Origin of the sequence: Fischerella major NIES-592 (assembly GCF_001904645.1) — a bacterium.
Taxonomy (GTDB): Bacteria; Cyanobacteriota; Cyanobacteriia; order Cyanobacteriales; family Nostocaceae; genus Fischerella; species Fischerella thermalis.
Window position 1 is genome coordinate 136,685 of record NZ_MRCA01000006.1, and the last position, 115,343, is coordinate 252,027.

90 protein-coding genes and 4 pseudogenes (2 of these 94 running past the window's edge) are annotated in these 115,343 nt (G+C 39.9%); 60 read left to right on the forward strand and 34 right to left on the reverse strand.

Going from position 1 to position 115,343, the window contains the following annotated elements; translation table 11 throughout:
• Window positions 1-1,120, reverse strand: the 5' portion of a protein-coding gene (locus tag NIES592_RS13195) for an AAA family ATPase (RefSeq protein ID WP_073555976.1). Its footprint begins 83 nt before the window's first position; the window shows 1,120 of its 1,203 coding nt (coding positions 1-1,120); its start codon is at window positions 1,118-1,120; its stop codon lies off the left edge, out of view.
• A gap of 1,153 nt (window positions 1,121-2,273) precedes the next feature.
• Here NIES592_RS13195 and minD point away from each other — a divergent pair.
• Both minD and NIES592_RS13210 read left to right on the forward strand, forming a co-directional pair.
• Complete coding sequence (gene minD, locus NIES592_RS13205; protein ID WP_073555977.1) at window positions 2,274-3,104, forward strand: septum site-determining protein MinD; 831 nt, start codon at window positions 2,274-2,276, stop codon at window positions 3,102-3,104.
• Between the two features lie 292 nt (window positions 3,105-3,396).
• Window positions 3,397-4,563, forward strand: a complete 1,167-nt coding sequence (locus tag NIES592_RS13210) for a DUF7453 family protein (RefSeq protein WP_062247199.1) — start codon at window positions 3,397-3,399, stop codon at window positions 4,561-4,563.
• Between the two features lie 96 nt (window positions 4,564-4,659).
• Here NIES592_RS13210 and NIES592_RS13215 read toward each other — a convergent pair whose 3' ends face one another.
• Window positions 4,660-5,649: an aspartate carbamoyltransferase catalytic subunit gene (locus NIES592_RS13215; RefSeq protein WP_009454861.1), complete on the reverse strand. Its 990-nt coding sequence runs from the start codon at window positions 5,647-5,649 to the stop codon at window positions 4,660-4,662.
• Between the two features lie 377 nt (window positions 5,650-6,026).
• The gene (locus NIES592_RS13220) at window positions 6,027-7,505 is read right to left on the reverse strand and encodes an amidase (protein ID WP_073555978.1); all 1,479 of its coding nucleotides are present in this window, start codon (window positions 7,503-7,505) and stop codon (window positions 6,027-6,029) included.
• A gap of 84 nt (window positions 7,506-7,589) precedes the next feature.
• Here NIES592_RS13220 and NIES592_RS13225 point away from each other — a divergent pair, with 84 nt between their 5' ends.
• From NIES592_RS13225 to rbsK, 3 genes are all read left to right on the forward strand, one after another.
• Window positions 7,590-8,177: a TetR/AcrR family transcriptional regulator gene (locus NIES592_RS13225; RefSeq protein WP_062247202.1), complete on the forward strand. Its 588-nt coding sequence runs from the start codon at window positions 7,590-7,592 to the stop codon at window positions 8,175-8,177.
• A gap of 377 nt (window positions 8,178-8,554) precedes the next feature.
• Entirely contained in the window at window positions 8,555-8,884 is a 330-nt protein-coding gene (locus tag NIES592_RS25195) for a hypothetical protein (RefSeq protein ID WP_178379538.1), read from the forward strand.
• Window positions 8,885-8,982: 98 nt separating this feature from the next.
• The gene (rbsK, locus tag NIES592_RS13235) at window positions 8,983-9,909 is read left to right on the forward strand and encodes a ribokinase (RefSeq protein ID WP_062250600.1); all 927 of its coding nucleotides are present in this window, start codon (window positions 8,983-8,985) and stop codon (window positions 9,907-9,909) included.
• Window positions 9,910-10,083: 174 nt separating this feature from the next.
• Here rbsK and NIES592_RS13240 read toward each other — a convergent pair whose 3' ends face one another.
• Together NIES592_RS13240 and nifJ are read right to left on the reverse strand one after the other, a co-directional pair.
• Complete coding sequence (locus tag NIES592_RS13240; RefSeq protein ID WP_009454853.1) at window positions 10,084-11,115, reverse strand: dihydroorotate dehydrogenase-like protein; 1,032 nt, start codon at window positions 11,113-11,115, stop codon at window positions 10,084-10,086.
• Between the two features lie 3 nt (window positions 11,116-11,118).
• Window positions 11,119-14,733 carry a pyruvate:ferredoxin (flavodoxin) oxidoreductase gene (nifJ, locus tag NIES592_RS13245; RefSeq protein WP_073555979.1) on the reverse strand — a complete coding sequence of 1,205 codons (3,615 nt, stop codon included), beginning with the start codon at window positions 14,731-14,733 and terminating at the stop codon, window positions 11,119-11,121.
• 74 nt (window positions 14,734-14,807) lie between these two features.
• Between nifJ and NIES592_RS25200 the strand changes: the two genes are divergently transcribed.
• Both NIES592_RS25200 and NIES592_RS13250 read left to right on the forward strand, forming a co-directional pair.
• Window positions 14,808-14,948 carry a hypothetical protein gene (locus tag NIES592_RS25200; RefSeq protein ID WP_178379545.1) on the forward strand — a complete coding sequence of 47 codons (141 nt, stop codon included), beginning with the start codon at window positions 14,808-14,810 and terminating at the stop codon, window positions 14,946-14,948.
• Between the two features lie 350 nt (window positions 14,949-15,298).
• The gene (locus NIES592_RS13250; protein WP_062247206.1) at window positions 15,299-15,694 is read left to right on the forward strand and encodes a hypothetical protein; all 396 of its coding nucleotides are present in this window, start codon (window positions 15,299-15,301) and stop codon (window positions 15,692-15,694) included.
• 207 nt (window positions 15,695-15,901) lie between these two features.
• Here the strand turns inward: NIES592_RS13250 and NIES592_RS13255 are convergent, their stop codons facing one another.
• The 3 genes from NIES592_RS13255 to NIES592_RS13265 all read right to left on the reverse strand — a co-directional run bounded on the left by NIES592_RS13255 (window position 15,902) and on the right by NIES592_RS13265 (window position 17,864).
• Window positions 15,902-16,081 (reverse strand): hypothetical protein, encoded by a 180-nt coding sequence (locus NIES592_RS13255; protein ID WP_062247207.1) that lies wholly within the window; start codon window positions 16,079-16,081, stop codon window positions 15,902-15,904.
• Window positions 16,082-16,123: 42 nt separating this feature from the next.
• Window positions 16,124-16,384, reverse strand: a complete 261-nt coding sequence (locus NIES592_RS13260) for a hypothetical protein (RefSeq protein ID WP_073555980.1) — start codon at window positions 16,382-16,384, stop codon at window positions 16,124-16,126.
• A gap of 367 nt (window positions 16,385-16,751) precedes the next feature.
• A complete protein-coding gene (locus NIES592_RS13265) occupies window positions 16,752-17,864 on the reverse strand; it encodes a ferrochelatase (protein WP_073555981.1) in 1,113 nt (370 codons plus the stop codon).
• A gap of 331 nt (window positions 17,865-18,195) precedes the next feature.
• Between NIES592_RS13265 and NIES592_RS13270 the strand changes: the two genes are divergently transcribed.
• The 4 genes from NIES592_RS13270 (at window position 18,196) to NIES592_RS13290 (ending at window position 25,876) form a co-directional block, all read left to right on the forward strand.
• Complete coding sequence (locus tag NIES592_RS13270) at window positions 18,196-18,768, forward strand: hypothetical protein (RefSeq protein WP_073555982.1); 573 nt, start codon at window positions 18,196-18,198, stop codon at window positions 18,766-18,768.
• A gap of 265 nt (window positions 18,769-19,033) precedes the next feature.
• Complete coding sequence (locus NIES592_RS13275; RefSeq protein WP_062247210.1) at window positions 19,034-20,296, forward strand: MFS transporter; 1,263 nt, start codon at window positions 19,034-19,036, stop codon at window positions 20,294-20,296.
• Window positions 20,297-20,537: 241 nt separating this feature from the next.
• On the forward strand, window positions 20,538-22,457 hold the full coding sequence (gene ilvB / locus NIES592_RS13280) for a biosynthetic-type acetolactate synthase large subunit (protein ID WP_178379546.1): 1,920 nt from the start codon (window positions 20,538-20,540) through the stop codon (window positions 22,455-22,457).
• A gap of 890 nt (window positions 22,458-23,347) precedes the next feature.
• On the forward strand, window positions 23,348-25,876 hold the full coding sequence (locus tag NIES592_RS13290) for a mannose-1-phosphate guanyltransferase (protein ID WP_073555983.1): 2,529 nt from the start codon (window positions 23,348-23,350) through the stop codon (window positions 25,874-25,876).
• A gap of 683 nt (window positions 25,877-26,559) precedes the next feature.
• Here NIES592_RS13290 and NIES592_RS25910 read toward each other — a convergent pair.
• On the reverse strand, window positions 26,560-27,153 hold the full coding sequence (locus NIES592_RS25910; protein WP_256678133.1) for a hypothetical protein: 594 nt from the start codon (window positions 27,151-27,153) through the stop codon (window positions 26,560-26,562).
• Window positions 27,039-27,545 (reverse strand): hypothetical protein, encoded by a 507-nt coding sequence (locus tag NIES592_RS13305; RefSeq protein WP_256678134.1) that lies wholly within the window; start codon window positions 27,543-27,545, stop codon window positions 27,039-27,041. Before NIES592_RS13305 ends, NIES592_RS25910 begins: the two co-directional genes overlap by 115 nt.
• A gap of 194 nt (window positions 27,546-27,739) precedes the next feature.
• Between NIES592_RS13305 and NIES592_RS13310 the strand changes: the two genes are divergently transcribed.
• Window positions 27,740-29,131, forward strand: coding sequence for a malic enzyme-like NAD(P)-binding protein (locus NIES592_RS13310; RefSeq protein WP_062247214.1), 1,392 nt, complete (start codon window positions 27,740-27,742; stop codon window positions 29,129-29,131).
• A 485-nt stretch (window positions 29,132-29,616) separates the two neighbouring features.
• Here NIES592_RS13310 and NIES592_RS13315 read toward each other — a convergent pair whose 3' ends face one another.
• The 4 genes from NIES592_RS13315 to NIES592_RS13330 all read right to left on the reverse strand — a co-directional run bounded on the left by NIES592_RS13315 (window position 29,617) and on the right by NIES592_RS13330 (window position 32,852).
• Entirely contained in the window at window positions 29,617-30,363 is a 747-nt protein-coding gene (locus NIES592_RS13315; RefSeq protein ID WP_062247215.1) for a creatininase family protein, read from the reverse strand.
• A gap of 81 nt (window positions 30,364-30,444) precedes the next feature.
• Window positions 30,445-30,717, reverse strand: a complete 273-nt coding sequence (locus NIES592_RS13320; RefSeq protein ID WP_062247216.1) for a cupin domain-containing protein — start codon at window positions 30,715-30,717, stop codon at window positions 30,445-30,447.
• A 21-nt stretch (window positions 30,718-30,738) separates the two neighbouring features.
• On the reverse strand, window positions 30,739-31,098 hold the full coding sequence (locus NIES592_RS13325; protein ID WP_062247217.1) for a Mo-dependent nitrogenase C-terminal domain-containing protein: 360 nt from the start codon (window positions 31,096-31,098) through the stop codon (window positions 30,739-30,741).
• 872 nt (window positions 31,099-31,970) lie between these two features.
• Entirely contained in the window at window positions 31,971-32,852 is an 882-nt protein-coding gene (locus NIES592_RS13330; protein ID WP_073555984.1) for a universal stress protein, read from the reverse strand.
• A gap of 199 nt (window positions 32,853-33,051) precedes the next feature.
• Here NIES592_RS13330 and NIES592_RS13335 point away from each other — a divergent pair, with 199 nt between their 5' ends.
• Window positions 33,052-34,086, forward strand: coding sequence for an AI-2E family transporter (locus tag NIES592_RS13335; protein ID WP_062247219.1), 1,035 nt, complete (start codon window positions 33,052-33,054; stop codon window positions 34,084-34,086).
• Between the two features lie 293 nt (window positions 34,087-34,379).
• A complete protein-coding gene (locus NIES592_RS13340; RefSeq protein ID WP_062250604.1) occupies window positions 34,380-35,396 on the forward strand; it encodes a TIGR00341 family protein in 1,017 nt (338 codons plus the stop codon).
• Window positions 35,397-35,554: 158 nt separating this feature from the next.
• Here the strand turns inward: NIES592_RS13340 and NIES592_RS13345 are convergent, their stop codons facing one another.
• Both NIES592_RS13345 and NIES592_RS13350 read right to left on the reverse strand, forming a co-directional pair.
• Entirely contained in the window at window positions 35,555-36,358 is an 804-nt protein-coding gene (locus NIES592_RS13345) for a glucosamine-6-phosphate deaminase (protein WP_073555985.1), read from the reverse strand.
• Between the two features lie 382 nt (window positions 36,359-36,740).
• The gene (locus NIES592_RS13350; protein WP_073555986.1) at window positions 36,741-38,333 is read right to left on the reverse strand and encodes a helix-turn-helix domain-containing protein; all 1,593 of its coding nucleotides are present in this window, start codon (window positions 38,331-38,333) and stop codon (window positions 36,741-36,743) included.
• Window positions 38,334-39,480: 1,147 nt separating this feature from the next.
• Here NIES592_RS13350 and fdxB point away from each other — a divergent pair.
• The 8 genes from fdxB to NIES592_RS13390 all read left to right on the forward strand — a co-directional run bounded on the left by fdxB (window position 39,481) and on the right by NIES592_RS13390 (window position 46,891).
• On the forward strand, window positions 39,481-39,774 hold the full coding sequence (gene fdxB, locus NIES592_RS13355; protein ID WP_009454789.1) for a ferredoxin III, nif-specific: 294 nt from the start codon (window positions 39,481-39,483) through the stop codon (window positions 39,772-39,774).
• A gap of 526 nt (window positions 39,775-40,300) precedes the next feature.
• Window positions 40,301-41,260: a cytochrome c oxidase subunit II gene (locus NIES592_RS13360; protein WP_062247222.1), complete on the forward strand. Its 960-nt coding sequence runs from the start codon at window positions 40,301-40,303 to the stop codon at window positions 41,258-41,260.
• 113 nt (window positions 41,261-41,373) lie between these two features.
• Window positions 41,374-43,056, forward strand: coding sequence for a cytochrome c oxidase subunit I (gene ctaD / locus NIES592_RS13365; RefSeq protein ID WP_062250606.1), 1,683 nt, complete (start codon window positions 41,374-41,376; stop codon window positions 43,054-43,056).
• 211 nt (window positions 43,057-43,267) lie between these two features.
• Complete coding sequence (locus tag NIES592_RS13370; protein WP_073555987.1) at window positions 43,268-43,858, forward strand: cytochrome c oxidase subunit 3; 591 nt, start codon at window positions 43,268-43,270, stop codon at window positions 43,856-43,858.
• Window positions 43,859-43,934: 76 nt separating this feature from the next.
• On the forward strand, window positions 43,935-44,423 hold the full coding sequence (locus tag NIES592_RS13375) for a hypothetical protein (RefSeq protein ID WP_062247223.1): 489 nt from the start codon (window positions 43,935-43,937) through the stop codon (window positions 44,421-44,423).
• Window positions 44,424-44,559: 136 nt separating this feature from the next.
• Window positions 44,560-45,171: a cupin gene (locus NIES592_RS13380; RefSeq protein WP_073555988.1), complete on the forward strand. Its 612-nt coding sequence runs from the start codon at window positions 44,560-44,562 to the stop codon at window positions 45,169-45,171.
• A gap of 226 nt (window positions 45,172-45,397) precedes the next feature.
• On the forward strand, window positions 45,398-45,877 hold the full coding sequence (locus NIES592_RS13385) for an ArsC/Spx/MgsR family protein (RefSeq protein WP_073555989.1): 480 nt from the start codon (window positions 45,398-45,400) through the stop codon (window positions 45,875-45,877).
• A 345-nt stretch (window positions 45,878-46,222) separates the two neighbouring features.
• Window positions 46,223-46,891, forward strand: coding sequence for a tetratricopeptide repeat protein (locus tag NIES592_RS13390; protein ID WP_082720535.1), 669 nt, complete (start codon window positions 46,223-46,225; stop codon window positions 46,889-46,891).
• 7 nt (window positions 46,892-46,898) lie between these two features.
• Here NIES592_RS13390 and NIES592_RS25915 read toward each other — a convergent pair whose 3' ends face one another.
• Complete coding sequence (locus tag NIES592_RS25915; protein WP_256678135.1) at window positions 46,899-47,021, reverse strand: hypothetical protein; 123 nt, start codon at window positions 47,019-47,021, stop codon at window positions 46,899-46,901.
• Window positions 47,022-47,781: 760 nt separating this feature from the next.
• On the reverse strand, window positions 47,782-48,666 hold the full coding sequence (locus NIES592_RS13400) for a YihY/virulence factor BrkB family protein (protein ID WP_062247227.1): 885 nt from the start codon (window positions 48,664-48,666) through the stop codon (window positions 47,782-47,784).
• 138 nt (window positions 48,667-48,804) lie between these two features.
• On the opposite strand from NIES592_RS13400, the gene NIES592_RS13405 reads away from it, so the two are divergent.
• Both NIES592_RS13405 and NIES592_RS13410 read left to right on the forward strand, forming a co-directional pair.
• On the forward strand, window positions 48,805-50,721 hold the full coding sequence (locus NIES592_RS13405; RefSeq protein ID WP_073555990.1) for a transketolase C-terminal domain-containing protein: 1,917 nt from the start codon (window positions 48,805-48,807) through the stop codon (window positions 50,719-50,721).
• Window positions 50,722-51,063: 342 nt separating this feature from the next.
• Window positions 51,064-52,383, forward strand: coding sequence for a serine/threonine protein kinase (locus tag NIES592_RS13410; protein ID WP_062247229.1), 1,320 nt, complete (start codon window positions 51,064-51,066; stop codon window positions 52,381-52,383).
• Window positions 52,384-52,627: 244 nt separating this feature from the next.
• On the opposite strand, the gene NIES592_RS13415 is transcribed toward NIES592_RS13410, so the two are convergent.
• The gene (locus NIES592_RS13415; protein WP_062247230.1) at window positions 52,628-54,277 is read right to left on the reverse strand and encodes a Ppx/GppA phosphatase family protein; all 1,650 of its coding nucleotides are present in this window, start codon (window positions 54,275-54,277) and stop codon (window positions 52,628-52,630) included.
• Between the two features lie 401 nt (window positions 54,278-54,678).
• Here NIES592_RS13415 and NIES592_RS13420 point away from each other — a divergent pair, with 401 nt between their 5' ends.
• From NIES592_RS13420 to NIES592_RS13495, 18 genes and pseudogenes are all read left to right on the forward strand, one after another.
• Window positions 54,679-55,566, forward strand: a complete 888-nt coding sequence (locus tag NIES592_RS13420) for a 4-hydroxybenzoate solanesyltransferase (RefSeq protein WP_073556064.1) — start codon at window positions 54,679-54,681, stop codon at window positions 55,564-55,566.
• Window positions 55,567-55,717: 151 nt separating this feature from the next.
• Complete coding sequence (locus NIES592_RS13425; RefSeq protein ID WP_073555991.1) at window positions 55,718-56,329, forward strand: hypothetical protein; 612 nt, start codon at window positions 55,718-55,720, stop codon at window positions 56,327-56,329.
• 1,688 nt (window positions 56,330-58,017) lie between these two features.
• Window positions 58,018-59,181 (forward strand): endo-1,4-beta-xylanase, encoded by a 1,164-nt coding sequence (locus NIES592_RS13430; protein ID WP_062247232.1) that lies wholly within the window; start codon window positions 58,018-58,020, stop codon window positions 59,179-59,181.
• Window positions 59,182-59,261: 80 nt separating this feature from the next.
• Window positions 59,262-60,020: a WecB/TagA/CpsF family glycosyltransferase gene (locus NIES592_RS13435; protein ID WP_073555992.1), complete on the forward strand. Its 759-nt coding sequence runs from the start codon at window positions 59,262-59,264 to the stop codon at window positions 60,018-60,020.
• 72 nt (window positions 60,021-60,092) lie between these two features.
• A complete protein-coding gene (locus NIES592_RS13440; RefSeq protein WP_073555993.1) occupies window positions 60,093-61,520 on the forward strand; it encodes a sugar transferase in 1,428 nt (475 codons plus the stop codon).
• Between the two features lie 478 nt (window positions 61,521-61,998).
• A pseudogene (locus tag NIES592_RS26375) lies at window positions 61,999-63,279 on the forward strand (GumC family protein); the annotation flags it as partial.
• Window positions 63,280-63,531: 252 nt separating this feature from the next.
• Window positions 63,532-64,185 (forward strand): annotated as a pseudogene (locus NIES592_RS26380) (CpsD/CapB family tyrosine-protein kinase); the annotation flags it as partial.
• Between the two features lie 86 nt (window positions 64,186-64,271).
• Complete coding sequence (locus NIES592_RS13450) at window positions 64,272-65,228, forward strand: class I SAM-dependent methyltransferase (RefSeq protein ID WP_073555995.1); 957 nt, start codon at window positions 64,272-64,274, stop codon at window positions 65,226-65,228.
• A 24-nt stretch (window positions 65,229-65,252) separates the two neighbouring features.
• Window positions 65,253-65,810 carry a serine O-acetyltransferase gene (locus NIES592_RS13455; protein ID WP_009454745.1) on the forward strand — a complete coding sequence of 186 codons (558 nt, stop codon included), beginning with the start codon at window positions 65,253-65,255 and terminating at the stop codon, window positions 65,808-65,810.
• A gap of 235 nt (window positions 65,811-66,045) precedes the next feature.
• Window positions 66,046-67,260, forward strand: a complete 1,215-nt coding sequence (locus NIES592_RS13460; protein WP_073555996.1) for a glycosyltransferase family 2 protein — start codon at window positions 66,046-66,048, stop codon at window positions 67,258-67,260.
• A 154-nt stretch (window positions 67,261-67,414) separates the two neighbouring features.
• Window positions 67,415-67,573 (forward strand): hypothetical protein, encoded by a 159-nt coding sequence (locus tag NIES592_RS25205; protein ID WP_178379547.1) that lies wholly within the window; start codon window positions 67,415-67,417, stop codon window positions 67,571-67,573.
• Between the two features lies 1 nt (window position 67,574).
• Window positions 67,575-68,852: an O-antigen ligase family protein gene (locus NIES592_RS13465; RefSeq protein WP_073555997.1), complete on the forward strand. Its 1,278-nt coding sequence runs from the start codon at window positions 67,575-67,577 to the stop codon at window positions 68,850-68,852.
• A 117-nt stretch (window positions 68,853-68,969) separates the two neighbouring features.
• Window positions 68,970-69,965, forward strand: coding sequence for a glycosyltransferase family 2 protein (locus NIES592_RS13470; protein WP_062250613.1), 996 nt, complete (start codon window positions 68,970-68,972; stop codon window positions 69,963-69,965).
• Window positions 69,965-71,173: a Gfo/Idh/MocA family protein gene (locus NIES592_RS13475; protein WP_073555998.1), complete on the forward strand. Its 1,209-nt coding sequence runs from the start codon at window positions 69,965-69,967 to the stop codon at window positions 71,171-71,173. Before NIES592_RS13470 ends, NIES592_RS13475 begins: the two co-directional genes overlap by 1 nt.
• Before the next feature lie 215 nt (window positions 71,174-71,388).
• Window positions 71,389-72,402: an NAD-dependent epimerase/dehydratase family protein gene (locus NIES592_RS13480; RefSeq protein WP_073555999.1), complete on the forward strand. Its 1,014-nt coding sequence runs from the start codon at window positions 71,389-71,391 to the stop codon at window positions 72,400-72,402.
• A 189-nt stretch (window positions 72,403-72,591) separates the two neighbouring features.
• Window positions 72,592-73,881, forward strand: coding sequence for a glycosyltransferase (locus NIES592_RS13485; RefSeq protein ID WP_073556000.1), 1,290 nt, complete (start codon window positions 72,592-72,594; stop codon window positions 73,879-73,881).
• A gap of 106 nt (window positions 73,882-73,987) precedes the next feature.
• The gene (locus NIES592_RS13490) at window positions 73,988-75,328 is read left to right on the forward strand and encodes an oligosaccharide flippase family protein (protein WP_073556001.1); all 1,341 of its coding nucleotides are present in this window, start codon (window positions 73,988-73,990) and stop codon (window positions 75,326-75,328) included.
• Window positions 75,329-75,404: 76 nt separating this feature from the next.
• Window positions 75,405-76,283 (forward strand): DUF4437 domain-containing protein, encoded by an 879-nt coding sequence (locus NIES592_RS13495; RefSeq protein ID WP_073556065.1) that lies wholly within the window; start codon window positions 75,405-75,407, stop codon window positions 76,281-76,283.
• 132 nt (window positions 76,284-76,415) lie between these two features.
• Here NIES592_RS13495 and NIES592_RS13500 read toward each other — a convergent pair whose 3' ends face one another.
• Window positions 76,416-77,891, reverse strand: a complete 1,476-nt coding sequence (locus tag NIES592_RS13500; protein WP_073556002.1) for a dihydroorotase — start codon at window positions 77,889-77,891, stop codon at window positions 76,416-76,418.
• 307 nt (window positions 77,892-78,198) lie between these two features.
• Here NIES592_RS13500 and NIES592_RS13505 point away from each other — a divergent pair, with 307 nt between their 5' ends.
• Window positions 78,199-79,005, forward strand: coding sequence for an aspartyl/asparaginyl beta-hydroxylase domain-containing protein (locus NIES592_RS13505; protein WP_073556003.1), 807 nt, complete (start codon window positions 78,199-78,201; stop codon window positions 79,003-79,005).
• Between the two features lie 166 nt (window positions 79,006-79,171).
• Window positions 79,172-80,176, forward strand: coding sequence for a zinc-binding dehydrogenase (locus NIES592_RS13510; protein ID WP_062247245.1), 1,005 nt, complete (start codon window positions 79,172-79,174; stop codon window positions 80,174-80,176).
• A 193-nt stretch (window positions 80,177-80,369) separates the two neighbouring features.
• Here the strand turns inward: NIES592_RS13510 and hpnH are convergent, their stop codons facing one another.
• Window positions 80,370-81,383: an adenosyl-hopene transferase HpnH gene (hpnH, locus tag NIES592_RS13515; protein ID WP_062247246.1), complete on the reverse strand. Its 1,014-nt coding sequence runs from the start codon at window positions 81,381-81,383 to the stop codon at window positions 80,370-80,372.
• Window positions 81,384-81,621: 238 nt separating this feature from the next.
• The gene (gene thrC / locus NIES592_RS13520) at window positions 81,622-82,713 is read right to left on the reverse strand and encodes a threonine synthase (RefSeq protein WP_009454732.1); all 1,092 of its coding nucleotides are present in this window, start codon (window positions 82,711-82,713) and stop codon (window positions 81,622-81,624) included.
• Between the two features lie 205 nt (window positions 82,714-82,918).
• Between thrC and surE the strand changes: the two genes are divergently transcribed.
• Both surE and NIES592_RS13530 read left to right on the forward strand, forming a co-directional pair.
• Window positions 82,919-86,317 carry a 5'/3'-nucleotidase SurE gene (surE, locus tag NIES592_RS13525; protein WP_073556004.1) on the forward strand — a complete coding sequence of 1,133 codons (3,399 nt, stop codon included), beginning with the start codon at window positions 82,919-82,921 and terminating at the stop codon, window positions 86,315-86,317.
• A 320-nt stretch (window positions 86,318-86,637) separates the two neighbouring features.
• Window positions 86,638-86,823: a hypothetical protein gene (locus NIES592_RS13530; protein WP_062247248.1), complete on the forward strand. Its 186-nt coding sequence runs from the start codon at window positions 86,638-86,640 to the stop codon at window positions 86,821-86,823.
• A gap of 265 nt (window positions 86,824-87,088) precedes the next feature.
• On the opposite strand, the gene NIES592_RS13535 is transcribed toward NIES592_RS13530, so the two are convergent.
• On the reverse strand, window positions 87,089-88,591 hold the full coding sequence (locus NIES592_RS13535; protein WP_073556005.1) for a hypothetical protein: 1,503 nt from the start codon (window positions 88,589-88,591) through the stop codon (window positions 87,089-87,091).
• Window positions 88,592-88,774: 183 nt separating this feature from the next.
• On the opposite strand from NIES592_RS13535, the pseudogene NIES592_RS13540 reads away from it, so the two are divergent.
• Window positions 88,775-89,344 (forward strand): annotated as a pseudogene (locus NIES592_RS13540) (iron uptake porin); the annotation flags it as partial.
• Window positions 89,345-89,429: 85 nt separating this feature from the next.
• Here the strand turns inward: NIES592_RS13540 and NIES592_RS13545 are convergent.
• Entirely contained in the window at window positions 89,430-90,668 is a 1,239-nt protein-coding gene (locus tag NIES592_RS13545; RefSeq protein ID WP_062247250.1) for a glycosyltransferase family 4 protein, read from the reverse strand.
• Between the two features lie 234 nt (window positions 90,669-90,902).
• Between NIES592_RS13545 and NIES592_RS13550 the strand changes: the two genes are divergently transcribed.
• The 6 genes from NIES592_RS13550 (at window position 90,903) to NIES592_RS13575 (ending at window position 99,719) form a co-directional block, all read left to right on the forward strand.
• The gene (locus NIES592_RS13550; RefSeq protein WP_073556006.1) at window positions 90,903-91,922 is read left to right on the forward strand and encodes an Npun_R2821/Npun_R2822 family protein; all 1,020 of its coding nucleotides are present in this window, start codon (window positions 90,903-90,905) and stop codon (window positions 91,920-91,922) included.
• Window positions 91,923-92,037: 115 nt separating this feature from the next.
• The gene (locus NIES592_RS13555) at window positions 92,038-92,985 is read left to right on the forward strand and encodes a glycosyltransferase family 2 protein (protein ID WP_073556007.1); all 948 of its coding nucleotides are present in this window, start codon (window positions 92,038-92,040) and stop codon (window positions 92,983-92,985) included.
• Between the two features lie 122 nt (window positions 92,986-93,107).
• On the forward strand, window positions 93,108-93,953 hold the full coding sequence (locus NIES592_RS13560; protein WP_073556008.1) for a transcription factor RcaD: 846 nt from the start codon (window positions 93,108-93,110) through the stop codon (window positions 93,951-93,953).
• A gap of 58 nt (window positions 93,954-94,011) precedes the next feature.
• Window positions 94,012-96,108, forward strand: a complete 2,097-nt coding sequence (locus NIES592_RS13565; protein ID WP_073556009.1) for an ATP-binding protein — start codon at window positions 94,012-94,014, stop codon at window positions 96,106-96,108.
• A 13-nt stretch (window positions 96,109-96,121) separates the two neighbouring features.
• The gene (locus NIES592_RS13570) at window positions 96,122-98,671 is read left to right on the forward strand and encodes a DNA translocase FtsK (protein WP_073556010.1); all 2,550 of its coding nucleotides are present in this window, start codon (window positions 96,122-96,124) and stop codon (window positions 98,669-98,671) included.
• Window positions 98,672-98,822: 151 nt separating this feature from the next.
• A complete protein-coding gene (locus tag NIES592_RS13575; protein WP_062247256.1) occupies window positions 98,823-99,719 on the forward strand; it encodes a ParA family protein in 897 nt (298 codons plus the stop codon).
• Window positions 99,720-100,007: 288 nt separating this feature from the next.
• On the opposite strand, the gene NIES592_RS13580 is transcribed toward NIES592_RS13575, so the two are convergent.
• Window positions 100,008-100,403 (reverse strand): nuclear transport factor 2 family protein, encoded by a 396-nt coding sequence (locus NIES592_RS13580; RefSeq protein WP_062247257.1) that lies wholly within the window; start codon window positions 100,401-100,403, stop codon window positions 100,008-100,010.
• Between the two features lie 263 nt (window positions 100,404-100,666).
• Window positions 100,667-101,569: a cation diffusion facilitator family transporter gene (locus tag NIES592_RS13585; protein WP_073556011.1), complete on the reverse strand. Its 903-nt coding sequence runs from the start codon at window positions 101,567-101,569 to the stop codon at window positions 100,667-100,669.
• Between the two features lie 420 nt (window positions 101,570-101,989).
• Here NIES592_RS13585 and NIES592_RS13590 point away from each other — a divergent pair, with 420 nt between their 5' ends.
• Window positions 101,990-102,343, forward strand: a complete 354-nt coding sequence (locus NIES592_RS13590) for a hypothetical protein (protein WP_062247259.1) — start codon at window positions 101,990-101,992, stop codon at window positions 102,341-102,343.
• Between the two features lie 342 nt (window positions 102,344-102,685).
• Here NIES592_RS13590 and NIES592_RS13595 read toward each other — a convergent pair whose 3' ends face one another.
• The 5 genes from NIES592_RS13595 to NIES592_RS13615 all read right to left on the reverse strand — a co-directional run bounded on the left by NIES592_RS13595 (window position 102,686) and on the right by NIES592_RS13615 (window position 107,462).
• On the reverse strand, window positions 102,686-102,922 hold the full coding sequence (locus NIES592_RS13595; RefSeq protein ID WP_009454716.1) for a DUF4327 family protein: 237 nt from the start codon (window positions 102,920-102,922) through the stop codon (window positions 102,686-102,688).
• A 1,079-nt stretch (window positions 102,923-104,001) separates the two neighbouring features.
• Window positions 104,002-104,394 (reverse strand): 30S ribosome-binding factor RbfA, encoded by a 393-nt coding sequence (rbfA, locus tag NIES592_RS13600; protein ID WP_062250616.1) that lies wholly within the window; start codon window positions 104,392-104,394, stop codon window positions 104,002-104,004.
• A 178-nt stretch (window positions 104,395-104,572) separates the two neighbouring features.
• Window positions 104,573-104,779: a DUF751 family protein gene (locus NIES592_RS13605; RefSeq protein ID WP_009454713.1), complete on the reverse strand. Its 207-nt coding sequence runs from the start codon at window positions 104,777-104,779 to the stop codon at window positions 104,573-104,575.
• 478 nt (window positions 104,780-105,257) lie between these two features.
• Window positions 105,258-106,448: a HetZ-related protein gene (locus tag NIES592_RS13610; protein WP_073556012.1), complete on the reverse strand. Its 1,191-nt coding sequence runs from the start codon at window positions 106,446-106,448 to the stop codon at window positions 105,258-105,260.
• A 354-nt stretch (window positions 106,449-106,802) separates the two neighbouring features.
• Entirely contained in the window at window positions 106,803-107,462 is a 660-nt protein-coding gene (locus tag NIES592_RS13615; protein WP_073556013.1) for an L-threonylcarbamoyladenylate synthase, read from the reverse strand.
• A gap of 93 nt (window positions 107,463-107,555) precedes the next feature.
• On the opposite strand from NIES592_RS13615, the gene larC reads away from it, so the two are divergent.
• Window positions 107,556-108,878, forward strand: a complete 1,323-nt coding sequence (gene larC / locus NIES592_RS13620; protein WP_073556014.1) for a nickel pincer cofactor biosynthesis protein LarC — start codon at window positions 107,556-107,558, stop codon at window positions 108,876-108,878.
• Window positions 108,879-109,032: 154 nt separating this feature from the next.
• On the opposite strand, the gene NIES592_RS13625 is transcribed toward larC, so the two are convergent.
• Both NIES592_RS13625 and NIES592_RS26285 read right to left on the reverse strand, forming a co-directional pair.
• Complete coding sequence (locus NIES592_RS13625) at window positions 109,033-109,605, reverse strand: DUF6658 family protein (protein ID WP_062247264.1); 573 nt, start codon at window positions 109,603-109,605, stop codon at window positions 109,033-109,035.
• 77 nt (window positions 109,606-109,682) lie between these two features.
• Window positions 109,683-109,799, reverse strand: a pseudogene (locus NIES592_RS26285) (DUF6658 family protein); the annotation flags it as partial.
• A gap of 401 nt (window positions 109,800-110,200) precedes the next feature.
• On the opposite strand from NIES592_RS26285, the gene NIES592_RS13630 reads away from it, so the two are divergent.
• Complete coding sequence (locus NIES592_RS13630; protein ID WP_073556015.1) at window positions 110,201-111,118, forward strand: lysylphosphatidylglycerol synthase domain-containing protein; 918 nt, start codon at window positions 110,201-110,203, stop codon at window positions 111,116-111,118.
• Window positions 111,119-111,192: 74 nt separating this feature from the next.
• Here the strand turns inward: NIES592_RS13630 and NIES592_RS13635 are convergent, their stop codons facing one another.
• Window positions 111,193-112,500 carry a hypothetical protein gene (locus NIES592_RS13635; RefSeq protein WP_073556016.1) on the reverse strand — a complete coding sequence of 436 codons (1,308 nt, stop codon included), beginning with the start codon at window positions 112,498-112,500 and terminating at the stop codon, window positions 111,193-111,195.
• A gap of 958 nt (window positions 112,501-113,458) precedes the next feature.
• Here NIES592_RS13635 and ndhL point away from each other — a divergent pair.
• From ndhL to NIES592_RS13655, 4 genes are all read left to right on the forward strand, one after another.
• The gene (gene ndhL, locus NIES592_RS13640) at window positions 113,459-113,671 is read left to right on the forward strand and encodes an NAD(P)H-quinone oxidoreductase subunit L (protein ID WP_073556066.1); all 213 of its coding nucleotides are present in this window, start codon (window positions 113,459-113,461) and stop codon (window positions 113,669-113,671) included.
• 25 nt (window positions 113,672-113,696) lie between these two features.
• The gene (locus NIES592_RS13645) at window positions 113,697-114,008 is read left to right on the forward strand and encodes a DUF3007 family protein (protein WP_009454702.1); all 312 of its coding nucleotides are present in this window, start codon (window positions 113,697-113,699) and stop codon (window positions 114,006-114,008) included.
• Between the two features lie 102 nt (window positions 114,009-114,110).
• On the forward strand, window positions 114,111-114,911 hold the full coding sequence (gene trpA, locus NIES592_RS13650) for a tryptophan synthase subunit alpha (protein WP_073556017.1): 801 nt from the start codon (window positions 114,111-114,113) through the stop codon (window positions 114,909-114,911).
• A gap of 349 nt (window positions 114,912-115,260) precedes the next feature.
• Window positions 115,261-115,343, forward strand: partial view of a heterocyst differentiation related protein gene (locus NIES592_RS13655; protein ID WP_073556018.1) — the 5' end (the start) only. 556 nt of this gene lie beyond the right edge of the window; 83 of the gene's 639 nt are visible here — the first part of the coding sequence; the start codon lies at window positions 115,261-115,263; its stop codon lies off the right edge, out of view.

Consider the following 115,343-nt stretch of genomic DNA (forward strand, 5'->3'; position numbering starts at 1 on the left):
TGCAAGTCATCAGTACTACCAACCTTTGTTGCATTTGCATACCAGAATCCTCAACAACACTTTGATACAAAGTGCCATCTAGCAAGCTTAAAATATGTTCAGTCTTATTGCTATGCTGTGCGACTTCGCTAGCTCGGTCTTGAGCTAAATTGTCTGCCTCATTAATAATAATACAGATTCGCTCTAAATAAGTAGGTGGTACAAAATTAGCGATCGCATCATGATCCAAAATAAAAATCACAAACCCAAGTGATACCAAAATTTCTTTTGCTACTGCTTGTGTCCATGCAGTTTTACCTGTTCCTGGTTTACCATGTACTAAAACTGCTAATTGATTTTGATTTAGAACCGCCTGTTGAACTATATCGGTAAAGTGTTGAATATCTTCTGGAAAACTGCGAATCATAAATTGACTCTGCACTTTACCTACACGACTTTGATATCCACTCAACATGATTGCTAAATCATAAGTTGCTTTGTTAATTAATGGAGATAAGTTTTTTGCCATTAAACTATAATGCCGCCGTCCCCGATCATAGGGGTCAATTTGTAACCATACATCATCTTTTGACCAATATGCATAAACAGTATTGATCACATCGATTCGTTCCCAATTTAAAAATTTTTCAACGGGAAAATAAAAATTTCTTTCTAAATAATATTGAGTGATTACATCAGGGCGTCCTAATAATGTTAAAACCCGCATCACGGTAATTTCTTGTAGTCGATTCAGGACATAATCGATGGGAATACTGTTACGACTAACAAATTGCGTAATGGGTGTATCTGTATTTAAAACATCCTTATAACGGTAATCAGGTGTCAGTGGATCTGGTGTGATATAGTTCCAAAATTTCTCAACTTCGTAGCGCGTATTTTCGGAAACAATATTTAATAAATTTGCCCACCAAGCATAGTTATTGCGTCCCAAAGTTTCCGCAATGCTACTTGCTAAATTCAGACTTTTTTGAGTTAACTCCTGTGTATCATGCAACATCAGTTGACCTAAAAATTTCCAGTCAAATTCCCGATGAAAAGGTCGCCAACCACTAGCCAACAAACTTTGACGGTTGTTATTAACAGGAGAACCTTCATGCTGTCCGAAATAATCAAATTCCATATTTTATCAGTTATCAGTTATTCACTAATTTAATGGAGTGATCCTTGTAAACATATAAATTTACTTTTTAAGTAAAATAAACACTCGCGTGTAAGTCGTCAGAGCAAAGCGTCTATCGCATGGAAAAAACTCCACTGGTGAGTTATGACACACTCTCTTAAGGATAGCTACTTTTAAGCTAACCTCCCAGATTCTCAGTAATTTCCGTGCGTCTACGCAGCCGCCGCTTTTGAGTGACGGTACATTTCCTCTCGTACTATGTATGTAAGCTCTGAACTGTTGGGACACGCAAGCGCTGAATTTGAGATAAATTTTTTAAATTAGTAAAAATAATTTCGCTTGTTAATCATCCAAGATAAGTTTTACCAACGGTAACTATGATAGAGGCTGCAATTCATAATAGCCACATCCGCAGTAATCATAATGTAATAAATTATAATACACGGTTGATAACTGTGTCAGCTTACTCAATTTAAATTTCTGATAGAAATTGGCGCCTGATGTGAATTGAATATGGAGATCCAATATTCCTTGGGCCTGGTAAAAAACATTTTTTAGAAATCGACCACCGATACACACCGATAAACACAGATAACACAGATGGATCTTTCATGGGTGGTTGGGTGGTCATTGGTTTGTTGAGTATTTCCCATGATCTATTAGCGCCTTTGTTAATTCACATTAGACGTAATTGAGGATTGTGGATTAAGTAAGGTGCAATTTATTTATTAACCTCACTCCCTCTCCGCGAGTTTGGAGAAAGGAGTGAGGTTATGTATTTTATTTAATCGCGTTCCTGAGCAGACTGTATTAATGCCCAAAATCGCAGCTTTCTGTGAGGATGGCATTTAATATTACAAGCAAGAGACTTGGAGGTATGCGATCGCATCCAGCAAAGTGATGTGTAAGATACCCCTGGTAGTAAATCTAGCTTTTAACCATTGATAAAGTTCAAATGTCGTCAAAATTACAGAAAGATAGATTAAATACGGAAATTTTCCTTATTTAACACAATCTTATAAGTAATTACACGTCAGTAATTCTTCCTTACAAACTTTTACAAGTGATAATTTTGCTCCGGTTAATGTTTAAGTTTTTGGTAGAGATGATTAACGGGGTGCTAGCCCTATGTCCTAAATAGAGCTTTTCTATCATGACTCGGATTATTGTCATTACTTCCGGCAAAGGCGGTGTGGGTAAAACCACCATTACAGCCAACTTGGGCATAGCTTTAGCCAAGATGGGTTATCAGGTAGCATTAGTTGATGCTGATTTTGAATTGAGAAATTTAGATTTGCTGCTGGGATTAGAAAAACGAGTAATCTACTCATTATTTGATGTTCTAGCCCAGGAATGCCGCTTAGAACAAGCTTTGATCAAAGATAAACGTCAGCCAGGTTTAGTACTTTTACCAGCAGGCAAAAAACGTAACAAAGAATCAGTCACTCCAGAACAGATCAAATCATTGTTGAACGACTTGGCACAGAAGTATCAATATGTACTTATAGATAGTCCAGCAGGTATTGATACAGGGTTTCAAAATGCGATCGCAGCTGCGACTGAAGCGTTAGTTGTGACTACACCAGAAATTTCCGCAGTACGTGATGCTAACCGTGTAATTTCCTTACTAGAAGCAGAAAAGATTAAGCCTATTCAGTTAATTATTAACCGTGTGAGACCCAGGATGGTACGTGATTTGAATATGATGTCACCAGAAGATGTCCAAGAACTTCTAGCAATTCCACTCATCGGGTCGATTTGTGAAGATGAACGTGTTATCGTTTCTACCAATCATGGTGATCCTTTAGTATTAGGAAAAAACAAATCACCTGCTGTAGTTGCTTTTAATCAAATTGCTCATAGTTTAGGAGGCGAAAAGGTCAACAAATCTCTTGATGTTGACTTATCTAATGACAGAATCTTAGATAGAGGTTCTACAATCGATCCAACTACTGACTTTATAAGTTTATATCCCTATTTTTAAATCGCTGGAATACTTATATTGTCCCTGAGGCTGGTCATAGGTAATTGGTAATTGGTTTTTCCCATTACTGATTACCTATCTTCATAGGTAGCGAACCTGAGAACAATCCATCTTTTATCACCTAATAGCATTGGTGAAGCAGTTTTGGCTGTTACCTTGTTTGGCAAGTAATAACACGCAAGAAAGCAGTTGGATTATTAATTAATTTGTAATTTTCTCCTATTTTATACCAGTATTATTAATATGGAAACTGGCAATAATTTTACTCAGTATATTGAAAACAACATAAACTATGGCTGCAATCAAACAATTTTTAGCGGCAACGGCAATTAGTATTTCTACGAGCTTACTGGCCATGGGTGAAGCTACGGCTTTCACTTTCACTAAAATTGCTGACACCAATGATGCATTTACTACATTTGGATTCAACCCTACGATCAATAATGATGGCACTGTGGTTTTCTCCGCAAACTCAGATGCGGTGGGCAGCGGCATCTTCACTAGTAATGGTGAGACAACCTCCACCATCACTGACACTAATGGGTCGTTTAGCTTGTTTGGGGAGAGACCTGTAATTAATGATCTAGGCACTGTAGCTTTTTTTGCCAATCTTGATACTGTAGGTAGTGGTATTTTTACTGTTAGCAACGGAGTAACAACCACCATAGCTGAGAGCAATCAGCCTAGAGGTGCGTTTGGTCTTCCTGTAATCAATAACAAATCTGCTGTTGCATATTTGTCTCAGGTAGAGAATGGTTCTGCCATCTTCCTCAGTATTGATGGCTCAACAACTTCTATTGTTGATACCAATGATTCTTTCAGTGACTTTGATGGGTATGCGATTAATGACGCAAATACCATTGCCTTTTCAGCTAGGTTAGATACAGGAGAACGTGGTATTTTCACAATTACTTCAGATGGAGTAACCTTCCCTATTGCCGACACAACTAGTAAATTTAGTTTTGTTTTTCCTCCTGCTATCAACAATCCAGGAACCGTGGCATTTAAGGGAATTCTTAAGGAAGGCACAGAAGGCATATTTACAGTTAATAATGGAACAATAACAACTATCGCCGACAACAGCAATGCTTTTAGCTTTTTTGAGAATCCTGCCATCAATGATGTAGGAACGGTAGCATTCAAAGGTGTACTTAAAGACGGTGGCTTGGGTATTTATACTGGGCCAGATCCAGTAGCTGATAAGGTGATTGCCGCAGGTGATACTTTGTTGAGTTCGACAGTAACAAATATTTATTTTTCCAATAAGGGATTAAATAACAGCAATCAGATAGTATTCTATGCAATACTTGCTGATGGCACTGGTGGCATTTTCCGTGCCGATCCGGAGTCTGAGCCTCCAACCTGTATTCCCGAAGCCACTCCAATACTAGGTTTACTGACAGTAGGTGTTGTGGGTACAACTTTAGGAGTCGTAAAGCGTAAATCCCCCGTCATCTGATTTTGGATTTTGGATTTTAGATTTTAGATTTTGGATTAACCCCACAGATACATCACAGATACATCTGAAGGCTTGTACTGTGTTCATAATGCTTGGTTAAGCCCTACTAGTCCCAATCAAATACAGCAAAGCCATACGTACAGCAACACCACTTGTAACTTGAGTCTGAATCAAACTAAATTCCTGATCATCCATTAAGTCGGAGCTAATTTCAACACCACGGTTTACTGGCCCTGGGTGCAAAACTTTAACATTAGGTTTGCACAACTGTAGTTTTGAGCGTGTGATCCCAAACATTTGATGATATTCCCGCAAAGAAGGCAACAAATGTGCAGTCATGCGTTCCTTTTGCAACCGCAGTGTCATCACAAAATCAGCATCTTTGAGAGCTGGTTCTAATTGCCAGTGGACAAAAAGCTTACCTGGTCTGTCTTTGCCGAAATCTGCAAATAATTTTGGTAATAAAGTCGGTGGTGCTGCCAAATGCAATTCTGCGCCACTAGCGCTGATACTCCAAATATTCGATCGCGCTACACGGGAATGAAGAATATCCCCAACAATAGCAATCTTTTTATCCTTGAGAAGTTCGAGACGAGGGTAATCTGGATCAAGCAGAGTACAGATTGTAAATAAATCTAACAGACCTTGAGAAGGATGTTCATGTTGACCATCACCAGCGTTGAGGACGCTAACTCGTACACCGAGACGATCCATTTCTTGGGCGATCGCATTGGGTACTCCTGCTTCCTTATGGCGAATCACCATAATATCAGTTCCCATCGCCAAATAAGTCTTGGCTGTATCTAGGATAGTCTCTCCTTTTGTCATCGAAGAAGAGGCTGAGGCAAAGTTAAGCGTATCTGCCGAAAGACGTTTTGCAGCAAGTTCAAAACTGCTACGAGTACGCGTCGAAGGTTCAAAAAATAAATTTGCCACCACCTGTCCCTGCAAAGTAGGCACTTTCTTGGTTCGCCTTGATAGTACCTCCCGAAAACTGGCGGCGGTTTGCAGTACAGTGTCGTATTCAGCTGAGGTGAAATCAGCTAAAGAGAGAACATGATGACGAGTCCAATCAGTTGTAGGCATAAGACAAGGCAGACAAATAATCAATTATCAGTTATCAAATTAAACTGGTCACTGTTCACTGTTAACTGATTCATGCCCGATCCCTATTCACTGAAACAAAATGTAACATATTTGATACAAAACACCATGTAAAACATTAAAGGGCTTCCTCAAATATTTTAGTAAATTTGAGATAGTGTTCCCTAGCTTGAATAAACATGCAATTTAATGACCTCCTGCTTAGTGAACCATCAACTGAGGCGGCAATTGACCAAAATCCACTGATTGTCGCACCTGAAACTTTACCAAAGTAACCTGCTGCGAATGCTCGATCCGATCCAAATGCATGGAATTGTTGAGACATTACAAAGAACGGTTGAGAAGTTGAAAGATACTGTTCAATAACCAGCCGGACGGCGGAAATCACCAACCACTTGGTTAATCTCCTGGGCGATCGCTAGTAATTCCATTTCTCGCCAACGTTTACCGACAATTTGCATTCCAATTGGTACACCGTTTTTGCTTTGTCCAATCGGAATCACCACAGCAGGATGTCCACTAAGATTAAAAGGCATGGTGTAAGCCCCGTTTGCTACTGCATGGGGATAGGATTTACCATCAATGTCAACAGCACTCCAAGCTGGACGATGGGTAAAGGCATAGGTTGCAGCAACTGGAGTCAGCCATACATCCCACGGTTCTAATGCCTCATCGATCTGAGTGATGAAGCGATCGCGTTCTGTTAATGTTTCAAAATATCCTTTCAGGCTAGGATTTAACAACTCAGGCAGTAAGCGGCTAAAATCCCCCAATTTTCGTAGTGATTTGTCGCCTTGGGTTGCAGTGCGGAAGATCTGCTGCAAACTGCGGCGCACGTTATATTTATCTACTGGTTGAGCATAGATGTTGAGGTAAGCCGCCATCCGTCCGTAGAGATTCAGTATTTTTGCAAGATCAAAGCCTTGGGGATGCCAGCGTTCGATTTGGACACCGACTTGAGAAAGAGTTTGCGCGATCGCACTCATCGCAGCTCGAATTTCGCCAGCAACGGGAACTTCTGCCCATTCATCGATCCAAGCAATTTTGAGATTCTGTAAAGGCTTCCCAGAGGGGGTATCGAGGGGTACAGGTGGGACATCAGGACGCCGAAGATCAGCGCCTGCAATTAACGCAAAGCATAATCGGAGATCTTCGAGCGATCGCGCAAAACAACCCACTGTCATCATTTGCCGAATACATAACGGCATTCCAGGTACTTCAGGGATTTGTCCTGCACCAGAAATGCGTCGATCTGTAGGTTTCAAAGCATACACACCACAGAAGTGAGCAGGTTGACGCACTGAACCCGCAATATCGTTGCCTAAGTCCAAAGGTGATAGTCCTGCTGCAACAGCTGCGGCACTCCCCCCAGAACTACCACCAGGAGTATAGTCCAGATTCCAAGGATTATTCACTCGTGGAAACAGGGAATTTGTGCTTTGGTAATCGCCGGCTAATTCAGCCATATTTGTTTTGCCCAGGATGACAGATCCTGCTGTCCGCAGCCTTGCAACCGCGGTTGCATCTTGTTTAGGTATATAGTCTTTCAGGGGAATATAGCCTGCGGTGGTACGTAGTCCTACTGTTTCAAAACTGTCTTTAATCGTAATTGGCACACCGTGCAAAATACCCCAGTTTTCACCTCGTGCTAAGGCCTCATCGGCAAGTTTGGCTCTTTGCCGAGCGCGGTCTTCATCTAAAGTACAGATAGCATTGAGTTGAGAGTTGTGTTTAGCGATTTGCCCTAAATGAGCATCCACCACTTCCAGCGATGAAACAACGCGATCGCGAATCATCTGAGCAAGCTCATAGGCAGGAGTAAAGATTAGATCGCTCATAATTACTCGTGGGGTAAAAAATAACCAAGATAAAATTAATTATATTAACTAAAAGTTAATTACATTAACTAATAACTTCTTCCTATGGGTCGTCCCACAAAAGAAAATACTCTGACGCGTAAAGATGTCATAGAAGCTGCGATCGCTTGCCTTGATCGAGAGGGAGAATCTGCCCTTGGTGTAAATCGAGTCGCGCGAGAATTGGGCATTAAGCCACCCGCAATTTATAAACATCTAGATGGCAATGCAGGCTTACGTAAAGCTGTTGTGATCGCCATTTGGCAAAAATTTTTTGCTTATTACAAGCAGCAAACTGCGGGAGTAAGTGAACCTCGGGCGCTGCTGATAGCAGGCGGACACGCAACCCGTGACTTTGCGCGATCGCATCCAGCGCTTTACAGAACAATGATGCAAGTGCAACTGCAACCCGATGATCCAGAAGCCGCACCTATTATTCAAGAAGCACTCGGTTTTTTCAGAATTGGGCTAGAATCTTACGGCTTCAGTGAAAATCAATTAATAGATGTCATGCGAATGGTAAATGCTGCGGTTTCCGGTTTTATTGCTGTCGAACAAGCTGGATTACTAACACTAAACCGTTCCACTGATGCCAGTTTTGCAGTCATGCTTGATGCCCTATTTGTTGCGATTGAATATATCAGGGCAAGTTAATAGAGAAATTTAAGTAAATACCGATTAGTAAAAAAAATCGGTAATGAAATTATCTTAGAAAAGTACGTGTAACAAAGCGATCGCATACTTGCAAGTGAGAAATATTTCACAAATATCAATAGTGCGATATATAGTTTTTTAGATAAGCTTTGCACTTAAATTTGAGTATTAAAAACTACTATAAACAAAATAAAAAATAAAGTTTTTGCTTTATATATGCTTTTAGTTACAGCAATATTCCTGTAGTTGAGGATAACTTTAATACTCTAGAGTAAACTTATTTTCTTAGACAGTAGTAGTTAAGTATCGGAAATTATTTAGTTTACAGATGTTACTTACATGATAAATATACAAGCAATCAACTTAAGATTTGATTTATGGCATACCAAAATCAACAATCTAATCAACCAACACAAGCAACAACAGGAAATAGAGGTAACGGTGTAAGTACATTTCTGTCCAGTACAGCAGTGCTACTTTCTACCTTGGCTCTGGTGTGCGGTGGTTATGCAACTTACCAAGTTCTCACACTACAAAAAACGCTGGATGCTTTAGATACCAAAATTAGTGGTGCGATCGCTCCCAGTCAAATCAATAATACTCCTGCTGCCAATACCAACCAAACATCTACACCAGCACCTGAAGTATCTTCATCTCCCGATGTCACAGCACAACCAATGTACCAATTTCCAATTAAAATTAGCTAAATCCAGTAGGTAATGGGTAATTGGTAATTGGTAATTAAGATACTGATGATGTTCCTATGCCCAATGCCCAACGCCTAACAACGAAGCATTATTTTGATATGACAGTTATCGTCTTCGGTAGTATCAATCTAGATTTGGTTGCAACTGCACCTCGTTTACCACTTCCAGGGGAAACACTGTTAGGACATGATTTTTTGAAAGTCCCTGGGGGTAAAGGTGCAAATCAAGCGGTAGCATTAGCACGACTAGGAATTCCTACGCAAATGGTGGGACGTGTGGGCGCACAAAGTTTTAGTGCAGAACTGATTGAGAGTTTGCAGGCTGCTGGTGTACAAACTGAAAATGTGTTGGTAGACGAAACTGTCAGTTCTGGTGTTGCGATCATTATCATCGACGATACAGGTCAAAATCAAATAGTTGTGATTCCCGGTGCAAATGGATGTGTGAATCAAGAAGATGTAACCAGAATGTCGCGTCTATTGCCAGAAAGTTCTGCACTTCTTTTACAATTAGAGATTCCTCTATCTACGGTAGTTGCAGCAGCACAAACAGCAACAACAGCAGGAGTAACTGTAATTCTTGATCCTGCACCTGCCCAGTCTAATTTACCAAATGAACTATACCCCTTGGTAGATATCATCACCCCTAATGAAGTAGAAGCAGGGCAATTAATGGGTTTTCCCGTCGATGGACAAGAGTCAGCAAAAAAAGCAGCCGAAGCTTTACTAAATAGGGGTGTGAAAAATGCGATCGTGAAATTAGGCGCACAAGGTGTAGTTTGTGCCACATCTGCTGAAACCTTTTTTGTACCTGCATTTCCCGTGAAGGCTGTGGACACAGTTGCAGCCGGAGATGCATTTAATGGTGGTTTAGCTGCTGCAATTTCTCAAGGACTTCCTTTACGTCAGGCGATAGTTTGGGGTGCAGCAGCAGGTGCTATAGCAGCAACTAAATTAGGCGCACAAACTTCGCTTCCAGATCGGTTAACGTTTGATACGTTTCTCAAAGACAGGGGAATTAGTTAACTTTGATCAAAGTTTTGTGCCCAACAAGTTCTGCAACACAACTAATAAACCTGTCATAATTTTCTTGGCAGACTGCTAGAATGGATCGAGCGATTAAAAAACGAGTCAAAAGGGATTTATGTCGGTTGTATAGCCTGTTTCTCAGGGCGATCGCAGAGTAATAAAAGGCAACCGCTATCCAAAATAATGAGATGCTTCATAAATTTGCCTCCATTCTGGTTTATAAGATTGAATTGCCCGCATATATTGGGCGCGTTCAAATTCACTTGGGTTAGGACAATGCTTCTGGCTCATACTACCTTGCATCAACTGCACAGATTCATACTCGTGTTCCTTCATCCATTCCCGCAGTTGCTGCTCAATGATTCGGATGTGAGCGATGCCATGTTGTAATAGTACGGAGCACAGCATAGTAATGTTTGCACCCGCCATGAGCATTTTTACTACATCTTCTCCTTTGTGAATACCGCTAGTTGCAGCTAAACTGGCATTAATCCGTCCGTAAAGAATTGCAATCCACCGAAGTGGCAATCGCATCGCCTGTGCTGTGCTTAATAATACATTGGGTTCCACTTCCAATGTTTTGAGGTTAATATCTGGTTGGTAGAAACGGTTGAAGAGTACAAAAGCATCCGCTCCTGCTTCATCCAAGAGCTTAGCCATGTTTCCCATGTTGGTAAAGTAGGGACTAAGCTTAACGGCAACTGGAATTGTCACTGCGGTTTTGACTGCCTTGAGAATATCAATATAAGTTTGCTCGATTTGCTGAGCAGTTAAATCTAGATCTGTAGGAACGTAGTAAATATTCAATTCTAGGGCATCTGCTCCTGCTTGCTGAATTTGCTTGGCATAGCTAGTCCAGCCACCCATAGATGAACCGTTGAGACTGGCAAAAATGGGAATACTTACACTTTCCTTGATTTTACGGATATGCTCAAGATATTCTTCTGGGCCAACCCGAAAGGATGCTGGCTCTGGAAAATAGGTAAGAGATTCTGGATAACTCTCGGTACCTTGAGTGAGATGATGGTGCAGTTCGTAACGCTCTAACCGTAATTGTTCTTCAAACAGCGAATGCATTACCACCGCACCCGCGCCTGCGTCTTCCATCTGTTTAATGTTATCGATGTTCTCAGAAAGAGGAGATGCAGAAGCAACAAGCGGCGATCGCAAATTCAATCCCATGTATGTTGTAGTGATGTCCATAATTCACAACTCTCTTGCAGCCAGATATTGATACATTGAATAGCGATGGTTGACATCCTCTTGGGCTTGTTGCAATAAACGCTTTGCTTGCTCTGGATAGCTCTTTGTCAGCATCTTAAAGCGGTTTTCTAAGTACATGTATTTTTCCACAGGTAGCTTAGGTGTGCGGGAATCTAGTTGCAATGGATTTTCTCCCTGGTTAATCCGCTCAGGGTTAAACCTGTACAGCAGCCAGCGTCCAGAATCAACCGCAGCTTTTTGATTTTGCATTGCCGTACTCATGTTAATACCGTGAGCTATACAATGGCTGTAGGCAATAATTAGTGATGGGCCAGAGTAGGCTTCTGCTTCTAAGAAAGCTTTGAGGGTGTGTTCATCTCTTGCACCCATTGCCACACTAGCAACGTAAACATTACCATAGCTCATGGCAATTAAACCCAGGTCTTTTTTTGCTGCTGATTTACCTGCTGCGGCGAATTTCGCTACTGCACCGCGAGGCGTAGCTTTAGACATCTGTCCGCCTGTGTTGGAGTAGACTTCTGTATCTAATACCAAGATGTTGACATCTCGACCGCTTGCCAAAACGTGGTCTAATCCGCCAAAACCAATGTCATAAGCCCAACCGTCACCGCCAATAATCCAGATGCTCTTTTTCACTAGTAAATCAGCAAGAAATTGAAGATTTTGGATTTTGGATTGTAGAGATGGATCATGATCCGTTTCTAGATTGACCAACAATTCATCCAAACCTTGTTTGAGAATTGCTACTCGCTCACGTTGTTCGTAAATCTCAGCTTCATCTTTTTGTTCTGCATTTAAGATACTCTCAACTAATGCTTCCCCAATTTTAGGTGCTAGCTGTGTAAGTAGTTCACAAGCAAATTCTCTTTGTTTGTCTATTGACACGCGGAAACCCAAACCAAATTCTGCGTTATCTTCAAATAGGGAATTTGACCAAGCAGGACCACGACCTTCGTTATTCTTAGTCCAAGGTGTAGTTGGTAAGTTACCGCCATAAATTGAAGAACAACCCGTAGCATTGGCAACCAAAGCGCGATCGCCAAACAACTGACTCACTAATTTAATGTAAGGAGTTTCGCCACAACCAGCACAAGCGCCAGAAAATTCAAACAACGGTTCTTGCATTTGCTGATGGTTAATATGCGTTAGCTTCAACTTGAGTCTGTTAGGATTGGGGATAGTTAAGAAGAAGTCCCAGTTTTCCCGTTCTTGCTCTCGCAAAGGCGCTTGCGGTTGCATGTTAATTGCCTTCAAACGTGGTTGTGCCTTGTTTTTAGCTGGGCAAACATCGACACATATACCGCAACCTGTACAATCTTCCGTCGCTACTTGAATGGTAAACTTTGATCCTTGCCAGTCATGCTCCCTGGCATCGGTACTCTTAAAGGTTGCAGGTGCATTGTCTAAGTTTTGTGGGTCGTAAACTTTACTCCGAATCACACTATGCGGACAAACCATCACACACTTACCACACTGAACGCAAACATCAGCATCCCATACCGGAATTTCTTGGGCAATATTGCGCTTTTCGTATTTCGCTGTACCTGTGGGATAAGTACCATCTGCGGGTAAGGCACTTACAGGAATCTCATCACCACACCCAGCAATCATCTTGCCTAATACTTCCCGAACAAATTCAGGTGCAGTATCCGGTACAGGTGGAGGTAATTCAATCTTGCTGTCAATAGAGTTGGGAACTGACACCTCATACAAATGTTCTAGCGTTTGGTCAACCGCTCGTAAATTCATTGCGACAATTTCATCACCCTTCTTACCATAGGTTTTTTCTATGGAACGTTTGATTTGGGCGATCGCTTCTTCCCTAGATAAGACACCCGACAGTGCAAAAAAGCATACTTGCATAACTGTGTTGATATGCCCACCCATACCACTTTCACGGGCAACTTTATAGGCATTGATAACGTAGAATTTCAGGTGCTTGTTAATGATTTGCTCTTGCACTATCCTGGGTAAATTCTGCCAAACTTCTGCTTTTGAGTATGGACTGTTGAGTAAGAAAATTCCTCCTGGGACAATATGTTTGAGCATATCAAAACGTTCCAAAAATCCCCATTGATGACAGGCAACAAAATTGGCTTTGTTAATTAAATAGCTGGAACGGATGAGTTGAGAACCAAATCTTAAATGGGAGGTAGTGACAGAACCCGATTTTTTCGAGTCGTAAACAAAATAACCTTGGGCGTAGTTCTCAGTTTCTTCACCAATAATTTTGATAGAGTTCTTATTCGCTCCCACCGTACCATCGGAACCTAAACCGTAAAAAATAGCACGGACAACATTATCTGGTTCAATGGAAAATTCAGGGTCATAGTCGAGGCTGCTATGACTTAAGTCATCATTGATACCCACGGTGAAATGATTTTTCGGTTCAGTGACCGCTAGATTATCAAAGATAGTTTTTACCATCGCGGGAGTAAATTCTTTAGAAGATAGCCCGTAGCGACCACCGATGATTGTTGGAGTGAGGGAAGTGGGGAGAGTGTCAGGAGTGGAAGAATTTTCCTTGTCCTTTACTTTCCACATTTCATAGATAGCTGTGATGACATCTAGATAAAGGGGTTCACCTGCACTTCCTGGTTCTTTGGTACGATCAAGGACTGCGATCGCTTTCACAGTCTTAGGTAAACTTTCAATAAACCGTTTACTATCAAAAGGACGGTACAAGCGCACTTTGACTATACCCACTTTTTCACCACGGGCGTTGAGATAGTCTACTGTTTCATGCACCACCTCACAACCTGAACCCATTAAAACGATGACTCGTTCTGCATCGATCGCACCATGATAATCAAACAGGTGATAGTGTCTGCTTGTCTGTGCGGCAAACTTATTCATACAGGATTGCACAATATCGGGACAAGCAACGTAATAGGGATTGACTGTTTCCCTGGCTTGGAAATAAACATCGGGATTTTGAGCAGTTCCGCGCAGTACTGGGCGATCAGGGGATAGCGCCCTTGTCCGATGTTCCACAATAAAAGTTTCATCAATCAGTGCTTGCAAGTCTGGTGGCGTTAATAATTCAACTTTAGAAATTTCATGGGAAGTGCGGAAGCCATCAAAAAAGTGCAGAAAGGGTATTCTTGACTCTAGGGTTGCAGCTTGAGCAATCAGGGCAAAGTCGTGTGCTTCCTGTACAGAAGCAGAAGAAAGTAAAGCAAAACCCGTCGCCCGAGTTGCCATCACGTCACTATGGTCGCCGAAAATGGACAATGCTTGGGTTGCCAGAGAACGGGAAGCAACATGAAAGACTGTCGGTGTCAGTTCTCCGGCAATCTTGTACATGTTCGGTATCATCAACAATAAGCCTTGGGATGCTGTGAATGTAGTAGTCAGCGCCCCTGTTTGCAATGCGCCGTGAATACTACCAGCTACTCCGGCTTCACTTTGCATTTCGATAATTGTTGGAACCGTACCCCAAAGATTGGGTTTTGCCTCTGCTGTCCAAGCATCTGCCCATTCGCCCATTGGTGTAGAGGGAGTAATTGGATAAATGGCAACAACTTCGTTAAGTTGATAAGCTACTTTTGCAACTGCCTCGTTGCCGTCGATGGTGGCAAATTTTTTTTGTAGCATCATTGTCACCTTTCAATAATCACCAAGTACCTACATGGCTGAACAAATCTTTGGCAGTCAGGGCTTGAGAAATTATGAATGGTTCTCAATTCCTAATCCCAAAATGGTTGTGCGATCACTTTACCTTGAAGTTAAACGATAATTTTGAAGAACTTGTGAGGACTGGCAATCGCCCCTGGCGTGACGACTGCGATCGCTACATCAGGTCAATGTAAAATAAATTGATTTTTTTACTAATTGCGAGAAATCTGGATCTCCCGAATAAAACATAGGAGATAGGGAAATCTCCTTCCTATTCCCTATTTTTTATTCAATGATTGTCAATAACAAATCACAAGAATTTAATCTTATTCCTTTTGGCATAAATCTATTATCTACAAGCAAATCTCTCGACAGAGATATTCTTATATAAAGTTTGCTACATCTATAATATTGGTTCTGTTCGGTAATCAATATTCAAACTTCACTTTCTACCCCAAGAGTAGAGATTTTGACATTATGAATTTGTCAGCTTTATGCAAGTCATTCACAATGCTGTAAATAAATTTCATAAGGGGTTCTCTATATGTATATTCAAGAAAAACTTATACAACATCTCGCGGCTGCAACAAATTTCAATCAGCCTCTTCAAGGTGAAGTAAAAATAGATAATACCCAAGTTGACGGAGGAAACATACCCCATGCAAAAATTATTATTGCTGGAGGATCTTTTGGCTTCATAATAATTTGGATATTATTTTTAGTATTTTTATCCAGAATTAGGAGACTTGCACAAAATAATAAGTTATTTTTCTCTGTTCAACCATCACATAATAAAGTTCCCTGTAGAAACTGTCATTATTTTTCACACAACCATCATCTTAAGTGTGCAGTTCAACCTTCTATAGTTTTGACAGAAGAAGCAATTAATTGCACTGACTATTGCCCTAAACATGAAAAAAATGCCAACAAAAATCACTGACATTATGGGATTTAATGTCATCGTAAATAAGATAGCAATTGGCAATGGGATTATTAGTGCAGATAGCTGGTGCGGGGCTAGTAAATATATCACTTATAGCTCCCTATGAAAAGAATTGAATCTAGCTACCCAAATTGCAGCTAACTAACTTAACTGTTTTCCCCCTTGTCTCCCTAGTCGCCAAATCAGACTTGTAGTGAAACGGTATTAGGGGGTAGTTGGAGTCACCGTTGGAGTTGTTTGTGGAATTCCGGCTGGTGGAGTATCAGCTGGTGGTGGAGTACCGGCTGGTGGTGTAGTTGTTGGAGTTTGTGTAGCAGGCTCACAAGCACTTATAAGTATGCTGATGCCAACAGCTGAAGCTAGAAAAAGTAATTTTTTGTTCATAACTCCTCCTTTAAGAATTGAGAGGATGAGCAAAGAAGCTATTTAGAGGTTTGCTTTATCCTGAGTGATTTGGTCATCCTTTACATCCACCAATAGTAGTAGACGCACTTGGTTAATGCTTTGACCGACTCCGGCTTCAATTTTTGCAGTACTAGCAGACTGAGAAGCAAGTCCAGGTTTTCGAGATTGATTTGAGGGTAATTCGACTCTGGGTAGGGGTGGTAAATACTCTATTGCTCTTTCACACCCATTGCTCAGGAAAGCGATCGCTACCCCTATCAACCAAAATTTTCTAAAATCCAAATCAAACTATGGATAGAGAAATAATAAGATTTCTATTCCTAAACTTGATGAAAAATGTCCGACCCTAATCTTTTTGGCAATCAATTTCTGCATGAAAAACTGATTTCTCAGTCGGCATTTAAAGATGTAATTTAACGGAAAATTAAGCAAATAATTAATCCTGGTGTCACTCAACCCGTGCAAGACACAACTACACCAGAAACTAATCAACAAGATCAAGATGATAATAGCGTACGGGCTTTGTGGTAGATCAAAAGAGTACCCCTGAAGTTGCCATCATTTGGAGAATAGGGAGTTGACAATAAGAGTACTCATTCATACTCAAAATCACAAACCTATACTTGTCAGCCCCCTTTCCCCTGTTAATTTAATGATGGTGATGATGGGCTACTGCTAGTTGTGGGTTAACCGTCGTTGCTTCTTCTGACAACAAATCAGCAATATGAGGATTTGCCCATTGGGCTGCCATTGCTAAGAAGTCTGGGTGATCGTTGACACAAGGCATTTGCACGTAGTTTACCTGAGAATGTTTTTTCTCTAGCGCATGAATAATGTGGTGTACATCTAAGAGAGTTTCGTGGTTTTCTGTGGCAAAGCCAATGGGCATAAACATCACAGCTTTTGCACCCAACTGAATGAGGTTTTTCGCTGCTTGTTCGACATTGGGCTGCGTCCATTCAATCAATGGTGTATCGTGATTTAACCAACCGATGGAAATCAAAGGATAGCGGTTGATTAATTTATCTCGGATCAAGTCGTAGAGTGCTTGACTTTCGGCAATTCCGGAGGTGAAGCCTTTGGCTTTGTGGGGACAACCGTGATTCATCAAGACAATACCAATTTCTGCTGGTAGATAAGCAGCAGCTAAATCGCTAGCTATTTTCTCTTCTACAAGATGCACCATCATATCAATGTAGGCGGCTTCGTTGTAAAAAGAAGGAATGTAGCGTAGCCCTTTTACCCAGTGTTCGCTACCATCAGTCAACTGGGATAAAGCTTTATTGACTTGCTCGATCCCAATTCCACTGGTGAAGATAGAATCAACTACCAACAGTGGGTAAATTAAAAGTTTATCAAAACCTTGATTTTTGATTTCTGCTAAAACCTGATGAGGAAGAAATGGGGCGCAGAAGTTGAAGGCTTTGAAAACTTGGACGCGATCGCCCCACTTCTGCTGTAAATTCTTCTCAATACCAGCACGTTGCTTTTCAAAAATGGCATTGTGGGGAGAAATAAAATCATTGTGTTGGTGGCCCCACTCATGGCGGTCAAATAAAGCCAAAATTCTAGCTAAGGGTGGATAAATCCAAGCTGGTACTGGTGCAAATTTTGCTGTTAGTAAGTGTAATGCTTGTTCGTTATAGTTAGCAAAATCTTCGTAGCTTTCGACTTCGCCATAGCCCATCAGCAACACAGCTACTCGCTGTTGACCTGAGGATTGCTCATGGTTATGTTCTAGTTTTTCCGGTGTGGCAACCACAATTTTATTCCTCTGTTGTTTTTCTTACTTATTAATCTATTATCCTATCCCCCTGGATGGGATATATACAAAACGAAATACATTGATTCAAAATTTCATACCTAAGGATGGCTTAGTAGGGGCGCTTTCAAGAAATAAGTGTCAATGAAAAAATTTCACTCACTGCCAAGGATGAAAAACCTCACCCCGGCTACGCCGGGGTGAGGTAGCTTTGAAATCAGAGGGCTAGGTGCTTTAACCTTTACCTATTGGCACTTAAGTAATTATTGTGATATCTACAACATTTAAATTCATAAATAATTATAATTGGGAAAGCTGTAATTAAATTCATATGACTATAATTGTTTGCCCAGGAATACATGAACAAGAATTAACCGACAAATTTGTCATGGCTTGGAAAGACTCAGTGATTAATAGTGTGCAATCTGCAAATTCAATAAATATACTTATTTATCCAGTAAAATTTTATTCTGCACTATCTGGGTTTCATATTTTACAGTTTTTACATCAAAACTTAGGAGATGGGCTAGAATCGCCAGTTATATTCGTTTGTTTTAGTGCTGGTGTAGTAGGAGCGATCGCAGCGGCATCTTCCTGGCAACTACTAGGGGGTAAAGTCAAGGCTTTTATTGCTATAGATGGATGGGGAGTACCGTTGTGGGGAAATTTTCCTATCCATAGAATGAGCCATGATTACTTCACTCACTGGAGTTCTAAAATACTCGGCAGTGGTGAAAATAATTTTTATGCAGATCCAGCAGTTGATCACCTTGAAATGTGGCGATCGCCCCAAAAGGTTCAGGGTTGGTGGGTAGACTCATCTGTTGGGGAATCACTATCTCAGCAAAGTTTAACTGCGGCGGAATTTTTGCATAGACTATTGGTGCAGTATGAGGAAAATTAATCCGGAAAATATAAGTATTAATCAGGAGTGAGAATTGAAGACAGTAAATCAGGGCAATAGGGGATCAGAGATCGGGGATCGGAGAAGGGGGGCTAGGATAGATTTTTATCTAATTCTCAATTCTCGATTCCTAACACCAGGTGATACCACATGCTACAAGAGTGGAAACGCCAAGGGGGCAGTGGCTCCTCCTTGGCGAACGTAGAGACCCTGAGTTCCCCGATTCCCGATTCCCAATTCCCTATTCCCTATTCCCTAAATACTGATGTTTCCAACTGAACCTGCTGCTGTAAATAAAGGATTTGGCGTCCTGCTAAGAAACCGTGGCTTTATGCTGCTGTGGATTGGGCAGTTATTGTCCCAACTTGCGGATAAAGTTTTCTTTGTTTTAATGATTGCCCTACTAGAAAACTATCCGCCTCCTGCGGGTTTAACAGAAAATTCCATGTACTCAGCTTTAATGGTGGTATTTACAGTCCCAGCAATTTTGTTTGGTTCTGCTGGAGGTGTGTTTGTTGACCGCTTTCCCAAAAAGCTGATTATGGTTGGATCAGATGTAGTACGCGGTCTCTTGACACTGTTAATACCGTTTTTGCCACGAGAGTTTTTGATTCTACTAATACTGACTTTTGCAATCTCCAGTGTGACACAGTTTTTTGCACCCGCAGAACAGGCAGTCATTCCGCTATTGGTAAGGCGAGAAAACTTAATGGCAGCCAATGCTCTGTTTAGCAGCACGATGATGGGTGCTTTAATTGTGGGATTTGCGATCGGCGAGCCGATGTTGAGTTGGGCAAAACATTCACTTGGTCCCGAGTATGGTCAAGAATTGGTAGTGGCGGTATTATACCTGTCTTCTGCTGGGATGATGCAGCCAATTAACTTTAAAGACAACAGAACTATTGGCGATCAAGAAGTCGCAATCCACCCTTGGGCAGACTTCAAACAAGGCTTGCGCTATCTTAAGAGAAATCGCTTGGTGTTAAATGCCATGCTGCAACTAGTGACTTTGTATTGCGTATTTGCAGCCCTAGTAGTATTGGCAATTCAATTAGCAGCAGAATTTGGCTTAAAAGAGAAACAATTTGGCTTTTTCTTGGCAGCAGCAGGTGTGGGGATGGTAATAGGAGCAGCAATTTTGGGTCATTGGGGGGATAAATTTCATCACAAACCCTTACCCTTGATTGGGTTCTTAATGATGGCGGTGGTTTTAGGGACGTTCACTTTTGTCCACAAACTGTCATTGGCCTTAGTACTTTGTGCTGTTTTGGGAATAGGTGCAGCCCTGATTGGTGTGCCAATGCAAACTTTAATTCAACAACAAACCCCACCTTCCATGCTTGGTAAAGTCTTCGGTTTTCAAAATCATGCCATTAACATAGCTCTTTCTGCACCCCTAGCAATCACTGGCCCAATCACTGATGCTTTAGGCTTGCGAACCGTGCTAGTAGGGATGAGTGTGATAGTCGCTGTTATTGGTGTTTGGGCTTGGCAAAATACTCGTAAAGTTTTGCAAGACGTGATATAGGGAATTGGGAAACGGGAATCGGGGACAAGAAAAGGGGACACGGAGGACAAGGGAGAGTTTATCCCAATGCCCAATTCCAAATCATCCCTGTTGCTCCTAATCCCCTCCAGGGATCGGTGAGTTCCCCATCTCATGTCAGGGATAAATGATAATTTCAATAAACTATGAAAGTTTTAAATTAAAATGAGAATTTAACTACAGAAATTCTGCATTATCTTATTTATATAGGTGAGGTTCGACTGTGCGTTCACGAAGTGTCTCCGTAGGAGAATCGCGTCCCCAAATTATTGTCCCACAAACCGAGAATCAAGCCCAGTCTAGTGTATCTCCATCGCCAGTCGTAACGCCCAGACGTGCATCTGGTGGTTTTGCACTGCTTGACAGTCTAAAACGCCACGGTGTCGAATATATTTTTGGTTATCCTGGTGGTGCGATTCTACCAATTTATGATGATCTATACAAAGCGGAAGCTAGTGGTGATGGCATCAAGCACATCCTAGTTAGACATGAACAAGGTGCAGCCCATGCAGCTGATGGTTACGCCCGCGCTACAGGTAAGGTAGGGGTGTGCTTTGGTACATCAGGCCCAGGGGCAACTAACTTGGTGACTGGAATTGCCACTGCTTATATGGACTCGATCCCGATGGTCATTGTCACAGGACAAGTACCCCGCCATGCGATCGGTACAGATGCATTTCAGGAAACTGATATTTACGGTATTACACTGCCAATTGTGAAGCACTCTTACGTAGTGCGCGACCCCAAAGATATGGCGCGGATTGTGGCTGAAGCATTCCACATTGCCGCAACAGGGCGACCAGGGCCTGTTTTAATTGATGTCCCTAAGGATGTAGCATTTGAAGAGTTTGACTATATACCTGTGGAACCGGGTTCAGTGAAGTTACCCGGATATCGCCCTACAGTCAAGGGAAATCCCCGCCAGATCCATGCGGCAATTCAACTGATTCGTGAAAGTCGGCGTCCTTTGTTGTATGTTGGTGGAGGGGCGATCGCTTCTGGTGCCTACGCTGAAATTCAAGAATTGGCTGAGTTATTCCAAATCCCTGTCACCACAACTTTGATGGGTTTGGGTGCTTTTGATGAGCATCATCCCTTATCTTTGGCTATGTTGGGAATGCACGGCACTGCTTATGCAAACTTTGCAGTGACCGATTGTGATTTACTCATCTGTGTAGGTGCCAGATTTGATGACCGCGTTACTGGCAAACTCGATGAATTTGCTTCCCGCGCTAAGGTAATTCATATCGACATCGACCCCGCAGAAGTCGGCAAAAATCGTGTTCCCGACGTCCCTATCGTTGGCGATGTTAAGAACGTATTGCAAGACATTTTACGCCGATGTGAAGAACTGGGCATCCAAGGTACACCCAACCAAACCCAAGAGTGGTTGAGATTAATCAATCGCTGGAAAGAAGAGTATCCTTTGGTTGTACCGCACTATGCCGATAGTATATCACCGCAAGAAGTAATTGTAGAGATCGCTCGTCAAGCACCCCATGCGATTTACACCACAGATGTGGGTCAACATCAAATGTGGGCAGCTCAATTTCTCAAAACAGGCCCCAGGCGTTGGATTTCTAGCGGCGGTTTGGGAACAATGGGTTTTGGCTTGCCGGCGGCTATGGGTGCTAAAGTTGCTTTTCCGGAGCAAGAAGTCATCTGTATTAGTGGTGATGCCAGTTTCCAGATGTGTTTACAAGAGCTTGGCACCCTTGCACAGTATGGCATAAATGTCAAGACCGTGATTGTGAATAATGGCTGGCAGGGAATGGTGCGCCAGTGGCAACAAGCTTTCCACGGTGAGCGCTACTCCTGTTCCAACATGGAAGTGGGGATGCCAGATATTGAATTACTAGCAAAAGCTTATGGCATCAAAGGCATAGTAGTTAATAATCAGGACGAATTGACAGATGCGATCGCCCAAATGCTAGCTCATAATGGCCCGGTGATTCTGGATGTTCACGTTACCAAAGACGAAAACTGTTACCCAATGGTAGCCCCTGGCAAGAGCAACGCTCAGATGATCGGTTTGCCTAAGCAAGCACCGAAAACTGATGTCAAACCTGTTTATTGTAGTAATTGTGGTGCAAAAAACCTTCCCAGTAACAATTTCTGTCCAGAGTGCGGAACGAAATTGTAACAAAGCTTTGTAGTAAGCACTTTAGTGCTTAAGTGAGCGCTAAAGCGCTCACTACGAACATCACAAAGCTAATTAACTTTGTTACAAAAGTTTATCTAAATTTATAGAATTTAAATCTCTTACTCAAACTAGCAATATTGGTGCTGTTAAGTAAAGCAAATAATCACCTGATATGATGATCAAAATCATGCAAGAATGTATTATTTATCTGCCCTTGAGTGCCTTTTTAAAGTTTTGTCGATAGGACTTATTTGTGATCAACAAAACAGGCCACAACAAAGAAAATATCAGGCGATTAGTTGTACTGCGAGTGAAATTTGTACTCCCATATCCGCTCCAGAACTTCCAAGCAAAACCTGCATAAGTTACTATCAATACAACAGTAATTAATCCACCCATTGCAATCTGCTCCACAATCGAAATAGAGAATTTGAGTTCAGCATTTGCGCGCGATCGCGAAATTTGATCATTTACACCAATCAAATATAACTAAACACCGTAGTTAAACACTCAAGTCGTAAGATAAATCCTCATTACTCCAGTTTAGATTAGCTTCCCCCTTAGTATCCAGTTACAATTCAGCAAGCTATTTATAGCTTGGTCGAAATCAGGTTGTGGGTATAAAGGTGTAGGGTTGTAAGGTAAGGAAATTATTTGTGTGTTTTGCGAATTTTTTCTTCATCTTTCATCCTTCACTCTTGCCCTTCAGCCTCCTTGATTTTGTATCAACAAACAAGCTAGTGTGACGAGTAGACGTGCTTATGTCTCGCTAGATGCATCTATTGGAAGTTCCTCAAACTTCGATATCCGTAGGACACTTAAGAAAGCAGACAAAACGAATCTGATTTGTCTTGACGCAGCAAGTGGTGCATACAGTTTAAGGAGGATTTATGAGAGCAGTACTGATGGCAGGGGGTTCGGGAACGCGGCTTCGTCCACTTACTTGTGACCTGCCTAAACCGATGGTACCCATCTTAAATCGACCAATTGCCGAACACATTATTAATCTTCTCAAACGACATGGCATTACAGAAGTAGTTGCCACACTGCATTATTTACCTGATGCTTTGCGAGATTATTTTCAAGATGGCAGCGATTTTGGTGTACAAATTACTTACTCTGTAGAAGAAGACCAGCCTTTGGGTACTGCTGGGTGTGTGAAAAACATTGCGGAACTTCTAGATGAAACTTTTTTAGTAATTAGCGGTGATAGTATCACAGATTTTGACTTAACAGCAGCAATTGAATTTCACAAACAAAAGAAATCAAAAGCAACTTTGATTTTGACTCGCGTTCCGAATCCAATTGAATTTGGAGTGGTAATTACCGATGAAAATGATCGCATTTGCCGATTTTTAGAAAAACCCTCTACAAGTGAAATTTTTTCCGATACTGTTAATACCGGCGCTTACATTTTAGAACCAGAAGTTTTGGAATACTTACCTGCCAATACTGAATCAGACTTTTCCAAAGATTTGTTTCCTCTGTTGTTGGCAAAAGGTGAGCCAATGTATGGTTACATCGCCAAAGGTTACTGGTGTGATGTTGGCCACTTAGATGCCTATCGTGAAGCTCAGTATCATGCATTAGAGCGGAAAGTTAAGCTTGATTTCCCCTACAAAGAAGAATCTCCGGGTGTATGGATTGGTCAAAATACTTACATAGATCCAACAGCGAAAATTGAACCCCCTGTGGTGATTGGCGATAATTGCCGTATAGGAGCCAGGGTACACATAGAACCAGGAACTGTAATTGGAGACAAAGTTACTATTGGAGCGGATGCAAATCTCAAGCGCCCAATAGTGTGGAACGGCGCTATCATCGGTGAGGAAGCACAGCTATCAGCTTGTGTAATTTCTCGTGGTACTCGTGTAGATCGTCGCGCCCATGTTTTGGAAGCTGCTGTAGTTGGTTCTTTGTCTACGGTGGGAGAAGAAGCTCAAATTAGTCCTGGTGTGAGAGTTTGGCCGAGTAAGAAAATTGATTCAGGAGCAATTTTAAATATCAACCTGATTTGGGGAAATACTGCTCAGCGTAACTTGTTTGGGCAACGGGGTGTACAAGGATTGGCAAATATCGACATTACCCCGGAATTCGCCGTCAAATTAGGTGCTGCTTACGGTTCCACCTTAAAACCCGGTTCGCGAGTCACAGTTTCCCGTGACCAACGTAATATCTCCCGCATGGTCACACGGTCATTAATTGCGGGTTTGATGTCTGTAGGTATTAATATTCAAAACCTAGACGCAACTGCTATCCCCATCGCCCGTACAGTGATACCTAGAATGGGAGTAGCTGGTGGTATCCACGTCCGCGTACATCCCGATCGCCCAGACTACATCCTGATTGAATTTATGGACGCCAAGGGCATTAATATTTCCAAAGCCCAAGAAAAGAAAATAGAAGGGGCTTACTTTAAAGAAGATATGCGGCGATCGCTAATTCATGAAATTGGTGATGTTGCTTATCCCAGTCAAGTAGCTGACGAATACTGCACAGCCTTCGAGAAGCTATTACACATAGATACACTCCGTAACAGTCGAGCCAAAGTAGTCATAGACTACGTTTATGCTGTATCTGGGGCGGTGTTACCCCAAATGTTAGATAAGTTTGGGGCAGATGCAGTAGTATTGAATGCTAGTTTGAATAAGACTGCGATGTCTGTTACTGACCGGGAAGCACTACTAACACAGCTGGGTCACGTGGTGGAAGCGTTAAAGGCAAACTTTGGCGTCCAGGTTTCAGCAAATGGTGAACAGTTGATTCTAGTTGATGAATCGGGTATACCTATTCGTGGGGAAATGTTAACAGCACTGATGGTAGACATGATGTTAACTTCTTGCCCCAGAGGCACGGTAGTTGTACCAGTACATGCATCTAGTGCGGTAGAACAAATAGCCCGTCGCCACGATGGTAAGGTGATTCGTACCAAAGCTAATCCCACAGCTTTGATGGAAGCAAGCTACAAAAATGCAAATGTCGTTTTGGGAGGTAGTGCAGACACCGGCTTTATCTTCCCTCAACTGCATCCGGGTTTTGATGCGATGTTCTGCATTGCCAAATTAATTGAGATGCTAACCATCCAAGAGCGATCGCTAGCTTCAGTGCGAGCAGAATTACCACGAGTCATACACAAATCCCATGTTATCCGTTGTCCTTGGACAGCTAAAGGGGCATTAATGCGTCACTTAGTCGAAACCCATCCAGCCCAAAACCTGGAATTAATTGATGGAGTGAAAATTTGTCAGCAATATGATGACAGTTGGGTGTTAGTGTTACCAGATGCGAGCGAGCCACTAGTACATTTATATGCCAATAGTAATGATCGCGATTGGGTGGATGAAACCTTAAGGAATTACCGCGCCCGTGTCCAGGCGTTTGTGGAAAGAGAACAAGAGCAAGTTGTCGCTGAGGTGTGAAGAAAATTAGGAACTAGAACAAAGGTAGGAGAAGTCCCGAGCAAAAAATTTCACTAGCTTTGCCATGAAAAACCTCACCCCGGCTACGCCACCCCTCTCCTTGCTAAGGAGAGGGGGAGGGGTGAGGTTACTTTCAAATTAGAAGGGAAGAATTTGTTTTTGCTTTGCTTTTGACAAACAATCACGAAGAGTTAAAAATGTGTTCCATCAGTCCTCGCATCATTACAGTGACTGGACTTGCCTCTACAAATGCATCAAACACGGGAGATAGCATCGGTCGTTAAGCACTGTTCTTGGTTTACCTTCTTACAAAACCCACATAACGTGCTATTTGTCAATATTGAGAGGGCTGGGCATCATTACTCATCAAGTCAATATTTTGTTGGCATCCACCTAGAGTTCCAAAATAGGGTTATTCACTCAGAAACTTTTTAAAATTAACAATGTGGTGATGAATGCTTCCCGGTTTTCTGGGTGAACATTTAACGGCTCAATTACCAGAATGTTGCAGGTATCATCCACCATTAAGTTAACTTCGGTGTGCAGATTCTCTGTAGCTTGTTGATTTTTACTATCTCCCCATAAACCTGTTTTGGCATCCAGTTTGAATCCGCGTTCTTCTGTGTTTTTCTTCAGCCCCCGATTGATCCGCCAGATTTTGGCTGTAGCACCATAAGTTAACTTTAATAGCGGTGTACCATCGGCAGCTTGAACGATCGCTGACTCCTGTTTTTGGGTGTCGTAGCGAAAATGGGTAGTGATGTTGTAGCCCTACTTGAGCCGTTCTTCTTCGTCGCAGGTGATGCGTTCTCGACGACGAGCGATCGCAGTTTCCATTCGGAAGACACGATTGAGTTTGGCAAGATTTCCGTAGGAATCAGGTTTAATTTCTGCGCCGCAGTTTTGGCAGGTATCACGAAAATCACCTTCATGGAAATAAAGAAGTTCATGCACCATTCAGCAAAGTTCTCACCTTTGAGAATTTGCTCTAAGTCAAATTCGATATAAGTAAGACGGGTCATCAACGAAGAATCTCGCAGTAACCGCCAACGAAAACCATTAGTTGCGATCGCCCACAAATGTTCTGTCTTGTTGAGATATTCCTGCACCAGTGCGTGTGGCGATAATCTGGGTGTTCCACTCGGCGGACGTTTATCAATTTCTAACCGACAACCAACAATGTGAATGGGTGGCTTATCTGCTTGATCGCTGATGCAGCATCGCTGACAGGTTTCGCTTGTTGTAGTAAAGACGTGGCTTCTAGTTGTGACAACCAAGTGGGACTAGACGGAGAACCAGTAAAGCCAATAACCGCGCATTCTTCCGCCAGTAAGCTTTGCTGTTTGGCACTGTTTAATAAATGCCGTAGCCTCACCAACAGCAAAATTGTGGGTTTTTGTACAGCATTAGTTATAGTCAAACCGCATCTTGCTGCTATGGGGTCTTTAGTTTGAGAAAGTGCTTCTTCTAAGATGTAACGTGCCAATCCTTCAACTAAAGGGTGATTGCGTCCCACATATTCCACGCCTTCCGGTGCAGGAGTCGTGAACACCAGTAAACGGGATTTATCTCCTAAAACTGATTTGAGAAAATCTGGTGGCTGTGGAAGTAACCATCCCTGCTTTTTGTGGATGAGGGAACAACAGAGGCGATCGCACGCTGACTTCACAAACCGTTCTACATCTTCCTCGTTACCTAGAAAACGTACAACTACAGCATTGAGAGGGCTGGTTCTTAAACTAAGACACCAAGTAACATCGTTAGAGTAAAATTGCTAAGTTGTTGAGCGTACTAAATTTTCTGATTTGAGATTTTTAGAGCTAAATTCAATTTAAAATCTAAACTCTCTCACCCAAATTGATAATGACAGATCTTACCCCTAATTCTAGTTTTAGTTTGACACTACGTCTGGAGATTCCCAACCGGATTGGCATGTTAGCTAGCGTTACCCAGGCGATCGCTACCACTGGTGGTAATCTTGGTCAAATTGATTTAATCGAACAAACTAGAGCTGTTTCGATTCGTGATCTCACCGTTGATGCTGCTAGTACTGAACACGCCGAAGCAATTGTACAAGCTGTTAAGGCTTTACCAAATATTAAATTACTGAATGTTTATGACCGTACCTTTAATCTGCATCGGGGCGGCAAAATTAGTATTACCAGTAGAATTAGCCTCAAAAGTGTGTCTGACTTGGCAATGGCTTATACGCCGGGAGTCGGACGTATTTGTACAGCGATCGCTCAAGACCCAGAAGAAGTTTACAAATTAACTATTAAACAAAATACTGTAGCAATTGTGACTGATGGTAGTGCGGTTTTGGGTTTAGGAAATCTTGGATCAGGGGCTGCTTTACCTGTAATGGAAGGTAAAGCGATGCTTTTTAAAGAATTTGCTGGCATCAATGCTTTCCCCATCTGTTTGGCTACCCAGGATACAGATGAAATTGTCCGTACTGTGAAAAATATTGCCCCTGTATTTGGTGGGGTAAATTTAGAAGATATTGCTGCACCTCGCTGCTTTGAAATAGAAGAAAGACTACGGCGAGAGTTAGATATCCCCGTTTTTCATGATGATCAACATGGTACAGCGATCGTCACCTTGGCAGCGCTGATTAATTCTCTCAAGTTGGTGCATAAGTCAATGGAACAAATTCGCATCGTGATTAACGGTGCTGGGGCTGCGGGAATTGCGATCGCTCGTTTATTGCAAAAAGCCGGGGCAGATAAAATTTGGATGTGCGACTCTAAAGGTATTCTTTCCACCAGCCGCACTGACTTAACAGAAGAAAAACGGGAATTTGCAGTCAAAGCACAGGGTACTCTCGCAGGTGCAATGCAAGCAGCAGATGTGTTTATTGGTGTTAGCGGACCGGGAGTCTTGACACCAGAAATGGTGCGTTCGATGGCGAAAGATCCAATTGTGTTTGCAATGGCCAATCCCATTCCGGAAATTCAACCAGAATTAGTCAGTAATGAAGTTGCGGTGATGGCAACTGGACGTAGTGACTACCCTAATCAGATTAATAATGTGTTGGCTTTTCCGGGGGTATTTCGCGGTGCATTAGATTGTCGGGCCCAGACCATTACCACTTCTATGTATTTAGAAGCAGCAAGTGCGATCGCTTCTTTGGTCAAACCATCTGATTTGGATCGCGAACATATTATTCCTTCTGTGTTTGATGAGCGCGTCGCTACTACTGTTGCGGCGGCGGTGCAACGGGCTGCACGTCAGGATGGTATTGCTCGTAGTTAGGAGTTCAGGGACTGGGGACTAGTTCGCTGCAACCAGCTATGAGCCTGCATCGCTAGCCTCCATTAATTTTGACTAACGCTTCATATCATGTCCGTTTGAAGACTTATCATATCTGTGAAGGCCGGTAATTGGTAATTGATGAGACTACTTGCCGTCTTGGCTTATGCCGAGATGGTAAAGTAGCGAACCCGAAGGGTAATGGGAAAAATCAATGCCCAATGCCCAACTGCATCAGAATAATATCGTCAGTAATTAGCCGGACTTGATATCACTTCATAGTAAGAATCTTTTGGGCATAGCGAAAAGCTGATCTTGGCTGAGTCCAAAATTTCCAGCCCTCCTCTGCTTCTAAAGGAACTGGCGAATGAATTCTGTAGTTTGCGATCGCATAAAGTAGACCACGAGTGAACTAAGATAACCTCTGCGGCTCAATCATTTTGATCCCCTTGACTCAAACATTAGGTGTTTTTGGAGTTCCCTAATCATCATTCTGTGCTCAAAAACTCCAAATACCCATGACTAAGTTCTTTCACCGCCAATTCATAAAACTGCTGACCATGTTCGGGTGTTGCTAAAGCAGGGTTTGATCCCATCCTGCCATCTGGGTAATGCTGACGAAAGTCTTTAGCACTATAAATTCTGTGTCCTGTCCTAACTTCTGGAGACAGGGGCGCTTGCTTGATTGCTTCTGGATAGACAAATTGAGTTACAGCCACTTCACTTGGCGTTGCATGGGAACCTTCTTGATCACCGTATAATTCTTTTGCTAGCTTAAACACTGAACTGCACATAAACCAGTTAGCAACTTGACATCGCACATTTTGAGCATTGGAAATCTGCAAATCTTCTAAATGGGCGTAAGTTTCTGAGAAAGCTGCTTTCAGGGTGGCGATGTTACCACCGTGTCCGTTGATAAAGTAAAACTTGCTAAAACCTGCTTTCGCTAAACAGGTGATGTAATCTCGCACTACTTGGATCATTGTGCTGGGACGCAGACTGATTGTGCCGGGAAAAGCTGTATGATGCAGTGCCATGCCAACATTGATTGTAGGCGCAACTATGGCTTGGGTTGCTTCACCGACACCGCGAGCGATCGCTTCTGCACAAATCGCATCTGTACCAATTAATCCTGTTGGTCCGTGTTGTTCTGTTGAACCAATCGGGAGAATTATCCCCTGAGATTGTTGCAGATAAGCTTCGACTTCTTGCCAAGTACTCAGATGCAGCAACATTTTGGTTGTTTGTTGTTAGTTGGTTGTTGTTGGTTATTCTAACCACTGTACGGGTGCAAGACCTTGCACCTCTACTAACCACTAACCAAAACAATAGTGCTTCTTCACATCGCTTCTAATTTCCCATGTACAGGACATACCAGCGGGAAAGGTAACTAAATCACCTTTGCCCATTTGCACTGGTTGTCCGCCGCTGGGAGTGACAACAACATCACCTTCTAAAAAGTAGCAGATTTCTTGGGTATCATAAGTCCAAGGGAATTTTGAGGCTGCTTTGTGCCAAATATCCCAATTGGATACACCCAATTCCTCAAGGCGTTTTTGACTGGGTTGACGCTCAATCTGAATTTCCATACTCTGTATGCTTAAATATTTTTAACAGTAGGATTGAATATCTTCTCCACACTGATCTACTAAATAACACAAAGCACGAAAACGCAAGCCAACAAATTGGTCATAAAGCGGGTTTAACTTACACATGGGCGGAATGTGGGCAACCTTGCGACCAAATAAAATAATATCCCGCTCAAAAGGACATTGGGCAGGGATCGATTTAGCAATAAATTTTGCCAATTTTTGATTTTGAATATCTAAGGAATCAAGCCATTGACGTAATGGTTGCAGTAAATCAGATTGAGTTCTGTTGAATGGATTTTTTATTTGTGATTGATGATTGTCTTTGGCGGGATTAACAAAAGCTGAGAAAATAATATTTTGATTGCTAGTTTCAAGCATAATAATTTCCCCTCCAATTCATGGATTATTTACTGTGATTATCTATTTATATTGACGCTGATTAAGTCATTAAGAACTGTTCAGCCAAATACAAAATAACAAAAAAATTCTTAGGCGTGTACTGTTGCAATTATTAATTTCTAATTTCCGATATATATAATACCTATCTCGAATTTAAATTAATTACCTACTAATACACAGTACCCAGAGATGTAATTTTCCAGGGAAAATCGTGGTTTTACTCTTTCTACAGCTAGATTTCAGTAGGCATATGTTTGATATGGACTGAATTTTAGAGTATCTGATCTCAGAGAATATGTAACCGAAGTTACAAAAATTTATGATAAAAATATCTGAAAGTAATAATTACGCATATTAATATTATTAAGCGATTATTAAAAAGAGGCTGGCTAATATAAATTTTTGAATAAATCTTCCTAACTGATGAACTGAGTACACCAAGTTGTATATGCAAAAGGAACGGAGAATTAAAGTAGCTTTATTGTCTACTTCCTGGGTTTTCACTCTTTGCAGCTTCATGATTACTCATCAATAGGTAATAGTTGCGATCGCTCACAACAAAAAAGCATAAATTATGTTATTTGTACTTTTCTGCAAACTTTAAAGTCGAGCCTGTATCTACCAAGGTACAGTTGCTCAGTTGCTAACAAAGCTTTAAATGCACCTCGGAATATGCAACTGGAACATACTGATATTGTTTCTATGCGCCTTATCCAGTCTGCTTTGTAGCTTCTTTGTCACCCCGTCAGCTGTGAAAGTTTGAAGCCACTGACAAATTAGCGATCGCCCTATTGCAAGCCTCTGCGTTTCAAATTGCTACTTTTTTACGCAAAGCTGTACTTAAATCATGATTATCCACGTTGGAGTGGAAAAAATAGTACAGGATACCAGCTACAACGCAATAATTCCGACGCAAAACTGGAAACTAACCATTCTTGGAGTTTACCTATCGTTCCTGAAGACACTGCGATCGCACTAATATCTGCCATTGTAGCTGCCTCTAAAATCTGGGTGACGCAGTGTCCTTCGCGAACTTCTGTCTCTACTTGTAAATTTACTTTCTCCAAATCAGCTTTAATCTGAGATAGAGTTTGCCCTGCCTGCTGCGGTAAGATTTTCTTTGGTACTTCCCGACGACCAGTATCCTCTAATACCCAGCATAGCTTACACTGTTGTAGATATCTATTAGATTGTTGTTGAGCTAATTGCTTTACCTGTTGCACCAGATAATTCGCCGCTTGAGTATCGTTGTAGGGAAGTAGCAAAGAACGGAAAAGGTGCTGACAACGAAGCGTTAATTCCTCAGAAGTATAAGTAGAGATTAACTGAGGACGCAGTACCAGAAGAGGAATCGTTGTTTTGTGAGACAAGTCAGCCATTGTACCACCCACCAATTTTTCAGTGAGTAAGCTGCGACTTTGAGAACCCAGTATAATCAATTGGGACTGATAGGTTTGGGCAACCTTAAGGATGATTTCCACAGGCTTTCCCGATTGAACTTCTATTTTTACTTCTACATCAGTAGGACTTTCACCAACAGTTTCGGTCAATCTCGATTGAGCTTGTTCTATTTTTTCAGTATCGGCTCGTGGAATAATGCCTTTTTCCCACAATGGAACAGCGTGCAGAAAAACAATTTGCTTCATCCCCGCCAGCGCAAGACTAGAAACAAAATGTGTGAGACGGTGTAAACCATCAGAAAAATCTGTGCAAATCAAAACTCGTTGAAACATAGATAACCAGTAAAAGATATTAAGAAGTCTTCTAATTTACAGCGTATATCATCAGGTTTATGAGGTACAGTAACAACAGTTTGTAATGAATGCTTACAGCATATTTCATTTTAGTGATAAAATTGCAATCATTTTAATAAATTAGCTATAGCAATACATCATCACTTTTCAATCACATTTAAACTAATTACACAAAACAATGAACAAACCAAGAGTAAATAATTTTTTAGAACAAATAAGTACTAGCAAGTTAGTTCACTATTTACTATTATTTGCCCTTGGATGGGCAATAGTTCAAGTTTTGGCTTATCTTTCTACAGTAATTGTTATTTTTACTTTGGCAGCAGTTTTAGCATTTGTACTTAATTATCCTGTGCAGTGGGTGGAGCGTTTTTTACCGCACACTTTAGCAGTCATTTTAGTTTTTTTATTAAGTCTCTTAATTCTTGCTATTTTTACATTGACAATTGGTTTTGCAGCTTTATCTCAGGGACAACAATTACTGAGTCAATCTCCAGAGTTTGTCAACTTTATAATATCTTTATTAGAACGACTAGAAGCGTTACTGTATAAGTGGAATTTACAAGTGGATTTAAGCGCTGTTGAAAAGGAACTACAAAATCAAGCTTTAGCTGGAATTGGTTTAGGTTTCGCCACAGTTCAAAGGTTACTTACTAGCTTAGTTGATGTAATTTTGATTGCCGTTGTTGCTTTTTTCATGTTACTAGATGGCAAACGTCTCTGGTATTTCATTCTGAAATTTTTTCCCGAAGGTCTGCATCACGAATTGACAGTTGCAATTCAGCGAAACTTTTTAGGCTTTTTCTGGGGAAGGCTAATTTTATCTGTATTCTTTGGAATCTCTGCTTTTATTGTATTTTTGATTTTGCAAGTGCCTTATGCATTAATTTTAGCTACCATTGCCGGAGTTTTTGACTTGATTCCAGGTATTGGAGCCACACTAGGAATTAGCCTTGTGGCTTTGATTGTTTTACCTCAAGGGATTTGGCTCAGTCTTAAAGTATTAGTAGGTTGTATTTTACTTCAACAAATAGAAGAGAATTTACTTATGCCTCGCATTATGCAAGGTTCGTTGAATATTAATCCAGTTGTGATGTTTTTTGCACTATTAATAGGTGCAAGAATCGCAGGACTAGTAGGAGTTTTTCTGTCTGTTCCCATTGCTGGAGTAATTATTAGTGTATTTGAAATAGATGAGTTGAAAGCAGATTGATACTAATACCAATTATTTATGAAGATGCACATTATTTTAAAAAACTAACCGCTAAGACGGCATAAAAGCGCAAACCGCTTTCGGAAGGGTAGAACGCCAAGAGTAGGGGGTTACTTATTTAGTACGGCTTCACATTAAATTGGTATAATGTGACAATTAAAACTTTGCGATCGCTCGTTGTGATAGATGATGAACTCAAATAATTTATTGATTCTGAATAGATAAATTTGGTAGTGTAGATACTGTTCACCCTTTACTGTCTCAAAAATTATTGGCGTGCGAGGGATAGCATGGTGCGAAATATAAATGGTATTCGCAATCGTTTTAATAATTTCAAAAACAAACAAATTCCACCACCGCAATTAGAGACTATACGCAATAGTCTATTAGAAGAATCAAGAATAAGTATTAATTATATAGTGCTAATTTTTGGTTCTTGTATCATCGCTACCTTAGGACTGCTTTCTAATAGTGCTGCTGTGATTATTGGTGCAATGATTATTGCACCTTTAATGTTGCCAATCCGGGGAGTAGCATTTGGAGCTTTAGAAGGCAATGTAATTTTATTTCGTAAAGGTTTAACTGCGATTATATTCGGAACTATTCTAGCAATTGCTTTAGCTTGGTTTATCGGTTACTTCGTAGCGCTTCCAGAATTTGGTAGTGAAATTATCGCCCGTTCTCGACCCACTTTACTAGACTTAGGAATTGCCATAGCGGCTGGGGGAATTAGTGGTTATGCAAAAGTACAACCCAAAATTTCTGAAAGTTTAGCCGGAACAGCGATCGCAGTCGCACTTATGCCACCAATTTGTGTAATTGGCTTGGGTTTATCACAATTAAATTTGCAACTTAGTACCGGTGCAACAATACTTTATCTAACTAATTTGTTGGGAATCACTCTTTCCTGTATGGTGACGTTTTTGCTAACGGGTTGCACCTCCTTCAAACGTGCGAGAAAAGCCCTTGGCTGGACACTAGCTTTTACAGCAATACTTTTTATTCCCTTAAGCATAAGCTTTTATCAATTAATTAGACAAGCTAGACTTGAAACTAGTATTAGGCAAGCCTTGCTAAATCGAACTGTTACCTTTCAACGGGTGGTACTGCTAAATATTAGTGTGAATTGGTTAACTAATCCCCCACAGGTTCGTTTGAATGTTAGGACAAAAGAACCTGTAACACCAACACAAGTTATTTTTTTAGAAAAATTTTTAGAAAAAGAAATGGGTCAACCTTTCACTTTGATTTTTGAAGTTGGTCAAATAGAGGAAGTTCGGGGAGATAGCCCAGAGAATTTAAAGTTTTAAAAACATTAACTGTGAAGATCAACTAATATTTTGGCATTGCTGAATCAAGATATGAATTTACAATTCACGGATATGTAGAGACGTAGCAATGCTACGTCTCTACAAAAATGTATACAAACATAATTCATGACCAGATTCAGCAACGCCAAGATATGAATTTACGATTTACGGGTGTGACTAGACGTACTTTGACTAAGCAATGAAGCAGAATCTTCATCCAAAAACAGTGTTGTTTGAGAATATTGACGCAGCACAGAAACAGGACAATCTGTACTGATATCTCCTTGTAACATCTTTTGAACTATTTTAGCTTTATGTGATCCCGGCACAAGACAAAGAATTTTTTTAGCAGAACAAATTGTGGGAATAGTAACAGTAAAAGCATATTTTGGCACAGCTTCTAGACTAGGAAAATGACCTTGCTTTACTTGTTGCTGTTGATTAAGTTGATCTAATTTGACTAGTTTTACGCTGTAACGGTCTTGGAAATTAGCCACAGATGGATCGTTAAAAGCGATGTGTCCATTTTCTCCCACACCCAAGCAACATAAATCAATTGGTTGTGCTTGTAATAATTTGCTGTAGCGATCGCATTCTAGTATAGGTTCTAAAGTGTCACCCTCGATGTAGTGAAATTCTTTCAGATTGACTCGATTGTGGAAACGTTCCCGCAAGTAGCGCCGAAAACTAGCAGCATGAGCAGCAGAAATTCCTAAATATTCATCCAAATGAAAACAAGTAACACGCTGCCAATCAATGCCATCTAATGCTATTAATGCATCGAGAAATTTAATCTGAGAATTACCTGTAGCTAGCAATACAAAAGCCTTACCATTTTGTTGTAAAACATCCCGTAAATAATTCTGTGCAATTTCTGCTACATTCTGGGCTAATTCAGTTTCACCCCTATAAATTTGCACATTCAATTCATCAACCCGAAAAACTTTTTTGGCAGTTGGCATTGAATTATCAACTATGAATTATAAAGAGACTCTGTAGAGACATTGTGCAACTTGTAATCTCGAATTCAGTTAATCACTGATAACAAAAATATCACCCCTAGTCTCTCTTTGAACCCGCAAAGAGGGTGTCGAAGATGGGGTGAGGTTAAACGGAAATTATAAGTAATCATGTGAACTTGGTATAACTTATGAACAATAAATCATCAAAAAAAATTTGAAGGTAAATTAAAAATCAACATTTCACTAGTGAAGAATGCTGCAAAAGATAATCACTTAAACTAGATATTACTTTTCTATCTTAATATCAATTAAGTAAACAGTTACGGTAATGACCCTGGAGAAAAGCAACTGAGTTTTAGTTGCTAGTTATTTTTTAAGAAAATTAGGCTGTGTTAAGACCCAAGACTTTACGTAAAACTACTTGGTCTTCTAGTTTTACTTTGAGACGGCCTTTTTCGATGTCGCGAATCCAGCTTTGACTTTTACCTGCGAGTTTGGCTAATTCTCTTTGGGAGAGGTTGAGGTTTTTGCGCGCCCGTAAAATTTGTTCGCCCAGTAAGTCACCAGTGGTTTTGGTTTTTCTTTTGTTTTTTGTGGTTCGCTGCTTTTTTTCCAAGTCGGCTGTTTGCTTTTCCCAGTCTGGTGGTAGGCTGAAGGACAAAATTCGGGCATTCATTAAGAGGTTCCATTTGCCACGGGGACTGACGTCTGTCAGACGTGATGTACCGCTACCGTCGTTAATCCAAAATTCTAAGGCTTCGTCTGGATCTTCGGGAATGTCCACTATTCTCGCCCACAACGGTTGGATGGTTGGCGGGTAGGTGACTGGATCAAAGACTGATTTCATCCCGTGGTGATTGAGGACTTCTAAATCATGTTCAAAAGTCCGCAGCAGGCGTTTGCGTTCTTCTCTTTGTCTGCACGCCTGGGCTATTTTCTCTTCGCCGTAAGCAACGCGCATTAAGGTTGGAACAGTTATGCGTTGGGAAGCTCCCATTTTGGTTTTAAATAGTAACCACAGCATTAGTCTTGCTGCACCTTCGTGTTGCTGCCAAATGCTCATAACTGTAGTTAATAAGGATTTTGGCAGACTACCGTATTGATAAAATGCTGTTCGTTCCTTACACGCTTGTTTGTTGAGGAAATACTGCGCCCAAACTCCAGCTCGAATTTTGAAGGTTAAGCCGACAAGATATTTACATCCGAGATTATCTTCTTGAAAGTGGCGTTGAACTTGGACTAATTCCCACAAAAGGCTTCCTTTGATGGAGAAGCCTTTAAGCATACCTTGTTGTGGCCAGTCAATGGAAACGACGAGTGAGCAAGCTTGCTGGACTAAGTTGTTTATCAAAGTCAACTTGACGTTTTTGCTTAAGTCCTTGCGCTTTTCTAAGCCCAGGTATTTCTCAAGCTGTCGTTCATCGACTGTAAATTCTTGCTCCCAAGGCTGATCTAGGGTTGTTGCATATGCTGCAAAAACTAGATGTAGACAAGCAGCCCTGATATCCAGTGTCTCTATGGCTTCTAATTTTGTGACAAGTTCACTACTTTGGGGTGATTTTGTCAGATGAAATGCGATCGCTCCTTTGCCTTGATTTACTTGACGACGATAGCACAAGTTTCCTTGCTCATCTGTTTCCCAAGGTAATGATGCACGTTGGGAGAGCAAATTGCAAGCTTCCCAAATGACAATTGCTGAAGCAAAGGGGTTACTCTTGCCATTGGAAAATAAATCTGGACTAGTCACTTCTCGCAAGTCAACTTTGCATCTCCCTCTTTTAGCGTGCCAAGGTATGGGAGAATTTGTTGGGCAAGCGATCACACATTGTGGTTCGGGATAGTAACCCTCACAGTTGTTACAAAGGCACGGATCAATCCAGTATTTATCGTTTTCCAGTTTGATAGCACCTGTAGGACATTGAGGACGGCAGTTGTCACATCCAACGCAACTATTATTAGGTATTGTGTAAGGCATAAGGCTATTGCCAATGTACTCGTTGAGATGTCTGGCTCGGATTTCTCCTGGATGTGTCCCCTATTCTCACCACTCACAACCACATCAATTACGGCAAAACAAAACATAGATTTTTATTGCCGTTGTAACCCACCCACATCCATATTCGGACTTTCCATCCTATTGGAAGTTATTCTATGCTCATAACCTAGCCGAGCCTGATTAAATTCTTAATTATCTATACATTTCACAGATATTGTTGTAGGTTTGTTCATCATGAGCGAAAGATAAATTTTGTTAACTTGTGGATTTTCGGTAATTTCCACATATCTTCTTGATTAAGAGAAACCTCTTGTTGAAATTTGTTTGTTGTTTGAGTAAAAATCACAACCTGATAGATCCTGTACAGTTGTTTGTATAGCATCTCTTTCTAGGAGATAGCATGAATATGTAGTTTTTTGATTTGACAAGAAGATACGTGTTTTAATATTTCGCTCATCTGTGAGAATTGGATTATTAATAATATTAATATTTCACAAAAATTATTATTTTGTTAATAATTTTACATTTTTATTGCTTTTATTCAAGGTGAATCAGTGAACAATAGGACAATATTGTGGTTTTACTTCTGTATCTCCTAATACTTTGATGATTTGTTATACTAATAGGACTTACGCAGTGGTCACGGTAAAATGAACCGCAAAGGACGCAAAGAACGCAAAGGAAAGAGGCTTTCAGAGGGTTTTTGCGTAAGTCCTCACTAATTTGGAAAAAGAATGCAACACGTAATAGTATTAGACCCATCGCCAACCCTAAGCGAAATTGGGGAGGGTGCCGTTAAGTGGGTGGGGTTATCTTTTGCAAACATTTTTTGAATTGGTATTACTGCAAATAAATATCATCTTTGCAATAAACTTCATGATATTTTGAAATCTAATTATCATTAGTCATCATTTAATTGCTGGCATATAAATAATGAGTAAACATTATTAGTAAATAATTTCATCTAGATTGAATAATGTTAAAGGCAAGATTTTTATCGAAAAGTTATGGAATTTTAACTATGTAAATCGTTAGATTTGAACATTAAAAAAAGATAATTACAGTTATGTTAGTATGAGCGTTAAAGCGCCAATCAAGTTATAGATAAATTCCGGTAGGTAAGTTCATGGCAGTACTCACAGGATTGACATTTGGCGGTAAAACTTGGACACCCAAATTTGCCCAATCAATAGATGAACATAAATGCATTGGCTGTGGCAGATGTTTTAAAATTTGCGGACATGATGTGCTGTTGTTACGAGCAATGAATGAAGAGGGTGAATTTGTAGATGATGAAGATGATGATGAAATTGAAAAGAAAGTGATGACTGTTGCTCATCCAGAAAATTGTATTGGCTGTGGTGCTTGTTCTAGAATTTGTCCAAAAAACTGCTATACTCATGTTGAATTGAATAACTAAGTATGGCTTTGTGTAAAAGTTTAGTGAGGTTAAACGCAAAGAGACGCAGAGTATTTCTATGATTCGCGCTAGTAGAGGGGAATTCTCTATATTTATTTAGGGAGAATCTAAATATAGTTCATGACTAACAAATTTATAAATATAAAATGTTAATAATTAACTACTTGTAGTTTGTTATTAAAATAAAATAATCTGGCAACAAAAACAAATTAAAACAAGTTTAAGTCTCGCCAATTTTATAGTTAAAACATCGACAATTAAAAAGTAACTTAACTTGGGTTTAAAGGGTAAGATACATATGTCAAACCCATTTTAAATAAAGTGAAAATCAAAAGTAAAAAGACAAAACACAAACCATATAAGTAATAGAGAGGCTGAAAAATATCGAGAAGTCTCTTAGTACACAAACTGGTTCACTTCACTTCATGGTGTAAGAACTATTTCTTTTTAGTTTGAACTTTTGGTTTTTCACTTACAACTTTAGCGATGGTTACACCTGGAACGACGTTATTCTGAGCAGGCATGTATGCAACAAATTCCTGTTTCACTGTTAACCTTAGTTGCTGGGGTATTAATCACACTCTTCAGCCTTTGGGTTGGTCAACACCATAGTCTACTGCCAATGCAGGCATCAGAACAAGCGCCTTTGGTAGATAGTTTTTTCAATGTGATGGTGACAATTGCCACTGCTTTGTTTGTGGTGGTAGAAGGAACAATTTTGATTTTTTTGGTGATGTTTCGTCGCCGTAAAGGTGATGAAACAGATGGGTCGCCTATTGAGGGCAATTTACCGTTAGAAGTATTTTGGACGGCAATCCCAACCATAATTGTTCTGGGTTTAGGGATTTACAGTGTGGATGTTTATAGCAGAATGGGAGGGTTAGAATCGGGTGGTCACAGCCACACTCCAGTTCATGTTACCCACCAGATGCCGGGAAGTGCAATTGCTGCTACTCTGAGCGATGCTTCTGGGATGACACCAGCAAATGACCCCAATATTGGTATTGGTGCAGGTGCTAAGGAACAAGGCAAAACAGCAGACTTAGTTGTTGATGTGACGGGGATGCAGTTTGCTTGGATTTTCAACTATCCTAACAGTGGTGTTACTGCTGGTGAATTACACGTACCTGTGGGTGCTGATGTACAACTCAACCTTGCTTCTACAGATGTAATCCACTCGTTTTGGGTGCCGCAATTCCGCCTCAAACAAGATGCAATTCCTGGTATTCCTACCAAACTTAGGTTTGTCGCTACTAAAGTTGGTACTTACCCTGTAGTTTGTACAGAACTGTGTGGTGGTTATCACGGTTCCATGAGGTCACAGGTAGTAGTTCATACTCCCGAAGAATACGAAAGCTGGTTGACAGAAAACCGGATTGCCCAACAGCAGCAAGAACTACAACAAGCTGTGGCAGTTAATCCCGCTGATTTATCTGTATCAGAGTTTCTCGCCCCTTATGTACAGAAGATGGGGATCGAGAAATAGTCTCTAAACTCTTTCCCAGTCAATGGTCAATAGTTGTTGGTTGGTAGTTGGTGTTGATTGGAAAAACCAACAAACAACAAATAACACACAACAAACAACAAAGAAAGAAAAACATGACTCTCGAAATACCACGGAATCAACCACCTGGAAAGGAAGCCACGATTGTGGTTGCTGGCAGTACTCATCATCACCCCGAAGCGTGGAAATGGTATGACTATTTCACGTTTAATGTTGACCACAAGGTGATCGGTATCCAATACCTGGTGACGGCGTTTTTGTTTTATCTCATCGGTGGACTGATGGCTGTAGCCATGCGTGCTGAGTTGGCGACACCGGATGCAGATTTACTTGACCCAAATTTGTATAACGCTTTCATGACCAATCATGGAACGATCATGATTTTTTTGTGGATTGTTCCGAGTGCGATTGGAGGATTTGGTAACTTCCTAGTACCGCTGATGGTGGGTGCTAGGGATATGGCTTTCCCAAAACTGAATGCGATCGCTTTTTGGTTGAACCCACCCGCAGGTTTGCTGATTTTAGCTAGTTTCTTCTTTGGTGGTTCCCAATCTGGTTGGACGGCTTACCCACCATTAAGTTTGGTAACTGCACCAATTGCCCAATCACTGTGGATACTTGCCATTGTCTTGGTGGGAACTTCCTCAATTTTGGGTTCGCTAAACTTTGTCGTCACCATCCTATTTATGAAGGTTCCCAGCATGAAGTGGGATCAGGTTCCCCTATTTTGCTGGGCAATTTTGGCAACTTCTGTTTTAGCACTGTTATCTACACCAGTGTTAGCAGCAGGGTTGGTTTTACTGTTGTTTGATCTCAACTTTGGGACTTCGTTTTTTAAACCAGATGCAGGCGGTAACGTTGTTATTTATCAACACCTGTTCTGGTTCTATTCTCACCCGGCAGTTTATTTAATGATTCTGCCTATCTTCGGTATTATGTCCGAAGTGATTCCTGTCCATGCGCGCAAACCAATATTTGGATATAAAGCGATCGCTTATTCTAGTTTAGCGATTTGTGTTGTGGGTTTGTTCGTCTGGGTGCATCATATGTTTACCAGTGGAACACCCGGTTGGATGCGGATGTTCTTCACTATATCTACCCTGATTGTTGCGGTTCCCACAGGTGTGAAGATTTTCGGTTGGGTTGCTACTCTCTGGGGCGGTAAAATCCGTTTTACCAGCGCCATGCTATTTGCGATCGGCTTATTGATGATGTTTGTGATGGGCGGTTTAAGCGGTGTGACGATGGGAACAGCACCTTTTGACGTCCATGTCCACGATACATATTATGTAGTCGCCCACTTCCACTACGTGTTGTTTGGTGGTTCTGTGTTTGGTATCTATGCGGGAATTTACCACTGGTTCCCCAAGATCACTGGAAGGATGATGAATGAAAATTTGGGTCGAATTCATTTCATCTTGACATTTATTGGTACGAATTTGACCTTCTTACCGATGCATGAATTAGGATTACAAGGTATGCCGCGGCGTGTGGCGATGTACGATCCGCAATTTACCCACCTCAACGAAATTTGTACGATTGGTGCATACATCTTGGGGATATCAGTGATTCCTTTTACGATCAATGCGCTGTGGAGTTGGATCGGTGGGAAGCAAGCGGGTGATAATCCTTGGAATGCTTTGACTTTGGAATGGACAACTAGTTCACCACCGGCTATTGAGAATTGGGAAGTGTTGCCTATGGTCACTCATGGCCCTTATGACTACGGTCATGATGGTAAAGTTCAGCCGGTTGCTGTCACGGAACCTAGTACATGATTTTTACACAATTTAGTACAACTTTGCCTAAAGTCGTAGCATTTTTAAACGCAGAGGATCACGGAGGAAACGGACGCCTGTAGCAGAGTTTTTCCACATTAGAGTTTGCTACGAGTTTATGAAAGGCTGTACTTAGTGTCTTAGTGTCTTTGTGGTTTTTTTAACAACCATAAAGGCGCAAAAAAAAGAGATAAAGAAAGAGGATTTTTTCATGGCGATCGCAACAACGACTAGTCCAAGTCATCATCAGGAACATAAGGATTTACGAGTTTGGGGATTGTTGACATTCCTGATTTCAGAGTCTTTAATGTTTGGCGGGTTTTTTGCTACTTATTTGTTTTTTCGTGGAAGTACAGAAGTTTGGCCGCCACAGGGAACGGAAGTCGAGTTATTAGTACCGACAATTAACACAATTATTCTGGTTTCTAGTAGTTTCGTCATTCACTTTGGTGATACGGCGATTAAAAAGAATAATGTCAAAGGAATGCGGTTTTGGTATATCGTGACCGCACTCATGGGTGCGATTTTCTTGGCGGGTCAGGTTTATGAATACATGACCTTGGGATATGGTTTGACGACTAATGTTTTTGCCAACTGTTTCTACATTATGACTGGGTTCCACGGTTTGCATGTGTTTGTGGGACTGCTGTTAATTTTGGGTGTATTGTGGCGATCGCGTCGTCCTGGTCACTATAGTGCCACTAAACATACTGGCATTGAGATGGCAGAAATTTACTGGCACTTTGTAGACATTATTTGGATTATTCTCTTCACACTTTTGTACATTCTAACTTTGTTTTAACAATTGGTAATTGGTAATTGGTAATTGTTTTTCCCATTACCTGTTACCTATTACCCATTACCAAAAGGAGATTTTTATGCAAGTTGATACGGAAAGGTTTTCTTGGTTTCAAGTACCAGAGGAAATCAAAAAATTACTAATTTTAGCGGCTGAGAATTGGGAAAATACTTCAGCATCTGAAAATTATATGAATCAAGCTTTAGCTAAAACAGGAGATAATCTTGATGTTTTGGTAGCAGCTTATAGATACTTTTATTACAAATATAATTACAAAATGGCACTGCAAACTGCTATGAAAGTTATAGATAAAATTAAATTGACTGAGAAGTTACCTGATGATTGGCAACAACTCCAGCCAATATTAATTAAGCGCAAAGAAGAGCCACAAATTCGATTGTATTTAAATGCTTATGCGGCTTCTGGATTGGTGTTAGCAAAACTAGGAGAAATAGAAAAAGCTAAAGAAATCAGCACTCAGGTTAAATATATTGATGATAAAAATGATTTTGGTGCAGGAATTTTACTTGATATTTTGACTCGACCCGCAGAAGAAGATGAGGATTGATATGAACGAACACAGATGAACACCGATGAACACCGATAATTTATCTGTGTGTATCTGTGTACCCTGCACCGAAGCCGCGCAAAGCGCGTCTACATCTGTGTTCGATTTCTCAAACAATTTATATCCAGTGTGATCTATGAAAAATAGAGATTGGCATGTCAATGGAGATGGAGAGTATCAAGCTTGTAAATCGCCCAGAGTGTGGGACTTACTTAGAGATAATTATCGCCTTTATCGATTCTTGACTGAATTAGAAGATATTCTGAATGATGTTGAAGATGAAACTAGCCGCTTGCCAGAAATTCAGATGTTAGTCAGGCGATTATTAGTAAATTCTTATTGGGTACAAAGTCAGTATTTGGAACCTTGTCCCAAAACAGGAACATCGGTGTTAATTCTCTACGATGAATTAGGTTTCCCATTAACATTGCAAACAGTTACTTTTGCACCAGGGACAAAATCCAATATTCATAATCATGGTACTTGGGGTGTTGTCGCTTTATTAAAGGGGCAAGAAAAAAATACATTTTGGCGTCGCAATCCCAGCCAAGAATTTACAGAAAAGATTGAACAAACAGGAGAGTTAACTTTATTACCTGGTGATATTATCAGTTTTACTCCAGATGCTATTCATTCTGTAGAAGCATTAGGTAATGAACCAACTGTTACTTTTAATATTTATGGCGAAACTGATCCAAAGCAACGTTTTGAGTATAATGTAGTTTCTCACACAGCAAAAAAATTCTAATTTATTTAAAGCAATAATTTTTAATAGCAAATATTTTGGGTTTTTAATTAAAATTTAATTGTGATATTAGTTTTAGTGAACGCTTAATAGCTGACTACGAACTTATTGTCTTTTGCAGTAGAGGGGAAAAGTTTTTGTGTATCAGACTACATGAAATCAGTGAACAGTGAATATTAAGAAACACTGATAACTGATAACTGTTAACTGTTAAATAGGAGATACTGCAATGGCAAGGGTAATTTTTTATGAAAAACCTGGCTGTAAAAACAATACAAAACAAAAGACTTTGCTGACAGCCGCAGGTCATGAAGTGGTGGCGTATAACCTCTTAACAGAACCTTGGACAGTTGAACGTTTACACTCATTTTTTGGCGATCGCCCTGTAGCCGAATGGTTTAACCGTGCTGCTCCCCGTGTACAATCGGGTGAGGTTATTCCTGAAAAATTAGATCCGCAAACAGCTTTAGTGATGATGCTGAGAGATCCACTGTTGATTCGTCGTCCGTTGATCGAAGTAGGTGATCGCCTGATGGTGGGTTTTGATGCAGAAAAAATCGATGCTTGGATTGGTTTAAAGTCTAAGGATGAGACTCTACAAGAAATCACCGAAAAGTTGAAGAGTCAGGATTTGCAAAGCTGTTCTCACAAGCATGGTCAGGGACACGGTAATGGTCAAGACCATAAACAAGGTTCCTGTCAGCATTAATTTTTTGTAGTGGGGATGTGATTTAGTTAACGAACACAGATGCACACCGATAAACACAGATGGTTTATCGGTGTGCATTAGAGCCAATTATATTTGCTTTATTCAAAGAATTAAAGTTTTCGTTAAAACTACACAGCCATACTTGAATACTTTTAAATAAATTGGTTATTTTGTTTTTTGCTTTTAGCAGTTAAATAAAAAATATGGCGTTGCTAAATCAAAATATGAATTTACAATTTACGGGTGTGTAGAGACGTAGCAACGCTATGTCTCTACTGCGGTGTGTGGGTAATATATGCAAATTGGTTAAACCTGGTGGAAACAGAGTTTGTTCAGCAGAGTGTTGTGCAAAAACGCACAAACTTTGTCTTACGTGCAAGTTTTGTTTTTGGTTTTAGTTTATTGGGTATTATTGCTATCGTTGTTCAAAGAGAGTCGTTGACCGCTCAAAGTTGTAATTCTCAACAATCCCATAGTAGCGATCGCCTATCTTTAGTCACACCGCAAATCTCTCCAACCCCCTGTCCTCCGGTGTTGGTTTCCACGACAACCACAGTTAGCACTGAACAACATCGCCAAATTAAACCTCCTGTACCCGTGGCGATCGCTACTGAAGACTTCTACACGAGGGTGAAGGAAAAAACAAACAAAGGCAATCAACAAAAAGTTATTCAGAATTACAATCGAGTGATTAGTAAAAATCCTGGCAATATTAATGCTTATATAAATAGAGGCATTGCTTACTACAGACAAGGCAAATACGACCAAGCCATCACTAATTACACTCAGGCTATTGGAATTAGTAAAAATATTCATGCATATATAAATAGAGGTATCGCCTACCATAGACAAGGCAAATATGATTTAGCGATCGCTGATTACAATCAAGCTTTTAAGCGGGTGGCTGTGCTTTTGCGGATGCGATCGCTTTTACGAACACCACCTGCCATACAGCCTTTTATCAAAATAAAAGTGATTATACTTAAATCAGGCTCACCTATATTAATTTGGTGAACCACTACTATTTGCGATCGCTTTCACGTTTGTAGTAAATGTTGTCGTGTTCATAAACAAAGTCAAGACGTTGGTCACAAATGTCTTGATGTTCTCTATGGATGGAATGATTTTGGTTAGTTCTTTTCATACAATTTGAAACATTTCTGTAAAAACAAATCCAAAATACTATCACCGCTGTGGTAGAGAACAATACATACGGAATGTTTCGCGTCTTAAAACAATACATGCAGTTTCAGAGCTATTGCCATAAGTATAGTTATTATTAGCAGCTTTATTCTTGATTAATACTGTAGCCGAAATAGCAGTAGATGCTAAAACAAAAATCCCAAACAATACTATTTTAGTAGTAATTTTTTTATTTATTTTTCTCTTAAAATTCGATACTTTCGATTGACAACAAACTTGTTGTGGAGACCAAAAATGGTTGTCAAAGTCGTAGTAACTCATCTATTTAATTAGCTCCTTTGCTACCTAAAAGTAAGAATTTAGTAGTCACCTTGCCAATAATTATGAATTATTTTAGACATTGGTGTTCCGTTAATGATATACCATCTTACTAAAAAGTATTTATATAAATATTAAGTAATTATTAGTTTTCGTCAGTAACTCATTTCTATGGATCATCAATACATAAGTTAGAAAAACTTATAATTTTATTCTTCATCTGAATAGAGAAATAAAACTTTCTTGCTTCTAGAGCAACAATATGCAGTTAAACTCAGCTAATTGACTCAATTCTGAAGATTTTATTCATAAATAGTTGAAATAATCACAATTCCCGTATTTCAGCGAATCACTGTATTGAAAATGGGTGTGATTTTGTAAGGGTGTAAGAAGATTGATATTTTCATGGCAAGGTTAGTGGGATTTTTCCGTGATTGACTAACTTAAAAATTATTGTGATTATTAGCTCTGATTGCTTTCCCCACAGTGACATTTAACTGCGCCCCTATCAGTAGAACCAAAGAACTGAGATTGAGCCACAACAACAGCACAATCCCTGCGCTCAAAGCTCCATAGGTCAAATTATAGTTTCCGAAATTGCTGACATAGACTCGAAATAATTTAGAAACACCTGCCCACAACAAAGCTCCAGTAATTGCTCCAGGCATAATAGGAGTACCGTTAAACCATTGACTAGGGCCATGACGATAAATAATGCTAAACGCATAAGCGATAATCATCAAGGTCAAAAGCCAACGCAACCAAGACCAAGCAGATAAAAATATTGCTCCAAATATTTGTGTACTATCTAATACAAATTGCACAATCAGGTCACTGATAAATACTAACAAAGAAGCAGTTAAAACTAAACCAATGGTAGTAATTGTCAGGAGCAAAGAAATTAACTTTGCTTTCCAAAAAGGTTGTTTGAGATTTGGTGGAATCTGATAAATTTCATCCATGGCGTTCATAGCTGCACTAGTTGCTCCAGAAGCAAGCCAGAGGGCAACGAGAAAGCTAATATAAACTACTTCTCTACTTTGAGGTAGTTTTATCTGTCCAGTAAATTCTTTCAGTAGCAGTGGAACTTGTTCTGGGGCAAAATTAAGTACTTGGTGAGCTAAAGCATCAACTTGATCTTGAGAAATATTCAACATCCCAATAGTTGTGAGAACAGCCGCTAAGGTTGGAAATAAGGCTAGCAAGTTGTTATAAGCCATTTCCGCAGCTAAACCAGGTAATCTGTGTTCGCCACTTTCTTTGACAACTTGTTGGAGAACCTGAAAGTTGAGATGGCGAAAGAAACGGATAAAGCGAGTGGAGAACATGGGATTGGGGATTGGGGACAACGGAGAGGATCAACAAAACACAAATGACGATTGACACTTGAGTTTTGATCCTTCATTCTTCAACTGTCTATCTCAACAAATGTATGATGGCAATGAGTGAATCAAGGAAAATCAGTCATGACTAATGTTGTAGAACGTAGCTTTCCGATTGATTTAGGAGCCTACAAGCCCCTGGCATTAGACCCAAGCAATCCTACCCTCACCGATGAGCAGCGCCAAACCCTCAAAGCTAATATTCAGCTATGCCGTGATGCAATTGTTTTCTTCACAGCAACGGGAGCAGCTAGGGGTGTAGGTGGGCATACTGGTGGTCCTTACGACACAGTGCCAGAGGTGGTCATTCTGGATGCACTATTTAGAGGCGCACCAGATAAATTTGTACCGATTTTCTTTGATGAAGCAGGACACCGAGTTGCTACTCAGTATCTCATGGCTGCCCTGCATGGTGATCTACCTTTTGAGCAACTTGCTCACTATCGTGAAGCCCATTCTCGATTACCTGGACATCCGGAGTTGGGATTGACACCTGGTGTCAAATTTAGTTCTGGACGTTTAGGACACCTTTGGCCCTACATTAATGGGGTGGCAATGGCCAATCCAGGCAAAGTGGTGATTTGCCTTGGTTCTGATGGTTCACAGCAAGAAGGTAATGATGCGGAAGCAGCACGCTTGGCAGTTGCAAAGAATCTCAATGTCAAACTGATCATTGATGATAACGATGTCACCATTGCTGGACATCCTTCTGAGTATCTGCCTGGTTTTAGTGTTGCTAAAACCCTCACAGGTCACGGAGTTAATGTCAGTGTGGGAGATCCGGAAGACATAGATGATTTATACCGTCGCATTTGCGAAGCAGTAACTACCGATGGTCCAATTGCTGTAGTCAACAAGCGAAAAATGGCTGTAGGGATCGATGGTATTGAGGGATCAACCCACGGTCATGATGTGATTCCAGTCGATAAAGCGATCGCCTACTTAGAAAAGCACGGACAAACCGCAGCTGTCGAATACCTCAAAAACATCCAAAAACCCAAACTACCCTACACTTTTCTGGGTGTGAGTGAAAAATGGGATTCTAACCGCAATGTCTTCGGTGATGCTGTGGTATCTGTCCTCAGCCGCATGAGTCCCGAAGAACGTAAAGAAAAGGTCATGTGTATCGATAGTGACCTCGAAGGTTCCTGCGGTTTGAAAAAAATTCATGATGCCTATCCAGATATTTTTGTCGCTTCTGGCATTATGGAACGGGGTAACTTCTCTGCCGCCGCCGGCTTCGGTATGGAAAAAGGCAAGCAAGGCATTTTCGGAACTTTTAGCGCCTTTTTGGAAATGTGTATTTCCGAAATCACTATGGCGCGGTTGAACTACTCCAACGTCCTGTGTCACTTTTCTCACTGCGGTGTAGACGACATGGCAGACAACACCTGCCATTTTGGTCTAAATAATATGTTCGCTGACAACGGCTTAGACGACGGCTATGAAACACGGTTGTATTTCCCAGCCGATGCTGGTCAGATGAAAGCCTGCGTGGAAGCAGTATTTTTTGACCCTGGGTTAAGATTTATCTACTCTACCCGCTCGAAAGTTCCCCAGATTTTAGATGAAAATGGTAACAACTTCTATGGCGAAGGTTACACCTTTGTTCCTGGGAAAGATGAAGTTGTGCGGGAAGGAACTGCTGGTTATATTATCAGCTTTGGTGATGGTTTGTATCGCGCCCTCGATGCTGTCGAAAAACTCAAACAGCAAGGAGTTGACGTTGGTTTGATCAATAAGCCAACACTCAACGTTATTGATGAAGAGATGCTGGCTAAAGTTGGTAAAGCACCCTTTGTCTTGGTTGTAGAAGCACTCAACCGCCGCACAGGCTTGGGTAGCCGCTTCGGTTCCTGGTTACTAGAACGCGGACTGACACCAAAATTTGCTCACTTGGGCATTCATAAAGAAGGTTGTGGTGGATTGTGGGAACAGTTCCCCTATCAGGGACTAGATCCTGATAGCATTATCAAGAAAGTCAAGGAACTAGTTAGCTAGCCATAAATTAGGAATAAGAGGGATGAAATTCAATCCCTCTTCCCAGAATTTAATATTTATTAATATTTGATATCAAGTTCGCATGATTACTTATAACTCCCATTTCACCTCACCCCGCCTCTCCTTGCCAAGGAGAGGGGCTATTCTTGTGAGATTTTTTATTTGATTAACCGAAGTCGATATCACAGATAAATTGGCGTTGCTGAATCAAGATATGAATTTACAATTCACGGGTATGACCAGATGTAGCATTGCTACGTCTTAGTTATTCAGTGAATTTACCATTTATTTTCTAAAAATTTGTTACATTGATATTAAATCACTTGACTGGAGTATTTATCCATGCTTGAAGCGGGGCAAGTATTGCGTGACCGCTACCAACTCAAACAAAAGTTGGGACAAAATGCAGGTCGTCAAACCTGGTTAGCTGAGGATATCGCAACTCAACCAGCAGAATTAGTGATAGTCAAGTTCTTGGGGTTTGGTGATCAGGTACAGTGGGATGATCTGAAATTGTTTGAGCGAGAAGCAGATGTACTTAAACAACTAAGTCATCCCCGGATTCCCAAGTATCGGGATTATTTTTCTATTGATGATCGTATTCTTTGGTTTGCTTTAGTTCAACAATATATTCCTGGTTTATCTCTCAAAGAATTACTGAATCAACGACAGAAGTTTTCTGAGGAAAAAGTCCGAAAAATTGCTTGTGATGTCTTAGAAATTTTGATTTATTTACACTCTTTAATTCCCCATGTTTTACATCGTGATATCAAACCAAGTAATTTAATTTTGGGTGAAGACAAACAAGTATATTTAGTTGATTTTGGTGCGGTACAAGACCGAGCTACAGCCCAAGGAGCTACATTTACAGTAGTAGGAACTTATGGATATGCACCCATCGAACAATTTGGTGGTCGAGCAGTTCCTGCTTCTGATCTTTATGCTTTGGGAGCAACATTAATTCATTTAGTTACAGGTATTTCTCCCGCAGATTTACCCCAACGAAACATGCGGATTCAATTTAGCGATCGCACTAATTTAAGCCCTCATTTTACAAGGTGGTTAGCAGCACTCACGGAACCCGATGTAGAGCAAAGATTTCAAACAGCACATCAAGCTTTAGAAAGTCTCAACAATCGCCTCACTACTCACTCTTCTGGTGTAGTTTCTCAACCTCATGGTAGCCGAATTCATCTCAAAAAAACGACCAGTTATCTAGCAATTAAAATTCCAGCACGAGGTATACAATCTTCTGATAGCTTTTTATTATTTTTTGTGAGTCTATGGTATGGAATTCTTCTTTTGTTTACAAAAGGTGTTTTCCATCCTTTTCTCTTAATTCATTGGATAGCTGGGTTGTTACCACTGAGTATGTTGTTATTTCCTGCTTTTGGAGAAGTATATATTCGTTTTGATCATAAATATTTTTTCATGGAGTGGGAATTATTTGGTCAATGCTATCGTAGAAAGCGAGGAAATACTTCAGCTATTCACGATGTCTGTGTCAGCCGTGAAACAATTTCTGTGAATAATAAACCCTTGATGGCGGTTACTATTGAAGCTGGAGTTCAAAAATACAAATTTGGTGCATTTAGTCCGGAAATAGCTGATGTAGAACAGCAATGGTTGATTAAAGAAATCAAAGATTGGTTGGGACTGTAATCAGAAAATCCCGCTTGAGACGACTCATCTGTCAGCCTGGGATTTAAATTCCAGGCTGTCGGTTGTACTCAATAAATAAACTAGTATTCGACCAAATTGATTTTGAGCTGTTTTTTCTTGGTGTCTCGGTGTCTTTGTGGTGAAAAAGATTATCTTGAAACCACCAAGACACTAAGACACTAAGAGTAATAGCACCACTGTATTGCAGGGCCCGGTAATCTGTCAAAATATGGCAAACTGGTAGCTAACCAACTAAAATAGCAGGTTTTTCCAAAGTTGCTACTAATTTCACGCCGAATTCTGACTCAAATACTCCTTTTTTATAATCTAAACTCCAGAGTTCTAAGGAGCATTCATCATCAGGACGAGACGGGAAAATTTGCATTTTTAATTCTCGTGTAGCTGGAATAAATTCACATTGCAATCGCTGAATTGCTCCTATTTGTCGACGATCTAAAGCAACTGCTAGTCTGAGAATTGCACTCAACTGACTAACCATTTGTCGGTGTTCTTTATGCACCAAATTGCGAAAATTTTCATGCTTTTTCTTAGGCGGAGATTTGCGATGATAACGGGCGATATTGGCGATGATTTCCATCTCGGTTTCGGTATAGCCAAGTAATTCGCCATTGCGAATTAAATAATATGAATGTTTGTGGTGAGAGTCATGGCTGACAAAATGTCCACAATTGTGTAGGATTGCCGCAGCCCAAAGAAGTTGTCTTTCTTCGGCTCCCCAGTTATGGAGTATACCTTGGGTTTGATCAAATATACTCAAGGCAAAGATAGCAACGCGATCGCTATGTTCTAAGTTGACGTGGTATTTCTTCGCAGTTTTCAGAACACTGCGCTGACGTACCGAACTTTGGTAGCGCAGGCGGTCTTCAATTAATCCGTGGGTGAGCATCCAGTCAACAATCACGCCTTCGCGCAGGGCGCGTTCACAGACTGTGATCGACTCTAATCCCAACAAGTTCATTGCTTCCTGTAATATGATTGCCCCAGCCAGGATCACTTCTGACCGTTTTTCCGGCATTCCAGGAATTGTCGCCCGTTCGACGTTAGTCATTTTCCGCAAGCGATTTACCCACTCGCGCAAGTCTTTTAGGCTGAACTGATAACCATTCAGCGTTGAGGGAACAAAACCCAATTTTTCACGGGCGTTGATTACTGCCAGAGTTTCAATAGTACCGGAAGTCCCCACTAAGCGCGGGTGTTCACCAAACTCTAGGTTTGCCAGTACCTCTTCAACAGAACGTTCTAACATCCCTCGTGCATAAGCTTGCAGGTATTGAAACTCAGCGTTGCTAATGGGATCAGTGTTAATTAATTCATTGGTGAGGCGAACTGCACCTATTTTGGTACTGGTAAGAGTTCGGGCTTGGTGACTATCTCCCAAAATAATTTCTGTGGAACCGCCACCAATATCAACAATTACGTGGGGCTGGTTATTAAATTCCATCCCCGACAGTACACCCAGATAAATCCGTCGTGCTTCTTCTGGCCCGGAAATTAAATCAATGCTCAAACCCAATTCAGCTTCTACCTTGTGTAGAAACTCCTTTCCATTGGGAGCTTCTCGTACGGCGCTAGTTGCTACAGCAATGATTGTTTCGGCGTTGAGAGTTTTAGCAACTTCTTGGAAACGTCGCAAGCAGGCGATCGCTCTTTCTATCACTTCTGCTTTTAAGCATCCTGTGACTAGATCGCGATCGCCCAATCTCACGGTTTCCTTTTCTCTACCAATAATGCTGAATGCTGGTAGTGTTGCTTCAATCCGCACAATCACCATGTGCAGAGAATTGGTTCCCAAATCGATTGCAGCGATGATTCGCTGTTGCTTGTCTGTTTGAGTGAGTGTACTCCCCCAGCTAGCAGAAACCAAATTGACCATTTAGCGTTCTCTCAGTAAATGAAGTAAAAGAAGGTAAAAGCTGACTTGCGGACGATCACAAAGTAGTGTCTGTTCACCAATTGATTTTCAGATTGACTCTGATGCTTGACTGTATCTGAGCTTTTGACTCACCCTGCAAGATCCACAAATTTGACTATTCATTTTGAGTCAAAGTTGCCACCTTAGCAGTTGCTTCTATAAATATCAAATAAAGTTATTCTATATATGTGAAGATGTGTGAATTAGTTGATGGTTAGTTGTTGGTGGTGAGTCCAGCCCCCGTCTTGGCGGTTCCCGTCACGATGGGGGACTGGCGAACCCGAAGGGTTAGTGGTTATTTCCCCACTCCTCACACTCCCCCACCCCTCACACTTCCCCCGATTCTTTATCCCCCATCCCCTATGCTCAGTACGCCAGAACGCAACCAGGAACCTACTTGGCTTGTGATCATCCGATTATTGCGGTGGCATAAACCAGAAGGACGACTAATTTTGATGATTCCTGCCCTATGGGCTGTATTTTTAGCAGCTGATGGAAAGCCGCCTTTACCATTGGTTGGCGTGATCATTTTAGGAACGCTTGCTACAAGCGCTGCTGGCTGTGTTGTCAATGATTTGTGGGATAGAGATATAGACCCAGAAGTAGAAAGAACGCGCGATCGCCCCCTCGCTTCCCGTGCCCTTTCTGTAAAGGTCGGTATTGCGATCGCAATAGTGGCTTTTTTCTGTGCAGCGGTTCTTGCTTTCTATCTTAACCCAATTTCCTTTTGGTTATCTGTGGCAGCAGTTCCAGTGATTTTGCTATATCCAGCCGCCAAACGGGTGTTTCCGGTTCCGCAATTAGTGCTATCAATTGCCTGGGGTTTTGCGGTGTTAATTAGCTGGAGTGCTGTGACACAGAATCTTTCTCAACCGACTTGGCTACTTTGGGGAGCGACTGTACTTTGGACACTGGGATTTGATACTGTTTACGCTATGAGCGATCGCTCTGACGACAAGCGTATTGGTGTGAATTCCAGTGCTTTATTTTTTGGTGATTATGCAGCGATCGCTGTTGGAATTTTCTTTGCTGGCACTATATTGTGTCTTGCTTGGTTGGGAATCGTGATTCAGCTTCACCTAGTTTTTTGGCTCAGTCTTGTAGTTGCCACTGCTGGCTGGGTTTGGCAGTCTGTTCGCTTAAATCAACAGGATTTACCTAATTCTGCATACGGTGAAATGTTCCGGCAAAATGTTTGGATTGGTTTTATCCTACTGGCTGGGATGATTTTTGGTTGCCTGTATCAGTGAACAGCTAGCAATTGATAACTGATCACTGATTCCATTACAGTGCTATAGTAAACTTTCTGTAAATTTTGCGTAAATGCACTGAGAAACTCTTCCGAAATTCTACGAATTTCGATAAAAGTTGGGTATACAACCATAGCTAACACCCAACGCAATGAAACGAAGTTTGCCAACAAGACGCTATGCGTCTGCACAACTTGTACAAATTGCCATTATTGTTTTCATTTCCCTTGGCAGTATTGGTATTGTTGGGGTAGGTTTCGTTTTCAGACAAGCTTTTAACAGTAACAATCAAGTTAGAACTATACAAGATCCCTCACGTTACCAAGAAATTCGTCATAAACTTTGGTTAAATCAAAATCAAGTCAGACATTTTCCTAATCATATTCCGCCTAATAGCTCGGAAGTTCGTCTTGCTTACTCTCGTGGTTTGTTACAAGGACAAAAAAACAATTTTTTTCAACTTAGGTTGAAACTTCCAGAACAACAGGTCAAGGAATTACATAATCAATACAAAGCTATAGCTAAGCACAGATATATAGGTGGTAACACCAATGACCACGCCAACCTACCTAATGGTGTGCCTACAACTTTTTTTTATACTAGTAACTCTCAAGAAGATTCCTTCCCTAACTCCTATGAAATATTAGTATTGGGCGCAAACGATAGAAGTGCTTCTAATTTTAAGTGGAATCATGGTGATAGTTATGGTGTCGCCATAGATCTGTCAGCTTCACAGATTATCTATTGGGCTGAAGAATGGTAATAAAATTAACAATACTTGGCTCTATTCCTTCTAGATAATAGGAATTACAGACGAACTTAGTTAGCCAGTTATTAACTGTATAAAACATGCTTCTACTGTAATAATCATTAAGTATTTTCTGTGAAACTTCAGAGTTTTGTGTCACACTGATATCTTGCACCTACGCCATATCCCGCCTTGGAATTTATCCCAAAGCTAGTAGCACAAGTCCGTTTCAACCGACTCGAAGATCTTCTTAGTCAGATTTATCTGACTTTAGCTATTAGCTAATAAATTTATTTATTGGCGCTCTGAAAATCTGGTGCAAGATATCAGTAAACGAAAAAATCTAATTTCTACCTACGGAAGCCGCTACGTGTCTACGTGCATTTCACGTCTAACGCGGTTCAAGAATCCATCCCGATTTTATGCAACGCCCAGGGAGCTTGTGTGCAATGACTGCAATAAATTAGGAATAAACAGGGAAGAAGGCTGGAAAAAAGCTTTAGCAAGCAATTTATCTCACTCATTAGCTTTTGTAGTTGATATTTTCCAGATAAACTTTAATTTTTAGAATATATTGCATTGATATATTTTTAATTGTAATTTTCTATATTTTTCATGTGCAGACATTGATAAAAGCTACTTAAATTACTTACTGATTTTGATTATTTGCAATGCTTTATTGTCAAACTTATATTTGATGCATGTATCAATATTTATCTTGACAATACTTTAATTTGTTTATGGTAAATATGATTCGCAAAGTAAAAATTATTCAATGGAATCATCATTATCAGCAACGATTTAATCAATCAAAGCAAATTTTCGCTAGTTATGATGAAAAATGACTACTTGAAATAAATAAGAACATTACTGTAATATTGTTGCATGATATGGATAGCTTTTAGAAAACCATCGGAAAAGAAAAAATGCTTTGTAGCAGCAACTAAATCACAGCATTTTTGGCTTTAAAAGCTAGTCAATAACTAAGTTTTTGTTTTACTTCTTTTGACAATTGCAAATTTAAGATTGGTTCTAACTATCTCATCTATGAAGCACAAAATCATATAATATTTGCTTGGATAGCTGATAGTAAACTTGATTAGTTTGCTGATCTACCAATGGATACATTTGTGTATTTGTAGTGTAGATGACTACAACAATTATTTCTTTTTATTTCTAAGGATGTAGCTAACAGTGACTTAATTATTTGTATAGTCTTAGAATGGTAATCTTAGAAATAAGTTGCCAGATTGATTACCTGATTTTATATCAATTAAAAATTCATCAACATATGACTATGGCAATTGATTTGGACTTAGATGGTCTTATTGATCTCAGTTCAGTCAACATGACCTGCTTATTATCTATTTGCTAATAAGTAGTTTGCTTGACAGGATAAAAGTATCTAATTGTAAAAAACAATATTAATTAGTATCTATCTAAAGTTTAATTGACTCCATTAGGAGAATTTTTAATATTGAATAACATCATGTAAAACTAATTGATTACGATCTAAAGCATGGGCATTGTTAAAAAATAACCAATGATCACTAATTATCAATTCCAAAGGATAATATAAGTTCTTAAGCGGACATGATCTAAGCTAGAAAAACGAATGTAAAAATCAGCTAACAAAAGCATATTAGGCATTTTATCCGACTATATGCGCATTTTTCTATAAAAGTCCCTTGTCTAGTCTATATATGTTCAAAAAAATGTCATTAGGCAGACGTTATTTTTTGTATGCTAGCCTATCAATTTTGACGGGAGCAAGCGCAGTTAGTATCGGAGAAAATAGAAATTTCATTTACAGTCAAGCACTTGATAATTCAAACAAGGACTTCAAAGTAGCTGGAAAAAAATCTTTGAAAGCTCGTGCTGCGGCCAAGGGATTAATTTATGGAGCCGCCGCTGTCAAAGATTATTTGGTGTCAAATACAAATTTAAAGACCAGCTTTGTTAGAGAGTGCTATATGCTGGTTCCGGATTATCAACTTAAGTGGGATAGTATACGACCTCATCCCAAAAAATTTGATTTTACTAAATCAGATTGGTTAGCTCAATTTGCACAGCATCATGGCATGTTTTTTCGCGGACATACCTTAGTTTGGCATCAAGCTTTACCTGTGTGGTTTAAGGAAGTAGCTAACCGCAAAAATGCAGAAAGTTTGTTGTTGGAACATATTACAACTGTGACTAAGCACTATGCAGGGAAAATACACTCTTGGGATGTAGTGAACGAGGCTATAGAAATAGATGATGAACGAACTGACGGGTTACGAAAAACGCCTTGGCTAGAGTTTTTAGGTACAGATTACATCGAGCTTGCTTTTCGGACGGCGGCGGCTTGTGACCCCAAAGCCATGTTGGTGTATAACGACTATGGACTAGAGTATGACAACTACCAAGATGGAGCCAAAAGAACTGCTGTTCTCAAACTTTTAGAACGATTGAAATCTAGAGGAACACCGATTCATGCTTTGGGTATACAATCGCATCTCATGGGTCACATACCAGGCTTTAATGCTAAAAAATTGCGGAGTTTTCTTGCAGATGTGGCTAGTCTTGGTCTGAAAATTCTGATTACCGAACTAGATGTGGTAGATCAGGAATTAACTTCAGATCCGATCGCACGCGATCGCATTATCGCAGGTCTTTATGAAGACTATTTGAATATTGTCTTAGATGAACGAGCAGTGATTGCAGTTTTAACTTGGGGATTGAGCGACAAATACACTTGGGTATCAAGTTTTTATCCCCGTTCAGATAAATCACCAGTCCGTCCTTTACCGTTGGATTCAAACATGAAATATAAACTGGCTTGGAATGCTATCGCCAGAGCATTCGATCACGCTCCAAAACGATAACCAATTTTTTATTCCAAAAACTACTTCCTATCTACTCAAGTATGCTTCACATACTTGACAATCTTAATCCAGGGTGAACCATGAAGATCAATATTTGTGGTGTAGAAATTGATCAACTTTGTTTTAATGAAGTTGTTGAAAAGATAGTCGAACACGTATTAGTAGGCAAAGAACCAAAATATGTTGTCACTCCTAATGCACAACATATTGTACTACTACAAAACAATGCTCGTTTTCGTGAATACTATCGTCAAGCTTTTTTAGTAGTACCAGATGGAGTTTCCCTATTATGGGCAGCGAAATTTTTGCAATCATCACTCAAGGGTCGGGTAAATGGCACAGATTTATTTGAGAAATTATGTGCGATCGCAGCTGAAAAACAGTTAAAAATATTTTTATTAGGAGGACGTCCTGGAGCATCTGACAAAGCAAAAGAAGTTCTAGAAAAAAGGCATTCCAATCTCCAAATAGTCGGCACATATTGTCCCCCCTATGGTTTTGAATCACAGCCAGAAGAACTAGCAATTATTAACTCTAAAATTAGAGAAGCAAAACCAGATATTCTTTTCGTTGGTTTGGGTTCTCCCAAGCAAGAATACTGGATTTATGGCAATTACAAAACTTTAAATGTACCAATTTCCATTGGTATTGGAGTGAGCTTTGAACTAGTCGGTAGTATGGTGAAACGAGCGCCATTATGGATGCAAAAATCTGGCTTAGAATGGTTCTTCCGCTTACTAGTGGAACCCCAACGCTTATGGAAACGCTATATCCTTGGTAATCCTTTGTTTGTTTGGTTAGTACTAAAACAACGTATAGGAGTTTCCAAATTTGAATAAAGATTTAATGTAGCATGGCTCTGTTTTATTTAGAGTTTATAAAGTTACAAAAAAATCAAGGTTGTCAAAATTATGACTACTAATACTCTCACAGTCACAACTTTTAAACCGGATTTGAGGTCAGCTAAAGGTACTACCATACAACGAGGATTAAAAATTAGGATACTGCGAGTAGTGACCTTAATTTTGTTAGATGTTATTGCTTTGACTTCTGCATGGACGTTAGCAGCATATTACGGAACAAGTATAGAATTTCTGTGGGCAGAACAAATCCCTTTACTCATGTTCATGTTAGTAACTGCAATTAGTGTCATAGCAGTTAAAGGACTTTATAAACCTGGAAAAGAGCGCCGTAATTATTTTGGTTTGATTCAAGCAGTATCACTAGCAGAAATTTTACTATTATTCATAGCCTTTCTTTACGAACCAGAAAGTTATGTTTCACGCTCTACTTTTTTGATATTTTGGTTTTGTTCTGTAGTGTTTGTTTGTGGCGATCGCTTCATATTTGATGTTGCGACAAAACAACTTCGTTGTCAGGGAGCGATTCGTCATTCAGTTTTTCTGATTACTGACAGCCAAGACCAAAAAAATCATATAAAGTTAATTGAACAAGAAAATTGCTACACAGTACAGGGAATTGCTGATCCTAGCTGTCTAGATTTGGTTAATCGAGAAGCGACTTTTGAGCATCTTCGCAAACAAGGTATAACAGAAGCATTTGTTTCTTGGAATGCTATCAAAAATCGTTTATATGTTTGCTGGCACTTTCAGACTGCTGGCATTATTTTACGAATCCTACCAATGGAAACTGATGTTTGCTATCCCAAATCAGTATTTTGGATGCTGGGTGAAGTACCTTGTATGACAATTCCAGCACCAATTATCGCAGGTAGTGATTTTTGGATCAAAAGGTGTTTTGACCTGAGTTGTTCAATTTTACTGTTATTATTGTTATCTCCTATCTACCTAGCAATAGCCATACTCATTAAATTAGACTCCCCAGGGCCAGTATTCTTCCGCCAAAATCGAGTCGGATTGCACGGAAAGAACTTTAAAATTTGGAAATTCCGGACAATGGTTAATAACGCAGAAAAACTGCAAGCATCTCTTGAAACCAACAATGAAATCAAAGACGGTGTTCTCTTTAAAATCAAAAATGATCCTCGGGTTACACGGATAGGTAAGTTTTTGCGCCTTTATAGTTTAGATGAATTGCCACAAATATTAAATGTTTTAGTTGGGGAAATGAGCTTGGTAGGTCCTCGTCCTCTTCCTAGTAGGGATGTCGAAAGGTTTAAAACCAAGCACTTTATTCGCCAAGAAGTTTTGCCTGGTATCACAGGATTATGGCAAGTTTCTGGTCGTTCTGATATTGACAACTTTGAAGATGGAGTGAAATTAGATATCAGTTACATTGAGAATTGGTCACTCTGGCTCGATTTGAAAATTTTGCTAGAAACTGTGAGAGTCGTGCTGCAAAAAACAGGTGCTTATTAATTAAAAGGCAGAGGGCAGAAGATTTAAAAAATTTATACTAATAATTCGTCCTCTGCCTTCTGACACTTAGTTTGAAGAATTCCATGTGATCAACTCACATCTAATGTCAATTAAAACTATGGCAATAATCATATTTTTAAAGTTTGTCTTCCCGTAGGATATAACGATAAACACCGATTGATTGATCTGTGTGCATCTGTGTACATCTGTGTTCGCTATTCATTGATTTTTGTGTAGCTGCAAGTTACTTCATAAGTCCAATATTTTTTGGGAAACGAACACCGATGAACACCAATAAACACCGATAATCTATCTGTGTATCATAAGGGAAGCTGCCCTTGGGACATCTACGTTTACTAGAAAAAGTGATAATTTTTTGGTTCTGGAACACAGTCAATTAATGGTATGTAAATAACCCAATAATACCAATTTTCGATTTTCCGCATGTGTATACAACCACCACAAGGAAACTTGTTGTATGGAGACTAATAGCTACACACAAGCAACAGAAATTCAACAGTACTTGCTTATTCTCAAACGCCGTTGGCGATTGATAACAGCAATCATTCTTGCTTCTATTGGCTTATCAGGTTCAGCTCTATTCATGCAAAAACCTGAATATCAAGCAGATGGTATACTACTTTTCAAATCAGACCGCACATCATCACTCACCAAAGTAGGAGAAAAAATAGGTGATTTAGAAGCCTTGATGCGCGAGGGCAATCCTCTAGAAACCCAAGCCGTAATTGTCAATTCTCATCCAATGTTACAAGAGGTTATTACTGCTTTACAGTTAAAAGATGACCAAGGAAAACTAATTGATCCAGAATTACTTAAAGTCAACGTCAAACCAATTGTAGGAACAGATGTCCTTAGAGTTTCTTACGCCTCAAATGATCGTGAATTAGCAGCAGCTGTAGTCAATCAGTTAATGAAGTCTTATGTAGAGAACAACATTCAAACTAACCGCGCGCAAGTCTCTGCTGCGGGTGAATTTATTAAAGAGCAACTACCTGCTTCTCGGCAAGAATTAGAACGTGCAGCCGAAGCGTTACGTCAGTTTAAAATCCAAAACAAGGTGATTCAGCTTGCAGAAGAATCAACCGCAGCTATTGATATTATTTCCAAGCTTGATCAAGAAATAAATCAAGTTAAGGCTGCCTTAGCAGATGTGAGCGCTCAAGAACAACAGATAGCCAGTCAACTAAATGTGAGTGAAAATCAGGCAGTCACAGTTACTTCCTTGAGTCAAATACCTGGTGTTCAAGAAGTTTTGACTGAGTTGCAAAAAGTTCAAACCAAATTAGCAAATGCACGAGCAATTTATACTGAGGTACATCCAACGATTACTGACTTAAAAAATCAACAAGCTACTCTCAATTCTTTATTACAACAACGGACTCAGGAATATTCGGGAATTCCAATAGTTTCTCCAGGTAAATTGCAAATAGGGAAGATTCGGGAAGAACTGACTGATAAATATGTGGAGTTCAAGGCAGAACGACAGGGATTAGAGAAAAAAATCCGAACTTTGTCTAATATCCGAGCGAATTATCAACAACAATTGGCGATGGTGCCAAGTTTAGAGAAAAAGCAACAAGCTTTGGAGCGTAGATTAGAAGCTGCTAAAACTGGCTATGAAAATCTTGTTACCAGACTACAGGAAATTCAGGTAGCAGAAAAGCAGACTATTGGAAATGCCAGAATTGTCCAACCAGCACAGATTCCGAAAAAGCCAGTGATCTCCAAAACGAAAATACTGTTAGCAGGTGGCAGTATATTTGCGGGCGTATTACTGAGTATTGCTGCTGCATTTTTTGTAGACTTAATCGACAGATCATTGAAAACAGTCAAGGAAACCGAAACATTTTTTGGTTACACATTGTTGGGTTTAATTCCCAAATATAAACTGAATAATTCTGTTAGTGGTGTCCAAGAGATAGAAGCTGGTGTTTATCCTCAAGTTATCACTACTACTTCACCTCGCACAGTAGTTCATGAAGCTTACCAAATGCTTCAGGCAAACCTGAAATTTATCAGCCATCGAAAAGTTCGCAAAATAGTAGTCACAAGTTCTGTAACTGCCGAAGGGAAATCAGAAGTTTCTGCCAATTTAGCTGCGGTTATTGCTCAATCAGGTAAGCGAGTTCTACTAGTTGATGCAGATATGCGTAAACCAACGCAACATCATTTATGGGGTTTCATCAACTCGGTGGGTTTAAGCCACCTCCTTGTTGATCAAGGAGTTTTTTCCCAAGCCGTGCAAAAAGTGACAGAGTTTTTAGCAGTGCTGACTGCTGGAGTTATACCTCCTAATCCCTTGGCTCTCATTGATTCTGAAGGTATGACTTCTTTGGTAGATATTTTTGCTGAAAACTATGATTACGTGATATTTGACACCCCACCTCTTGCGGGAATTGCTGACGCAGCAGTTTTAGGAAAAATGGCAGATGGGATTTTGCTGGTAACTCGCCCTGGTGTTTTAGATGCACCTAGTGCTGCTGCTGCTAAGTCTCTACTAGAACGTTCTGAGGCAAATGTTTTGGGAATAGTTGCTAATGCTGTTAACGCCAAGCAGGAACCTAGCAGTTACTTTTATTATTCCAACCTCCGGGATAGAAATAGTACCGCAGACTTGGAGAGAGTGCCACAACAACTGAAATAGGAATTTGATTGCAGATAAAAAAGACTAGACAAAGGGTGGCTTCCGAGAGAAACAAACTATATTTTTCCAATCGGAACTTTATCAACATGACCACAAACAAGAACCGTTTAGAACAGTTTTCTAACGAAAAGCTTGTATTTAGAGAGCGATCGCATTGTATCAGTTGTGGTTCCTCCAATCTTCATCCCTTGTGGCAGGGAAAATTTACTGATGAGCCTACTCGTTCTTTTCTTAACAGATGCCACTATAGCAAAGATTTAGTGCCGTTGCTGGTAGAAGAAACCTTTTCTTTGGTGCGTTGTGAAACCTGTGGCATGATTTTCCATCAACGGATTCTCACACCCCAAGGATTAAATAAGCTGTATGACGAGTGGATTAATGATGCCCAAATCGAACATATGGAAGCACACTATCAAATAGCTAACAAACGAGATACTCTGTTTGAACGTGGGCGACAATCTATCAAGCATCTGTTGCGCGTCAAAAAACTAGTAGAACCACATACAACAGAACAATTTCGCATTCTAGACTATGGTTGTGGTGATGGATACTTCCTGTGTTTAGCAAAGTTTTTTGGTTTTGATGTCTATGGAATAGATTTCAGCAGAAGGCGTAGCGAACGAGCTGCAAAAATGGGTATCTCTGTTTTCAACAATTTGGAAGCTCTAGAATCTGCTCAGATCAATAAAGTACATGCTGTGGCACTGTTTCAAGTATTAGAACATCTTGAAGACCCACTGGCAACCTTACGCAAAATAGCAACCACAATTGCTGACAAAGGAATTTTAATCGTCGAAGTTCCTGACTGTCGAGGAATTAGTCAACCTCAAAATTTTGCAGAATTTCATGCTGTTCACCCCCTTGAACATATCAATGCTTTTACCCCTGTGACATTGAAAAAAATGTGTGAACAAGCTGGATTTATTGCTACACAACGCATCCCCGCTCATGTCACAACTAGTTTCTTGCATATCCTCCGCACAGAAATTAGTCGCTTCATACAACCCAATCGCACAGCCCTCTATTTTCAACTTCCACATTGAGAACAATTACCAATTACCCAAACAATGAGTGTTCAAGTAGACTGGATAGCCAATAAACAACCAGCAGAAGACTCGAATTTAAGTCTCTGGCAACAAATCAAAGAAGACTGGATAGCCCACGGGCGTGATTGGACTCTACCTGGGTTCCGCAGTGTAGCTGTTCACCGCTTTGGAGTTTGGCGTAAGAAAATCAAACCCAAACTCTTACAAATACCTTTTAGCATTCTCTATCTCATGCTATATCGCAGAATTCGCAATCACTACGGAATTGAACTACTTTACACAGTCAAGCTTGGTCGTCGTGTCGTTATTCACCATCAAGGAACAATCATCATCAACGCCTACGCCTCCATTGATGATGACTGCCAAATTTGCCAAGGAGTTACTCTCGGAAGTCGTTACCCAGATCGTCCCTATGATGCGCCTAGATTAGGTAAAGGAGTTGAAGTTGGCGCTGGTGCGAAAATATTAGGCAATGTCACCATTGGCGATTATGCCAGAATCGGTGCTAATGCTGTGGTTTTATGCGATGTCCCAGCAGGAGCAACAGCAGTTGGTATTCCGGCAAAGATTATTAAGTAGAAGGCAATAGGGCACAAGGGGAAAGGATTGTTCAACTCCTTCAATCCCTATTCCCTAACTTATGCAACAAATCACCCACCTGCGATTCAAATCGCAGGCTGATAGCGAAAGTCTTCTAAAGAAGACTAGAAAGGAAGTTCACTCTATTTTAATGGAGTTGAGCTATTAGCCCTGAACTTGAGTTCTGGGCGGGATTTTAGGCTTACTCGATATCACTCATAGAGGTAGCAGTGCCATGTCAATTAGTCAGTTTTTGACTTTGTCTGGTGGTGTTTTTCTGTTAATCAGCACTTTAGTTTTATTGATTATCTGCCTATTTTTTCTAGTTGAATGTACTGCTGCTTTGTTACCAATCCCCTCTTGGCATCGCACACATCAATGGCAAGATACTCAAGTTACTGTGTTAGTGCCAGCACATAATGAAGAAGTTGTGATTCGTTCGACGCTGGAAAAACTCATACCTGCGTTGAAAGCACAAGACCGTTTGATTGTGATTGCTGACAATTGCAGTGATGCGACAGCTGAGATTGCGCGTAGTGTGGGTGCTATGGTGATTGAACGCCATGACTCCATCTGTAAAGGTAAAGGATACGCTCTAGACTACGGCTTACAGTTTATAGAGTCTGAACCACCAGACGTAGTTGTGATTATTGATGCTGATTGTAAAGCTTATCCGGGTGCGATCGCTCAACTGAGTGAATGTGCGATTGCCACAAATCGACCAGTACAAGCTACTTATTTAATGCTGAGACAGAAAAACTCTCAGTCATCGAAAGACCTTGTTTCCCAATTTTCGATCATCATCAAAAACTTAGTTCGTCCTTTGGGTTCAACTCGTTTAGGAATGCCTTGCTTCTTGTATGGTACAGGCATGGCTTTCCCTTGGTCAGTTATTCGCTCAGTCAATTTAGCAAGTGGTCACATTGTTGAAGACTTAAAACTAGGCTTAGATTTGGCGATCGCAGGACACAAACCACTATTTTGTCCAGAAGCAAAAGTTACTGGCTATTTACCACAGCAGTTACAAGCAGCCAAAACTCAAAGAACTCGCTGGGAACACGGTCATTTGCAAATTATGCAAACTTACGTTCCCCTTTTGCTGCAAGAAGCAGTCAATCAAAAAAGGCTAGATTTGTTGGTAACTACTCTAGATTTATGCGTACCGCCTCTATCTCTGCTAGTTATGATTTGGTCAGTATTGATGACCTTTTCTCTACTTTTTGGCGTACTAGCAGGAGTATGGATACCAGTAATCATGGTTATCTGTTCTGGATTGTGTGTCTTGATGTCAATCTTTATAGCTTGGAGTAAATTCGCCTATCAAGATTTACCTTTACACGAGCTTTTAACGATTCCTGTCTATATTTTTTGGAAGATTCCTGTGTATTTTAATTTTTTAGTTCAGTCTCAAAGCCTGTGGATTCGCACTGAAAGAGACAAAATATCATAAGTAAGTTTAAAAACCTCACCCCCTACCCCTCTCCTTAGTAAGGAGAGGGGTGCCGAAGGCGGGGTGAGGTTAAACAGGAATTAAAATTAATCATAAGAACTCAATGTTGTAAATATACATATAACCAAATTTATCTTTCTTTGGATAAGACTAAATGATATCAAGTCCGGCTAATTGCTTACTAGATAAAGCTTGGGTATTAGGCATTGAACATTGGGCATTGGAAAATTATCAGTATCTTAATTACCGATTACCAATTACCCATTATCAATTACCGACCTCGACGAATAATACCAGTTTTCAAGCAAAATGATATGAATCATCAAAAAATTATCGAAAAATATCTAAAAGTTGCTGAGAAAGGGTTGTTTATTTTAGGCTTAAGTTTCTTCTCAGGCATATTTAGTCCTGAATCAATGGGTACAATTCTACCGGAAATCTTTGTTTCATTTATCAGATTCTCGCTTTGGGGGATATTTACCTTTTTAGTTGTTCTGGTTTGGCAGGATGCGATCGCGATCATCAATCGTAACAAAATTCTTTTTATATTATCGGTATTAGCTTATTTTTCATTTATCTGGTCAGAGCTTCCAGACTACACCTTACTTAATGCTAGAGATATCTGGATGATGACCACTTTTGCTTTATATTTTGCTATCAGATTTAGCTTTAAAGAGCAAATCAAAATTATTACCTATACTCTATTAATAGGTATGTTTCTGAGCTTCATTTTTGTATATGCATTTCCTGGTATTGGTAGACACTGGGTAGATCATCCAGGAGCCTGGAAAGGGGTATACGGACATAAAAATTATCTTGGTAGCTTAATGGTTTTAAGTTCATTAGCTTTTTTATCTTTAGCAAAAAATAGCTTACTAATATACAGATGGGGTGGTTTTGCTTTATCTTTATTTTTTATATTGTTATCAACTTCCAGAACTTCTTTAGTTCTCTCTTTTCTACTCTTATTCATCATCACTTTCTATAAAAATTTTCGGTGGCAAGGAAAAGTTAGCGTTATTTTTCTCGATCTGACAATTCTATTTTTAGGATGTATTTCTTTACTAGTTTTTACTTATTGGGTAGAACTAATTACTGGTTTAGGCAGAGATCCAACTATCACAGGCAGGACAATTATTTGGGAGATGGCATTAAATCGAATAATGGAAAGACCATTCTTAGGTTATGGACGTGGTGCATTTTGGGCTCCTAAAAGTAATTACGCATTTGAGGCAACCCAAGCAATTGGTACTGGCTGGGTTCCACCTCACGGTCATAATGGCTTTATTGATACGGCACTTGATGTGGGGTTAATTGGTTTATTGTTATTTTTCATTTGTTATTTCAGGACTTTCGCTAAAGCTCTAAAGTTTGGATATGCTAGTAATAAACCTGAAGAAATTTGGCCTTTAGGGTATTTGATATTTTTGATTATCAATAATATTACAGAGAGTTGTTTGTTATATTTACCTAATATTTATTGGGTTTTGTTTATGACGATCGCTTTTACTCTTAGTAACAAAAGTCAGTATCACACATTAAGGTTTCAGCCTCCGCAATCAGCTTTATTGAAACAATCGCAAGAGAAATGAAAATTGGTAGCTTTCCAAGTATTTGATTAAACGCAGAGGAGCGCAGAGGTTTCCGCAAAGGAACGCAGAGTGTGTGTTTTGACTTTTGGCGGTTCATTAATTATAGGAGGTACAAATTTGCATTTAATTGGAGTTGTTGTTATTGGACGTAACGAAGGAAAGCGTCTTCACCAATGCTTGCTATCAGTGATTGCAAAAGGGATAACTGTGGTTTATGTTGATTCTGGATCAACAGATGCGAGTGTGGCGTTGGCTCGTTTTCTTGGCGTTCATGTTGTGGAACTCGATTTATCTATTCCTTTTACCGCAGGTCGTGCTAGAAATGCTGGATTTGAGTATCTATTGCAAGTCAAGCCAGAAGTTGAATATGTGCAGTTTGTAGATGGAGATTGTTGGATTGTCGAGGGATGGTTGGAAAGAGCAGCATCTGAATTAGATGTTTATCCAGGGGTTGTGGTTGTTTGTGGTCGTCGTCGGGAGGAATTTGCAGAGAACTCTATCTACAACCGCCTGTTGGATATTGAATGGAATACTCCTGTGGGTGAGGCTAAAGCCTGCGGTGGTGATTCCATGATCAGGGTAGGAGCCTTTAAAAATGTAGGAGGTTTCAACCCATCCTTGATTGCAGGTGAGGAACCAGAACTATGTGTGCGCCTGCGACAAGCTGGTGGTAAGATTCTACGTGTCGATGCAGACATGTCATGGCATGATGGGCAAATGACTCGTTTTGGTCAGTGGTGGAAACGCTCAGTTCGCAGTGGTTATGGTTATGCAGAAGGAGCTTGGCTACACGGTCGCAGTCCCGAACGGCATTGGCTAAAAGAAAGTTTGCGGATTTGGGTATGGAGTTTGGTTTTGCCTTTGTTGGCGATCGCTACTTTCTTCCCGACTCATGGGTTAAGTATACTGTTACTACTACTAGCCAATCTTTTCTCTGGCTACCGAGCATACGGGTATACAAGGTCTAGAGGTTTTGCTGCAAAAGATGCGATCGCCTACGGCTTATTTTGTATTTTAGGTAAGTACCCTCAATTAGTTGGTCAAAGCCAATTTTACTTACTCAAGTTATTCAAACGACAGCCAACTATAGTCGAATACAAAGGAGCATTTTAATGCTGGTTAAGACTTTGACCAAAGCTGCTAATTTTGTCAGCAAACCGAGGGAAGCTAAGCTCGTTGATGAGCAATATCGAAAATCCATTGCGATCGTTGGCTGTGGCTATGTAGCAGATTATTACCTGAAAACACTTTCACTTCATCCGCAATTACGGATAGTAGGGGTAATGGATCGGATCAGTGAGCGTGCCTACAAATTAGCTGCATATTATGCTATTCCTCGTGTATACAGTTGTCTAACAGAACTTCTGGATGATGAAGAAGTTGATATCGTCTTAAATTTAACCAATCCCAGCAGTCACTACTCTGTTTCTCAAGCTTGTTTAGCAGCTGGTAAACACGTTTATTCTGAGAAACCTCTAGCAATGCAGATGTGGCAAGCTGAGGAATTAGTCAAATTAGCCCAACAGCAGGATTTATATCTTTCCTCAGCGCCATGCAGTTTATTAAGTGAAACAGCTCAGACAATTTGGAAAGCACTGCGAGAAAATCAGATTGGCACAGTCCGGCTTGTCTATGCTGAAATGGATGATGGACTAGTCCACCTCATGCCTTACAAAAGATGGGTGAGTGAATCTGGTACTCCTTGGCCTTATAAAGATGAGTTTGAAGTTGGTTGCACTTTAGAACACGCTGGCTACTATGTAACATGGCTGACTGCATTCTTTGGCCCTGCGCAATCAGTTACTGCTTTTTCATCTTGTCTAATTCCAGATAAACAAACTGATATACCGTTAGATGTGAAAGCTCCAGACTTTTCTGTAGCTTGCATTAAGTTTGCCTCCGGTGTCATTGCCAGATTAACTTGCAGTATTGTGGCACCCCATGATCACTCTTTAAGGATTATTGGTGATACGGGTATACTTGGCATTCATGATTCCTGGTATTACGGAGCGCCAGTATACATCCGGCGCAGTATCAATATTCGTCGCAAGAGACTAGAAGGCGCTTGGAAGCAAAATTATCGCTTAGTGAAGCCTGCTCCCTACCTTGGGTCTAAAGGCGCTCAGCGTATGGATTTTTGTCGAGGTGTGGCAGATATGGCAGATGCAATGATTGAAAAGCGACCTTGCCGATTGTCGCCTGAGTTTTGTTTGCACAACAATGAAATTGTACTGGCGATTCAAAATTCTTTAGATACAGGTTCTGCTTATAAATTGACCACTACATTTGAGCCTATTAAACCAATGCTTTGGGCAAAGTAAATTTTTTGTATCGGTGTTTATCGGTGTTTATCGGTGTTCGCCTTCCCAAAAAATATTGGACTCATGAAATGACTTACAGCCACAAAAAAGTCAGTGAATAACGAACACAGATGCACACAGATACACACAGATGGATTATCGGTGTTCGTTATACCAAATTACTTCTTCAATCTACTTTCGACGTCAGCTTGAAAATATACTGAGGCTATGTGTGTATGAAATTACTGGTGACAGGAGCATCTGGTTTACTTGGGCAGTATACTGTTGCTGAGGCACTGCGACGTGGGTTTCAGGTGCGCGCTGTTGTAAGACAAATAAGTAATGAAAATCTGCCTTGGTGTAATCATCCAGGATTGGAATTAGTACGCGTAGATTTACAGGAACAAAAGTTAGATAACATAGTTGCTGCATTGCAGGGTGTGAATGTGGTACTACATATAGCAGGAACTACAAAGGGTGACTTTGCTACTCAGTATGCCAGTAATGTGGTGGTGACAGAGAACTTACTGAAGGCAATGGTTTTGTCAGGGGTGTTACGATTAGTGGCTATTAGTTCTTTTGCAGTTTTTGATTACCTGCGAATTAAGTCTGGTGAAACCATTACTGAAGATTCACCGATTGAGTGCGAACCTCCAGTACGGGATGTCTACGCCCAGACGAAGCTGATGCAAGAAGAGATTGTGCGTGATTTTGAGGCAAAATATTGTGGAAAGGTGACGATTCTTCGCCTTGGGATGATTTACGGGCGAGGACATTTGTGGAATGCTCTTGTTGGTGCTAAAGTTAGCGATCGCTTCTGGATTCGCATTGGTGCTAACGCTGAAATGCCTCTGGTTTATGTAGAAAACTGTGCAGAAGCGATTGTCACAGCCGCCCAATGTGATGCGGCGATTGGTCAAACTCTGAATATCGTCGATGACGATTTGCCAACTCAGGATGTGTATGCACAGAAATTAGCAAAAATAATACCAAATTCACCTAGTACTATTACCATCAGCTGGACGGTAATGCGCCTTATGGCTCGTTCTATTTGGCTGTGTAATCAATTGCTTTTGGCTGGTAAGATGCAACTACCTCACATTTTAATACCGGCAAGATTACACGCCCGCTTCAAACCTTTACACTATAGCAATGCTCATGCCCAGCAAGTATTGCACTGGAAACCAAAGTATTCATTTGTTACTGCCTTAGAACGTAGTTGTAGCGATGCTGGTTTGTTGCATGTCTAAGCTTCTTTTATTTCTGCGTTGTTTATATTTTTGCTAATAACTAAAAATCAGGCGTTGCTGAATCTGGTCATGAATTATGTTTGTATACATTTTTGTAGAGACGTAGCATTGCTACGTCTCTACATATCCGTGAATTGTAAATTCATATCTTGATTCAGCAATGCCAAAAATCACTATGAGGTTGATTGTATGCGTATTGCTTACTTAACTGGAGAATACCCCAGGGCGACAGACACCTATATCCAGAGAGAAGTTATAACCCTACGAGAAATGGGCGTGGATGTACACACATTTTCCGTTCGGCGCACAGATGATAGACATATGGTTGCGCTAGAACAGAAACAAGAACGCGATCGCACTTTCTACATTCTCCCCCCAAACCCAATCCATTTACTTTTGGCACACCTGAGTTTACTGCTGGCTTCCCCTAAAAGATATCTCAAGGCTATCAAACTGGCATTCACAACCAGTCAGCCAGGGTTACGAGGCGGCTTATATCAATTTTTCTACTTCTTAGAAGCGGGTATTCTAGCTCAAGAAATTAAACAAAGACAAATTAACCATCTGCATAACCATATTGCGGAAGCTAGTGGTACTGTTGCCATGCTGTCTGCCCAAATGGGTGGTTTTACGTACAGTTTTACACTTCATGGCCCGTATATCTTCTTGCGTGCATATCAATGGCGGCTGGATGAAAAAATCAAGCGATCGCTATTTGTATGTTGTATAAGTTACTATGCTCGTAGCCAGGGCATGATTTTTGCACCTATTGAAAAGTGGAATCGAATGCATATTATTCATTGCGGTATCGATCCAGCATTGTTTGATATGGTTTCTCACAATGAATCAGGAAAACGCCTACTGTTTGTGGGGCGACTGGCAGAGGCAAAAGGTTTACCAATATTACTGGAGAGCTTAACTTTATTAAAACAAACTCATGCAGATATCATCTTAACAATTGTCGGTGATGGCCCAGACCGTCAAAAGTTGGAACAATTGACCATTGATTTGGAATTAACTCAAAACGTCAATTTTGTTGGCTATAAATCTCAGGCTGAGGTACGCAAATATTTTCAGCAAACAGATGTTTTTGTGATGTCTAGCTTTGCAGAAGGAGTACCAGTAGTATTGATGGAAGCAATGGCAGCTGGTGTACCTGTGGTGGCTACCCAGATAGCAGGCATCAGTGAATTAGTAAAAAATGGCGTAAATGGCTACCTTGTTCCACCTGGTGAACCCAATATACTCGCGGAGCGTATAGAAAAATTACTGAATAATCATTTAATTAGAGTAAAATTTAGCACATTAGGTCGAGCCAAAGTAGAAATAGATTTTAACATCCACTATGAAGTTGCACGATTGCATCGCCTCATGACAAGTGCTTTGAATGGACATGTAGAACCAATTCGTCCCTGTATTCCAGAAAATCTAGTTTCTTTGACTGCATGTGAAACAGTAACAACTTCTGTTTCAAGTTGATATAAATGTGTTCTCTGTTATGAAATAAATTGATAAACCACTGAGACACACAGAACACAAAGTGAAGACAGTAGATATTACGGCTTAAGTATTTGCTTTTAAAAATATGACATCTATAAAAAAACTTGCTATTCGTGGAGCAATCTGGACTATTGTTGGTTTCGGAAGTATTCAAATTCTAAGATTTGGCAATAATTTAATTTTGACTCGCTTACTACAACCAGAGTTTTTTGGTTTGATGGCTTTAGTAAATACCTTAAGAATGGGTCTGGAACTTTTTTCAGATATAGGTGTTGCTCAAAATATAGTTAATAGTAAAAGAGGTGATGAACCGACTTTTTTAAATACTATTTGGACTCTGCAAGTAATTCGTGGTGCAGTCATTTGGTTTGTTGGTCTAATTCTTGCGTTTCCAATAGCTAATTTTTACAACGATCAACGTTTACTATGGTTAATTCCGATTGTTGTATTTACTTCATTTATTGAAGGCTTTAACTCTACCAGTTTACACACTCTGCATCGTCAGATGAAACTGGGGAAACTTTCCATTTATGAACTTCTTTTTCAGGTATGTTATTTCTCTACGCTCATAGGTTTGGTTTGGTTGTATCCAACTATCTGGTCTTTAGGTATCGCAATAGTAATTTCAGGAATATATAAATTGGTTAGTAGCTACTGGTTAATACCAGAATATTCTAATCGTTTGGCATGGGAACCAAAAGCAGTTAAAGAAATTCTTTCTTTTAGTAAGTGGATGTTTATCGCATCAACATTAATGTTTGCTGCTGAACAAACTGACCGCCTTGTTTTAGCTAAATTATTGTCATTTGAAATATTAGGTATATACACAGTAGCGTATACTCTGTCCAATATTCCTCGAGATGTGATCAGACAACTTAGCTTTAGAGTTATTTTTCCTGCAATCTCTCAACAATCTCACTTACCAAGGGCTACTTTGCGACAAAAAATTCTACCTCAACGGCAATTAATTCTATTAGGAACTGCAATTATATTAGCAGTATTAATAACTGTTGGAGATTTAGTAGTTGCCTTTTTATATGATCAAAGATACGCAGCAGCCACTTGGATGATGCCTGTTTTATGTACTGGCATTTGGTTTTCCTTGCTATTTTACACTACCAGTCCTGCTTTGTTAGCTATTGGGAAGCCCCTATATTCAGCCCAGAGTAATTTTGCTAGATTCGGAATCATAGCTTTGGGTGTACCTTTAGCATATCAAAACTTCAACGTATTAGGAGCAATTATTGTGATTGCATTTAGTGATTTACCTTTATACTTAGTTAATCTCTATGGACTCTGGCGGGAAAAACTTTCTTGTTTTATTCAAGATATGCAAACAACTGCTTTTTTTCTCGGGGTACTAGCTTTATTTTTAATAATTAGGAATTCTTGGGGATTTGGTCTTCCGATTCAATCATTATTCTAAATATTAGTTTCATATGCGATCGCTCTGCTTTATTCTGCTGGCATGATAATAAAAGAGAATGTATCCAACCACACCAATGCAAAACCAACCGGATGAATTTTTACATACACCATCTATAAAAGAGGATTGGGGTGGAGATGGTAGAGGGTGCATGAATCTTTCAGGAAGACGCACTGCCATTTCCAAAGAATATTTACCTCACCAATACCAATTTTTTGACACTAATGCTGTGCAAGAAGAGTGCAAGTGGCGGATTAACGGAATACCAGAGGAAGTAATTTCTGCAAGACGTCGGTTGTTGACATGGCATGAATGTGGTGCATCAACTTCTAGAGTAGTTCTACCAAGGCAGTTTGAAGCTCCTTCTGGTATATTTACAGCTGATTTAGAGATATTCGTGCTTAAGGGTGCAATTCAAGTAGGCGAGTGGCGGTTAAGCAAGCATGGTTACTCTTTTATTCCAGCAGGAGTAAAATTTGGGCCTTGGAAAGTGTTAGGTGATAAAGAAGTTGAAATCCTCTGGATGGAGAATGGTTTTCTTGAGTATAGAAATGCCGAAAACAATCATCCAGATGCTAATTTAAGTGATTTTATTCCAGCATTGGATAGTAAATTATTAGCGTGGAGTAAGACAGATACTGTGCAATTTGTACAAGCAAGTAAGAAGTGGCTCAGGAAAGATAGTAATGGAGGGGGAGTATGGCTACTTGCTATCTTGCCCCATTATGAAGGTAAATATTCAGAAATACAATGTTATAACGAAGAAGGTTATTGCCTAGCCGGATACTGTGATGTAGGAGATTACAGGTTCTTAAAAGACCACTTTTTGTATTGTCCAAGTTTTAGTACTATTCCCAAACACAGAACAGATGATGGCTGCTTATTTTTGATTCGAGTTGATAGAGATTTATCAAAAGTGAGTACAGTCTTGTCATATGCACCTGGAGATACCTAATGATTAGACAAAGTAATGTGTCGGGTATTCTTTGTGGATTGGCGGTTTAGACCAGAAACCAAAGTTAAACACTTTGATCTCACCCTAGAAGCTGTTACAAGGGTTCCACCTTCTAGTTCGACACTTCGACTACTATCTCATCAAGCGTTTCAAATAGCGTCCAGTTGGTGAACCTAGAACTTGTCCGTTGTGATAGATTAAATTCCCTCGCAAAAAGGTTGTTTTTACCCGTCCAGTTAACTCCAATCCTTCAAAGGGGGTATAACCTTGCTGTGACTGCGACTCAGTCGCGCGGACAACAAAGGTTTCATTAGGATCTAACAGCACCAAATCTGCATCGTAACCAACAGCAATATCACCTTTGGAACTTAACCCAAACCTCCGCGCAGGATTCCAGCTTAATAACTCGGCCATACGATTGTAAGACATGCCACGCTTGCTACCTTCACTAAAAACACCGGAAAGTAGGTATTCTGTGCCACCAAAGCCAGATTTAGCCAGCCAAATATTATTCGGATCTTTCTGAGAGGCTTTCTTTTCGGCTGAACAACAAGCGTGATCGCTGACAATCCAATCAACTTGGCGATTAAGTACAGCTTGCCACAGGTATTCTACGTCTGCACGGGAACGAATGGGGGGGTTCACCTTTGCCCATTTGCCTGTAGGTGTATCTATATCTAATAGAAGATGTCCTACAGTTACTTCCCGGCGAAAATTGATGTGAGGAAAGATTGTTTGCATCATCAAAGCAGCTTCTACTGCTTTGCGGGAACTGAGGTGTAACAAATTAATATTAAGACAATTAGTTTCGTGTGCCAAGTAGGAAGCAATGCAAATGGCTAACCCTTCAGAATGAGGCGGACGCGCTGCACTATATGCTTTTAAACCAGTGAGGCTGGAGTCTTGCTGGACAATTTTGGTGTAGGCGTTAAGGATTTCGGCTACTTCGCAATGGAGACTGAGACTCAGGCGATCGCTTGCTTCGGGATACAATTCCCTCAGCTTGGTCAGACCACGCATGATAAATTCAAAGTGAGCAAAGTCATACCTTTCCTCTTTATTAATCATCAAAAATAGATTTTGTTGATCGGAAAGACCATGCAAACCATAGCCACCGTAGAACATAAAAATTTTAAATGACCCAATCCCATATTCCTCAAATAGCATTTGCATCTCATCGATATGAGACGCGCTAATTGGGGCAATATGATAACCATAATCAACAAAAAAATTCCCTTGTGATAGTGCCAACACTTCCGGAAAAAAATCTCTGTAAGAGCCGCCTTTGTTGAGATAATACTGCCCTGTACGGATATAATTCAGACTTGTAGTCACACCTCCAGTTGCTGCTACTTTGCTTTCCGTCACCGCATCTTGGTCAAGTGGTTGATAAATACCGATGTGCATATGGGCATCAACAACCCCAGGAAACCCCAGCAAATTTTGGGCATCAAACACCTCTTTGGTTTCGTCTGGGCTAATATAAGGTGCAATTTGGGCAAATTTCCCATCCTTAATTCCCAAATCAACCAGTTCCACTGCATCCTGATGGGGACGCACTACCCGCACATTTTTAATAATTTTATCTAATACGGGAGCTTCAGACACAGTATACCTCGGACTAAAATGAGTACAGAACCTAAAGTTTTATTTAATGCTCAAAAATGATACGTAGCGCTCAGGAACTTTGTATACCAAAAAGGATAAATATTCTTTGTGTCTTGGAGTCTTTGTGGTTGGTGATTTTTTTCACCACTAAGACACTAAGGCACTAAGGGTTAAAGGCGTTTGCAGTCAAGACTTTAACCTTAAATATTTAAGCACTAAAGTCCTAACTACAAACTTATCAAAAGTTTTACAATCAACTACCACTATGTAACAGTTTTTTATGCAATCCTCTTCAGGAGAAAAGATAATGGAAAGTTTTAATGAGTATCATCTCGACCCAGAACAATTTCCTTTCCTCAAAAGCCTTCAAGAAAATTGGCAGGTGATTAGAGATGAGTTTACATATTTTATTCACAATGCATCTCCAGAAGAATTAAGGTTCACTTATGATGTTCTGGGTCCTAAGAGTAAAACGATTAAAACCAAAGGTAGTGCAAAATATAGTGCTTTTGGGATTTTATTTCAAGGTTTGTTTATTGAAGAATATATTCAAGTTCATCAAATTCAATATCCAGATTATGCAATGGATGAGGCTGTAAATAAAGCAGTTACGTTAAGAGAAAAATATTTTTCAAATTTGGCTAAAGTTATAGAGAAAGTCAATTTTGTTGAAGATAATATTCTTAGAAATGTGTATTTTGGTACATTCCATCCAGGCTTAGATATTAAGCTGCATGTGAACTATAATCCTCACATGAATCGTGGGTATTTAGGATTGATTGTGCCAGAAGGGGATGTGGCGATGAAAATATGCCATGACAAGCTTTATTGGCATGAAGGGGAATTCATGGTTTTAGATCATAGCTATCCCCACTGTCCGCATAATTACACTAATTATGATAGAACTGTCTTAGTTGTGGACTTTTTTAAACCGGATTGGTCTAGAAAAGAAGCGATTCAGTTTGAAAAAGAGCAAGTCGCACAAAGAATGGAAGATAATCCTTACAGTTTGGGTGTTTTTGGGAAAAGTGATAAAGCCAAAGAAGAAGATTTTATTAAGTATGGTTTAGCTCATCAGTTGGAGTGGGATAAAGCCTTATCAGTGAGCAGTTAACAGTAAGTAGTGGTGTGGCAAGGTTAAAATAGTGCAGTAAATCTCTTTTTCTATCTGGTGTGTTCTCTGCGGTTTATTAATGCACAAATTTAGTCTTATCAGCCCACTACAATTTACCTAATTGGCGTCTTCAGAAATAAAAGCTAAACTTAAAATTTGTATTAGGATGGCAAAAACCTACAGAAAGTTAATAGGAAAGCAAATTAGTCAAGATTTTAAATCCGCTGTTGAAATTATAGAAATTCCTATTCCTATACCTGATAATAATCAGCTTTTAATTAAAAATAAGTTTGCTGGGATCAATGCTGGTTTTGATACCTTACTTTGCCAAGGTAAAGTCCCCTATGTTAACTTAACTCCTCCTTTTGATTTAGGTGTAGAAGCTGTCGGTGAAGTTGTTGCTGTAGGAGATAATATTCAAAATTTCCAAGTAGGTGATGCTGTTGTAACTACTGTGCGGGGAGGAGGTTATCGCGAGTACCAAGTTATAGATGCTAATCTTGCAGTCAAAGTTCGCCAAGCAACACCAGAAGTACTAACTCTCATGCCTACCGGAATATCAGCTTTGGTAGCATTAGAAAAGGTAGGAGAAATGAAAAACAATGAAGTGGTTTTAGTGACAGCAGCAGCAGGGGGAACAGGACATATTGCGGTACAGTTGGCAAAGTTAGCTGGTAATCATGTGATTGGTACTTGTGGTTCACAAGTGAAAGCGGAATTGTTACAAAAATTGGGTTGCGATCGCACTATTAACTACCGCAGCGAAAATCTCAATCAAGTCCTCAAAAATGAATATCCCAATGGTATTAACCTAGTTTTCGATTGTGTCGGAAAGCAAGTTTTTGATACTTGTGTAGAAAATCTCGCAATCCGAGGACGTTTAGTTGTAGTTGGTTTTATTTCCGAATATGGCAAAGATTTAGAACAAGTCACACAACCTCGTATGTATCACAAACTTTTTTGGAAAGCTGCTTCTGTACGCGGTTTTCTTATGCCTCTTTATCAAGAATATGCTACCGCAGCACGCGATCGCTTGTTAAATCTGTTCTATACCAATCAACTTAAAGTAGCCATTGATCCAACCCAATTTCACGGTATAGAATCCATCCCCACAGCAATTGAATATTTACTCAGTGGTAAAAATTGCGGCAAAGTAGTTGTAAAACTATAAAACTTCAGCGTAAACACACACAATGCCAGAAATTGAATCTAATCCCCAATCCCTTCCCTAGGAAGGAAGGTGTTTGGGTTGAAAGTCTTAGTTAGTCAGCTTTAAGCTGACTTCAGCAACTAGCAACAATTTATTTTAGGGCAAAGTTTTGGGCTAATTGAGATTGCTGGACATTATTAAGTTACTACAAAGTCTAACCAAATATGCTACCAATAGAACGAACTAAATTCTGTGGTTGCATCGCATCGGTGGCGGCGGTGGGTTCATAACCACAGTGAACCATACAATCTGCACATTTGGGATTACCACTTGCACGACCGTATTTTTGCCACTCGGTTTTTTCCATCAGTTCATCAAAGGTGGCGTAATGCCCTTCATTTAATAAATAACAGGGTTTTTGCCAACCCAGAACACTGTAACTCGGACTACCCCAAGGTGAACATTCATAGTCTTTCTCTCCAGTGAGAAAATCTATAAATAGTGGGTTATGGTTAAAGTTCCAGTTTTTCTGACCTGCTTTGTAAGGAGCTAAAATTTCTCTAAATAAAGCCCGTGTTTGTTCTCGCTTGAGAAAATGTTCTTGATCGCTTGCCCACTCATAACTATAACCAGGGGAAATCATCATCCCATCAATGTTGATGGTACTGAGGAAATCAAAAAACTCCTGCATTTGTTTAGAATCGACACCCTGAAAAACAGTAGTGTTAGTTGTAACGCGAAATCCTTTGGCTTTCGCAGCACGTATAGCTTGCACCGCAGTGTCAAAGACACCTTTGCGATTTACACAATGATCATGCCAATCTCGCATTCCATCGAGATGTACACTGAACGTCAAATAAGGTGAAGGTTGAAATTTATCTAAGCTCTTTTCTAACAACAAGCCATTAGTACACAAGTAAACAAACTTTTTGCGCTCAATCAATCCTTGCACAATCTCGTCAATTTGAGGATGCAGCAGTGGTTCCCCACCAGGAATAGAGACTATAGGCGCACCGCATTCTTCTGCTGCTGCAAAACACTCCTGTGGAGTTAGGTTACGCTTGAGTATATCTGTGGGATGCTGAATTTTGCCGCAGCCAGGACAGGCAAGGTTGCAACGAAACAGAGGTTCCAACATTAAAACCAAGGGGTAACGCTTACGTCCCTTCAAACGTTGGGTGACGATATATTTGCCGACTTCTAATGCTTGCTGAAGATTAATAGCCATCTAAGCTTACTCCCCACTTTTTCAGTTAAATATATTGTGCCGTAAGTCTGTAGTTGTAGTGGGAGACACTGAGCAGGAAGTGAAGAATTAAAAATCAACCACCGATAAACTATAGATGCACACAGATAGACTATCGGTGTATATCTGTGTGCATCTGTGTTCGTTTGTAAACAACACTTAGATAGCTTTACCAGTCCATCTTAGATAGGAATTAGACTCTTAATTTAGCGCAGCAACCTCAAAATCCCATCGCCGCAGCTACAGCGTGGACTTCCGATTCAATGCCTTGTTTAAATTGGCTGTTGCTGTGTTTAATGGCTGTATCTGGGTCTTTTAAACCATTACCTGTGAGGACGCAAACTACTGTTGCACCTGTGGGAACTTGGTCTTTGACCTGCAATAAGCCTGCGACGGAAGCAGCACTGGCTGGTTCGCAGAAAATTCCTTCTTCTGATGCCAATAGGCGATAGGCTTCGAGGATTTCGTCATCAGTGACAGAGTGGAAATTTCCCATACTGGCTGATTTGACGGCTACTGCTTTTTCCCAACTGGCGGGGTTGCCAATTCTAATGGCTGTAGCGAGTGTTTCTGGATGGGGTATGGGTTCTCCTTTGACAAGGGGCGCTGCACCGGCTGCTTGGAAACCCATCATCCGAGGCAGGCGATCGCACTTCCCAATTTGGTGATATTGACAAAATCCCATCCAATATGCTGTGATATTTCCCGCATTACCCACAGGAATACACAGCCAATCAGGAGTATTACCAAGAACATCCACTATTTCAAATGCTGCGGTTTTTTGCCCTTCTAGGCGGTAGGGGTTAACTGAATTCACCAATGTGACTGGATAGCTTTGCGCCATTTCCCGGACAATTTCTAAGGCACGGTCAAAGTTACCTTTAATTGCCAGTACCTCTGCACCATACAAGAGTGCCTGCGCCAATTTACCCAGCGCTACATAACCATCGGGAATCAATACAAAGGCACGCATTCCCCCACGTCGAGCATAGGCTGCTGCTGCTGCTGAGGTGTTGCCTGTACTCGCACAAATTACCGCCTTGGCCCCTGCTTCTTTGGCTTTGGAAATTGCCATTGTCATACCTCGGTCTTTGAAGCTACCAGTTGGGTTAAGACCGTCATACTTGACAAAAACACGTACTTGTCTGCCAATGCGTTGTGCGATCGCAGGAACTGGTATCAGAGGTGTGTTACCCTCCAGCAGGGTGACAACTGGTGTTGTTTCGCTGACAGGCAAGTAGTCGCGATACTGCTCTATGAGTCCGGGCCAGGGTTGGCGATGAGATGTAGTTGCAGACAGGCTCAAGGTCACGAGTTTTCAGGGCTTGTTAAATGTTGTTGGGTGTTGGTTGTTGGGTGTTGGTTGTTTGAAAACCACTAACAAACAACTAGTTCGTAGAATGTCAGTTTATCGTTTTAGATGTCTGTCTGGAAAGGTTTACGCGACATTTTTTGACACTCCTTAACTGAGAAATTTAACCAGTTCTTTTTGCACGCTTAACATCGCTGTGGAATTTATGAGATTAATATTCAGTCAAAGGCGCTTCCTGAGCTTCTTCGGTGGGATCACCAAAGCACAAGAGCGTGGAAAAATCCTTGGCTTTGCTGTCTCTGATTTTCCATATAAATTAAGGACACCTGCTCCAATGACTTCTGCTTCTACCCTTTTTTCCTCGACAATTCAATCAGATCAAGAAAATATAGCTGTTGTCGCTCCTACCACAGAAACACCATCAATAATTGACGATGAAGACTTTTTCTCAGCGCAACCTCTCAACATTTTGTTGGTAAACGACGATGGTTACCAGGCAGAAGGCATTAAAGTTCTCTACGAAGCACTTGTAGCAGCTGGACATCATGTTACCTTAGTTGCACCCAAGCAGCAGCAAAGTGGTAAAGGAACTGCTATCGACGCAGACAAAATTTTTCAGCCGACTGAGGTTGTTAACTACGCAGAAAACCAGTGGTATGTTGATGGCACACCAGTTGTAACTACTCTGGCAGGGTTAGATTATATCCTGCAAGATCATCCGCCTGATTTAGTAATTTCTGGTATCAACGAGGGTGAAAACCTCGGTTATGGTGCGATTTCTTCTGGAACACTCAGTGCGGCAGTTACAGCCTTACAAAAGGGAATTCCGGCGATCGCGATCAGTGCAGGTATCAAGTTAGAGGAAACGAGTGAGGATTATCCCAGCACCCAGGAAGCATACGAGATTGGTGCTAAGTATGTGGTTGATTTGATAGCTCAACTCCAAGAAACTCAAGCAGGTGAAACTTTACTCCCAAAAGGTGTGGGATTAAATGTGAATATCCCTGCTGACAAAGTCGTGAAGGGTGTTTCCTACACTGGTTTTGATGAAGCTACAAGTTTGGCATTACGCTTTGGTGATTTACCCAGTGGAGGACAAAGCTTGTTGTTAACCTCAGAGTCACTTGCGACTGGGGAAGTACCTGATCTTGATTCCGAAGGCGAGCAATTCTTGGCAGGACGAATTACTGTTACATCTATAGATGGTAATTGGAGTGCTGAAGCAGATCGGCGGGAAGTAATCAGTGATCGCCTTGGTGAGGTGACAATTTTGCCTGTTGTGAAACCTCTCAACATTTTGTTGGTGAATGATGACGGTTACCAGGCAGAAGGTATTAAGATTCTTTACGAAGAGCTAGTGGCAGCTGGACACTATGTCACGTTGGTTGCACCCAAGCAACAGCAAAGTGGCAAAGGCACTTCTATCAATACAGATCAACTTTTCCAACCAATTGAAGTTGTCAGCTATGGCGAAAACCAGTGGTATGTAGATAGTACACCAGTTGTCACCACAAAGGCTGGATTAGATTACATTTTGTCAGACAATCCCCCAGATTTAGTGATCTCTGGTATTAACCAGGGTGAAAACATTGGTTTGTCGGCTGTATCGTCGGGCACACTGAGTGCGGCTGTGACTGCTGTTTTAGAAGATATACCTTCTATTGCCGTCAGTGCAGGCATTAAGTTAGAGGAAGCGCAACAAAACTACCCCAGCACTCAGAAAGCATACAGAGTTGGTGCTGAATACATTGTTAACCTGATTGCTCAACTCCAAGCTACACAGGCAGAAGATATCAGCATTTTACCAACAGGTATTGGTCTGAATGTCAATATTCCGGCGGTTGATAATATTAAGGGTGTGGCTGTAACAGAATTTGACCAGGCAACTAGTTTAGGATTTCGTTTTGGCAACCTGCCCCTCACTTTCGGTGAAGGACAGGGCTTGTTATTAGTTCCTGGTACTCCTAGTGACAATCCTAACCCCATTTCTGAAGGTGAGCAATTTTTAGCAGGTTACATTACAGTGACGCCATTCGATGGTGACTGGGGTAGCAACCAGAGCGATCGCCAACTCCTTGCGGCAAAATTATCTCAAGCACTGCTTGGTGATGCAGATGACCCTGCTATCTGGGTAAATCCCGATAATTCAGAACAGAGCTTAATTATTGCCACGCTTAAAGATGGTGGACTGGTAACTTTTAATTTAGATGGCAGTGTCAATCAAGATTTGACAGTCCGTCCTTACGGTGATGAACGCTACAATAACGTAGATTTAATTTACGGCTTTGACCTGAATGGAAAAATAGTGGATCTGGCAATTGCTAGCGATCGCCAAAATGATACTCTAGTGATTTGGACTATTGACCCAGATACTCACCAACTCACTGAAGTGACTGCTGATGATCTCAATGATCCCACTGCTACGATATTTGGGATTGATGATGGTGAACAAACTGCCTATGGTGTTGCCACTTATACTAGTCCTACTTCTGGAGATGCTTACGTATTTGTCAGCCAACGAGAAAATAACCAGATTGCTCAACTAAAACTGATCGCTAACCCAGATGGTACAGTCAGCGCCAAGACTGTCCGCATACTCTCTGTACCTGCCAATGACCTAGAAAATCCCCAATTTGAGGGTATGGTTGTTGACCAAGAATTGGGTGATCTCTACGCAGCCCAAGAACAACGTGGTATCTGGAAGTTTTTGGCAGAACCCAATGCTGAGTCTGCTGGTGAGTTGATTGAAGCAGTAACACCAGAAGGAAATGTCATTACACCAGATGCAGAAGGCTTAACAATTTACTACGGTGCTAATCGTACAGGATATTTGATCGCTTCTAGTCAAGGTGATAGCACTTTTGCGGTATTTAGGCGTGAAGGTGAAAATGAGTACTTGGGTAGTATTGTGATTGGTGATGGTAATGGCATCGATGGGGTGCAAGAATCCGACGGTGCAGCAGTGATTAACACTCCCCTGGGTTCGGAATTTCCTTATGGTTTATTAGTTGTGCATGACGGTGACAACGAACCAGCCCTGCTAGTAGAAGATGATGGGGAAATTGAAAATATCAATTCCAACTTCAAGTACATAGACTGGCGTGAATTTGCGATCGCCTTTGAGAACCCTTTAGATATTGCTCCCATCAGCTATGATCCTCGTCATCCCGGTTCAGATTTTTTGATTACAGCCAATATAGTAGGAACTGATGAGGATGATCGCTTGTTTGGGAGAAAAACCAATGAAAGACTGCTAGGTAAAGCAGGTAACGATTGGCTGTTTGGCTGTGCTGGTCATGACATTCTCTTGGGTGGAGACGGTAACGATTTCCTCAATGGTGGGAAAGGAGATGATACATTAAGTGGAGGGGATGACCGAGATGTGTTTTTCTTATCCCTAGATCAAGGCCAAGATGTGATTACTGACTTTACCGTCGGCGTGGATTTACTCGCTTTGTCAAAAGGACTCACCTTTAGTAATCTGGCGATCGCTCAAGATAATAACAATACTATTATTAGTGTCGCTGACAATTGTGACATCATAGCTACTCTGACAGGTGTTCAGGCAAATACCATCACTAGTGGAAGTTTTATAAGTCTTTAGTGGTTAGTTGTTGGTTGTTGGTGGTTGTAGAGACGTGCCATGGCACGTCTCTATATTGGTTAGTAGTTAATAGTCTTTACTCCTCACACTCCCGATCGCCCCTAATCCCCTTTGGGGATCGGTGAGTTCCCCATCTCCCCACCCTTCCGATTGTTCCAATCCCTAAGGAACAAAGTGATTTTTTTGCTGTCATTAACTACATATTTCAAAGTGAGTTACAAGGGCAAGGGAAAATAATATATTTTTTTAACAATTCTTTAAACTTGCCTATTATAATATCTCTAATGGTGTGAGTTAAGTTACGGGTGACTTAGTAAGCAATGTCTACATCTGGTATTTCTGAACGTGAATCCCATGCTGCTTGGGCAACAAAGCTAGAAAAGTGTTTTAATCAAGTAGATCAGCAAGTCAAATTTATGCACTTGCAGGCAGAAGTAGATTGTCTGCTACAGCAGTTGCAACATTTAAAGATGCAAAAATTGGCAGCCATTGATAAAGAAGAATAGGCAGTACCTCAAAAACAAAACTTGTCTGTAACAAGTGCTGTTAGAGATGTCAGTGTGAAATTGTGGCTCTGGATAACAGTTGTCATCAATCAGTGTCCGAATTCTTAGTAATTGGCATTCTCTAGCAGTAACGTAAATAGACTTAGGAATTGTAAGTTTAGCGATCGCTACTAAAAAATATTGAGAATTGTTCCTGGTAATTATATAGTCTACCCAATAAACAATTCAGTTACCAGTTACTTATTAACTGATAACTGATCACTGTTCACTGTTCACTGATCACCTGTGCTAGGAGAGTTTGAATGTACGCTAGTGATTCTTTGGTGATTTGAGTTTGCCCTTGTAGGAAAGTGTTGGCACGTTCTTGTCCTTGCTGAACTGCTATTATTAAAGCTCCCCATGCTTGCACTTCTGACCGCTTAGGATTGACCTGTAAGGCTGTTTCGACGCGATTCCACAATCTTCCTCTGTCTGCCTTAAGCAAAGTGGCGATTTCTTGAGCATTTTGTGGTGATGCTTCAAATACTTGTAATGCTTTTCCCCAGCGACCGTCAATTAAATCTGCCAGTACTTGTTGACTAGGACTTGCCCAAGTTGTATCTGCTTGGGTTTTGGTCAGCTGAGAGTGTAGGCGAATCATATCAATTTGTGCCTGTGCTGCTGCTGGCATTTTGTCCCGACGCTGTTTTTGGATGAATTGCAACCATTCCCAAGCTGGTGTCCATAGTCCACTTTTGGCGATCAAAAGGGCGTCTTGGTAAGCAGCATCGTTGAGGGCGGGTGTTTGCAGGGAAATTTGTTCTAATTGGATGGGGTTGAGGACAAAGTTGGATGGTTTAACCTGATAGATATTGAGTTGGGGTTCCAAACCTACTGTTTGATCTACAACTAGTTCTTTTGCACCACCACCAGTTACCTGCTGCCATTTTGGGAGTTGTCCAGAAGGACTTGTCCAAGACAACATCAGTTGTAGGTTAGTGCGTTTGGGGTTGTAGTGAAAAATGTAACCATAGGCGATCGCTTGTGATTCTTGCTGGTGCTTACCCTGTGCATAAAGCCAAATACCAGAAGATGATGTCTCACCTTCCAAGCGTCCTATCTCTCTGACTGGTAAAACAAAGTTGGAACCTTGGTTTTCAGATGTAGCATCAACAGAGGGAGAAACGACAAATGATTCTTCTAGTCCAGTGATAGATAGTTGAGTTGCCAGAGTGTAGTATTTTTCAGCTTTTGATTTTAGTTCTAAGTTTTGTGAACGTTGATAAACTCTCAGTTCCACAATTTCTCGGCAATCTGATCGACAATTGTGAGCTTGTTTGAAAACTGGCAGTAAAAAAGTTTCTATTTCACCGCTTTCTAGGGGGAGGATATCTCCGGCAATAGTACCTTGTTGTTCCAGGGCAGATTGAATTTGTGGTAGGGTTTGGGGATTTTCGTCGTGGGTAAGAGATTTTACCCATGTAGGCAGAAGTTTATTTAACCAAGTGACTTTATCAGGATTGATCATCAATTCGATACTTACCCAAGCAAAAGCCACAACTAAGCAAGCACTACCTAGTAAGATGGCGATCGCTAATTTTGACGCCAATCCAGAGGAAGTTTTCTTAGTCTTAACTTTTCGACGCAGAACCGGACGCCCACCTTGTTGAGAATTTTCTGTGGGAAGCTGGGATGTTTTGACAATTTTCTTAGCTTTTTTAACAATTCGTTTTTTAGTAGTGTTGGTAGCAGATGGTTTTGGTGCTGGGTTTGGTGGGCGGTTAACCATACTTTTATTTTCAGTAATAATAGCGAGATTTTTGATGAGTTTTTTATTTTATACTCGCGTTCTCAAGAAATTGCCTAGAAAAAGAAGTGTAAATTTGTACAAATAAGTAATTTTACGAATGACGTTAAAAAGATATTTTGAATAAGCCCTATCGTTGAGAGTGTGTGAGCGAAGTGTAAAAAGTTGAACAAAAGTCAAAGTAGGGTAATTGCGTACTTATTAGTAACGGTAGTCAACGGATTACCGACACAAGCGATCGCTATTGCCACAGACAAGACGGGAGAAACAACAGAGAGCTTTTCTGTTACTTCTCCTGCTTCTGTTGAAGATCCGATGGCACAAGTGACATCAGTATCTCAACTGCGAGACGTCCAACCCACAGATTGGGCATTTAGTGCATTGCAATCTTTAGTGGAAAGATATGGTTGCATTGCAGGTTATCCCAATGGAACTTATCGTGGCGATCGTCCCCTCAGCCGCTATGAATTTGCCGCCGGGTTGAATGCATGTTTGGATCGAGTGAATGAATTTATTGCTACAGCGACGAGTGATTTAGTCACTCGCGAAGATTTAATTACTTTAGAAAAATTACAAGCAGAATTTGCTGCCGTACGAGGTCGAGTGAATAATTTAGGAGCCCCTACTGCTGAAATTACCGCTAATCAATTCTCCACAACAACCAAACTAAGTAGTTTTACTATAGTTGGTATGCAAGGACGCACTGACAATCGTGCTGATCTCAATCCTAGAGATGCTGATAATTTAGCGATGATGGTAGGGCCTCAAGGTATAATCATCTTAATTTATTTACGGAGATTTTCCTGTAGTCTGTTGCTTATCAAGTTGTTACCTTTTCATCCAATTTTTCAATACATATTTGCTCGTAGCGTTTACCTGCGCTTTCCCAAGTAAATTCATTTTCTATCAATAGTCTACCGTTGAAAGATAATTCATCCCGTAGTTGTGAGTTGCTAAATAGGTGGCTAATGGCACTAATATATTCAGCTGGATGATTTGCTCGTAGTGCGGTGAGTGGAACATTTGCGCCGTCTACAGCTAATCCTTCTAAACCGCGATCGCTTGCTACTACTGGAACACCAGCAGCCATGGCTTCTAAGGTTTTATTTTTAATTCCAAATCCTGTCCGCATGGGTACAACGCAAACAGTGGCTTTGTGCAAGTACTCTACCATTGAAGGTACACGTCCGGTCACAGTGATTCCTGGTTTTGCTTGCAGTGCTAAAACTTCTGGTACAGGACGAGAACCAACAATATCAAAAGTTGCATCTGGATAAAGTTCTTGAACTTTTGGTAAAACTTCATTGCTAAAAAAGCAAACGGCATCAATATTTGCTAGATTATCCATCGCACCGATAAAAACTAAACGATGTCCTCCCGGATCACTGGTGCGGTAAGGGAATGATTCTAAATCTACACCATTAGGAATTACAGTCATCTCAGCATTAGGATTAAACTGTTGCAGTTGAATTTGATCTTCTTGTGTAGTCGCAACAATGGCTGAAAATTTAGAGCAGTAGTTTTGTTCGTAACGTCGTAACAAAGGTAAGTTGATTTTATCTCGCCAAGGATTTTCAGAAATACCAATTTCTAATTGGTTACGACAGGTTCCATAAACAGAACTATGCACATTAACTATAGTTCTTACCTGTTTTTGAAAATGAGGTTTTATATAAATTTCATTAGCACTATGTTCGCAGGTAATCACATCACATTTTCCTGCCTGTACAAAATTATCAATCCACTCTTGCATTTCTCCAGAATAGCGGTTTAAGACACTCGGCGGAATCCCATCTTGCACAAAACTAGTAAATCGTTGGATTTTCTTTACTACACCGCCACTACTTCCCGAATCAGGAGGACGGTTGAAAACAACTAAATTATTTACCCACTTTTGTAACTCTGTAATTTCTGCGTCTGTGACATCAGCTTCTCGTTGAGTTACAAGAGTAACAGCATGGCGTTGACTAAGATACTTGAGTAAGTTAAACGTTCGCACCTGAGTTCCTCCCCGCGTTGGCGGATAAGGAAAAGTGGAAGATAACATCAAAATGTTCATAAAGGAATTTAGTTGGGAATAATATTGATTGAGTACAGTGATGTATACAGAATCACCTGTTGATATAGTTTATGCCATAATCTTAAACTCTACATATTTGAACTGACTGGAAAGCAAGCTCACCCCACTTTCAGCCCCTTTCCCTGGAAAAAGGGGAGGGTTTTTCATCTGTGTTCATGTACGCAATTGATGACGACTACATTAATAACTTCAATATCAAGATAATTTATCAGTATGAAAACAGTTGGTATTTATACTCTTGCTAATGATGCTGTCTATGACCAGTTGGTTGCGTTATTAAATAGTATTGAAAGAAATATTAGTCCAGATATCCCAGTTTGTATCATTCCCTATAATCAACAACTAAAGTTGATTACAGAAGAAATTAAGTCTAGACCAAATGTCAGTCTTTTTGAGAATTGGGAGTCAATTCAGCGTTGGGATAATTTTGTCAATCAAGTATGGGATGCTCATCCGAGAACTCAAGAATCTCGGTTAACTCGTCCTGGCTGGTACAAAGGTTTTGTCCATAGAAAATTTGCTGCGTTTGATGGAGATTTTGAAAGATTCATATTTTATGACGCCGACAGCTTGGCGATGAAGCCAATTAATGATGTCTTAATCAAACTAGACACTTACGATTTAGTATTTGATGATTGGGAACATGCCAAGCCTGAAGCTGCTACAGATATTAATCTTAAACTTGCTCAAAGTGCAACTAATATTGCAGAAGCCCAGTTACGTTCTAGAATTCATTGCAATAGTTTTTTTGGTTCTCACCGGGGACTTTTTGGAATTGATGAATTAAATAATTTAATGCACCGCCTGATTGAAAAAAGAGAAGTGCAATGGATAAATAAAAAATTTTGGTGGTCAAGCTCAGCTTTATTTAATTACATGACGATGGATAGCAAATATTCTATTTTTAATTATACTCTTAGTTCTAATAATGAAGATAAAACTGGAAATTGCGCTAATGCAGATTTATTTGTAAATATTGATAATATCCTTTACAACCAAGAGAGATTAAAACCTATTCATCGGATTCACTATATGAGCTACCCTGCTAGTGATTTTGCTCGTTTGTGTCATGGTGAAGATGTTGATATTCGTTATCGTGAAGAATTTTTATATTATCGATTTCTCAAACAACCAGAACAGAAACCACAGCAACTAAAACCGCTAACTGTGACAGCAAAGACGAATCAATTAATCAAAAAGGTGATGAAGAAAATTAAAAGAACTATTGCTTGATTTGGTGATTGGGAGATGATGGCTGAGCTAAATTTTTTTTGATTAATCGAACACAGATGCACACAGATAAACACCGATGAAGTTGCTCTTTAGAATTTTTATCCTATAAAATAATATGCCAAAAATCAGTATTTGCATTCCAACTTTTAACCGAGTCAAGCTTTTACCTTTTGCTATTGATAGTGTACTACAGCAGACTTATCAAGACTTGGAATTAATTATCTGTGACGATGGTTCGCATGATGGTACACCCAAGTTAATCTCGCAATACACTGATAGCCGAATTAGATATATTCGCCATTCGCAAAATATTGGTAAAAGCAACAATATGCGGGCTGGGTTTGAGGCTGCTACAGGTGAGTATTTTATCAAGTTTGATGATGATGATAGATTAACACCTGATTTTTTAGCACGTACAACCACTATTTTGGAGCAAGACCCTAGTATTGATTTTGTTGGTACTGATCATTGGATTATTGATATTGACAATATTAGAGATGAAGTCAAAACTCAGGAAAATTCTCGTCGCTGGGGTAGAGCAAGTTTATCAGCAGGTATTGTAGATAATTTATTAGAAGTAGTATTTGTTCAGCAAAGTTTTCAAATTGGTGCAACTTTATTTCGTCGCCAAACTTTGGAAGAGTTAGGGTTTATGCAACCTAATTGGCAAAATTGTGAGGATAATGATTTGTTTGTGCGACTCGCTTTGGCAGGTAAAAAGGGTTACTATTTACCAGAATTATTGATGGAATATCGCGTACATGCAGAACAGCAAGGAATCAATCGTGCTATTCCTTATTTGCAGGATAAATTACGGTATTTAAGTAGTTATAAATTTGAGTCAGATAAGTTAGAGAAAGTTAGATTACAGCGTCTTGCAGAAACACAGTTGTTGTTAGGTTTGCGGTTGATTGAAAAGGGAGAGGTGCAAAAAGGTAGAGAGTTAGTTTTCGCAGGTAAGTCTTTTTCTCATGCTAAAGCGTGGGCTGGGTTAGGGTTATCGTTGCTACCTGAGGGTGTGAGGGGAAAGGCGTTTGAGGTATTGCGACAGGTGCGGGGTTAGTAAAGAAAGAATACAGCACTTTGCCTGATCACACTCATTCTCGCTACGATAAATTAGGTGTGTAAATTATTGCCATTCGAGCTAGAGTAGTGCTGATTCAGACATAAGCTAAGATTACCCGCATGGAAACGAAAGAGTTAAAGTTCTTATTAAAGCTGTTAGGATGTTCTAACTATCGAGCAAGCCTTAGTGGTAGTGTTTTTAAAAGCTTTAAAGGTAAAGACAAGATATGTCGAAATTTAGGCGATCGCAACCTAGTAGACTTTTCGCGTGAGATTGCCACAGTCAATATTTTATCGCCTGGTCAAGCACTATTGAAACTTGATCCAGCCGAATTACCGATTACAGATAAAGAACGTAAAGTTTTAGAGAAGCTAAGTAAAACTTCAGGCAAAATCACTCCTAGTAAGATTACTTCACTCAAAGCCGCAGAAAGAGACACAATATTGAAAACTTTAAGCGATCGCGGATTAATTGAAGTTGAACTTAAAATCAAAAGAACGAAAGCTGAGGTTTGGCTGACTGAACGCGGAATAGAATTTTTACGAGATGATTACAGTCCCAAAGGTGCTGCAACGATTAGGTTGGATCTGCTAAATAATTACGTGCGCTTTCTGCGGAAAACTCTGAGAGTTAAACCAGAACAAATCTCTACTTCAGCTGTTCACAGTGCAGAGTCAGATGTTGAGACGATTATCAATATCACTGATGAAGAAATTTTACAAACTATCCAGAAATTAGACAAGGAGCTTGGTACTGATAATTATTTGCCAATCTTCCATTTGCGGCAAAAGTTGCAACCACCATTGTCACGGGATGAGTTGGATAAGGCACTGTATCGGTTACAAAGGAATGATCAAATTGAGTTTAGTACCCTATTAGATCCAAAACCTTATACTCCAGAACAAGTTGATGCTGGAATTCAACAAAATGTAGGTGGTTCGCTGTTTTTTATCAGTGTTAACTAGCAATCATTACTGCAATTTTACACATAATTGAAGTTCGCTCTCTCATCAAAATTTAAGTATGGCATCAATCAACGAAATTATTCAACGTGAGGTTAACCCGTTTGACCTAGTAAATTTGAAAACAGGTAATTTTTGGACTGAACATCAAGACTTCAAATCTGTGGTTGAATCTATTCATCAAGAAGCAATCAATGAGATTGAAGAATTATTACAATTAGTGACGATAGACTATCGCAGTCGTACTGTATTGCTGATAGGTGATTCGGGTTCTGGCAAAAGTTATTTACTAGGTAGACTCAAGCATAAATTTAATCCTAAAGCTTTTTTTGCTTATATTGGCCCTTGGGCTGAAAATGACTATATATGGCGACATGTTTTGCGCTATACGGTTGATAGTTTAATCAAAGTACCAGATGGTGAGCAAGAATCTCAATTGATGCTTTGGCTAAAGAGCTTATCTGCTTTTATTAATAAAAATGGTAACGTCTGGAAATTATTACTGAATAATCGCCAAAAATTCATCAAACATCTTAAGGACAACTACCAACAGGCAGGTATTTATAATCCTGAAGTTTTTTTTGGAGTGCTACACGACTTGACAAATCCTGAACTTTATACCATTGCGTGCGAGTGGTTAAAAGGAGATGATATAAGTGAAGAATCAATGCAAGCTTTAAGAGTGAAACACTGTATTGATACTGAGGATGCAGCAAAAAATATATTAGCTAACTTTGGCAAAATTTCTACTGATACTCAACCAATAGTTTTATGTTTTGATCAAGTTGAAGCATCAGTAAATTTTGATTCAAACTGTCAACCTATTTTTAATATTAATACTACGATTCACAACGACAATCTCAAAAATTTTTTAATAATTATCAGCATAGTTAAGGATAACTGGATACGCTGCAAAAACTATATTTTACAATCAGACAAAGCTCGTATTGACAGGTTAGTATCACTCAAACCTATTAATTTAGATCAAGCAGAATCGCTTTGGGCTGATAAATTACAATCACTACATCAAAAAGCAAACCCTAAACCGAATTCACCTATTTTTCCGTTAACTCAGCAATTATTGGAGGCAAATTTTCCTGGTGGTAAAACAATGCCAAGGAATGCTCTAATCTTGGGTAGATTAGAGTATCAAAAATACAAAATTTTATTAGGAAATACCAAAGTAAAAATTCCTACTAAGCATCAAACAAATTATTCATCTACCAAAACATTACAAAATAATAATCAGCCAGTTATTACACTCGTAAATCAAGACTCTGATAGAATAATTGATATATCAAATCGAGAAAGAATCATAGCTGAATTTCAACTTCTATGGCAGCAGGAATTTAAGAAAACTCAAAGTAAAATAGGAAAAATATCTCTTTTACCAGCAACTGACTTAATCAAGATGGTGCAAGAAGTTTTAGAGGCATTACAAGTACAATCGATTAAGCCAAAACTGCTCAAAGGTAAATATGCTAGCTATTCCTTAAGTTATCAAGCACCTGATAAACAAGACAAAGTAGGAATAGTGTGGACAGAAGATGCTAATATGACAAGTTTTTTCAATATAATGAATGCTTGTCAAAAAGCAATTCAAGAAAATATTTGTAAAAAACTATATTTGATTAGAATCAACACGGTAGGAAACACAAAACTGGTTGGTTATAAAATCTATAATCAAATTTTCAAAGGAACCAATCATCATCACATTAAACCAAATCTTGCTTCAGTTCATTACTTAGCAACATACGATAGTTTAGTAAATTCTGCGATCGCTCAGGAATTGGTGCTTGGTGGTAAAGCTATTACTTTGCAGGAACTACAATCTTTAACTCGTGAAACTAAAATTTTAAATAAATGTGCTTTATTGCAGAATTTAGGAATTATTTCTCAACAAGGTTCTGATAGTGATGATAGAAACGGCAAAAAAGATTTACGACCAGTTAAAGATTTTATGCTAAATTTAGTCAAAACTCAAAGCTATATGGGAGTAGCAACTTTAATTTCCCAGTCTGTTGCTCAGTTTCCTGAAGTCGAAGAAACTGATCTTCAACTCTTGATTGAGTTATTATGTCAGGAACAAAAAGTAAAAATTATCAATCCTAAAGCTAAGTTACAAGACCGATTAATTTGTTTAGTCAATAAAATATAATTAATGTTTAGCCATGCAGTACCTGAAAGAACCTACTGAAATCAGGATGCAAATAGCAAAATTTGCCCTGGCGAAAACACTATGGTTAGATACAGAAGTTGCAGATTGGCAAACTTCTGAGCCAAAATTGTCATTAATTCAGGTACTAATAGAATCTAGAGATTTGACAGGAAAATTTGCTTATATTCTTGATGTGTTGCATCAGCCTGATTTGGTTTTATTTTTTATTAACCAAATTATGATTAATCCCAAAGTTGAAAAAATATTTCATAATGCTAGTTTTGATTTAAAGTATTTAGGTGGAAATTCTGCACAGAATGTTACTTGTACTCTGAAAATAGCAAGAAGGATTAAAAAAGATATTTTAAAAGTATCTAACTTGCAACTCAAAACTTTAGCTACTGAATTATGTCACTTTTGTGATGTCAACAAAGAAGAACAGGGAAGTGACTGGGGAAAGCGTCCTTTGACGGAAAAACAGCTACATTATGCCGCAATGGATACAGTGTACCTAGCTGCTGTGCATCAATATTTATTAAAAATTTTAAATCATAATACTGTCAGTAATATTTTTGCTCATATGCCTAACACCTCAAAGCACTCAAAAGATGTATCTGAAAATTTATCTTTATCTGCTACTAAAGTTAGAGTTGCTTTTGAGTGTCCTCGCCTATTTTATTTGCATCAGCATTTTGGCGGCAATAGCTTATTTATACCATCAGACAATAAACTTGGTATTGGTAATGCATTTCATTATTTAGCTAATGAATTCATGAATTTAGCTACTGATGAACCAAAATTTAAAGAATTATTTCAACTTGGTGCATCCCAATTAAAGATAGAGGAAATAGCCTCTACCATGCAGCAGCTTTTTTACCAACTCAAATTTTCTGCTTATTTAGAAAAAACTGTTGCTAAAGATGTCAACCAAGCACAGCCATTATTAAATGTTTGGCAAGGATTACAAGGACTTATCAAACGCTTCGCAGAAATACTTGTAATCAATCGTCGCTATTGCAGTGCAGAAAAGCTCATCAGTAACACTTTCATCTCAGAAGGACGTAAGCTTGAACATTATTTTGATCTACCTGATGGAAGCAAACAAAAAGTAGTAGGAGAATTTGATTGCTTAGTTTTCAACTTTGAACTCAAGCGCCTTTGTGTAATCGAATTTAAAACCTATCAGCCTGTAGATCCGTCAGCACAATTAGCGCAAGTTGCACTCTATAGTTACATGTTGTGGAAAAAAAAGAAAGTATCTGTAGATTCAGCAGTATATTGTGTTTTGCCAGAGTTTAAAGAGTATAAATATACCTGGGAAGAACTAGAAAATACAGTTCATAGACTGATTCCTTATAAGTTACAACAAATGCAGCAATGGTTGACTTGGGAACCACCCCATCCTAATCCACCACCGCCGACAACTCAGCCTCACCTGTGTGAAATTTGTCCTCAAAAACAAAAATGTCAAACCTATTTTGTTTCACCAGATATCTCTTCTACAGATAATAGTCAGGAATCTGTGAATGCTGATGCTATTGGTGAAGAATTGGTTGCAACTCTGCAATCTTTTAAAATCAAGGTTGATTACCAAGGTGCAGCTGTTGGTTCAGCTTTTATTCGTGTGAAGTTGAAACCTCATCTAGGCGTAAGCGTTAACTCGATTTTGCGCTTATCTAAAGACTTACAAGTGCAGTTGGGGTTGAGTGATCCTCCCTTGATTGCACCTCAAGCTGGTTATGTCAGTGTTGATTTACCTCGTTCAGATAGACAAGTTGCGAAATTTGAAGATTATATAAAATCACAAGTTTTACCCGCCACAGCAGCAGTGAAAATTGCCGTTGGGGTAAATTTGGAAGGAGAGTTAGTGGAGGCTGATTTATCTGATCCGAATACTTGTCATTTTTTGGTTGGGGGTACAACAGGAAGTGGTAAGAGTGAATTTTTACGATCGCTTCTCCTCAGTCTCATTATTCGTCATTCACCCAAACACCTAAAAATTGCTCTTGTTGATCCGAAGCGAGTGACGTTTCCTGAGTTTGAGGAAATGCAGTGGTTGTATGCGCCTGTTGTCAAAGAAAGCGATCGCGCTATTGAATTAATGGATGAATTGGTAACAGAAATGGAATCCCGTTACCAACAGTTTGAAAAAGCTGGATGTGCTGATCTAACTACATACAATCAAACTTCTCGCCAGCCTTTACCTCGAATTGTCTGTATTTTTGATGAATACGCCGATTTTATGGCAGAAAAAGAAATCCGCACAGCACTAGAACTAAATATTAAACGATTGGGTGCAAAGGCGAGAGCAGCTGGAATTCATCTGATTATTGCTACTCAACGTCCCGAAGCTAAAATAGTCACTCCCATAATACGCTCAAATTTACCAGGGAGAGTTGCCTTACGTACTGCTAGTGAAGCAGATTCAAAAATTATTCTCGGAGGTACAGAAACAACAGCCGCATATTTATTGGGAAAAGGTGATTTACTTTACCAAAATGCTGCTAAGCTAGAACGCTTACAAAGTTTACTTGCTAGTAATATTCAAATTCTTTCTACATAAACCAAACCCACCCCTCGCTGGTATAATGCAGACTGCTCAACCAAGAATAATTTTTACAAGTCGGAAAATCTTAAAATAACCGAAAGTTTTCACCCAACGACAAAACGTTTACGCTACTTAGATCGGAATGCGTGATTAAAGGACTCAGCTAATGGGATATGTAATTGCAACTGCAAATATGAAAGGTGGGGTTGGTAAAACAACTCTCAGCGTCAATATAGCGACTTGTTTAGCAAAAGAACATGGTAAGCGAGTACTGGTGCTTGACTTAGATAGTCAAATTAGTGCGACACTTAGTCTCATGTCGCCTATGGAATTTGCTAAGCGCCGGAAAAACAGAAAGACGTTCAGGTATCTGATAGATCAAATTATCAATCCCGAACCAGAACAAAAACATACAATTCAAGACATAATTATATCCCAAGTATGTAATCTCCCTGGATTAAATTTATTACCAGGAGATATTGATTTGTATGATGAATTTGTTGTTTCGGAAATGCTGCATCAGCAAGCAGTTACTTTAGGTGAAAAGGATTTTGAAACCATTTGGAATCGTTTTGAAAGAGTTTTACTTGGTAAACTTTTAGAACCAGTCCGCAAAGAATATGATTTTATCATTCTCGACTGCGCTCCCGGATATAATCTTTTGACTCGTAGTGCTTTGGCTACTAGCAATTTCTACATCCTTCCTGCTAAACCAGAACCTTTATCTGTAGTGGGTATTCAGTTACTAGAAAGACGTATTGCTCAACTCAAAGAAAGTCACGAACAAGAAGCCAAAATTGATATTCAAATGCTGGGAATTGTCTTTACAATGTCTAACGCTAACTTGTTAACTGGGAGATATTATAAACAAGTGATGCAACGCGTTCATCAAGATTTTGGTGCAGAAAAAATTTGTCAAACTCAAATACCAGTTGATGTGAATGTGGCGAAAGCAGTTGATAGTTTTATGCCTGTGATTTTAAATGCTCCCCAATCATCTGGTTCTAAAGCTTTTTCTCAGTTAACTCAAGAGTTAGTGCAAAAACTCAGAATATATACTTAGCCAGAGAGAAAATTATATCAAGTTCGGCTAATTGCTTACAATATTATGCTTCGGTGTTGGTCATTGGTTTTTCCCATTACCCTTCGGGTTCGCTACTTTGCCATCTCGGCAGAAGCCAAGACGGCAAGAAGAAGTAGTCTCACCGATTACCCATTACCTATTACCAGCCCACGCGACAGTATAAGTATTTAAGCGAACATGCTATTAAGTTTGTAGGAAGCATTTTAGCGCTGACATTCAAGTGTGAAAACGCCTACTACAAACTTAAATTAAGCTAATAACTCATCATCACACTTCAGATGATGGTGTTTTAGTATCAAAATATTCTCGCCAACGTCTGATCCGACCATCTCGAAAATCTACTACAATCGCATCGTCAGTTGTTTTGCGATGATTAGTTGCTTTTTCCGTTTCCTGGTAACGCCATTCAATGACTGCTTGTTCGCCAGAGATGATCATCCGTTCAATATCAATCCTGATATCTTGCGATTGTTGAGCAACAAGGGAAACCGCCTCACTGATTTCTGCTTGTCCCTGCCATCTATGACCAGGTACAATAAGTTCACCATCCGGTGTAAATAATTGTGCTAAAGCATCACCATCAAGAGTAACCCAAGCATCTTTTGCCTGCTGAATAATAGTTGGAATGTCTAGTTTGATTGATGATTCAGCTGATGCATTCATATTTACCCAAATGCTCAAAATAATAAATGTTATTCCTAGCCATTGAAGTATCATATCTAGCCCGGCTAATTGCTGACGATATGATTAGTCTTGTTGGTGATTGGTAATAGGTAATTAAGGTCGGCTTGCCATAAGATACTTGAGTTCATTCAAGCGTGATTCTACATTAAAACGTTCTGCCAGATGGTATCAGCATACTAGTAATCCTGTGGACACAACCCCTATCTAGAGTCAGAGAATAGGTCTAACGCAAGAATGATTTGCTACTTTGAGTTAGATCCGAAGCTAATTTGCTCTGACTGATACTCTGGTGGTTCGACGTGAATTACAATCCGTACTGGGCGAAAGCGTTCTTCTAACAGTCTTTCTACTTCTTCAGTGATGCGATGCGCTGTTTCCACATCTTCAGCATCAACTATTAAGTGCATTTCCATAAAGACTTGACGACCAACAACACCCCGAGAAGCTATATCATGGCAGTTTATAACTCCAGGGACTGAAAGGGCGATCGCATGAATCACTTCTGGTGCGATCGCAATTTGATCTACAAGCCAAGGTAAATTTTCTTTTAAAACTGTCCAGCCACTCCAAAATACCAACAAAGCTACAGGAAAAGCTAACGCCACATCTAACCACTGATAGCCCAACCATACACCAATCAAACCGCCAATCACGGAAATAGTTACCCAAACATCACTCATCGTATGTTTAGCATCAGCGATCAAAATTGGGCTACCGACTTTGACACCTACGTGGCGTTCGTAAAAGGTTACGAAAATATTCACACCTAATACAACCAGTAATAACCACAATTCTGCTGCTGATATTCTCACTGGTTCACCACCATTGAGAATGCGTTCTACAGCACCTTGGAGAATTTCAAAACAGGCTATACCCAAAAACGCTGCAATTCCCAAAGCACCCACTGCTTCAAATTTTAGATGTCCGTAAGGATGTTCCCGATCAGGCTGGGGCGAAGAAAATCGGCTAGCAATCAATCCTAAAATATTGTTAGCGCTATCGGTCACGCTATGCAAGGCATCAGCTAACAAACTCAAAGAACCTGTTAACTTGCCTACAACTGCTTTTAATAGCATCACGAAGATATTTAGCAATAAAGTGATGATTAAAACCTTTCTAACTGTGGCACGGTTATCTAAAGACATAGAGGATTTTTAACTATCATTTTCTATGACTTCTAAGTGTAGAACTAAATACATCAATCAAATGTGTCAATCTCTTACGCAGTAAGGATTTTATCTTTCTATAATGTCAAAATTTAACCGTACTTTATTGAAATATTTTTTAATTAATGATAGCCACAAACCTGATTATAATTGGGCTATACCATTACTCAAGCAACTATATTTATTAGCATTTATCTGAGGAAAATTTTTATTAATTTTTCCTGAAGTATAATCTTTTGTCATACCTTTACAGTCATGACTTCCAATCACAAACAACCAACAACATGTTTAGTATATTCTTGAGATTTTGGAAATTATTACCATTAACAAACAAATGGATCTTGATGTTACCTGTACCAGGAAAATGGTATCTGTACCAAAATATCTCAAAAATAGCTCATGTCTGGAAATCATCTGACACTCAACTTAGTAGAGGGTTCTGTCTCTTTTAGCTTTTCACCTCAAGCAGCACAGGAACTAAAAGCAGCGCTAGAACAATTAATGAATAGTCTGAAAGCTGTTGCTGCTAAAACTGTCCCGGGTGGCGGAAAAACTAACCCTCAGCCCCCAATGGAATATCGTTATACAGGAGAAGTCTTTTTAGAGATTTTTTGTAACCCCAACATTTGGCCTACACCTTTTGCTGCCAAAGTTCTACTTACTATCCGTGACATCAACATTCGCTTGACTACAGAAGCTGAACTCACCCGTGTTATAGAAGATGTGAATTTGTATTTAGAGGAAGTTGGGTAATTTGGTTATTGGTGGTTGGAGCAAAAAATAAACAACTACCACCAAAAAATTACCGGAGTAGTTGCCAAAACAAAACTACTCCGGCATATCAATAAACTTAATCAAGTTTCAGCCCCTGTGTGTTGACACCTCATGATATGGCATACAAGTTGCTGTAATATATTGCTGATACGAGAAACAGTAGAAACAGATAGCAGATAGGTAGTTACATCCAGATTGGGAAATATTGATGACAAGCAGAGAATATCTTGAAATTGGGCGTTGAATTTTTTTATAAAATCCACGTATCCAAGAAATATATTCCCAACCTAATATCAATGTTTTCTGTTAATTTTCTCTTGATTAGTCGTTTTCCCATTCTTCCCGACCAATAAGATCGCCGATGCGATCGCGTAACAGGAAGTCACATTTTTCTAATTCACATTCAATACACACCCACTCACGAGCTGGGATGTATTGGCAGAGAGTATATATTGGTTGCTGTCTGCTAACCACTCCCTTCTGCACAAGTCGTCGTGCTTCATCTTGAATCACGTCCAAAGAGTAGTAGCTGATAGAGGGCACCGTATTCACACTCATGATCTTTACTCACAAATTTACACGTAAGTAGTGTTCCCAAAAAGTTATTAGGAACAAACATAACAACGAGTAGGTCTTTAGCTGGAATTTTGTAATTTGGTATACGGAACTATTTTCATTTTGACGCTACCCATCCTCAAATTATGTAAAGAAATGTTAAGAATGTCAAATATTCATGATAAATTGTTTTGTAGCTCCTTAAATCAGAAAATTTAGGTGTTGTTGAGTGAATCTTTGCTTGATTTCAGCGCAGCAGTTACTAAACTTCATTATTCACAGACATAAGCCAGATATTTTTTAAACAAATGAATTACACAGATCTTTTGGTATGTAATTCACAGTTTTAGACACTGCATTGTTTTATGGAAAAACAATCAAAGAACATCTGGTGGAAGTATATGTATAAACTGCTGCAAACCATAAGGGCTACAATACACCACTCAACCTTGTAGAGGTTTGTTTGTTAATAATTTCTTAAATAAACTTTCAACTAGTAGCTGAAGTTTAATAATACAAACAAGCAAATTTCCTCTTGAGAAGAGTTGTAACAATCTTGAATCAACTTGAAATGATGTTGATCTGCTACTAGGCTAGCAGTTGTAGTAGTTTGAAATTCATATATTTGTGTTATGTATTCCATCTTTAGTTAGCAGTAAATATGCTGAAATCATATGTCTTAATTAACAACTTTATATTTATTCGTGTGAGAATATAAAGCTATGTAAATCATTCTGTCATTAATTGTTAACTTTAGTTGATGTTATAAATTCTTCTCATAGCCGAGAAAGATTGTTACGAAGTTTCTAATGCATATGAAAAGATGCACTTTGAGGGACACCCCCGAATAGATTTTGGGGAATTCACCTAGATTTTGGTAGCGGGGCTGTCGTCCTGATAATTGGTAATTGTCAGTTGGTAATTGGAAAACTCAGTCATCGTTCTTCCCAATTACCTCGAGTCAACTATGTAAATATAAAACCTTATTAAGCATATTGAAACAGACACGAACTGATCGTGTCTGTAAAATGCGTGGCTGATTTTTGAGAAGAAATTGTTGTTTAAGTTACAGATTTTGCAGATTAGACTTCTTCTTCCTCGTTTTCTCCATTTTCTGGCTGACGTTGAAGTTCGAGTTGGTTCAATAGCGACAACACCTTGCTACCACGTTCTATAGAACGATCTTCGATAAACACCACCTCTGGTGTACGACGCAGCCGCACTCGTGCGCCGAGTTCGCTACGGACATAACCTGTCGCCGATTTTAAGCCCGCCATTGTTTCTGCTTTGGCTTCTTCTGTGCCGTAAATTGACACATAGATTTTGGCGTGTTGCAAATCGCCAGAAACATCAACATCAGTCACACTTACCATTCCCGTACCCACACGGTCATCCTTTATGCCGTTAAGTAGCATTTGGCTAACTTCCCGTTTAATTAATTCAGCAACGCGGGAAACGCGGCGACTTGTGGCCATAAAAATCATGCCTCCTTACAGAGGTACTACGTTAACATTGTTATACTTTTTTAGGAACTGGGGATTAGAAATTCAGTCCAACCTTTTCCCAATACCCTCAGATATCCTCAGACTTTTTTCTGTCATTGCTCAGTTAGCTCTATTATTTGGGGAATATATCCTCATGTATAGTTTGCACTCAAATTGTACTCAAACCTAGCATGGCACGGAGGGTAAGAGTGACGAAGACAATTCCGCCTACCAAAAAGCCCAAGAGGGCAATTAACGTAATTGGGCGTTTCAACAAGGGTGCTAATGGTGCAAACGTGTTCAACAAAACGCCTAACAGGGTAGTAATGAAGTAGCGCTGATAGCGAAAGACGTTATCCCAAAATCCGTCAAACATTTGATTTTAAACTGCCTTGTTCTTGATTGTACGTTTGTTGTAATCTGCCCTATTAATATACATTTTGACACTCCCACACCAAAAATGTGATGGATTGCCGATTTTAGTTTTTAAAAAAACTTACATAAAAGTGGATTTTAGCACATTTGAGAATAAAAATAGCAATTTTATTATTTTAATACAAAAATATGAGATATTTTATCGATATAATAACATTTTCATTAAATTTATTTGTCTTTTATAAGAGAAATTTTAGATGATAGTTATATATAAAAATAAAATCAAAAAAATCAAATTTCACTTTTCGCTACAACATTTGTAGAGATGCCAGATGTAGGGTTTCCCTAGAGTAGTTCCCCCAGAAATGGGGGAAAAATAGGGAAAAATCAGGAAATTATTTAGAATAAGCATCTATAACCAGGAAATCGAGAAGAACTAGTCAACATGAACTAATAAAATATAAAAGTAACTAAAGTTTTCAACCAGTCTGAACTTCTGTATTTCCATTACGCATAGCCCATGCTTGTTCTAATAATTGAGTCCAGCGCTTTTGTAGTTGTTTGGGAGTACATTTTAGGGCTTTTGCGATCGCTTGATCTGTTTGCTTAGCGGCTTTGAGTTGTAATATCTGCCGTTGTTGCTCAGAAAGTTGATTCAAAAAGCGTTCCCACTGTTGAGAAGAAAGTCCTAGCTTTTGTTCTAAACCCACACCTAGCCATTGATGGACTAATTGCCAGTGATGGGTACGAGCGAACTTTTCCACATGGTATTTAAAACGTTGTTGGAGATAATCTCGCTGGCGACTAGTTAAACCAAGAATTTGGTCAATTTCTGGTGCTGATAAGTCTTGGAGTTTCAGTGCTAGGTAATCTATACAATCTTGTTGACCTTGGGATTCAAAGTATTTAACCAATTCTGAGATCACGCGATCGCGTTCGCTATCTTCAGCTAAATCAAAACTTGGTTGCGAAACCATTTGCGATCGCAACTGTTGTACCGCCGAGTTACGCTGATAAGATTCTGCATCTTCAGTCTTAGCAGCTTCTATTGCCATTTCAAAGTCTACATTTGTTTCCTGGGGTAGCCGCCGGGCAAAACTTTGAGCGCGGAGTATAATCAATTGCTGATTTGCACCACCAGCCAGATTAATCCGGCGTTTAGCATACTGTTCTGTAAATGCCATGTATTCTGCTAGTTGCAGCAGAGTGTGGGGGCTGTAATCTTCTGGTAATTCATTTTCCCGCCGGAAGGCTTTGATTGCCTCAATATAAAATGCTTGCAGGAAATCTTCAATTAAGTTGTAACGAGCTTGAAATCCTAATTCACCTCCAGCAATACTGATGTGGCGATAAACCATAGCGCCTAAGCAGCTATGTAATTCCACCCGTCCCTGCTTGGAACCTAATTGGTAATAGTGCAAGCATTTTTGTAAGCGATGACGTGCTAGAGTCAGCAACCAAGACTTAACCTGTCCAGATTTTTGGATGCGATGGCTTTTATCACATATACGCTCCACTTCTTTGGCTATACGCATTGCTACAGCTTGCATACAACCAGGTGTGGCTTTAGAGTGTGCTTGTATTTCTTTATATAAAAACTGCGTTAAAGCATCGCTATAGCTGTTAGAAGATGGTGTAAAGGTTGGTAGATTCGCTGGATTAGCTTTCATGATCTTCTTTGGGAGTGGTACTGCACCGTAACTACATGACAACAGAAGCTGCGGTAATCTCATAAGCTTTTATTGCTTAATCGCCACCACAAACTCTGCTCACATTTAAGAATGTAAGAAATATCCGTAAGTTCCAGGTAAGAAAATGTGTCGGTTTTTCTAAAAGCAACTTAACAATGGCTGACACCAGGGTATTCTTGACCACCCCAAAATAGTCAAAACCCTTAATATACAAAGATTTATCCCGATCATGGTCATAAGAGAGCTTTGCTTTGTCTGTATGACAATCATTAAACTGGTGTTTTTTTCTTTACAGTTTCCGAAATTCAATCAATTGCCTGTGAAGTAAATTTCTTATACCCATGCTGTCGCTCTTTCCCAACCTAAACCCTGCCTGATCATCATTGGTTCCTCTCCAGTTAAATCCAAAATTGTAGACACTTCATAGTTTGGTTGTTCGCCAGTGTCTACAATAAGATCGACCAATCCTTCCAAACGGTCAAATAATTCTACTCGCGATAAAATTTGTTCTTCTTCTACTCCCAAAATTCCATTATTTGTCTCATCTGGTGGCAAATGTGCTGAGGTCGAAATAATCGGATTTCCTAAGGCTGACAGCAGTTCCAAGCACACCTTATGATTCGGCACTCTTATCCCAGTAGTTTTCCGTTTCGGACTTTGCACCAAACGCGGAACTAATTTTGTAGCAGGTAGCAAAAACGTATATGGTCCCGGAATCAGGTGCTTCATAATTCGGTAAGCAGTGTCGCTGACATTTGCATAAGTCGCCACATTGGAAAGCGATGAACACAAAAACGTTAATGGTTTGTCATTTGCTAGCTGTTTAATTTTCCGTACTCGTTCCACCGCCGACTTCGCATTTAAATCACAACCGATCGCGTAAACTGTATCAGTAGGATAAAGCATCACTGCACCATCAGAAAGTGCCGTCTTTATCTCCTCTATTCGACGGGGCTGGGGATTATCAGGATGAACTGAGAAAATTTTTGCCATAGATTTGGGAATAGATAGTGGTTAGTGGATAGTGGATAGTGGTAAAAGGTGAACAACTAACTACTAACAACTAACTACTAACAACAAAGATATATGACTAAACTTGCTTATCTTCAGTGTCCATCGGGAATTTCCGGTGATATGTGTTTGGGAACATTGGTAAGTCTGGGTGTTCCCTTGGAATACTTAATAGACAAACTTAATCATTTAGGTATTGTACAGGAATATAAATTATGGGCTGAGCTTGTTCAGCGTAATGGTCAGCAAGCGACCAAAGTTCATGTCGATTTATTGTCCAAGCATCATGATCACTATCACCACCGCCACTTGGGTGAAATAGAACAAATGATTCTGCAAGCGAAATTACCCCTAAGGGCAGAAGCTTGGAGTTTGGCAGTATTTCGACAGTTAGCAGTTGCCGAAGGTGCAGTGCATGGTATCGCCCCCCAAAAAGTTCACTTTCATGAAGTAGGTGCAGTTGACGCCATTGTAGATATTGTTGGTACTTGCTTGGGATTGGATTGGTTGGGTATTGACAGTGACGAAACAGGATTACCCTTACTTTATTGTTCAGCATTTCCCACCGGCGGGGGGACAGTGCGCGCTGCCCATGGACAAATGGCAGTACCAGTACCAGCAGTGTTGAAGTTGTGGGAAATGCGTAGCTGTCCTGTTTACAGTAACGGAATTGAACGGGAACTTGTGACACCAACGGGTGCCGCGATCGCCACTACACTTGCCAAAGAGTTTGGTTCACCACCTCCCATGAATATTAAACAAGTCGGACTGGGAGCAGGTAATCTCAACTTACCAATTCCCAATATATTACGCCTATGGTTAGGGGAAGCAATAGATTTGTCGATTACTGACATCGGAATTAGCGATCGCTCATTTGCCACTAGTTCAACTGTAGAAACTATATCAGTCCTGGAAACCCAAATAGACGACTTAAGTCCGCAAGCGATCGGTTATTTATTTGAAGCATTATTTGCTGCGGGTGCAGTAGATGTCTTTACCCAGTCCATTGGCATGAAAAAGTCCCGTCCAGGAATTTTGCTTACAGTCATTTGTCCGCCAGAAAATCTAGTCAGTTGTAAAAAAGTTTTATTCCGTGAAACTACAACTTTAGGTATTCGTCACTTTCAGCAGCAACGCACGATTTTACAGCGAGAAATTCAAAAAGTAGAAACAGAATATGGTGTAGTGCGTGTCAAAGTAGCATGGATAGGAAACGTAAATAATAAAGTTATCAATAACGTCCAGCCAGAATACGAAGATTGTGCAGAATTAGCGAGAAAAAACAATATTCCTTGGCGAGAAATTCACCGAATCGCACTCCATCATTGGTATGTACAAAATCATAGACTGATTACAGAAGTCACAAATAAGGAGCAGAAAAGTCAAATCAATAATTAGCTTTAGCTATCTTACATTTGTCTTGAGCGATCAACTTAACAGCAAACCCATGATCCATCCGTGTGCATCTGTGTGCATCTGTGTTCGCTATATCTATAAAAAACTTAGCCTGCGTCAGCAGGCTAACAGGTAAAAAGTACGAGACTTACATTAATTAATCAGCGTCTCTAAAAGCCTTGTTCGCTGCATCGATGGGATTACTAGCGCCAGCTGTGCTTTGAGCAGTATCTTTTGCGTAATCGCCAGCATCCTGAACATTACCTTGGATATTTTTTAGTCCTTGCTTAGTTCCCTTAGTAAAATCTTCAGCAGTACCTTGAGCTTTATTACCTACATCTTCAGCTTTTTGCTGAACATTTTTACCAATTCCTCCAATATCTGAACCTACACGGCGGATAGCTTCTGCTGGATTATTGGTTGATTTTTCAGCTTTTTCTTGGGCAGCGTTTTCTTTTAGGAATTGAGCTCTAGCTTTTACATCACTTGTTGCTCTGGGATCTCTATCACTAAAATTATTCATCCCACCTTCAGCGGGGTTCAGAATGTTATCACCTTTAGGAACGTAGGTTTCAGAATTAGGCCCCACAGATGGCTGTGAAAGAGACTTAGGCGCTGTAGCTGATGCAGCATTACAAGCTTGTGTAAAAAATAGCAAAACGCTTGCTAAAAAAGCTGTGACAACCTGAGACAAACGAATTCGTTTGAAAAAAGAAATTACTTGACTCATGGTGAAACTCCTTTTTTGTAGTTTTGAATTTTAAATTACCAATAATCTGATTACTTACCCTGGAGAAATGAATCCTATCCGCCAGCTTGTACAGGTGGATTATATGGCTGGGCGCCTTGAGCATACTTACTACTACAAGCAGTATTTACTATTAACAATAATCCTGCCAAAAATACAGTTAAAACTTGGCGCAGACGTAGTTTTTTTTACAAATTTAATTAATTTGTTCACCAATTCCTCCTTTCAACACAAAACAATTAATCTACTCTGAGAAAATGTTAAGCTCAGTTAGTTTTATTGTTGGAGTTGATTTTTGTTGAGTACAACAATCGATTTCTAAGAATACGTATTTAAAAGGAGGCTTTTCCTCTAGCGTAAGTCACATTATTGTTACTAACTCTGGATTTTTTTATCTAACTTAAGAGGTATATAAGTATAAGAAATCAAAAAGAAGGAATAAATAAGAAGGCAAAGAGGTACGATATTAAGTTTAATTATTTCTATCAAGTTAAAGGATTGTTACCCAAATACTCTGTCTCTACTGTATTATTTGAGTTGTTTAACCAAAGGCTAGCCGAATAGTTAAATCTCCGCAATGATCAAAAAAATTTTACGCTGGTTAATTTTGGGTGGAACGCTATTTTTTTTGGCAAAAGCCCTAAAGGATAATTGGCAAGGAATTGCTGCTATTCGCATTGATGCAGCAGGATGGGCAATGATAGCGATCGCAACTGGTGTAACTTTACTAGGACACACTTGGGCTGGCTGGATTTGGACTTGGATTCTCCGAAATTTAAATCAACCTGTACCATCTGTGCAATTTATCCAGATTTACCTGCAAACCAACATTGGTAAGTATTTGCCTGGTAATGTTTGGCATTACTATGGGCGGATTATGGCAGCAAAAAATGCGAATGTTTCTACTAGTGCAGCCACTCTTAGCGTATTACTAGAACCTTTATTAATGGCAGCAGCAGCTTTAATTGTTGCCTTATTAGGCAGTATATTTGTTAAAACAAATACTAATTTAACTGTGCATATAGGGCAAATCCTGGGTTTGTTTGTAGTGCTTTGTGTCTTTCATCCCCAGTTTTTAAATCTATTAATTCGCTTGCTACACCGCTTAAAAACCAAAAATTCTAATCGCACAACAATCTCAGATGTTAGTTTCACTATGGAACGCTACCCGCTCCAACCTTTATTAGGAGAATTAGGATTTTTGGTACTGCGCGGTATAGGGTTTATTTTGATTTTTTATGCACTGAGTGCTGTGAATTCAAGTCAAATTCCATTATTATTTACTGCTTTTAGTTTTGCTTGGTTACTTGGGCTTGTTGTTCCCGGTGCGCCTGGTGGATTAGGTGTGTTTGAAGCAACTGCGATCGCACTTTTACAAAACTATTTTGCTGCCGCAGTAGTCATTAGTGCAACAGGTGTATATCGCCTAGTCAGTATCCTCGCTGAAACTCTCGGTGCAGGTTTAGCTTGGCTTGACGAACGCCTGTTTAGATAAATTGGGGATCGAGGAGCGGGAAGACAAGGAAGAAACCAGAAAACAACCACCAACCAACAACCAACAACGAACAATCAACGTTTCAATTGAGAAAACACACGATAAGCATTCGGATCAAATTCGACTTCGTGGGCTTTCTCCGTTTCTTCTACCTTAATTAAGTTATATTCAACATTCTCAGCATAAATTGCAAATGTGATATTGAAAATTTCAATAAAGTTAATGAACCATTGGCATTCTGCTTCTGAATATCTATCATAATAACGAATCAAATGAGCAATGCGAGATTCCAAATGACTACGGGAATGTTTGCAAATTAAAATTATTTTCAATAAGACAATTACTAACGTCAGAGGGTGTCCCTGAGAAAGCAATAAAATAAATAAAGGTGAAGGTTTAACGCTATTCTCTGTTGTTAAAAAATCAATCATCCGATTACAAGTTCTTAACAACAAATATTTGTTGATAATTACATCATTATATTCTGGTTTCCAAGTCAAAAGCTTTTCTGATAGCTGTTGCTGCAAAGTGTCTACAAACTTTGGTTGCTGTACAGAAAAAATTAGATACTTTACTAGACTTTCTTTAAAATCTTTAAAAGTTTCATTTTGAGTTTGCTTGAGAAAAATATTAGCAATATTGTCATAACTAAACACACCTTTTCTAACAATGATTGCCTTGATTAAACGTAAAATATCATCTCCTAATACACTAGGATTTCTATAACGTGTCTGGCTAGAAGTATTTGACTGAGAACGAGCAACATACATTGCAAGTTCAAACTTAAATTTATCTTTTAGCTGCTTAGAAGCTTTTTTAGCCGCTTCTTTTTGTTCTTTTGGATTCTTTTTATCTACAACTTGGGCAGCCAAAAGATAGGAAGTATAGCGATTCACCCAATGACCGTTAGCTTTGTTTTCATTTTTATATGCAAACAACTTCAGTTCTTGAAAGTCTTGACTATCAATAAAATTATTTAACCAAGTTTGAAAAACCGTTCTTCTTGTATGTTCGTGGTAAATTGTAGCTGACTTGTAGCCAGCAATTAACTCAATTAAAGCTTGAGTATACTTATGTTTTCTACTACTTTCCCAATTATTAACTAAAATATAACAACAACGCTTCAGAGTATTGTGGAAATCCCGCTCATTATTAATAAATACTTCATAAATGCTTGAAATAATATCTAAACTTTTCAAACTTAGACAATCCAAAAATATACTTTTAAATTCAAATAACACATCCTCCGGAGTATATTTATTCACAATATCTACAAAAAAACTATAAAATTTTTCCTGCACAAACTGTAGATCTAGTTGCTCTACATCAGATTTCAAAATATGTGCATTAACATGAATATTTCGTAAAATATGAGTAGTCATTTATTGTTCTCAAAAATCAAAATATAGCTTATATCGCGTTCGTCTGAATGCTTACACCGTGGCATTGGCTGGTAATTAGTAATGGGGAAACCAATAACCAACAGCAAAACATAACATTGCGATCAACTAGCCGAACTTGATATTACTTATATTTTTAAGTGCTTCATCCTGATACACAAGAGTATCAATCTACTCTTTAATAATTTCAATTTTTCTTTATAGAAAATTGATAAAATTACTTAGTAACGAATCCCCTGTAAAAAAACTCAGCGCCCCTCCGCGTCTACTCAGGGTTCCTCTGCGTTTAAAAACACCACCATTAGCCATGCTTACAGCTAATCGTTATCTACACACCATCACAACTTTAACTTTATTTATGGGGGTGGAGGGACTTGAACCCTCACGACCTTTTACGGTCAACGGATTTTCATTCTCCCGTAGCTTTCGCCACTGCCCGTAACACTAAGTTACTTTAAGCTTTGAGAATTGGACTCTCCCTTTACCCTCGACTTAACGTTAGGGTAGCTCCCGTCGGGTCTCTGCACCTTCCCTGGATTTTAGATTTTGGATTTTAGATATCTAAAATCTAAAGTCTAAAACTGTTGGGCTTGGCTCAGGATTGCCATGTCTGTTGCCAGATTTAGGTTCCCCTGAATTTGAGAGCATTCACTTAAAGAGTTTCTTCTTTAAGGCTCAATTACTTAAGTCCGTAGCGTCTACCATTCCGCCACACCCCCAGGTAACTTTGGGATTTGCTTTTGTTGATTATAGAGTATTCAATTGTTCCTCGATCTATTTGAGCATCAAATTTGTGATTTGCCAACTAGTAACCATAAAAAATTTCTTGGAAAAGTGAAACTGCTCCAAGAAGAAGGGGTCTAAGGGGGTACTATGATGGAAAGCAGATGCACCCTTTGGTCATTTCTGCTGAAAGAGGAAACCTATGATTGAAGAAGGAATTATAGTACCGCTGCTATATATAGTTTTGGCGGGAGCTTATTTGTTAGTCATACCAGTAGCTGTGTTGTTTTACCTGAATCAGCGTTGGTATGTAGCTAGTTCCCTGGAACGCGCATTTATGTATTTTCTAGTGTTCTTCTTCTTTCCGGGTTTGTTGGTTCTGTCGCCGTTCGTAAATTTACGACCAAAACGGCAGCAAATTGAAGCGTAAATAAAGTTGGCAGGTCATAATACTCATGCGACGTCTGGACGCTCTCGGAATTGGTTTTGGCGTTTTTCTTACAGGTGGCTTGGCATATCTAGTGTTGCGACTGGCTGGTCTAGATAATTTAGAAGCAGGTATCTGGAGCCAAGTCTTGCTGGTCGGTGGGTTAATTGGCTGGTTACTGACCTATCTTTTTCGGGTAGTTAGCCACAAAATGACCTACCATCAACAGCGAAAGCAGTACGAAGAGGCTTATTTCCAAAAGCGGTTAGAAGAACTTTCTCCCGAAGAACTAGCAAAAATTCAAGCCGAGATCGAACAAGAAAAGGGTTCGCAGGTGTAGAATTGTCACTTGGCTATTGTGTGTTGGTGGTTGATAGTTGTTTGTTGCTTCCCACAACAAACAACCAACAACAAACAACAAACAACAATTACTAAATGACCAATGACCACAATTTCCCTCTGCTTTGAAAACCTCAAACGCAACCGTGAGTGTGCTTTAATCCCATTTATCACTGCTGGCGATCCAGATATCGAAACAACTGCCGCAGCTTTGCGAACTCTGGATCGCAGTGGTGCTGACATAATTGAGTTGGGTGTTCCCTACTCCGACCCTTTGGCGGATGGGCCAGTGATTCAAGCTGCTGCTACCCGTGCTTTAGAAAGGGGAACAACCCTAGAGCAAGTGCTAGAAATGCTCAAAGTAACTACTCCCAGTTTACGATCGCCTATAGTTCTCTTCACCTACTACAACCCTATTCTCAATCGCGGCATAGAAAAGTTTCTCCAAGAAATAGCTGCTGCTGGTGTCGCTGGTTTAGTTGTGCCAGATTTACCCCTAGAAGAAGCTGCAAATTTACTCGAACCAGCAGCAAAAATCGGCATAGATGTAATTTTATTGGTCGCTCCCACCAGTTCTGCTGAGCGCATAGAAGCAATCGCCCGCGCTTCCCAAGGATTCATATATTTAGTCAGTGTCACAGGTGTAACGGGGATGCGCGAGCATATGGAATCCCGAGTGTCAGAATTACTCAAGCAAGTTCGTAGTGTGACTGACAAACCCATTGGTGTGGGTTTTGGTATTTCCCAACCAGAACAAGCCCGACAAGTCAAGGACTGGGGTGCAGATGCGGCTATTGTTGGTAGTGCGTTTGTGAAGCGACTCGCTGAAGGTACACCCCAAGAGGGATTAGAGAAAATAGCCTCCTTTTGTCAAAGCCTCAAGCAAGCGATCGCTAGTTCATAAATCAACCCCAAGACAAAATAGAATTATTACTGAGAAGTGAGTTAAAAAAATGTAATAAGTATATGGGCATACTTAAACCTTGAGCATAAACCATGAAAACTCTGTCTGAGAGCAAATTTTCCTTTCTTTCTTCTTAATTCTGCTTTTTCTCCTGTCCTCTACTTACCAAGTTTTTCACCTAAGCTTGGTAGACAATTTAACAAATATAGTTTTGAATATATAAAGCAGATATGCAGCATGAAAAATTAGTATCGGGTGTAAAATCAAGTTCATTGATGTAAGTTTATGAGTGTGAGAGTGTCTAAATTACAAAAAACTGCTGTTAACTTGCTGTGTAGGGGTAAAAGCGATGAGTGAAAGTATGGCGTTTATTGGCGGAGTTGCTGTTGCTGGGCTAGCAGCGATCCTTTTACTTAAAGGTACAGGAACATC

What these genes read in the sequence shown, in the direction of transcription:
- NIES592_RS13255 (WP_062247207.1), bottom strand. Translation starts at nt 16,081, where the DNA reads ATGAACAAAAAATTACTTTTTCTAGCTTCAGCTGTTGGCATCAGCATA.
- NIES592_RS13270 (WP_073555982.1), top strand. Translation starts at nt 18,196, where the DNA reads ATGACTATAATTGTTTGCCCAGGAATACATGAACAAGAATTAACCGAC.
- NIES592_RS13580 (WP_062247257.1), bottom strand. Translation starts at nt 100,403, where the DNA reads ATGAATGCATCAGCTGAATCATCAATCAAACTAGACATTCCAACTATT.
- hpnH (WP_062247246.1), bottom strand. Translation starts at nt 81,383, where the DNA reads ATGGCTATTAATCTTCAGCAAGCATTAGAAGTCGGCAAATATATCGTC.
- NIES592_RS13575 (WP_062247256.1), top strand. Translation starts at nt 98,823, where the DNA reads ATGGGATATGTAATTGCAACTGCAAATATGAAAGGTGGGGTTGGTAAA.
- NIES592_RS13380 (WP_073555988.1), top strand. Translation starts at nt 44,560, where the DNA reads ATGAAAAATAGAGATTGGCATGTCAATGGAGATGGAGAGTATCAAGCT.
- NIES592_RS13325 (WP_062247217.1), bottom strand. Translation starts at nt 31,098, where the DNA reads ATGCTTGAAACTAGCAATCAAAATATTATTTTCTCAGCTTTTGTTAAT.
- NIES592_RS13225 (WP_062247202.1), top strand. Translation starts at nt 7,590, where the DNA reads ATGGGTCGTCCCACAAAAGAAAATACTCTGACGCGTAAAGATGTCATA.
- NIES592_RS13425 (WP_073555991.1), top strand. Translation starts at nt 55,718, where the DNA reads ATGAAACGAAGTTTGCCAACAAGACGCTATGCGTCTGCACAACTTGTA.
- rbsK (WP_062250600.1), top strand. Translation starts at nt 8,983, where the DNA reads ATGACAGTTATCGTCTTCGGTAGTATCAATCTAGATTTGGTTGCAACT.
- NIES592_RS13250 (WP_062247206.1), top strand. Translation starts at nt 15,299, where the DNA reads ATGTATATTCAAGAAAAACTTATACAACATCTCGCGGCTGCAACAAAT.
- NIES592_RS25200 (WP_178379545.1), top strand. Translation starts at nt 14,808, where the DNA reads ATGAATGGTTCTCAATTCCTAATCCCAAAATGGTTGTGCGATCACTTT.
- larC (WP_073556014.1), top strand. Translation starts at nt 107,556, where the DNA reads ATGACTAAACTTGCTTATCTTCAGTGTCCATCGGGAATTTCCGGTGAT.
- NIES592_RS13220 (WP_073555978.1), bottom strand. Translation starts at nt 7,505, where the DNA reads ATGAGCGATCTAATCTTTACTCCTGCCTATGAGCTTGCTCAGATGATT.
- NIES592_RS13545 (WP_062247250.1), bottom strand. Translation starts at nt 90,668, where the DNA reads ATGAACATTTTGATGTTATCTTCCACTTTTCCTTATCCGCCAACGCGG.
- NIES592_RS13495 (WP_073556065.1), top strand. Translation starts at nt 75,405, where the DNA reads ATGCAAAACCAACCGGATGAATTTTTACATACACCATCTATAAAAGAG.
- NIES592_RS13375 (WP_062247223.1), top strand. Translation starts at nt 43,935, where the DNA reads ATGCAAGTTGATACGGAAAGGTTTTCTTGGTTTCAAGTACCAGAGGAA.
- NIES592_RS13460 (WP_073555996.1), top strand. Translation starts at nt 66,046, where the DNA reads ATGTCAATTAGTCAGTTTTTGACTTTGTCTGGTGGTGTTTTTCTGTTA.
- NIES592_RS13510 (WP_062247245.1), top strand. Translation starts at nt 79,172, where the DNA reads ATGGCAAAAACCTACAGAAAGTTAATAGGAAAGCAAATTAGTCAAGAT.
- NIES592_RS13430 (WP_062247232.1), top strand. Translation starts at nt 58,018, where the DNA reads ATGTTCAAAAAAATGTCATTAGGCAGACGTTATTTTTTGTATGCTAGC.
- NIES592_RS13490 (WP_073556001.1), top strand. Translation starts at nt 73,988, where the DNA reads ATGACATCTATAAAAAAACTTGCTATTCGTGGAGCAATCTGGACTATT.
- NIES592_RS13505 (WP_073556003.1), top strand. Translation starts at nt 78,199, where the DNA reads ATGGAAAGTTTTAATGAGTATCATCTCGACCCAGAACAATTTCCTTTC.
- NIES592_RS13625 (WP_062247264.1), bottom strand. Translation starts at nt 109,605, where the DNA reads ATGAGTCAAGTAATTTCTTTTTTCAAACGAATTCGTTTGTCTCAGGTT.
- NIES592_RS13385 (WP_073555989.1), top strand. Translation starts at nt 45,398, where the DNA reads ATGGCAAGGGTAATTTTTTATGAAAAACCTGGCTGTAAAAACAATACA.
- NIES592_RS13455 (WP_009454745.1), top strand. Translation starts at nt 65,253, where the DNA reads ATGAGTGTTCAAGTAGACTGGATAGCCAATAAACAACCAGCAGAAGAC.
- NIES592_RS13360 (WP_062247222.1), top strand. Translation starts at nt 40,301, where the DNA reads ATGCAACAAATTCCTGTTTCACTGTTAACCTTAGTTGCTGGGGTATTA.
- NIES592_RS13530 (WP_062247248.1), top strand. Translation starts at nt 86,638, where the DNA reads ATGTCTACATCTGGTATTTCTGAACGTGAATCCCATGCTGCTTGGGCA.
- NIES592_RS13615 (WP_073556013.1), bottom strand. Translation starts at nt 107,462, where the DNA reads ATGGCAAAAATTTTCTCAGTTCATCCTGATAATCCCCAGCCCCGTCGA.
- NIES592_RS13610 (WP_073556012.1), bottom strand. Translation starts at nt 106,448, where the DNA reads ATGAAAGCTAATCCAGCGAATCTACCAACCTTTACACCATCTTCTAAC.
- NIES592_RS13350 (WP_073555986.1), bottom strand. Translation starts at nt 38,333, where the DNA reads ATGCCTTACACAATACCTAATAATAGTTGCGTTGGATGTGACAACTGC.
- NIES592_RS13465 (WP_073555997.1), top strand. Translation starts at nt 67,575, where the DNA reads ATGAATCATCAAAAAATTATCGAAAAATATCTAAAAGTTGCTGAGAAA.
- minD (WP_073555977.1), top strand. Translation starts at nt 2,274, where the DNA reads ATGACTCGGATTATTGTCATTACTTCCGGCAAAGGCGGTGTGGGTAAA.
- trpA (WP_073556017.1), top strand. Translation starts at nt 114,111, where the DNA reads ATGACCACAATTTCCCTCTGCTTTGAAAACCTCAAACGCAACCGTGAG.
- NIES592_RS25205 (WP_178379547.1), top strand. Translation starts at nt 67,415, where the DNA reads ATGATATCAAGTCCGGCTAATTGCTTACTAGATAAAGCTTGGGTATTA.
- NIES592_RS13535 (WP_073556005.1), bottom strand. Translation starts at nt 88,591, where the DNA reads ATGGTTAACCGCCCACCAAACCCAGCACCAAAACCATCTGCTACCAAC.
- NIES592_RS13585 (WP_073556011.1), bottom strand. Translation starts at nt 101,569, where the DNA reads ATGTCTTTAGATAACCGTGCCACAGTTAGAAAGGTTTTAATCATCACT.
- NIES592_RS13550 (WP_073556006.1), top strand. Translation starts at nt 90,903, where the DNA reads ATGAAAACAGTTGGTATTTATACTCTTGCTAATGATGCTGTCTATGAC.
- NIES592_RS13370 (WP_073555987.1), top strand. Translation starts at nt 43,268, where the DNA reads ATGGCGATCGCAACAACGACTAGTCCAAGTCATCATCAGGAACATAAG.
- NIES592_RS13450 (WP_073555995.1), top strand. Translation starts at nt 64,272, where the DNA reads ATGACCACAAACAAGAACCGTTTAGAACAGTTTTCTAACGAAAAGCTT.
- NIES592_RS13275 (WP_062247210.1), top strand. Translation starts at nt 19,034, where the DNA reads ATGTTTCCAACTGAACCTGCTGCTGTAAATAAAGGATTTGGCGTCCTG.
- NIES592_RS13435 (WP_073555992.1), top strand. Translation starts at nt 59,262, where the DNA reads ATGAAGATCAATATTTGTGGTGTAGAAATTGATCAACTTTGTTTTAAT.
- NIES592_RS13345 (WP_073555985.1), bottom strand. Translation starts at nt 36,358, where the DNA reads ATGCCAACTGCCAAAAAAGTTTTTCGGGTTGATGAATTGAATGTGCAA.
- NIES592_RS25915 (WP_256678135.1), bottom strand. Translation starts at nt 47,021, where the DNA reads ATGAAAAGAACTAACCAAAATCATTCCATCCATAGAGAACATCAAGAC.
- NIES592_RS13480 (WP_073555999.1), top strand. Translation starts at nt 71,389, where the DNA reads ATGAAATTACTGGTGACAGGAGCATCTGGTTTACTTGGGCAGTATACT.
- NIES592_RS13210 (WP_062247199.1), top strand. Translation starts at nt 3,397, where the DNA reads ATGGCTGCAATCAAACAATTTTTAGCGGCAACGGCAATTAGTATTTCT.
- NIES592_RS13240 (WP_009454853.1), bottom strand. Translation starts at nt 11,115, where the DNA reads ATGGACATCACTACAACATACATGGGATTGAATTTGCGATCGCCGCTT.
- fdxB (WP_009454789.1), top strand. Translation starts at nt 39,481, where the DNA reads ATGGCAGTACTCACAGGATTGACATTTGGCGGTAAAACTTGGACACCC.
- NIES592_RS13590 (WP_062247259.1), top strand. Translation starts at nt 101,990, where the DNA reads ATGTCTGGAAATCATCTGACACTCAACTTAGTAGAGGGTTCTGTCTCT.
- NIES592_RS13415 (WP_062247230.1), bottom strand. Translation starts at nt 54,277, where the DNA reads ATGGTCAATTTGGTTTCTGCTAGCTGGGGGAGTACACTCACTCAAACA.
- NIES592_RS13420 (WP_073556064.1), top strand. Translation starts at nt 54,679, where the DNA reads ATGCTCAGTACGCCAGAACGCAACCAGGAACCTACTTGGCTTGTGATC.
- NIES592_RS13485 (WP_073556000.1), top strand. Translation starts at nt 72,592, where the DNA reads ATGCGTATTGCTTACTTAACTGGAGAATACCCCAGGGCGACAGACACC.
- NIES592_RS13565 (WP_073556009.1), top strand. Translation starts at nt 94,012, where the DNA reads ATGGCATCAATCAACGAAATTATTCAACGTGAGGTTAACCCGTTTGAC.
- NIES592_RS13215 (WP_009454861.1), bottom strand. Translation starts at nt 5,649, where the DNA reads ATGCCTACAACTGATTGGACTCGTCATCATGTTCTCTCTTTAGCTGAT.
- NIES592_RS13320 (WP_062247216.1), bottom strand. Translation starts at nt 30,717, where the DNA reads ATGGAAATTCAGATTGAGCGTCAACCCAGTCAAAAACGCCTTGAGGAA.
- NIES592_RS13290 (WP_073555983.1), top strand. Translation starts at nt 23,348, where the DNA reads ATGAGAGCAGTACTGATGGCAGGGGGTTCGGGAACGCGGCTTCGTCCA.
- NIES592_RS13310 (WP_062247214.1), top strand. Translation starts at nt 27,740, where the DNA reads ATGACAGATCTTACCCCTAATTCTAGTTTTAGTTTGACACTACGTCTG.
- NIES592_RS13315 (WP_062247215.1), bottom strand. Translation starts at nt 30,363, where the DNA reads ATGTTGCTGCATCTGAGTACTTGGCAAGAAGTCGAAGCTTATCTGCAA.
- NIES592_RS13635 (WP_073556016.1), bottom strand. Translation starts at nt 112,500, where the DNA reads ATGACTACTCATATTTTACGAAATATTCATGTTAATGCACATATTTTG.
- rbfA (WP_062250616.1), bottom strand. Translation starts at nt 104,394, where the DNA reads ATGGCCACAAGTCGCCGCGTTTCCCGCGTTGCTGAATTAATTAAACGG.
- NIES592_RS13440 (WP_073555993.1), top strand. Translation starts at nt 60,093, where the DNA reads ATGACTACTAATACTCTCACAGTCACAACTTTTAAACCGGATTTGAGG.
- NIES592_RS13605 (WP_009454713.1), bottom strand. Translation starts at nt 104,779, where the DNA reads ATGTTTGACGGATTTTGGGATAACGTCTTTCGCTATCAGCGCTACTTC.
- NIES592_RS13405 (WP_073555990.1), top strand. Translation starts at nt 48,805, where the DNA reads ATGACTAATGTTGTAGAACGTAGCTTTCCGATTGATTTAGGAGCCTAC.
- ctaD (WP_062250606.1), top strand. Translation starts at nt 41,374, where the DNA reads ATGACTCTCGAAATACCACGGAATCAACCACCTGGAAAGGAAGCCACG.
- NIES592_RS13570 (WP_073556010.1), top strand. Translation starts at nt 96,122, where the DNA reads ATGCAGTACCTGAAAGAACCTACTGAAATCAGGATGCAAATAGCAAAA.
- surE (WP_073556004.1), top strand. Translation starts at nt 82,919, where the DNA reads ATGAGATTAATATTCAGTCAAAGGCGCTTCCTGAGCTTCTTCGGTGGG.
- NIES592_RS13645 (WP_009454702.1), top strand. Translation starts at nt 113,697, where the DNA reads ATGCGACGTCTGGACGCTCTCGGAATTGGTTTTGGCGTTTTTCTTACA.
- NIES592_RS13400 (WP_062247227.1), bottom strand. Translation starts at nt 48,666, where the DNA reads ATGTTCTCCACTCGCTTTATCCGTTTCTTTCGCCATCTCAACTTTCAG.
- NIES592_RS13555 (WP_073556007.1), top strand. Translation starts at nt 92,038, where the DNA reads ATGCCAAAAATCAGTATTTGCATTCCAACTTTTAACCGAGTCAAGCTT.
- nifJ (WP_073555979.1), bottom strand. Translation starts at nt 14,733, where the DNA reads ATGCTACAAAAAAAATTTGCCACCATCGACGGCAACGAGGCAGTTGCA.
- NIES592_RS13410 (WP_062247229.1), top strand. Translation starts at nt 51,064, where the DNA reads ATGCTTGAAGCGGGGCAAGTATTGCGTGACCGCTACCAACTCAAACAA.
- NIES592_RS13595 (WP_009454716.1), bottom strand. Translation starts at nt 102,922, where the DNA reads ATGAGTGTGAATACGGTGCCCTCTATCAGCTACTACTCTTTGGACGTG.
- NIES592_RS13560 (WP_073556008.1), top strand. Translation starts at nt 93,108, where the DNA reads ATGGAAACGAAAGAGTTAAAGTTCTTATTAAAGCTGTTAGGATGTTCT.
- NIES592_RS13330 (WP_073555984.1), bottom strand. Translation starts at nt 32,852, where the DNA reads ATGTTTCAACGAGTTTTGATTTGCACAGATTTTTCTGATGGTTTACAC.
- NIES592_RS13630 (WP_073556015.1), top strand. Translation starts at nt 110,201, where the DNA reads ATGATCAAAAAAATTTTACGCTGGTTAATTTTGGGTGGAACGCTATTT.
- NIES592_RS13475 (WP_073555998.1), top strand. Translation starts at nt 69,965, where the DNA reads ATGCTGGTTAAGACTTTGACCAAAGCTGCTAATTTTGTCAGCAAACCG.
- NIES592_RS13335 (WP_062247219.1), top strand. Translation starts at nt 33,052, where the DNA reads ATGAACAAACCAAGAGTAAATAATTTTTTAGAACAAATAAGTACTAGC.
- NIES592_RS25195 (WP_178379538.1), top strand. Translation starts at nt 8,555, where the DNA reads ATGGCATACCAAAATCAACAATCTAATCAACCAACACAAGCAACAACA.